Origin of the sequence: Desulfallas sp. Bu1-1 (genome assembly GCF_015594625.1) — a bacterium.
In the GTDB taxonomy this organism is placed as follows: domain Bacteria; phylum Bacillota; class Desulfotomaculia; order Desulfotomaculales; family Desulfallaceae; genus JADNRQ01.
On record NZ_JADNRQ010000011.1, the window covers coordinates 1 to 102,237 of the forward strand.

The 102,237-nt window shown below is 52.2% G+C and carries 115 protein-coding genes, 1 rRNA gene and 1 pseudogene; 107 read left to right on the forward strand and 10 right to left on the reverse strand.

The features are described from left to right. The first annotated feature begins 127 nt into the window (after window positions 1–127). The 76 genes from rrf (at window position 128) to IT084_RS11425 (ending at window position 69,927) form a co-directional block, all read left to right on the forward strand. Window positions 128–241, forward strand: a 5S ribosomal RNA gene (gene rrf, locus IT084_RS11050). 246 nt (window positions 242–487) lie between these two features. Beyond that, window positions 488–1,219 (forward strand): NAD(+) synthase, encoded by a 732-nt coding sequence (gene nadE, locus IT084_RS11055; protein ID WP_243276918.1) that lies wholly within the window; start codon window positions 488–490, stop codon window positions 1,217–1,219. 26 nt (window positions 1,220–1,245) lie between these two features. Continuing rightward, window positions 1,246–1,983 carry a YebC/PmpR family DNA-binding transcriptional regulator gene (locus IT084_RS11060; protein ID WP_195712933.1) on the forward strand — a complete coding sequence of 246 codons (738 nt, stop codon included), beginning with the start codon at window positions 1,246–1,248 and terminating at the stop codon, window positions 1,981–1,983. 86 nt (window positions 1,984–2,069) lie between these two features. After that, window positions 2,070–2,699 carry a hypothetical protein gene (locus tag IT084_RS11065; RefSeq protein WP_195712934.1) on the forward strand — a complete coding sequence of 210 codons (630 nt, stop codon included), beginning with the start codon at window positions 2,070–2,072 and terminating at the stop codon, window positions 2,697–2,699. Between the two features lie 65 nt (window positions 2,700–2,764). Beyond that, window positions 2,765–3,253 carry a crossover junction endodeoxyribonuclease RuvC gene (gene ruvC, locus IT084_RS11070; RefSeq protein ID WP_195712935.1) on the forward strand — a complete coding sequence of 163 codons (489 nt, stop codon included), beginning with the start codon at window positions 2,765–2,767 and terminating at the stop codon, window positions 3,251–3,253. Continuing rightward, window positions 3,250–3,861 (forward strand): Holliday junction branch migration protein RuvA, encoded by a 612-nt coding sequence (gene ruvA, locus IT084_RS11075; RefSeq protein WP_195712936.1) that lies wholly within the window; start codon window positions 3,250–3,252, stop codon window positions 3,859–3,861. The genes ruvC and ruvA overlap by 4 nt, the downstream gene beginning before the upstream one ends. 40 nt (window positions 3,862–3,901) lie before the next feature. Further along, window positions 3,902–4,933, forward strand: a complete 1,032-nt coding sequence (gene ruvB / locus IT084_RS11080; RefSeq protein ID WP_195712937.1) for a Holliday junction branch migration DNA helicase RuvB — start codon at window positions 3,902–3,904, stop codon at window positions 4,931–4,933. A gap of 12 nt (window positions 4,934–4,945) precedes the next feature. Continuing rightward, on the forward strand, window positions 4,946–5,488 hold the full coding sequence (locus IT084_RS11085) for an epoxyqueuosine reductase QueH (protein ID WP_195712938.1): 543 nt from the start codon (window positions 4,946–4,948) through the stop codon (window positions 5,486–5,488). A gap of 13 nt (window positions 5,489–5,501) precedes the next feature. After that, window positions 5,502–5,726, forward strand: coding sequence for a DUF2905 domain-containing protein (locus IT084_RS11090; protein WP_195712939.1), 225 nt, complete (start codon window positions 5,502–5,504; stop codon window positions 5,724–5,726). 81 nt (window positions 5,727–5,807) lie between these two features. Beyond that, a complete protein-coding gene (locus IT084_RS11095; protein WP_195712940.1) occupies window positions 5,808–7,265 on the forward strand; it encodes a SpoIID/LytB domain-containing protein in 1,458 nt (485 codons plus the stop codon). Then, entirely contained in the window at window positions 7,262–8,284 is a 1,023-nt protein-coding gene (queA, locus tag IT084_RS11100; protein WP_195712941.1) for a tRNA preQ1(34) S-adenosylmethionine ribosyltransferase-isomerase QueA, read from the forward strand. Before IT084_RS11095 ends, queA begins: the two co-directional genes overlap by 4 nt. Window positions 8,285–8,312: 28 nt before the next feature. Continuing rightward, window positions 8,313–9,425 (forward strand): tRNA guanosine(34) transglycosylase Tgt, encoded by a 1,113-nt coding sequence (tgt, locus tag IT084_RS11105; protein ID WP_195712942.1) that lies wholly within the window; start codon window positions 8,313–8,315, stop codon window positions 9,423–9,425. A gap of 103 nt (window positions 9,426–9,528) precedes the next feature. Further along, the gene (gene yajC, locus IT084_RS11110) at window positions 9,529–9,816 is read left to right on the forward strand and encodes a preprotein translocase subunit YajC (protein ID WP_195712943.1); all 288 of its coding nucleotides are present in this window, start codon (window positions 9,529–9,531) and stop codon (window positions 9,814–9,816) included. Between the two features lie 70 nt (window positions 9,817–9,886). Further along, entirely contained in the window at window positions 9,887–10,546 is a 660-nt protein-coding gene (locus tag IT084_RS11115) for an HD domain-containing protein (RefSeq protein WP_243276919.1), read from the forward strand. Window positions 10,547–10,567: 21 nt separating this feature from the next. Beyond that, window positions 10,568–11,809: a protein translocase subunit SecD gene (secD, locus tag IT084_RS11120; RefSeq protein WP_195712945.1), complete on the forward strand. Its 1,242-nt coding sequence runs from the start codon at window positions 10,568–10,570 to the stop codon at window positions 11,807–11,809. Window positions 11,810–11,823: 14 nt separating this feature from the next. Further along, window positions 11,824–12,687, forward strand: a complete 864-nt coding sequence (gene secF / locus IT084_RS11125; protein ID WP_195712946.1) for a protein translocase subunit SecF — start codon at window positions 11,824–11,826, stop codon at window positions 12,685–12,687. Window positions 12,688–12,810: 123 nt separating this feature from the next. Continuing rightward, window positions 12,811–13,110 (forward strand): DUF5665 domain-containing protein, encoded by a 300-nt coding sequence (locus tag IT084_RS11130; protein ID WP_195712947.1) that lies wholly within the window; start codon window positions 12,811–12,813, stop codon window positions 13,108–13,110. 14 nt (window positions 13,111–13,124) lie between these two features. After that, on the forward strand, window positions 13,125–13,832 hold the full coding sequence (locus IT084_RS11135) for a TraR/DksA C4-type zinc finger protein (protein WP_195712948.1): 708 nt from the start codon (window positions 13,125–13,127) through the stop codon (window positions 13,830–13,832). Window positions 13,833–14,038: 206 nt separating this feature from the next. Next, a complete protein-coding gene (locus tag IT084_RS11140) occupies window positions 14,039–15,022 on the forward strand; it encodes a cation diffusion facilitator family transporter (protein ID WP_195712949.1) in 984 nt (327 codons plus the stop codon). 108 nt (window positions 15,023–15,130) lie between these two features. Then, a complete protein-coding gene (gene sigI, locus IT084_RS11145) occupies window positions 15,131–15,859 on the forward strand; it encodes an RNA polymerase sigma-I factor (RefSeq protein WP_195712950.1) in 729 nt (242 codons plus the stop codon). Further along, entirely contained in the window at window positions 15,856–17,034 is a 1,179-nt protein-coding gene (locus IT084_RS11150; RefSeq protein ID WP_195712951.1) for an anti-sigma factor domain-containing protein, read from the forward strand. The genes sigI and IT084_RS11150 overlap by 4 nt, the downstream gene beginning before the upstream one ends. A gap of 69 nt (window positions 17,035–17,103) precedes the next feature. Further along, on the forward strand, window positions 17,104–17,808 hold the full coding sequence (locus tag IT084_RS11155) for a DUF4198 domain-containing protein (protein ID WP_195712952.1): 705 nt from the start codon (window positions 17,104–17,106) through the stop codon (window positions 17,806–17,808). Window positions 17,809–17,828: 20 nt separating this feature from the next. Further along, complete coding sequence (locus tag IT084_RS11160) at window positions 17,829–18,044, forward strand: glutaredoxin family protein (protein WP_195712953.1); 216 nt, start codon at window positions 17,829–17,831, stop codon at window positions 18,042–18,044. Window positions 18,045–18,164: 120 nt separating this feature from the next. After that, entirely contained in the window at window positions 18,165–19,106 is a 942-nt protein-coding gene (locus tag IT084_RS11165; protein WP_313885468.1) for an MBL fold metallo-hydrolase, read from the forward strand. 63 nt (window positions 19,107–19,169) lie between these two features. Beyond that, on the forward strand, window positions 19,170–20,579 hold the full coding sequence (locus tag IT084_RS11170) for a Mur ligase family protein (protein WP_195712955.1): 1,410 nt from the start codon (window positions 19,170–19,172) through the stop codon (window positions 20,577–20,579). Continuing rightward, window positions 20,554–21,273 (forward strand): type 1 glutamine amidotransferase, encoded by a 720-nt coding sequence (locus tag IT084_RS11175; RefSeq protein WP_195713036.1) that lies wholly within the window; start codon window positions 20,554–20,556, stop codon window positions 21,271–21,273. Before IT084_RS11170 ends, IT084_RS11175 begins: the two co-directional genes overlap by 26 nt. 442 nt (window positions 21,274–21,715) lie before the next feature. After that, on the forward strand, window positions 21,716–23,614 hold the full coding sequence (locus IT084_RS11180) for a PrkA family serine protein kinase (RefSeq protein ID WP_195712956.1): 1,899 nt from the start codon (window positions 21,716–21,718) through the stop codon (window positions 23,612–23,614). A gap of 13 nt (window positions 23,615–23,627) precedes the next feature. Continuing rightward, entirely contained in the window at window positions 23,628–24,779 is a 1,152-nt protein-coding gene (yhbH, locus tag IT084_RS11185) for a sporulation protein YhbH (RefSeq protein WP_195712957.1), read from the forward strand. Window positions 24,780–24,794: 15 nt separating this feature from the next. Next, a complete protein-coding gene (locus tag IT084_RS11190; protein WP_195712958.1) occupies window positions 24,795–26,306 on the forward strand; it encodes a SpoVR family protein in 1,512 nt (503 codons plus the stop codon). Beyond that, window positions 26,275–26,436 carry a zinc ribbon domain-containing protein gene (locus IT084_RS11195; RefSeq protein WP_395879748.1) on the forward strand — a complete coding sequence of 54 codons (162 nt, stop codon included), beginning with the start codon at window positions 26,275–26,277 and terminating at the stop codon, window positions 26,434–26,436. The genes IT084_RS11190 and IT084_RS11195 overlap by 32 nt, the downstream gene beginning before the upstream one ends. 172 nt (window positions 26,437–26,608) lie before the next feature. Further along, entirely contained in the window at window positions 26,609–27,808 is a 1,200-nt protein-coding gene (locus IT084_RS11200; RefSeq protein WP_195712959.1) for a lactate racemase domain-containing protein, read from the forward strand. A gap of 134 nt (window positions 27,809–27,942) precedes the next feature. After that, on the forward strand, window positions 27,943–28,803 hold the full coding sequence (locus IT084_RS11205) for a transporter substrate-binding domain-containing protein (RefSeq protein WP_195712960.1): 861 nt from the start codon (window positions 27,943–27,945) through the stop codon (window positions 28,801–28,803). A gap of 62 nt (window positions 28,804–28,865) precedes the next feature. Continuing rightward, on the forward strand, window positions 28,866–29,540 hold the full coding sequence (locus IT084_RS11210) for an amino acid ABC transporter permease (protein WP_195712961.1): 675 nt from the start codon (window positions 28,866–28,868) through the stop codon (window positions 29,538–29,540). Window positions 29,541–29,557: 17 nt separating this feature from the next. Further along, on the forward strand, window positions 29,558–30,313 hold the full coding sequence (locus tag IT084_RS11215; RefSeq protein ID WP_195712962.1) for an amino acid ABC transporter ATP-binding protein: 756 nt from the start codon (window positions 29,558–29,560) through the stop codon (window positions 30,311–30,313). 182 nt (window positions 30,314–30,495) lie between these two features. Continuing rightward, entirely contained in the window at window positions 30,496–30,945 is a 450-nt protein-coding gene (locus IT084_RS11220; protein WP_195712963.1) for a metal-dependent transcriptional regulator, read from the forward strand. A 123-nt stretch (window positions 30,946–31,068) separates the two neighbouring features. Then, window positions 31,069–31,911, forward strand: coding sequence for a Ku protein (locus tag IT084_RS11225; protein ID WP_195712964.1), 843 nt, complete (start codon window positions 31,069–31,071; stop codon window positions 31,909–31,911). A gap of 30 nt (window positions 31,912–31,941) precedes the next feature. Beyond that, window positions 31,942–32,910: a non-homologous end-joining DNA ligase gene (gene ligD / locus IT084_RS11230; RefSeq protein WP_313885465.1), complete on the forward strand. Its 969-nt coding sequence runs from the start codon at window positions 31,942–31,944 to the stop codon at window positions 32,908–32,910. 53 nt (window positions 32,911–32,963) lie between these two features. Beyond that, window positions 32,964–33,920, forward strand: a complete 957-nt coding sequence (ligD, locus tag IT084_RS11235) for a non-homologous end-joining DNA ligase (protein ID WP_243276921.1) — start codon at window positions 32,964–32,966, stop codon at window positions 33,918–33,920. Window positions 33,921–34,020: 100 nt separating this feature from the next. Then, window positions 34,021–35,133, forward strand: a complete 1,113-nt coding sequence (gene dprA / locus IT084_RS11240) for a DNA-processing protein DprA (protein WP_313885466.1) — start codon at window positions 34,021–34,023, stop codon at window positions 35,131–35,133. Between the two features lie 95 nt (window positions 35,134–35,228). Continuing rightward, entirely contained in the window at window positions 35,229–37,370 is a 2,142-nt protein-coding gene (gene topA, locus IT084_RS11245; protein WP_195712965.1) for a type I DNA topoisomerase, read from the forward strand. Window positions 37,371–37,388: 18 nt separating this feature from the next. Then, window positions 37,389–38,711, forward strand: a complete 1,323-nt coding sequence (gene trmFO, locus IT084_RS11250) for a methylenetetrahydrofolate--tRNA-(uracil(54)-C(5))-methyltransferase (FADH(2)-oxidizing) TrmFO (protein WP_195712966.1) — start codon at window positions 37,389–37,391, stop codon at window positions 38,709–38,711. A 13-nt stretch (window positions 38,712–38,724) separates the two neighbouring features. Then, window positions 38,725–39,633 (forward strand): tyrosine recombinase XerC, encoded by a 909-nt coding sequence (gene xerC / locus IT084_RS11255; protein ID WP_195712967.1) that lies wholly within the window; start codon window positions 38,725–38,727, stop codon window positions 39,631–39,633. Window positions 39,634–39,714: 81 nt separating this feature from the next. Continuing rightward, complete coding sequence (gene hslV / locus IT084_RS11260; protein ID WP_207744543.1) at window positions 39,715–40,245, forward strand: ATP-dependent protease subunit HslV; 531 nt, start codon at window positions 39,715–39,717, stop codon at window positions 40,243–40,245. A 22-nt stretch (window positions 40,246–40,267) separates the two neighbouring features. After that, entirely contained in the window at window positions 40,268–41,668 is a 1,401-nt protein-coding gene (gene hslU / locus IT084_RS11265) for an ATP-dependent protease ATPase subunit HslU (protein WP_195712968.1), read from the forward strand. A 221-nt stretch (window positions 41,669–41,889) separates the two neighbouring features. Further along, window positions 41,890–42,672, forward strand: a complete 783-nt coding sequence (gene codY, locus IT084_RS11270) for a GTP-sensing pleiotropic transcriptional regulator CodY (protein WP_195712969.1) — start codon at window positions 41,890–41,892, stop codon at window positions 42,670–42,672. A gap of 199 nt (window positions 42,673–42,871) precedes the next feature. Next, window positions 42,872–43,570: a 30S ribosomal protein S2 gene (gene rpsB, locus IT084_RS11275; protein WP_195712970.1), complete on the forward strand. Its 699-nt coding sequence runs from the start codon at window positions 42,872–42,874 to the stop codon at window positions 43,568–43,570. A gap of 123 nt (window positions 43,571–43,693) precedes the next feature. Then, window positions 43,694–44,347 (forward strand): translation elongation factor Ts, encoded by a 654-nt coding sequence (tsf, locus tag IT084_RS11280; protein ID WP_195712971.1) that lies wholly within the window; start codon window positions 43,694–43,696, stop codon window positions 44,345–44,347. 97 nt (window positions 44,348–44,444) lie between these two features. Further along, window positions 44,445–45,188, forward strand: coding sequence for a UMP kinase (gene pyrH, locus IT084_RS11285; RefSeq protein ID WP_195712972.1), 744 nt, complete (start codon window positions 44,445–44,447; stop codon window positions 45,186–45,188). Next, a complete protein-coding gene (gene frr, locus IT084_RS11290) occupies window positions 45,148–45,723 on the forward strand; it encodes a ribosome recycling factor (protein WP_395879756.1) in 576 nt (191 codons plus the stop codon). The genes pyrH and frr overlap by 41 nt, the downstream gene beginning before the upstream one ends. A 2-nt stretch (window positions 45,724–45,725) precedes the next feature. After that, window positions 45,726–45,929 carry a hypothetical protein gene (locus IT084_RS11295; protein WP_195712974.1) on the forward strand — a complete coding sequence of 68 codons (204 nt, stop codon included), beginning with the start codon at window positions 45,726–45,728 and terminating at the stop codon, window positions 45,927–45,929. Window positions 45,930–45,931: 2 nt separating this feature from the next. After that, entirely contained in the window at window positions 45,932–46,099 is a 168-nt protein-coding gene (locus IT084_RS11300) for a DUF362 domain-containing protein (RefSeq protein ID WP_195712975.1), read from the forward strand. Between the two features lie 55 nt (window positions 46,100–46,154). Then, on the forward strand, window positions 46,155–46,955 hold the full coding sequence (locus tag IT084_RS11305) for an isoprenyl transferase (RefSeq protein ID WP_313885467.1): 801 nt from the start codon (window positions 46,155–46,157) through the stop codon (window positions 46,953–46,955). Between the two features lie 20 nt (window positions 46,956–46,975). After that, on the forward strand, window positions 46,976–47,764 hold the full coding sequence (locus IT084_RS11310) for a phosphatidate cytidylyltransferase (RefSeq protein WP_195712977.1): 789 nt from the start codon (window positions 46,976–46,978) through the stop codon (window positions 47,762–47,764). A gap of 10 nt (window positions 47,765–47,774) precedes the next feature. Then, on the forward strand, window positions 47,775–48,857 hold the full coding sequence (ytvI, locus tag IT084_RS11315) for a sporulation integral membrane protein YtvI (RefSeq protein ID WP_195712978.1): 1,083 nt from the start codon (window positions 47,775–47,777) through the stop codon (window positions 48,855–48,857). Window positions 48,858–48,877: 20 nt separating this feature from the next. Continuing rightward, the gene (locus IT084_RS11320; RefSeq protein ID WP_195712979.1) at window positions 48,878–50,047 is read left to right on the forward strand and encodes a 1-deoxy-D-xylulose-5-phosphate reductoisomerase; all 1,170 of its coding nucleotides are present in this window, start codon (window positions 48,878–48,880) and stop codon (window positions 50,045–50,047) included. Between the two features lie 12 nt (window positions 50,048–50,059). Continuing rightward, a complete protein-coding gene (gene rseP / locus IT084_RS11325; RefSeq protein ID WP_195712980.1) occupies window positions 50,060–51,100 on the forward strand; it encodes an RIP metalloprotease RseP in 1,041 nt (346 codons plus the stop codon). A gap of 52 nt (window positions 51,101–51,152) precedes the next feature. Further along, the gene (gene ispG / locus IT084_RS11330; RefSeq protein ID WP_195712981.1) at window positions 51,153–52,229 is read left to right on the forward strand and encodes a flavodoxin-dependent (E)-4-hydroxy-3-methylbut-2-enyl-diphosphate synthase; all 1,077 of its coding nucleotides are present in this window, start codon (window positions 51,153–51,155) and stop codon (window positions 52,227–52,229) included. After that, on the forward strand, window positions 52,216–53,937 hold the full coding sequence (locus IT084_RS11335; RefSeq protein WP_195712982.1) for a proline--tRNA ligase: 1,722 nt from the start codon (window positions 52,216–52,218) through the stop codon (window positions 53,935–53,937). The genes ispG and IT084_RS11335 overlap by 14 nt, the downstream gene beginning before the upstream one ends. Before the next feature lie 200 nt (window positions 53,938–54,137). Then, entirely contained in the window at window positions 54,138–54,647 is a 510-nt protein-coding gene (locus IT084_RS11340) for a DUF177 domain-containing protein (RefSeq protein ID WP_195712983.1), read from the forward strand. Window positions 54,648–54,659: 12 nt separating this feature from the next. Beyond that, entirely contained in the window at window positions 54,660–54,836 is a 177-nt protein-coding gene (gene rpmF / locus IT084_RS11345; protein WP_195712984.1) for a 50S ribosomal protein L32, read from the forward strand. Between the two features lie 142 nt (window positions 54,837–54,978). Continuing rightward, on the forward strand, window positions 54,979–55,569 hold the full coding sequence (gene fapR, locus IT084_RS11350) for a transcription factor FapR (protein WP_195712985.1): 591 nt from the start codon (window positions 54,979–54,981) through the stop codon (window positions 55,567–55,569). Beyond that, the gene (plsX, locus tag IT084_RS11355) at window positions 55,553–56,569 is read left to right on the forward strand and encodes a phosphate acyltransferase PlsX (RefSeq protein ID WP_195712986.1); all 1,017 of its coding nucleotides are present in this window, start codon (window positions 55,553–55,555) and stop codon (window positions 56,567–56,569) included. Before fapR ends, plsX begins: the two co-directional genes overlap by 17 nt. After that, window positions 56,559–57,566 carry a beta-ketoacyl-ACP synthase III gene (locus tag IT084_RS11360; protein ID WP_195712987.1) on the forward strand — a complete coding sequence of 336 codons (1,008 nt, stop codon included), beginning with the start codon at window positions 56,559–56,561 and terminating at the stop codon, window positions 57,564–57,566. The genes plsX and IT084_RS11360 overlap by 11 nt, the downstream gene beginning before the upstream one ends. Beyond that, window positions 57,550–58,536 carry an enoyl-[acyl-carrier-protein] reductase FabK gene (fabK, locus tag IT084_RS11365; RefSeq protein ID WP_195712988.1) on the forward strand — a complete coding sequence of 329 codons (987 nt, stop codon included), beginning with the start codon at window positions 57,550–57,552 and terminating at the stop codon, window positions 58,534–58,536. Before IT084_RS11360 ends, fabK begins: the two co-directional genes overlap by 17 nt. Continuing rightward, window positions 58,537–59,472, forward strand: coding sequence for an ACP S-malonyltransferase (fabD, locus tag IT084_RS11370; RefSeq protein ID WP_195712989.1), 936 nt, complete (start codon window positions 58,537–58,539; stop codon window positions 59,470–59,472). It abuts the gene before it with no gap. A 1-nt stretch (window position 59,473) separates the two neighbouring features. Beyond that, complete coding sequence (gene fabG / locus IT084_RS11375) at window positions 59,474–60,220, forward strand: 3-oxoacyl-ACP reductase FabG (protein ID WP_195712990.1); 747 nt, start codon at window positions 59,474–59,476, stop codon at window positions 60,218–60,220. 243 nt (window positions 60,221–60,463) lie between these two features. Further along, entirely contained in the window at window positions 60,464–60,700 is a 237-nt protein-coding gene (locus IT084_RS11380) for an acyl carrier protein (RefSeq protein WP_195712991.1), read from the forward strand. 84 nt (window positions 60,701–60,784) lie between these two features. Further along, entirely contained in the window at window positions 60,785–62,038 is a 1,254-nt protein-coding gene (fabF, locus tag IT084_RS11385) for a beta-ketoacyl-ACP synthase II (protein ID WP_195712992.1), read from the forward strand. 1 nt (window position 62,039) lies between these two features. Further along, entirely contained in the window at window positions 62,040–62,747 is a 708-nt protein-coding gene (rnc, locus tag IT084_RS11390; protein ID WP_195712993.1) for a ribonuclease III, read from the forward strand. 14 nt (window positions 62,748–62,761) lie between these two features. Beyond that, window positions 62,762–63,703, forward strand: a complete 942-nt coding sequence (gene ftsY / locus IT084_RS11395) for a signal recognition particle-docking protein FtsY (protein WP_195712994.1) — start codon at window positions 62,762–62,764, stop codon at window positions 63,701–63,703. A 167-nt stretch (window positions 63,704–63,870) separates the two neighbouring features. Continuing rightward, window positions 63,871–64,629, forward strand: a complete 759-nt coding sequence (mtnP, locus tag IT084_RS11400; protein ID WP_195712995.1) for an S-methyl-5'-thioadenosine phosphorylase — start codon at window positions 63,871–63,873, stop codon at window positions 64,627–64,629. A gap of 44 nt (window positions 64,630–64,673) precedes the next feature. After that, a complete protein-coding gene (mtnA, locus tag IT084_RS11405) occupies window positions 64,674–65,705 on the forward strand; it encodes an S-methyl-5-thioribose-1-phosphate isomerase (RefSeq protein ID WP_195712996.1) in 1,032 nt (343 codons plus the stop codon). A 20-nt stretch (window positions 65,706–65,725) separates the two neighbouring features. Then, window positions 65,726–66,979 (forward strand): adenosylhomocysteinase, encoded by a 1,254-nt coding sequence (locus IT084_RS11410; RefSeq protein ID WP_195712997.1) that lies wholly within the window; start codon window positions 65,726–65,728, stop codon window positions 66,977–66,979. A 27-nt stretch (window positions 66,980–67,006) separates the two neighbouring features. After that, window positions 67,007–67,702 (forward strand): class II aldolase/adducin family protein, encoded by a 696-nt coding sequence (locus IT084_RS11415; protein WP_195712998.1) that lies wholly within the window; start codon window positions 67,007–67,009, stop codon window positions 67,700–67,702. 394 nt (window positions 67,703–68,096) lie between these two features. Next, window positions 68,097–69,419 carry an amidohydrolase gene (locus IT084_RS11420; protein ID WP_195712999.1) on the forward strand — a complete coding sequence of 441 codons (1,323 nt, stop codon included), beginning with the start codon at window positions 68,097–68,099 and terminating at the stop codon, window positions 69,417–69,419. Next, window positions 69,412–69,927 carry a type 1 glutamine amidotransferase domain-containing protein gene (locus tag IT084_RS11425; protein ID WP_195713000.1) on the forward strand — a complete coding sequence of 172 codons (516 nt, stop codon included), beginning with the start codon at window positions 69,412–69,414 and terminating at the stop codon, window positions 69,925–69,927. Before IT084_RS11420 ends, IT084_RS11425 begins: the two co-directional genes overlap by 8 nt. A gap of 58 nt (window positions 69,928–69,985) precedes the next feature. Here the strand turns inward: IT084_RS11425 and IT084_RS11430 are convergent, their stop codons facing one another. After that, window positions 69,986–70,804, reverse strand: coding sequence for a copper amine oxidase N-terminal domain-containing protein (locus IT084_RS11430; protein ID WP_195713001.1), 819 nt, complete (start codon window positions 70,802–70,804; stop codon window positions 69,986–69,988). A 130-nt stretch (window positions 70,805–70,934) separates the two neighbouring features. Between IT084_RS11430 and IT084_RS11435 the strand changes: the two genes are divergently transcribed. Together IT084_RS11435 and IT084_RS11440 are read left to right on the forward strand one after the other, a co-directional pair. Beyond that, complete coding sequence (locus IT084_RS11435) at window positions 70,935–71,312, forward strand: hypothetical protein (protein ID WP_195713002.1); 378 nt, start codon at window positions 70,935–70,937, stop codon at window positions 71,310–71,312. Window positions 71,313–71,384: 72 nt separating this feature from the next. Next, window positions 71,385–71,567: a DUF6364 family protein gene (locus IT084_RS11440; RefSeq protein WP_243276922.1), complete on the forward strand. Its 183-nt coding sequence runs from the start codon at window positions 71,385–71,387 to the stop codon at window positions 71,565–71,567. 63 nt (window positions 71,568–71,630) lie between these two features. Here IT084_RS11440 and IT084_RS11445 read toward each other — a convergent pair whose 3' ends face one another. Then, entirely contained in the window at window positions 71,631–71,855 is a 225-nt protein-coding gene (locus IT084_RS11445; RefSeq protein ID WP_195713003.1) for a hypothetical protein, read from the reverse strand. Window positions 71,856–72,032: 177 nt separating this feature from the next. On the opposite strand from IT084_RS11445, the gene IT084_RS11450 reads away from it, so the two are divergent. Then, entirely contained in the window at window positions 72,033–73,040 is a 1,008-nt protein-coding gene (locus tag IT084_RS11450) for an aldo/keto reductase (protein WP_195713004.1), read from the forward strand. A gap of 155 nt (window positions 73,041–73,195) precedes the next feature. On the opposite strand, the gene IT084_RS11455 is transcribed toward IT084_RS11450, so the two are convergent. Both IT084_RS11455 and IT084_RS11460 read right to left on the reverse strand, forming a co-directional pair. Further along, complete coding sequence (locus IT084_RS11455; RefSeq protein WP_195713005.1) at window positions 73,196–73,462, reverse strand: FmdB family zinc ribbon protein; 267 nt, start codon at window positions 73,460–73,462, stop codon at window positions 73,196–73,198. 83 nt (window positions 73,463–73,545) lie between these two features. Then, window positions 73,546–74,961, reverse strand: coding sequence for an aspartate aminotransferase family protein (locus IT084_RS11460; RefSeq protein WP_243276923.1), 1,416 nt, complete (start codon window positions 74,959–74,961; stop codon window positions 73,546–73,548). 175 nt (window positions 74,962–75,136) lie between these two features. On the opposite strand from IT084_RS11460, the gene ylxM reads away from it, so the two are divergent. The 22 genes from ylxM to IT084_RS11570 all read left to right on the forward strand — a co-directional run bounded on the left by ylxM (window position 75,137) and on the right by IT084_RS11570 (window position 92,504). Then, window positions 75,137–75,484 carry a YlxM family DNA-binding protein gene (gene ylxM, locus IT084_RS11465; RefSeq protein ID WP_195713007.1) on the forward strand — a complete coding sequence of 116 codons (348 nt, stop codon included), beginning with the start codon at window positions 75,137–75,139 and terminating at the stop codon, window positions 75,482–75,484. A gap of 4 nt (window positions 75,485–75,488) precedes the next feature. Further along, the gene (ffh, locus tag IT084_RS11470) at window positions 75,489–76,856 is read left to right on the forward strand and encodes a signal recognition particle protein (protein ID WP_195713008.1); all 1,368 of its coding nucleotides are present in this window, start codon (window positions 75,489–75,491) and stop codon (window positions 76,854–76,856) included. Between the two features lie 102 nt (window positions 76,857–76,958). Next, a complete protein-coding gene (rpsP, locus tag IT084_RS11475; RefSeq protein ID WP_195713009.1) occupies window positions 76,959–77,228 on the forward strand; it encodes a 30S ribosomal protein S16 in 270 nt (89 codons plus the stop codon). A gap of 17 nt (window positions 77,229–77,245) precedes the next feature. Further along, entirely contained in the window at window positions 77,246–77,473 is a 228-nt protein-coding gene (locus IT084_RS11480; RefSeq protein ID WP_195713010.1) for a KH domain-containing protein, read from the forward strand. A 103-nt stretch (window positions 77,474–77,576) separates the two neighbouring features. Beyond that, entirely contained in the window at window positions 77,577–78,098 is a 522-nt protein-coding gene (gene rimM / locus IT084_RS11485; protein ID WP_195713011.1) for a ribosome maturation factor RimM, read from the forward strand. A gap of 3 nt (window positions 78,099–78,101) precedes the next feature. Then, window positions 78,102–78,854: a tRNA (guanosine(37)-N1)-methyltransferase TrmD gene (gene trmD, locus IT084_RS11490; RefSeq protein ID WP_195713012.1), complete on the forward strand. Its 753-nt coding sequence runs from the start codon at window positions 78,102–78,104 to the stop codon at window positions 78,852–78,854. Between the two features lie 328 nt (window positions 78,855–79,182). Further along, window positions 79,183–79,524, forward strand: coding sequence for a 50S ribosomal protein L19 (rplS, locus tag IT084_RS11495; protein ID WP_195713013.1), 342 nt, complete (start codon window positions 79,183–79,185; stop codon window positions 79,522–79,524). Window positions 79,525–79,591: 67 nt separating this feature from the next. Then, window positions 79,592–80,140, forward strand: coding sequence for a signal peptidase I (gene lepB / locus IT084_RS11500; protein WP_195713014.1), 549 nt, complete (start codon window positions 79,592–79,594; stop codon window positions 80,138–80,140). 60 nt (window positions 80,141–80,200) lie between these two features. Next, window positions 80,201–81,049, forward strand: a complete 849-nt coding sequence (ylqF, locus tag IT084_RS11505) for a ribosome biogenesis GTPase YlqF (protein ID WP_195713015.1) — start codon at window positions 80,201–80,203, stop codon at window positions 81,047–81,049. Window positions 81,050–81,087: 38 nt separating this feature from the next. Beyond that, window positions 81,088–81,957 carry a ribonuclease HII gene (locus IT084_RS11510; protein WP_243276924.1) on the forward strand — a complete coding sequence of 290 codons (870 nt, stop codon included), beginning with the start codon at window positions 81,088–81,090 and terminating at the stop codon, window positions 81,955–81,957. Window positions 81,958–82,117: 160 nt separating this feature from the next. Beyond that, the gene (locus IT084_RS11515) at window positions 82,118–82,471 is read left to right on the forward strand and encodes an NADH-quinone oxidoreductase subunit A (RefSeq protein WP_195713016.1); all 354 of its coding nucleotides are present in this window, start codon (window positions 82,118–82,120) and stop codon (window positions 82,469–82,471) included. An 83-nt stretch (window positions 82,472–82,554) separates the two neighbouring features. Continuing rightward, window positions 82,555–83,052, forward strand: coding sequence for an NADH-quinone oxidoreductase subunit B (locus tag IT084_RS11520; protein ID WP_243276930.1), 498 nt, complete (start codon window positions 82,555–82,557; stop codon window positions 83,050–83,052). Window position 83,053: 1 nt separating this feature from the next. Next, window positions 83,054–83,497 (forward strand): NADH-quinone oxidoreductase subunit C, encoded by a 444-nt coding sequence (locus IT084_RS11525; RefSeq protein ID WP_195713018.1) that lies wholly within the window; start codon window positions 83,054–83,056, stop codon window positions 83,495–83,497. Window positions 83,498–83,528: 31 nt separating this feature from the next. After that, window positions 83,529–84,632, forward strand: coding sequence for an NADH-quinone oxidoreductase subunit D (locus IT084_RS11530; protein ID WP_195713019.1), 1,104 nt, complete (start codon window positions 83,529–83,531; stop codon window positions 84,630–84,632). A 29-nt stretch (window positions 84,633–84,661) separates the two neighbouring features. After that, on the forward strand, window positions 84,662–85,714 hold the full coding sequence (nuoH, locus tag IT084_RS11535; protein WP_195713020.1) for an NADH-quinone oxidoreductase subunit NuoH: 1,053 nt from the start codon (window positions 84,662–84,664) through the stop codon (window positions 85,712–85,714). Window positions 85,715–85,718: 4 nt separating this feature from the next. Beyond that, entirely contained in the window at window positions 85,719–86,246 is a 528-nt protein-coding gene (locus IT084_RS11540) for an NADH-quinone oxidoreductase subunit I (RefSeq protein ID WP_195713021.1), read from the forward strand. A gap of 3 nt (window positions 86,247–86,249) precedes the next feature. Continuing rightward, window positions 86,250–86,780 (forward strand): NADH-quinone oxidoreductase subunit J, encoded by a 531-nt coding sequence (locus tag IT084_RS11545; RefSeq protein ID WP_195713022.1) that lies wholly within the window; start codon window positions 86,250–86,252, stop codon window positions 86,778–86,780. After that, window positions 86,767–87,081: an NADH-quinone oxidoreductase subunit NuoK gene (gene nuoK / locus IT084_RS11550; RefSeq protein ID WP_207744544.1), complete on the forward strand. Its 315-nt coding sequence runs from the start codon at window positions 86,767–86,769 to the stop codon at window positions 87,079–87,081. Before IT084_RS11545 ends, nuoK begins: the two co-directional genes overlap by 14 nt. A 33-nt stretch (window positions 87,082–87,114) precedes the next feature. Beyond that, entirely contained in the window at window positions 87,115–89,049 is a 1,935-nt protein-coding gene (gene nuoL / locus IT084_RS11555; RefSeq protein ID WP_195713023.1) for an NADH-quinone oxidoreductase subunit L, read from the forward strand. After that, window positions 89,050–90,570: a NuoM family protein gene (locus IT084_RS11560; protein ID WP_195713024.1), complete on the forward strand. Its 1,521-nt coding sequence runs from the start codon at window positions 89,050–89,052 to the stop codon at window positions 90,568–90,570. A gap of 3 nt (window positions 90,571–90,573) precedes the next feature. Beyond that, window positions 90,574–92,001: an NADH-quinone oxidoreductase subunit N gene (locus tag IT084_RS11565; protein WP_195713043.1), complete on the forward strand. Its 1,428-nt coding sequence runs from the start codon at window positions 90,574–90,576 to the stop codon at window positions 91,999–92,001. Between the two features lie 305 nt (window positions 92,002–92,306). Then, the gene (locus tag IT084_RS11570; protein WP_195713025.1) at window positions 92,307–92,504 is read left to right on the forward strand and encodes a cold shock domain-containing protein; all 198 of its coding nucleotides are present in this window, start codon (window positions 92,307–92,309) and stop codon (window positions 92,502–92,504) included. Between the two features lie 105 nt (window positions 92,505–92,609). Here IT084_RS11570 and IT084_RS11575 read toward each other — a convergent pair whose 3' ends face one another. Next, window positions 92,610–93,398: an enoyl-CoA hydratase/isomerase family protein gene (locus IT084_RS11575; RefSeq protein ID WP_195713026.1), complete on the reverse strand. Its 789-nt coding sequence runs from the start codon at window positions 93,396–93,398 to the stop codon at window positions 92,610–92,612. A 261-nt stretch (window positions 93,399–93,659) separates the two neighbouring features. Here IT084_RS11575 and IT084_RS11580 point away from each other — a divergent pair, with 261 nt between their 5' ends. The 4 genes from IT084_RS11580 to IT084_RS11595 are packed head-to-tail and all read left to right on the forward strand — an operon-like array spanning window position 93,660 to window position 96,560. Beyond that, window positions 93,660–94,532 (forward strand): MoxR family ATPase, encoded by an 873-nt coding sequence (locus IT084_RS11580; protein ID WP_195713027.1) that lies wholly within the window; start codon window positions 93,660–93,662, stop codon window positions 94,530–94,532. A gap of 2 nt (window positions 94,533–94,534) precedes the next feature. Beyond that, entirely contained in the window at window positions 94,535–95,731 is a 1,197-nt protein-coding gene (locus tag IT084_RS11585; RefSeq protein ID WP_195713028.1) for a VWA domain-containing protein, read from the forward strand. 16 nt (window positions 95,732–95,747) lie between these two features. Then, window positions 95,748–96,197: a C-GCAxxG-C-C family protein gene (locus tag IT084_RS11590; protein ID WP_195713029.1), complete on the forward strand. Its 450-nt coding sequence runs from the start codon at window positions 95,748–95,750 to the stop codon at window positions 96,195–96,197. 9 nt (window positions 96,198–96,206) lie between these two features. Further along, window positions 96,207–96,560 carry a YraN family protein gene (locus IT084_RS11595; protein WP_243276925.1) on the forward strand — a complete coding sequence of 118 codons (354 nt, stop codon included), beginning with the start codon at window positions 96,207–96,209 and terminating at the stop codon, window positions 96,558–96,560. Window positions 96,561–96,574: 14 nt separating this feature from the next. Here the strand turns inward: IT084_RS11595 and IT084_RS11600 are convergent, their stop codons facing one another. Further along, window positions 96,575–96,889, reverse strand: coding sequence for a hypothetical protein (locus IT084_RS11600; RefSeq protein WP_195713030.1), 315 nt, complete (start codon window positions 96,887–96,889; stop codon window positions 96,575–96,577). 42 nt (window positions 96,890–96,931) lie between these two features. On the opposite strand from IT084_RS11600, the gene IT084_RS11605 reads away from it, so the two are divergent. Continuing rightward, window positions 96,932–97,690 (forward strand): sporulation protein, encoded by a 759-nt coding sequence (locus IT084_RS11605; RefSeq protein WP_195713031.1) that lies wholly within the window; start codon window positions 96,932–96,934, stop codon window positions 97,688–97,690. Window positions 97,691–97,774: 84 nt separating this feature from the next. On the opposite strand, the gene IT084_RS11610 is transcribed toward IT084_RS11605, so the two are convergent. The 4 genes from IT084_RS11610 to IT084_RS11625 all read right to left on the reverse strand — a co-directional run bounded on the left by IT084_RS11610 (window position 97,775) and on the right by IT084_RS11625 (window position 101,465). Beyond that, window positions 97,775–98,554, reverse strand: coding sequence for an acyl-CoA dehydratase activase (locus IT084_RS11610; RefSeq protein WP_195713032.1), 780 nt, complete (start codon window positions 98,552–98,554; stop codon window positions 97,775–97,777). Between the two features lie 21 nt (window positions 98,555–98,575). Then, window positions 98,576–99,796 carry a 2-hydroxyacyl-CoA dehydratase subunit D gene (locus tag IT084_RS11615; RefSeq protein WP_195713033.1) on the reverse strand — a complete coding sequence of 407 codons (1,221 nt, stop codon included), beginning with the start codon at window positions 99,794–99,796 and terminating at the stop codon, window positions 98,576–98,578. Between the two features lie 22 nt (window positions 99,797–99,818). Next, window positions 99,819–100,943, reverse strand: a complete 1,125-nt coding sequence (locus IT084_RS11620) for a 2-hydroxyacyl-CoA dehydratase family protein (protein ID WP_195713034.1) — start codon at window positions 100,941–100,943, stop codon at window positions 99,819–99,821. Between the two features lie 114 nt (window positions 100,944–101,057). Continuing rightward, window positions 101,058–101,465 carry a hypothetical protein gene (locus IT084_RS11625; RefSeq protein WP_195713035.1) on the reverse strand — a complete coding sequence of 136 codons (408 nt, stop codon included), beginning with the start codon at window positions 101,463–101,465 and terminating at the stop codon, window positions 101,058–101,060. 280 nt (window positions 101,466–101,745) lie between these two features. Between IT084_RS11625 and IT084_RS11630 the strand changes: the two are divergent. After that, window positions 101,746–102,237 (forward strand): annotated as a pseudogene (locus IT084_RS11630) (hypothetical protein); the annotation flags it as partial.

Below are 102,237 nucleotides of genomic sequence, written 5' to 3' on the forward strand. Positions count from 1 at the left end.
CGAGGGCTTGACCTGATTGGTGGTTAGTGGTGAGTGGTTGGTGGTTGGTAAAACAACCAAAACAAACTACCACTGATAAATAGATTTTACTTGTGCTAACTAAAAGCTGTGCAGTTTTGAGGGAATTTCCGGTGACCATAGCGGAGAGGATACACCCGTTCCCATCCCGAACACGGAAGTTAAGCTCTCCAGCGCCGATGGTACTGGGGTTTGTCCCCGGGAGAGTAGGTCGTTGCCGGAATAAATTTTGAAACCCTCCGGGTAAACCGGAGGGTTATTGTATTTAAAGAACAGCGTTGTATAAAAAATTCATTAGATACCAGGAAGGGATTAATGCCAAGAAAATATAAAATGCGACCTCGTCAACTGGATTTGATAAAATGCGATAATGTGATAAGATATAAACGTACGTGTATAGATAGCTTATTTATCACAAGTATCAATGCTTTATTATCCATACTTATCTTATGGATTGGAGGAGAGTAGGTTGGCTGACAACCTGGCAAAGAAAATTGAAGACTGGTTAAGGAAACAGGTACAGGATAGAGGTGCCAGGGGTCTTGTCGTGGGATTAAGCGGAGGTATTGACTCGGCTGTAACGGCGGCATTATGCAAAAACGTGTGCCCCGATACAACGCTGGGCGTTATTATGCCTTGCTATAGTGACCCACAAGATGCCGAACATGCCGAACTATTGGCAAAAACAATAGGCATAAAGTATAAAAAGGTGGTTTTGGACGAAGTATTTGCAAAAATGGTTATGCTGTTGACAGGTGAAGAGTACGATCCCGGTAAACAGGATATAACTATTGCAAACATAAAACCTAGATTGAGAATGACCACGCTATACTTTTATGCCGCCAGAATGCAGGGCCTTGTGGTGGGAACGGGTAATCGCAGCGAGTTAACTGTGGGTTATTTCACCAAGTACGGGGACGGCGGCGTGGATTTACTTCCTATAGCTAATTTGGTTAAAAAAGAGGTTAGGGAACTGGCCCGGTTGCTTGGTATTCCCGAAACGATAATAAATAAACCACCCTCCGCCGGTTTATGGAGGGGGCAAAACGATGAATCCGAGATGGGCATTACCTATGATGAACTTGATAACTACATTTTGACCGGTCAGGCCAGCGATCGAGTGCGAAAAATTGTGGATGAGATGGCAAGAAAAAGTTTGCATAAAAAACAACTGCCTGCTATACCACCAGTACAATTATAGTTTAAAAACGGAAAGGAGATGAGCTAATGTCCGGGCACTCTAAATGGTCAACTATAAAAAGAAAAAAGGCTAAGGTTGATGCTCAAAGGGGAAAAATATTCACCAAGCTGGCTAAAGAAATCATAGTGGCAGCAAGACAAGGCGGTGGAGATCCGGAAGCAAACATAAGGTTGAAAAATGCCATTGCCAGAGCTAAAGATGCCAATATCCCAAATGAAAACATCCAGCGCGCCATTCAAAGGGGCACTGGGGAACTAAGCGGGGTAAATTATGAAGAGTTGACTTATGAAGGTTACGGCCCGGGCGGAGTGGCTGTAATGATGGATATAATGACGGATAACCGCAATCGTACCGCGGGTGAAATAAGACATCTTTTTTCCAAGTACGGTGGCAACCTCGGGGAAACGGGTTGTGTTTCATGGATGTTTGATACCAAGGGATTGCTGGTTATCGAAAAAAACAATCTGAATATGGATGCTGATGAATTATTGCTTACCGCTCTTGATGCGGGGGCGATCGATGTTAAAGAAGAAGACGACAGTTTTGAAATCATTACGGAACCGGACGACATAAATAAAATAAGCGAAATACTTGAAATTGAGGGGATAAAAATAAGTCATTCCGAAGTTACCAAGATACCTCAAACAACGGTGAGGTTGGACGGCAAACAGGAAGAGCAAATGTTGAAGTTGCTGGATGCTCTAGATGATCATGATGACGTCCAAAATGTATATACGAACTTTGAAGAAGCCGAAGATAATTAACGGGTTGCTCAAGAGGGCAACCTATTGTTATTTTTTGTAAAAAGTTTGGCAATACTACTAGTTAAAAGATCAAAGAGGGTATTGTCATGATCAAAAAGATGTTGGGAGTATTTTCTGCTATTTTATTAGTAATCATTGTGGCGGCAGTTGTTTATGTATCTATGGTATCTTTAAGTGACCCCGCGCTTAAACCGGTTTCCACCGTCATCGAAAGTGTTACGGGCCGCCGGGTGACTTCGGTGGTAAAGCCGTATACCACGATAAAAAAGGCAAACGAGTATACATGCGGGGATGTCGAGGTTTACTACCGTGGCCCGGCTCCTTCTGAATTAATTGGCCTGGACCACAGCCGGTTGCTAATGAAGTTCCCCGAACAGGCCGGCTGGAAAATTGAGGATCAAGGTGATGAAATCGTAATTACCCGTAAAGTGGACGGGCTATGCGGGATGCATAAGGAATACAGGCACTTGGGCCTGTATAACGGGCGGCTGGCCGTATACCAGGGTCCGCTGGGCTATGACGGTATACTTTTGCGCGTGGAGGAAAGTATTAAAGTTGAAGCATTGCCGGAGCCGTTACTTGGTCAATTGAGAAAGGCAGCTGATTTTAATAGGCTTAATCAAAGTGAGCAGCTCGAATTAAAAAATGCCATCGAGTTTCCAGAAGAAACTACGATGAACAATGTACTGGAAAATTTGGATGAGTATAATGAATAATGACATCGAACAGATGTTGTTATGTATGTATAGTTGTGTTACCATTTAATAAGGAGTGACGGGGAATGCGTATTTTGGGGGTAGATCCGGGTATAGCCATAACGGGATACGGCATTGTAGAGTTCAACGGCAATAAGTTTTACCCTGTTACGTATGGCTGTTTCCGCAGCGCGGCGGATAAACCCCTTTACTTGAGGCTTTATCAACTGTTTAACGAATTAGACGGTTTAATTGTAAAATACCAGCCGCAATGTTTAGCCGTTGAGGAATTATTTTTCAACCGGAATGTCCGGACGGCCATGGTGGTTGGCCAGGCGCGGGGTATAGTTTTGCTGGCCGCGGCACGGGCTGGAATTGAAGTTTATGAATACACGCCATTGCAGGTTAAACAGGCTGTGGCAGGTCATGGAAGAGCGGAAAAGAAACAGATTCAATATATGGTGCGAGTCATTTTAAACCTTGCTGAAATTCCAAGGCCCGATGACGTGGCGGATGCGCTGGCGGTGGCGGTGTGCCATGGAAATAACTGCAGCGGTTTGGGGGCGCTGTTATGATAGCTTTTCTCAGGGGCAGGGTGGCTATGGTTGAACCGGATGCGGTAGTAATTGATGTAAACGGAGTAGGTTACAGGGTTAATGTTACTGCGGCCTTTAAAACCATGTTACCGAGCAACGAGCAAGAGATACAGGTATTTACGCACATGATCGTGCGTGAAGACGATATCCAACTGTACGGTTTTCTGTCCCCGGAGGAAATCAGTGTTTTTACATTACTGCTTGGAGTAAACGGTGTGGGGCCCAAGGCCGCCATGGCCGTGCTGTCATATTTGTCCCCGCAGGGACTGGGAAGGGCGCTGGCCCTGGAGGACACCTCGGCCCTGACCATGGTTCCGGGCGTGGGAAAAAAAACCGCTCAGCGAATACTGCTGGAATTAAAGGATAAATTTAAGAAGTTTAACTTAAACCTGACTGAACAGCCGCAACCGCAGGTGCGTAACGGCACATTCCCGGATGCGGACGACGCCGTGGCTGCGTTGTTGGCGCTGGGGTACAGCGCGAGCGAGGCCCGCGATGCGGTTAACAAGGCGGTAGAATCCGGTGCGGCGGGTATATCGGAATCTATTAAAACAGCGCTGCGATTTTTGGATAAAACGAAGAAGTAAGGGGGGCGGCTTCGGTTGCTTTTTGTAACCGGGGCGCAATATGGAGGATATAAAAAGAGAAAGGATAATATCCGCGGTTTTGTGTGAAGAGGATACGGATACCGAGGCCAACCTGCGGCCGCGCAAGTTATGTGATTACATTGGTCAAAATAAGGTAAAGGAAACCATTGAAATATTTATTCAGGCCGCCTTGCAGCGCGGCGAACCGCTGGATCACGTGCTGTTGTTCGGCCCCCCCGGCCTGGGTAAAACCACCCTGGCCAATATCATAGCCAATGAAATGGGTGTCAGTATCCGCACAACTTCCGGGCCGGCCATTGAGCGTCCCGGTGATCTTGCCGCTATCTTAACCAATCTCCAGCACGGGGACGTTCTTTTTATCGACGAGGTGCACAGGTTGAGCCGGGCAGTGGAAGAAATCCTATACCCGGCCATGGAAGATTTCGCCCTGGACATTATCATCGGAAAGGGGCCCGGAGCGCGTTCCATCAGGGTTGATTTACCGCGCTTTACCCTTATCGGCGCCACCACCCGGGCCGGTTTGATGACGTCACCCCTGCGCGACCGGTTTGGAGTAATCAGCAGGCTCGATTATTACCGGGTTGAGGATCTGGTAACCATTATTACCAGGGCCGCCCGGATTCTAGGGGTTGGTTTGACCGCCGGCGGGGCCGAGGAAATTGCCCGGCGGTCCCGCGGTACTCCGCGCATAGCCAACCGCCTGTTGAAGCGGGTGCGGGATTACGCTCAGGTGAAAGCGGGCGGAATAATCAATGAGGCAGTGGCTGTGGATGCTCTGGAATTTTTCGAGGTTGACCCGTTAGGTCTTGATCAGGCAGACCGCCGGGTGCTTTCCACAATCATCACCAAGTTCGGCGGCGGCCCGGTGGGGCTCGAGACCATTGCCGCCGCCACCGGTGAAGAAGCGGGTACTATTGAGGATGTTTACGAGCCCTACCTGCTGCAATTGGGCTTGTTGGCCCGAACCCAGCGCGGCCGCGTGGCAACGCCGGCGGCATACCGGCATTTGGGTGTGGAAATGCCCGGTGAAAAACAGTATACATTATGGTAAGGGGAGCTATTTGTGAAAATATTGTTGCACACTTGCTGCGGTCCCTGTACGATTTACCCGCTAAAAAAATTGAGGGAAAGCGGTCATTTAATTTACGGTTATTTTTACAACCCCAATATTCACCCTTTTACCGAGTGGCAAAAAAGAAAGGATACTTTGCTGGAATATGCCCGGGACAACGATTTTAAGGTCATTGTTGAGGATGATTATGACCTGGAAGGCTACTTGAGGGAATTGGTACATCGTGAAACCGTACGTTGCCGTTTTTGTTACGCGATGCGCCTGCGCCGGGCGGCTCAAGTGGCCCGGCGGGGCAAGTTTGATGCGTTCAGTACCACGTTGCTGGTGAGCCCCTATCAAAAACATGATTTAATCAAGGAGATCGGCTCGGCCATCGCAGAGGAAACGGGGGTATCCTTTTACTACGATGATTTCAGGCCTGGATACCGCGAAGCAACGGAAATATCCCGATCGCTTGGTATGTACAGGCAGCAATACTGCGGCTGTATTTACAGCGAAAAAGATAGATATTATAAAAAAAATAAAAAGCAATGAAAAGGGTGGCCATATGAATTCCGTTTATTATCTAGGCAAAATGATATTGATGTTCGGCGTTTTCATGGTGATTGTCGGCGGGTTGTTAATGGCGGCCGGGAAAATTCCGGGCCTTGGCCGGATGCCCGGTGACATTTTAATTCAAAAGGGCAACTTTACTTTTTATTTTCCGGTTGTCACCATGATTATTTTAAGCCTGCTTTTAACCGTAATCATAAATCTAATATTTAGAAGGTGAAACAGCTCGCTGCAGGCAGGAATAATAATTTTTTTGTCGAACCTTCCATGATATGGCATCTTAAAGGGAGGTTCTTTTTTTATGCCGGTGGGGAAAATCAAAAGAAATCCTGGCGCTATTGGCCTGCTGATCATATCGTTATTGATCACGCTGTTTACCTGGCCTGCCGACAGGGCCGGCGGTGAGGCCGGGGTAATTCCCGAAACCGTAAGGGTGGGATTGATGCAAAATGCCCCCCGGGTTTCGTTCAGTTTCGAAGGGGCATATAAATTGGTCGACATCGAAACGGGACGGGTAATTGCCGAGGATGGGGGTAAACACCGCTGGTTGATTGAAGATGCCGGAGGGTTACTGGCCGTGCTGCGTGACGGCAGCCAAATCGGGATTTTTAGCGGACCGGTCAGGGCTGAAGAAACCGGCAGTAATATTAACGTGCTGGCGGAAAAGGGAACATTATTGCATAACGGCGATATATCCGGAATGGCTGTTGCCTCCGGTTTAAATGGTGATGTTCAATATATCGATGCCGCCCGCCGGGATTATTACCTTATGGATGGCAACGGGCAGGTTCAACCTTTGCCCCGCGGGCAGTTAAATTTAATTTGCCTTGAAAAAAACGGGCAGGTTATGCGTTACCGGGGTAATTTGGAAGTCAGAGCAACGGGCGGCGGGTTGACGGTAATCAATGAATTACCGGTAGAACATTACCTGTATGGAGTGGTGCCGGCGGAGATGCCCGCGTCTTTTCCGCCGGAAGCGCTGAAAGCCCAGGCAGTGGCTGCACGCAGTTACCTGATCAGCCAGTTGGGCAGTTATGCCAGGTATGGTTTTGACGTGCTGGACACGCAAAGCAACCATGTTTACGGCGGTTTTAACAAGGAAAACCCTGTTACCACGCGGGTCGTCGATGAAACCAGAGGGTTGGTGCTGGCGTACCACCAGCAGCCTGTTGCGGCGTTCTACCATTCTTCCAGCGGGGGCTTCACCGAAAACAGCGAGGATATTTGGAACAGCTACCTGGCGTATATCCGGGCAAAGCCCGACCCCGCCGACGCCAATGATAAGCATTATAACTGGACGGTTCATTATTCCGTTGAACAATTGACCACGCTGGTCAACAACAAGTTGAAAAGCTATGCGCAACCGGGGGAATTAAAGGAATTTTCCGCCATCACCGATTTAATTGAAGTTGAGCGCACATCCACCGGCCAGAGAGTTAAGAAGTTATTGATCGAGGGGGTCGACGCAGACGGTAACCCGGCCCGGGTTTCCATCTCAAATGCCGACCGGGTTCGTAGCGTTTTGGGCTTGAAAAGCGCGCTGTTTATAATCAACAAGGAGATTGGTCCCGATGGTAAAATGACGGGCGTGGTTTTTACCGGCAGTGGCTGGGGGCACGGGCTGGGTCTCTCCCAGTGGGGCGCCCGGGGTCTGGCCGAGAAAGGTTATAGTTTCCAAGATATTTTGCAATACTATTATACAGACGTGGACCTGGTGGCAAATTACGGGATGATGATTTTCGCAGGGAAGGATCAATGAAATTATCCGATTTCGATTATTTTCTACCCGAGGAACTGATTGCTCAAGAACCAGCACCCAAACGAGACGAGTCCAGGCTTTTGGTATTGCATAAAAACGGGGGCGAACTTGAACACAGGCTGTTTAGGAACATTGTGGAATACATTGAACCGCGGGATGTACTGGTGATAAACAACTCCAGGGTTATCCCGGCCCGGCTTTGGGGTGAAAAGGAAGGGACGGGCACCAGAATTGAGGTGCTTTTGCTTACCCGCCGGGACGAGCATACCTGGGAGGCGCTGGTACGCCCCGGGCGCCGCATCCCTCCCGGAACCCGTATAAATTTTGGACGGGAACTGAGCGGAACGGTGGAAGCCATTCTGGATGACGGCCTGCGCCTAATTAAATTTCAGTACGAAGACGAGTTTGAACGGGTACTGGACAGGTTGGGATCAATGCCCCTGCCGCCGTATATAAAAAAACAACCACAAGATCCAGAGCGCTATCAAACTGTTTACGCGCGACATCCCGGTTCGGCTGCGGCGCCTACCGCGGGGCTTCATTTTACCCCGGAGCTGTTAAAAGAAATCAGGGATCAAGGAACTTCGATAGTGCCGGTGTTATTGCACGTTGGGCTGGGCACGTTCAGGCCTGTGAAAGTGGAGGACATTACCCGGCACCGGATGCACGCCGAGTATTATGAAATTCCCCCGGATACGGCCAGGGTAATCAATGAAACAAAGGCCAAAAGGGGGAGGGTAATTGCAGTCGGTACTACCACCACCAGGTGTTTGGAAACAGCGGGACGGCATGGCGGCGAATTGCGTCCTTGTTCGGGGTGGACCGATATTTTTATTTATCCGGGTTATACTTTCAGGGTTATTGACGGAATCGTGACCAACTTTCATTTGCCGCGCAGTACGCTGTTGATGATGATCAGTGCACTGGTAGGCCGGGAGCGGTTGCTCAAGGCATATGAGGAAGCTGTGCGCAGGCGCTACCGGTTTTTCAGTTTTGGAGATGCCATGTTAATTATTTAAATCAATTTCAGAACAAAAGAGGTAAAAAATGGCTATAAATTTTACGGTAACAGGGGAAGATAAGGGGAGCAGGGCCAGGCTGGGGTTACTGAAGACACCTCATGGAACGGTGCAAACGCCAATATTTATGCCGGTTGGGACACAGGCCGGCGTAAAAACCATGACGCCGGAAGAAGTGCGCCAGGCGGGGGGAAGGATGATTCTCAGCAATACATACCACCTTTACCTGCGACCGGGGCACGACATAGTGGCCGAGGCCGGCGGGTTGCATAACTTTATGCACTGGGACGGCCCGATACTGACGGATAGCGGGGGGTTTCAGGTATTCAGCCTGAGCCCCTTGCGGCGGATAACGGAACAGGGTGTTACGTTTCGTAGCCACATTGATGGTTCCGAGCATTTTTTCAGCCCGGAAAAGTCAATGGAAATCCAGATGGCGCTGGGTGCCGATGTGGCGATGGCCTTTGACGAGTGCGCGCCCTATCCCTGTAGCTACGAGGAAGCGCGTGCTGCCGTCGAACGTACCACCCGCTGGGCAGAGCAATGTCTGAAGCATCATCACCGGGAAGACCAGGCGTTGTTCGGCATTATTCAAGGTGGCGTGCACAGGGACCTGCGGCTTAAAAGCGCGGCGGAAATCACCGCACTGGGTTTTCCCGGCTTTGGAATCGGCGGACTGAGCGTCGGGGAACCAAAGCCGTTGATGTACGAGGTGCTGGATTATCTAGTTCCCGCCATGCCCGCGGACAAGCCCCGTTATTTAATGGGGGTGGGATCCCCGGATTGCTTGTTGGAAGGTGTGGCCCGGGGGGTGGATATGTTTGACTGCGTGCTCCCGACGCGTATTGCCCGCAATGGAACGGTATTTACCAGGGACGGTAAGCTGGTGGTGCGAAATGCCGAATACGCCCGGGACTTCAGGCCGATGGACCCCGAATGTGGTTGCTACGCCTGTAGAAATTATTCCCGGGCGTACATCAGGCACCTGATTAAAGCAAACGAGGTGCTTGGGATCAGGTTGACCACCTGGCATAATCTGCATTTTGTGCTGAGGTTGATGGAAGAAATTCGCGCAGCCATAGCAGGCGGGTATTTCGTTGAATACAAGAACAAATTTCTACAGCGTTTTAAACTGGAGTAATAGTCGTACAAAATTTTACATGAACAAAATAAAAAAAGGGAAATGCCTAACTGTACAGAATTAGTATTATGTTTTGAGATCACTGGGAAAGGGGGGGTAAAGTGTGAATGAATCTTTGCTGGGCATTTTATATATTGTCGGCTTGTTTGCCTTGCTTTGGTTTCTGATGATCAGACCCCAGCAACAACGCCAGAAAAAGCACGCCGAAATGGTTCGCGGTTTAAAAGTAAATGACAGGGTAATTACCATTGGCGGGATTTACGGCACCATTATCAAGGTTAAGGAAGATACTCTCATTTTAAAAGTGGCCGATAACGTAAGGATTGAAATATTAAAAAACGCGGTTTCCCAGGTTATACCCAATAAAAATGAGGAAAACGACAAAGAATAACACTTTGGAGTAGGCTCCGGGTCTACTCTTTTTAATGAGAGCATTTATTGCGGTACAAGGAGGGGGCTTTTTGGTTACCCTGGAGGATGTCAAGAAAAATCCGATTATTGATAGTTTTATCAGAAAAGGCAATGAATATCTTGGCGCGATGGGCTTTACCGAACATAGTTACCGGCACGTCAACCTGGTATCCAGTATTGCCAAAAATATCCTTCTTAAGCTGGACTACAAGCAGCGAGAGGCCGAACTGGCGGCAATAGCCGGTTACCTGCATGACATCGGCAACGTGGTGAGCCGTAATGACCATGGTATTTCCGGAGCAACCATCTGCTGTCCTATATTGTTGCAAATGAACATGCATCCCGATGAAGTAGCCACTGTTATCTCGGCCATAGCCAATCATGAAGAACAGTATGGACAACCCGTCAATACCGTGGCGGCGGCGCTGATTATGGCGGATAAGTCCGACGTGCACCGCTCCAGGGTACGCAACCAGGATTTTGCCACCTTCGATATTCATGACCGGGTTAATTATGCCGTGGAACATTCCTTTGTCTGGGTGGATGAAAAAAAGCGGACCATTACCATGGAATTGGAAATTAACACTGAGATAGTACCGGTTATGGAGTATTTTGAAATCTTTTTAACCAGAATGATGTTATGCAGAAGGGCGGCGGTATTTTTAAACTGCACTTTCGAACTGGTAATCAACGGGGCCAGATTATTGTGATTATGTTAAGGGGGAGAACGGATGAGATGGAGTAAAATTCTAACTCTGGTTATCATTGTGCTGGTAGTAATATCCGTGGGCTTAACTGCGGCGGCACCGCTTCCGATCTTCAAGAATATTAGCTGGCTGCCCTGGGGCAAGGAGATTATTCTTGGCCTGGACCTGCGCGGTGGTGTGCACGTGGTGCTTGAGGCGAAGGATACACCCACATCCAAGGTCACCGAGGACAGCATGAAAAAGGCGGTGGCTGTGCTGGAAAACAGGATCAACCAAACCGGCGTCACCGAACCCGTGATCCAACGCCAGGGCGAGCGGAGGATCATCGTTGAACTGGCCGGCATCAAAGATCCGGAAAAAGCAGTGCGGGAAATGATCAAGCCGGCTTACCTGGAGTTTAAAACCGAAGATGGTAAGACAATTGTTACAGGTGCAGATTTAAAGGATGCCCTTGAGGGCCGCGATCCGAATTCCGGGCAGGTGGAGGTGGATCTCACTTTTACCGCGGCCGGGACCCGTAAGTTCGCCCAGGCCACGGCCGCCAATGTCGGCAAACCGATCGGTATCTACCTGGACGGCCGGCTGCTCCAGAACCCTGTTGTGCAGGAGCCGATTACCAACGGTAAGGCCAGAATTACCGGTTATGAGAGCCTGGAAGAGGCGCACACAATCGCCATCCTTCTGCGTTCCGGTGCGCTTCCCGTGCAACTGGATGTAATGGAAAAAAGGACCGTGGGGCCGCAGCTTGGCCAGGATTCCCTTGACCGGTCCATCAACGCCGGCATTGTGGGTTTAATCGCCATTCTCGTTTTTATGATCGTGTATTACCGCGTTCCCGGGGCCATTGCAGACCTGGCCCTAATTATTTACGCGCTGATCGTGCTGGGCATCTTTATCGGCATTCATGCCACCATGACCTTGCCCGGTATAGCCGGTTTCCTGTTGTCATTGGGCATAGCGGTGGATGCCAACGTAATCATTTTCGAGCGCATTAAAGAAGAATTGCGGTCCGGTAAAAGCATACGATCCGCCATCGACGCCGGCTTCAAGCGGGGTTTTGTGGCGGTGTTCGACGCCAATGTAACCACTTTGATCGCTGCCGTAGTGCTGTATTATTTCGGCACCAGCATGATCCGCGGTTTTGCGGTTACACTGAGTATCGGTATCATGGCCAGTATGTTTACGGCCATCACTATGACCAGGTGGATGCTGCACTTGGCCGCCGGTACCAATCTGGTCAAAAATGTTAAATACTATGGTGCGTAAGGGAGGCGGGATAATTGTTCCACTTTATTAAACACAGAAAGATCTGGTACATCATTTCACTGCTTGTTATTGTCCCCGGCCTGGTCTCCCTTGTACTGCAGGGCTTGAATTTGGGCATTGACTTTACCGGCGGTAACCTGGTGGAAGTTAGGATGAGCCGGGATGTTGCGATTCAACAGGTGCGGGATGTTGTGGAAGATTTGGGCTATGGGGCTTCACGTAACGTGCAGAAGAGCGGTCAAGACATTTATTTGATCAGGACCAGGGAGTTGACCGAGGAGGAAAGCGCCAAATTAATTGCCGCATTGGAGGATAAACTGGGCCAGATGGTGTTGTTGCGCAACGAAAGGGTGGGCCCGGTGATCGGTAGGGAACTTACAACCAAGGCAATCCTGGCGCTGGTGATAGCTTCGGCGCTGATGCTGGTTTATATTACCTTCCGGTTTGAATTTAAGCAAGGTGTGGCGGCGGTTTTGGCTTTGTTGCACGATACCCTGGTTGTAATCGGTATCTTTTCCATATTCCAAATCGAGGTTGACAGCGCCTTTGTGGCTGCCATTTTAACCATCATCGGTTATTCCATTAACGATACCATTATCATTTTCGACCGCATCAGGGAAAACTTAAAGATGAGGAAAAAAGGGGAGACCCTGGAAGACCTGGTCAACATCAGTTTGTGGCAGACCCTGACCCGCTCCATCAATACCGTCCTTACAGTGGTATTTGTACTGGTAGCACTGTTTTTTCTAGGCGGCACCACAATCAAATCCTTTGTGCTGGCCATGCTGATAGGGGTTACCAGCGGGGCATACTCCTCTATCTTCAACGCAAGCCCTATTTGGGTTGACTTAAAACTGCTTGAGAATAAGGGCAAGTAATAACAATATGAGCGGCTTTTTAACCATTAATCGTTTGGCTAAAAAATACGGGGTATTATACCCCGTTTATTTTTTGGGTCCGGTCGGGGTAAATTAAAAACAGGTTTTGGAGGTAGCATTGCGATGGAGACTAAAGAAAAAGTGTTACAAGCCCTGGAAGAAAGAGTTAAAGAATTGGCTATGAACATGGAAAAAATGAAACTGGCTGAATATGTGGATTTACTGGAAAACCCTGTCAGGTTGCTGTACATAAATTTTATCAGCGGCATTGCCAGGGGGCTTGGAATTGCCGTCGGGTTTGCGATTTTGGGGGCAATTATCGTACTGATTCTACAAAAACTGGTGGCCCTCAACTTACCCGTGATCGGCAACTTTATCGCCGACCTGGTAAAGATCGTGCAATTGCAGTTAGGAGAACAATAAGCCGGAGGTAGAACATGAACAAAGATCAACTGGCCAAGATTAAACAACAGCTTCAGGATGAAAAAAGACATCTGCAGCGTGTAGTCGATGATATCGACGAAGGCGGGCTGGCCGTGCCGCTTTCCGATTCCATCGAGGAGCTTTCAACCTATGACCAGCACCCTGCGGACGTGGCAAGCGAAGTTTTTGAGCGGAGCAAGGATTTTGCCTTGCGGGAGGGCGCCATGATTAAACTGCGTGCCATTGATCACGCGCTGCAAAGAATCCGGGAAGGTACATACGGGGTTTGCGAAAATTGCGGCAGGGAGATACCGCCGGAGCGCCTGGAGGCCATACCGTATACCACGCAATGCGTGCATTGCCGCGCCGCCGCCGAAGAAGCTTCCAACAGGGTGAACGTGCGCCCGGTGGAGGAGGATCTCTTGGAACCACCCTTTGCAAAATCTTTTGATGATGCTACAGGTAAAAACATGTATGACGCCGAGGACTCGTGGCAAGATGTAGCCACCTGGCAGGAACACGCCCCCCATTCCGGCGCCGGTTCCTATTATGGCGGCGGCGAGGCTGATGAAGAACCAATAGGTTATACTGAGCTGGTGGATCATATCCCTTACGAGGTGGGAGACGATGGTATTATTTACGAAAGTACCCGGGGGATGGACGACGAAAAGGCTCCCGATGAGCGAATCGATGTGGGCCTGGAGCACGAGGCTGGTCGTTAATCTATAGTAATTCAATAATTAACACCTCTTTTTAGTTGAACCTTGTTTATTATCCGGGCATATGCTATATTAAAGATAACTTAATAACTATTAGTCAGGCTGGGCCGGAAAACCAGCCGGGCCGTATGGCAGCGGTTATGCCCGCGGGACTTCATCTTGACCTTGGTGGATGAGGTCCTTCGGGCATTGATTTTGAGGAGGATTTTATGGATTCGCAAAAGAAAATTAAAGTTGCGCGCCTTTCCATCATTTCCAACTCAGTGCTAACCATAGGCAAGCTGGTGGTTGGCATTAGTATGAACTCGATCAGCGTCATATCGGAGGCTATTCATTCCGGGCTTGACCTTATGGCCGCGCTGATAGCCTACGCTTCCGTGCACGAGTCCAATAAACCCGCCGATGACAGGCACAGGTACGGCCATGGTAAATTTGAAAACCTGGCTGCTATCATTGAGGCGGTGTTGATTCTGGTCGCGGCGGGGTTGATCGTTAAGGAAGCCGTTCCCAAGTTATATGGAGCAACGGAGGTAAAGTCCCTGGGTTTGGGCGCAATAATTATGGGCATTTCAGCCCTTGCCAATATTTATGTTTCATCCCGGTTGATGCAGGTAGCCCGTGAAACCGATTCACCCGCGCTTGCCGCCGATGCCTGGCACTTGAGAACCGATGTTTTAACCTCGCTGGGTGTGCTGGCCGGGATTACCGCTATCAAGTTGACCGGCTTATACATCATCGACCCGGTCATTGCCATAGGGGTTTCATTATTGATTTTAAAGGCGGCATTTGATTTGTTGCGGGAATCCATGGGCAGTATTCTCGACGCGCGACTGCCTGACCACGAAGAAAAAGTGATCAGGGAGGTATTGCAATCTTATGAGGATCAATATGTAGAGTATCGAAAATTGCGCACCCGCAAGGCGGGTCCCCAGCGGCACATAGATTTTAGCCTGGTTGTGCCGCGGGGTAAACAAATAGTATCGACCCATTCTTTATGTGATAGTATCGAACATGATCTAAGCCGGCGCATACCCGGTGCTGAAGTGGTTATTCACCCTGAGCCGTGTGTTCCCGGGGAAGGGGACTGCGAGATATGCCGGGTTAAGCTCATTTATTGCCAAACGGATGAACAAACCGGCCGGTGCGATGCGTGCAACGGAAATTGCCACAGAGGGCCAGAAGCCAAAAAATAAAGGGGTGGCCACCCTATAAATCTGGCGCGATTCCCGTATTACATTATATTAATAAAAGGATTGGCTACTGAAGGAGAGGTGGAGTGGCGTCAGGGGGAGTGTGACGGTGTGTTTTTCGGGGATGAACTGGAATCCCGCATCCAAAGGATCAAACAAGGGGATAATACGTCCAGGGAACAATTGATCAACGAAGCCAAACCTTTTGTGGCCAGGGTGGTCGGTCGCCTTTGCGGCAGGTGTCTAAACTGGGATTATGATGATGAACTCAGCATCGGGCTGATTGCTTTTAACGAGGCCATTGACCGGTTCAATAGCGGGCAGGGTGTTCCGTTCACCGCTTTTGCCAGGTTGGTGATTCGGAGCCGGGTTACCGATTATTTACGCAGAGAATCAAAATGGAACCAGGTTGATTTTAACCACGGGGAGCAGGTGGAAGGTTCCGGCAACCAGGCGGAAAATGCTGTTTCCTGGGAACAATATATAACGGAAACCATCAACAGGGAAAGAAAAGAGGAAATCATAGCTTTCAGTCAAAAAATCGGCGGCCTTGGCATCACCTTTGGGGATCTGGTCGACTCTTCGCCCAAGCACCGGGACACCAGGGAAACTTTGCTCAGGGCCGCAACCTACCTGGCCGGGCATGATAACCTGTACCAGGAACTGCTGGCCAGCAAGAGATTGCCCATACGCGAAATTGCCCGCGGCACGGGTATTAGCCGCAAAGTGCTGGAAAGAGGCCGGAAATATATCATTGCCGTGGCTACTTTGCTCTATTACCGGGATGATTTTGTATATTTAAGCTCGTATATCAGGTTACCGCGGGGGGATAAGCGATGAAACCGGACCGGGGACTTGTAATGGAACTACAAAAGAGAACCTGCATAGTTTTAACCACCAACGGGCGTTTCTTGAAAATGCCCGTGCCCCGCGGCGGGGCGGAGGTCGGACAGGAAGTCGTTTTAAGCGGGCCGTTACTACATAGCCTTAAACCCCTTCTGGCGGTAGCATCATTGCTTGTTGCCGTGTTGGCCTGGCTTGCCTTTGACATGATGATCCCCCGGGCCGCGGCTTATATAGCACTTGACATCAATCCCAGTATCGAACTGGGCGTTGACGGGCAAAAAGAAATTATCAGCGCCAGGGGAATCAATCGTGAAGGCGGGGAACTGTTGCAAAAAGTATCAGTACTACATGAGCCGTTGAAAGAAGGACTGGAAAAAATAATCGCCGGGGCTGTTGAATATAACTATCTGAGTCCGGGGGAAAACAACATTGTACTAGCCACGGTTACGGAAATAAATGATGAGAAAGTAAATATTCCTGGCGCGGAAATATATGAAATAATATATAAACCAATTAGTAATTCCAAAATCAGTACTCAACTAATTGTAGCCGAAGCGGACAGGGAAACATTGAAAAAGGCCCGGCAAAATGGTGTTACTCCGGGGCGTTACCTGCTACGGGAAGAAGCGCGGAAAAAAGGGATAACCATAACTCGTGAGGAAATAAGGAATATAAATATCCGTGAACTGGAAAAAATCAAGCACTTTCAAACCGCAGAGCTAATAAAAACAAATATCATTCAAAATAACGGAAAACCTGGCAACACTATAAAGTTTGAGCCGGGTGATCGCTCCGATATATCAGCCCAAAAATACCAGCAGAAAGAACAGATCGGGGGCGGGGAAAAGAAAGAAAAGCGGGATGAAAGAAATCAAGAAACTAAACGCTTCTATCCCGGGGGACGGGTTGATGATAAAATAAATCAACCGGAAGAAACGCCGGAAAACAACGAAAAACAAGAGCAGGAGCCGGATGCAGCCAGCTTCCCGTTGGATCAACGCCTGCAGGGGGAACAAAAGTTTTCCCCTGCCGTACCGGACACGGGAAAAGAAAATAAATTCACCGGTGACCACATGAAGGATAATGAAGCTTCCGGGGGCGAAATGAAAATGCAGGGCGGACGGAATAGAGACGGCCGGAATAGATATGATGGCTCGGACAAGGTATAACTTGGTACATCTTGTGGAAAAGCTAGGAAATAACGGTTGTAATCAGGAAACTCGAGAGAAGGTGAAAGATTGAAGGCGGAGCAATTATCAGGCGGTTATGCCATTTGGCTTGAACCCGTCCAACTTCATTTTCATCACGGGGACCAGGTCAAGGTCAAAGTATTGTGGGGCTTGGGTATGAAAAGCGATGATTTGAGCGATTGCGGGCAGTGGAAAGGCACTGTGGTCGATCCGGCGGGTGCGCAGGTACCGGCACAGATAGTCCGCAATGAAAACGGCCCGGGGAATCTCCTTGTTTTTAACTCCGGACCGGAAGGCATCTATACAGTTCAGGTTGAAAACGATGCCGGGTTGTTTTACCGGGCTGGAGACGGGTCTTGGAGTAAGGCTGAAAACAACAGGAGCAACGAACGGGATGGCTTGCGTTTTAAACAGTGGGCGCGGCTTTTGGTTCCCGTGGGTCATCACGTGCATGGAAAAGGATTGCCCCTGAACAGGGGGTTGGAAATTATTCCAGAAGAATTCGGCGATTTTCATCCCGGTGATTTTATCGGCCTGTCCGTGCTTTACGAAGGCCAACCCCTTACAGGAGCACGCGTGCGCGCGACGTACCATCTTTATGAGGGGAGCGGCTTTCCCCATACTTTTACCACCAACGAGTATGGTCAATTTGAATTTAAGTTTGACGCCCGGGGCCACTGGATGTTTCAGGCGGATTCCCGTGCGGGGGATATGGAACATATTGCCACACTGGTGATTCCGGGGGTAAGGTAATTATATAAGGGGGATGTCAGATGGATGAAGTGATAATTTATACCAAGACGGGCTGCCCTTACTGTCGCAAGGCAATGGAAGATTACAGGGCTAAGAATATACAATTCAAGGAAGTTAATACCAGTGAAGATGCCGACGCCAGGCGGCTGGTCAAGGAAAAGTACGGCGCCGGTAAAGTTCCAGTAATTGTGGAAAAGGGCAAAGTGGTTTCCATCGGCTACCAGGGCGGCGGGTGAGGGATTTAATGTTGACGGCAGTATGCCGGTCAAAACAGCCACGCTGTAAAGCGTGGTTTATTGTTGCTCGAGCCGGAGCGGCTAACTACTAATACTGGGAGGTCAATACCATTGCTGGCGGTGTATCAACTGCCCGTCCCCACGCCATATGCCGTGGGGCCGGTAAATGTGTACTTGATTAAAAACGATCCCGTTACGCTGATTGATGTCGGGCCTGGCACTGCCAAAGCCGGCGAGGTCTTGAAGGACATGTTGTCGTCGCTGGGTGTCGGCATCAAGGAGGTCAAACGAATAATCATCACGCACGCTCACCCGGATCACTGCGGGTTGGCGGCGGATATTGCAGGTGATTCCAACGCCACTGTTTTTATTCACAGGCTGGAGGAAAAAAAACTACGGGGAAGCCATGACTATTTCAAAGAACGGCTGCCCTTTGTGTTGGAAGCCGGCATTCCCGCGGAAGTGTTAACTGAAATGGCCGGGGAAAGGGCCAAATTGCCGCCTCCGGGCCTGCGTGGTGCCGTCAACGTGGAAATTTTGGCAGACGAAACACTTGTTTTTGATGGCGGTGAATTAATGGTAATGCATCTGCCCGGCCACAGCCCCGGGCACGTTTGCCTTTATGATCCCGAACGAAAATATTTTTTCTCCGGGGATTTTTTATTGCCGCACATCACCCCCAACCCGGTGCTGGAGCCTGATCCTGAAAAACCGGGAAAACGCTTGCCGACACTAAAGCAATACTTAGGCGGCCTGGATCGGGTGGAAGCGCTGGACATCACCATGGTTTGCCCGGGGCATGGAGGAGTTTTCAGTGACTATAAGGGCGTAATTGAAGCGGGGCGCCGCCACCACCGGTTTCAGTTTGACCGGATTATGGAAAAATTGAGGGGAAGGGAATTGAGCACCTTTCAATTAAGCCGGGAAATATACCCCAACCTGAAAGGATGGGAAGTTTTCCTGGGCCTTTCGGAGGTCCAGGCGCACCTGGATTTATTGACCGAGTGGGGAAAAACATATTGTTTTAAAAAGCAGGGGGTTGTTTATTACACAAACCCGTAAACGTGGAACGAGTGTAAAAACCAATGGCATAGTTGTCTAGAAGGAGTATTTGTGAGGTAAATTATGAGTTTACGGTTGATACTGGCTGTACTGGCAGCCAAACTGGTTATGCACATAAGCAGGTTATTGGGCAAAGGGCGGGGTTCATCACTTCCGGGCATGCTGGCGCTGCGGATTTGCCCGGATTTATTGGGCCATTTTGAAAATCAGCCCCGGACCGCTACAATCATGGTCACGGGAACCAACGGAAAAACCACCACCAATAATATGTTGGCCGGGATACTTGAGCGCGAGGGCTATCAAGTGGTTGCCAACCGGGAGGGCGCCAACCTGATCACCGGGGTTGCTACCGCATTCATTAGGTCAAGCTCCATTTTAGGCCGGGTTCGTTGCGATTATGCCGTTCTGGAAGTTGACGAGGCGGCTTTTACCGGGGTCACGAAGTGGATCAAACCCCGCTTGGTTGTTATAATCAATTTTTTTCGAGACCAGTTGGACAGGTATGGTGAACTGGATACCACCATTAAAAATGTGCTGGCGGCAGTAAAACAATTACCGGACTCCACGGTTTTGATTTTAAACGCCGATGACCCCCTGGTGGCCCGCCTGGCCAGGGAATCGGGGTATCATAGCAAATTTTACGGTGTGCGACCTGTTCAAGAACTTTCCGGCAATGTTGCATACAGCCGGGAGGCCAAGTTTTGCCCGTTTTGCGGGCATGCACTGGAATACAACATCTACCTGTATAGCCAGCTCGGCGATTACAAATGCACGCAATGCGATTTTGCACGCCCGCAACCCGATATTGAAGCCGAATCGGTGACAACCGGGGTGGGCGGCACGACGGCGTTTTTAAACGACGACAAAAACAAGTGGCAGTTGAATCTTCCGGTGCGGGGAATGCACAATCTTTACAATGCCCTCGCGGCTTTCACCGCGGCTTATTTGTTGGGGGTAAAACCCGAAACCGCGGTGGCCGGTCTTGAAACTTATACTCCGGCCACGGGGCGAATGGAGTCCTTCAGGTATGGCTCCAAGCAAGTGGTGCTTGTCCTGGTTAAAAACCCAACCGGATTCAACCAGGCCCTCTCCGGTTTATTGACCGGGGAGGTTGAACAGGATGTAATGATCGCGATAAATGATAATGCCGCCGACGGAAGGGATATATCCTGGTTATGGGACGTAGATTTCGAAATATTGACGCGCACCCCGGAAAAGTTCAAAAGATTTATCTGTAGCGGGCAGCGGGCCGAGGATATGGCTCTACGTTTAAAGTATGCCGGGGTTTCGCCAACGATCATCGAAATAGAGAACGATTTCAGCCGGGCCGTCGATTCGGCTTTGAACGGGGAAAGCGGGGCGGTCAGCGTGCTGGTCACTTATACCGCTTTATGGCCGGTGGAAAAAATTTTGAGCCGGCGGGCTGAAAGGATGAAACAGAGTGTCGATTACAGTGTGCCATCTGTATCCTGATTTGTTAAATCTATATGGGGACCGCGGGAACGTAATATCTTTTGTGCAGCGTTGCCGCTGGCGGGGCCTGGATGTTCAGGTGCGGGAAATCAACCTTGACAATCCGGTAAAATTTGAGGAATACGATTTCCTGTTTATAGGCGGGGGCTCGGACAGGGAGCAGTCGCTTATCGCAGCTGACCTGGGCGCGCGCGTTGACAGTCTCCGGGCGGCGGTGGAGGATGGGCTGGTTGTTCTGGCCATCTGCGGAGGTTACCAGTTATTGGGCCGGTTTTACCGTACTCCCGAGGGCAAGGAAATTGCCGGCCTGGGGTTACTGGACTTTTACACCGAAGCCGGGAACAGGCGGCTGATCGGTAATGTGGCCGTGGAAGCGGAAATAGGCGGCAGGAAAACAATCCTGGTGGGATTTGAAAATCACGGAGGTAAAACCTTTTTAAACGGGCTCAAACCTTTGGGCCGGGTGCTGTTCGGCAACGGCAACAACGGTATGGACGGGCTGGAGGGAGCAAGGTACAAGAATGTTTTTTGTTCATACCTGCATGGCCCGTTGTTGCCCAAAAACCCAGTGCTTACGGATTATTTGATTGCGCTGGCCCTGCAAAGGAAAGGGATTGGTACGGAACTATCCCCTCTTGACGACAGTATTGAGGAGCGGGCCAACAAGGCTATGGTTAAAAGACTATTGGGCTAATTTTAACGGTTGCGGGTACGGGAAATTTTTGTTAAGATAATGTTAAAAATATTGTATACAGTGTACCTCCCTGGGAGGTGATACCATTGACCTACCTGGCAACCTGGATTGAAGGGGAAGAAGTATTTTACCGGATTGTTGACGAAAAGACATTACAAGAAATGTGGGAACCGGAGAAACATATTATGGTCATTCAATTATCCTAAACGAGCAAGCTATTTTACGTTTTCCAACGCCGTGCGAGTCACGGCGTTTTTTATTTTCTTCCAGATATTTTCCTAAGTTGTCGATTTCAGGCGGAAACAGTTTTCTATAACAACCCAAAGGGATACTTATTTTTACAGTCTCGCATATAAATATATTACCGTACACAAGCAGGCCGCTTTTTTGCCTTGTGGTTTAGAAGTTTAATGTCATAAAGTGCCAAGGGGAGTGTGAAAAAATGGATTTCTTTAAACGTTTGGAAGAATTCCGCTCTCTTGAAAAACAATATATGTGGGAAGGTACATTTACAGATTATATACAAATCGTCAAAGAAAGGCCGTGGGTAACCCAATTGGCTCATGCCAGGATTTACAACATGATCAAGGATGCGGGAGTGGTAGAACTGGAAGGTGGGGGAAAGCGGTATAAATTTTTTAGCCAGGAGCTTTTCGGCCTGGATAAGACGCTGGAAAAGCTGGTGGAGGAATATTTTCACCCTGCAGCCCGCCGTCTGGACGTGCGTAAACGCATTTTGCTATTAATGGGCCCGGTCAGCGGTGGAAAATCAACCTTGGTGGCCATGTTGAAAAAGGGCTTGGAGAATTACAGCAAGACAGAGCGGGGAGCTTTGTACGGTATTAAAGGTTGCCCAATGCACGAGGAACCTTTACACCTGATTCCCAGAGAACTTAGAAAGGAATTCGAACAGGAATACTGCGTCTATATTGAAGGGGAGTTGTGCCCGTCCTGTCGGGTGATGGTGGAGCAGGAGTACGGAGGAAATATTGAAAACGTTATCGTGGAAAGGGTAATTCTTTCAGAGGATAACCGGGTCGGCATTGGCACATTTACCCCATCCGATCCCAAATCCCAGGACATCGCCGATCTTACGGGCAGTATCGATTTCAGTACGATCGCCGAGTACGGGTCGGAGTCGGACCCCCGGGCGTACCGGTTCGACGGCGAACTGAATATAGCTAACAGAGGAATGATGGAGTTCCAGGAGATGCTCAAGTGCGACGAAAAATTTCTCTGGAACCTGCTCAGCCTATCGCAGGAAGGAAATTTCAAAGCTGGCCGCTTCGCTTTGATATATGCCGATGAGATGATCGTCGCCCACACGAACGAAAATGAATACAAAGCGTTTATCAGCAACAAGAAAAACGAGGCGCTTCAATCACGGATTATCGTGATGAAGATTCCTTATAACCTCAAAGTCAGCGAGGAAATAAAAATCTATGATAAGTTGATTAAACAAAGCGATCTTAAAGATGTGCATATTGCGCCTCACTCGTTAAGAGTGGCCAGCATTTTCTCCGTACTCAGCCGCCTGAAGGAAAGCAAGAAACAGGGTATGGACCTGGTCAAGAAAATGAAACTTTACGATGGTGAGGATGTGGAAGGCTTTAAGCAAAAGGATGTGGCGGAGTTGCAGGCGGAGCATCCCGATGAGGGGATGAGCGGGGTGGACCCGCGGTACGTGATCAACCGGTTGAGTTCATCACTTATCCGTACTTCCACCCGTTGCATCAACCCGCTGGATGTGTTACGCGGGTTAAAGGATGGTCTGGACCAGCATCCCTCCATTACCAAGGAGGAGCGCGACCGGCTGCTTAACTTTATTTCGGTGGCCAGAAAAGAATATGATGAGCTGGCCAAAAAGGAAGTTCAGAAGGCGTTCGTATACTCTTATGAAGAGTCCGCTCGCATATTGTTCGATAATTATCTGGATAATGTTGAAGCTTATTGCAACGGTGTTAAGTTGAAAGACCCCATTACGGACGAAGAAATCGACCCTGATGAAAAGTTGATGCGATCCATCGAAGAACAGATCGGGGTTTCGGAAAGCGCCAAGAAGAGTTTCCGTGAGGAAATTTTGATCAGGTTGTCAACCTACGCCAGGAAAGGCAAACGGTTTGATTACCGGTCGCATGAGAGATTGCGCGAGGCTGTGGAAAAGAAGCTGTTTGCCGACTTAAAAGATGTGGTTAAGATTACCACTTCCACCAAGACTCCCGACGCCGAACAGCTCAAACGGATTAACGAAGTAAGCGCCAAGTTGATTGACGAGTACGGTTATTGCAGCATTTGCGCCAATGAACTGTTAAAATACGTGGGCAGCCTGTTAAACAGGTAGGGGGTAATCCAAAATGTCCGGCAGATACACGGTCTCCCGGGAGGACTGGTCATTACACCGCAAAGGTGAAATTGACCGGGATCGCCACCGGGAAAAGGTGAGGGAGGCAATTAAGAAAAACCTGGCAGACGTTGTCAGCGAGGAAAGCATAATTTTGTCCGACGGCCGCAAAGTTGTCAAGGTGCCCATACGTTCCCTGGAAGAGTACCATTTCCGCTTTGATACGGGTAAACGTAAACATGCCGGCCAGGGCGAGGGAGGCACCAAGGAAGGGGACTTACTGGGCAGCGAGCAAAAAAAGGCGGGACCGGGCAAAGGTCCGGGCGCCGGCGACGAACCCGGCGTGGACTATTACGAAGCTGAAATTACCATTGAAGAACTGGCGCAGTTGATCTTTGAGGATTTGGGGTTGCCAAACTTGCAGCAAAAGAAAAAACCCGAACTGGCATCCGAATCCTTTGAATTTAAGGAAGTCAGGAAACAGGGTATTTCCAGCAACATCGACCGCAAGCGAACGATTTTGGAAGCGATAAAGCGCAACGCCATGAAAGGACGGAAGGGTTTCAATGAGATAAGCAAGGACGACCTGCGTTTCAAAACCTGGGATGTTACTTACAAGTATGAAAGCAACGCGGTCGTGCTGGCCATGATGGACACATCGGGGTCGATGGGTCCGTACGAGAAATATATCGCCAGAAGTTTCTTTTTCTGGATGGTGCGCTTTTTACGTACCAAGTATCAAAACGTACAGATTGTTTTTCTGGCGCACCATGTTGAAGCCAAAGAAACCACCGAGGAGGAATTCTTTACCAAGGGGGCCAGCGGGGGAACCCGCTGCTCTTCGGTCTATAAACTGGCCCTGGAAATCATTGAAAAGCGGTTCAGCCCGCAAGATTACAATATATATGCTTTCCACTTCAGCGACGGTGACAACCTTACTTCGGACAACGAAAAATGCGTCAAATACGTTAATGAATTACTCAAAGTCTGTAATCTCGTGGGCTACGGGGAAATTGAAGGGCCTTATTACCACACCAGCACATTACGTGCCGCTTTTAAGAAAATAAACGATCCCAAGTTTACCTGTATTGGTATAAAGGATAAATCCGACGTATATCCGGCCTTGAAAACTTTCTTTAACCCGAACCCGGCAACTACTGCGTAACGAGGGGGTGTTCCTTTGCATCCGCAGGAGGAAAAAAAATTACTGGAAGAGTCCATTGAAAAAATAACCGCCATAGCCAAAGGGTTCAACCTTGATTTTTACGACATGTATTTTGAAATCTGCCCCGCCGATATTATTTATTCCTTCGGCGCCTACGGCATGCCCACCAGGTTCTCCCACTGGTCCTTTGGCAAGGCGTATCATAAAATGAAGACCCAGTACGATTATAATTTAAGCCGGATTTATGAAATGGTGATTAATTCCGATCCCTGTTACGCGTTTCTCCTCGAGGGTAACTCACTGGTGCAGAATAAGATGGTAATCGCCCATGTTTTGGGCCATTGCGATTTTTTTAAAAACAATTATTATTTCAGTAGAACGTCCAGAAAAATGGTTGAAAGCATGGCGGTGGCGGCGGACCGGATCAGGGGTTATGAATTCAAATATGGCCGGGATAAAGTGGAGACCTTTTTGGATTCTGTAATTTCGTTGCAGGAAAACGTGGACCCGCAACGGCACATCGCTGCAGGTGAAAGCATCAACCCGCAAACCCTTGATAAAAACCACGGCGGCCGGCAGCACACCTGTTCCGGCGGCCAATACTGCAAGGGGGGTGGGTGTAGTAACCAGGGTGGGTATCATGATCATGAAAAAACACAAGCCCGGCCGACCCCCTATGACGACCTTTGGGACCTTGACAAACATGAATGTGAACATAAATGCGACAAGGAAGACCAGCCTAAAAAATTCCCGGAACAACCGGAAAAGGATATGTTGTTGTTTATGATGGAGCATGCCCGGGATCTGAAAGACTGGCAACGGGATATTATCTCCATTATCAGGGAAGAAATGTTGTATTTTTGGCCGCAAATGCAGACCAAAATCATGAATGAAGGTTGGGCCACATACTGGCATATCAGGATTATGCGGGAATTGGATTTAACTGAAGATGAAGCGCTGGAGTTTGCGAAAACGCACGCCGGGGTAATCCAAACTTCCAAGTTTAGGATTAATCCTTATTACCTGGGTTTAAAAATATTCGAGGACATCGAAAAAAGATGGGATAACCCTACGGAGGAAGAAAAGCGGAAGTACGGGCGTAAAGGCGGCGAAGGTAAACACAAAATTTTTGAAGTCAGGGCAACCGAAAACGACATTTCGTTTATTCGAAACTATTTAACCGAGGAACTTGTTGAAGAACTGGATTTGTACTTATACAAGAAAGTTGGCTATGACTGGAAAGTAGTCGATAAAGACTGGGAAAAGGTACGGGACGGTCTGGTAAAAAACCTGTATAACTGCGGCTTGCCCTATATTGTGGTTGAAGACGGGGATTTCGGCAGGCGCGGGGAATTATACCTTAAGCATGTGTACGAGGGGACGGACCTGGACGTTTACTACCTGGAAAGAACCCTACCTCACGTTTATAAAGTCTGGGGCAGGGGGGTGCACTTGGAAACGGTAGTTGACGGCAAAAGAGTTGTATTTTCATATAATGGTGAAAAACCCGGTAAAAAATTTATTTAACAAATATTTATTTTCATTAGATTTGTCCGTCCGGGTGCATGAGTGCCCTCATTGCGGCTTGGTGCTTGACCGGGACGTAAATGCGGCCCGGAACATCCTCAAGAAAGCTTTGGCTTCGGAAGCGGCCTGAAAAGCTTCCCTACCGTGGGAACCACGGGACGTTACGCCTGTGGAGCTAACCCGCTAGGGTTACGATGAAGCAGGAAACCCACGAATTCGCCCCGCTCAGGAAGCCCCTTCCTGAGCGGGGCAAAGGGAGGGGTGGTTCACTAAAGTAATATAGTTGATAGGGGTTTTATAACATGTTATCCATGTATCTGGTCAAACAAAACTTTAATTGCGAGTCAATTGCCAGTATCGAACAACATGTCCGGGCCGAGTTGGCCCGTATGGGTGTGCGGGAACGGGTATTCCCGGGCATGAAGCTGTGCCTGGCCTGTGGGTCGCGCGGTTTTCCCTATGGACTACAAGTCATTCAAACTCTGGTTAAAACGTTCAAAGAGTGGGGTGCCGACCCTTTTATCATCCCGGCAATGGGCAGTCATGGCGGCGGCACCGATGAGGGACAGGCCCAAGTATTGCAAAAAATGGGCATTACCGGGGAAGCTTTAGGGGTGCCGGTAAAGTCATGTGTGGATGCGGTGTTCATTGGCGAAACGCCCGGGGGAGTACCCGTGTATTGCGATAAATACGCCCTGGAAGCCGACGGGGTGTTTTTATTCAACAGGGTCAAACCACACACAGCGTTTCGCGCGCCCGTTGAAAGCGGGTTAACCAAAATGATGGCCGTGGGCATGGGAAAAGTTAAGGGAGCTGAAGCGGCGCACCGGGCCGGGCTGGGACACCACCTGGTGGAAATGGCAAAGGTGATTGAAAAAAGGATCAATTTATTGGGTGGCATAGCTACGGTCGATAATTACCGGGGGGAAGCGATGGTATTAAAGGGGGTCTTGCCCCGCGAGCGCGAGGTTATGGACGGGAAGCTGCTCAAGTTGGCCTGGGAACAGTTGCCCCGGATTCCCTTCAATCATCTTCATGTGTTAATCGTGGATCAAATGGGCAAAAACATCAGCGGTACGGGGATGGACATCAATGTCATCGGGATGCACCGCCGGTTCGGAGGAAACCCTGTGCAATGCTATGAAACAATTGTAGTGTTGGACCTAACCCGGGAATCGAATGGAAATGCATTGGGCATCGGTTATGCCGACTTGACTACAAATAAGCTGGTTTCAAAAATTGATGTGCAAAAGATGTATAAAAACGCGCTTACTACCGGCTTTTTATGTTCGGTGAAAATACCTTGCGCACTTCCAACGGACCGGGAGGCAATAGAAACGGCCTGTAAATTGTACGGATTAAATAAATGCAGGGTGGCGCGGATAAAGGACACCAAACACCTTGAGTACTTGTGGATATCGGAACCCCTGGTTAAAGAAGCCAATAATCTTGAATTAATCAGGAAAGTAGACAGCATTTTTGAGACTACGGAATACCGTTAACCTTTTCTGTTCCTGTTTTACCGTAGCGTTTAATCCACTTTTACTTTCCCAATTTAAAGCTTGGCTTGACTTCATTTCTTTAATTGGTTAAACTGTTAGAGAAATTAAATGTTTTGTCGGAGGAGATGAAGCGCTTGCGAAAAATCAAGTTTTTATGGATGGTGTTGCTGGTAGTCGGCCTGACCTTGCTGGCCGCGGGCTGCGGCGGAGACAAGCCGGCGGACAAGCCCGGTGAACAGGCGGCGAGCGGCGATGCTGAAAAAACTACCTGGCAGCTGATTCAGGAAAAAGGCGTTATGACGGTCGGCTTGGATGACACTTTCAGGCCAATGGGTTTCCGTGATGAAAAAGGTGAACTGGTGGGTTTCGACATTGATATGGGTAAAGAATTGGAAAAGCGCCTGGGAATTAAACTGGAATGGATTCCCACGGACTGGAGTGGTGTGACCGGCGCTTTAAATTCCAAGAAGTTCGACGTGGTAATTAACGGCATGAGTATTACGGAAGAACGTAAAAAAGTTATTGATTTCTCCATACCTTATGTTAATGCCAGTATCGGCATGGCTGTCAAAATAGATAACAATGACATTAAAACCAAAGAGGATTTGAAAGGTAAAACGGTAGCCACCCAGGCGGGAAGTTCCGGTTATGAAGCATGTAAAGAACTGGTAAAAGAGGGCATCATCGACGAGTCGAAAATCAAACAGTACAACCAGTATCCCGAAGCATTCCAGGACCTGGCCCTGGGCCGTGTTGACGCAGTGGTGGTAGACGTAACCACTGCCGGGGACTTCGTAAGCAAAAAGCCCGACACTTACAAAATTGTTGAAGAGCCGCTGGTGGAAGATTTTTACGCCATCGGTCTGCGTAAAGAAGATAAAGATTTAAAAGAAGTCCTGGATAAAACTTTAAGGGAAATGATGGAAGACGGTACACTTTCCGCAATCTCCCAAAAATGGTTCGACGGCAAGGATATGATAGCCAAGCCGGAATAAAAGTGAACGGGCGCGATTTTCGCGCCCTAAAATACTTAATGCTTTTGACGGGGTGTAAAACATTGCGCATTGGTCCAATCGACATAGAATTCCTTCTAGTCATTTTGCCTGTTCTCTTAAAAGGTGCCTTAATAACAATTGAACTGACGGTACTGGCTATATTTTTCGGGACAATTATCGGGTTGTTTGTCGCCCTGATGAAAATTTCCCGGTTTAAAATACTGGCGGCCATTGGAAGTTTTTACACCTGGGTGATCCGGGGTATTCCTCTCCTGGTGCAGCTTTTTATTCTTTATTACGGTTTGGCGCAGTACCTTGACATCCAATTGAGTCCCAAGGCCGCGGCTATACTTGGATTAAGTATTTGCGGCGGCGCTTATATCGCCGAAATTATCAGGGCTGGTATTCAATCTATTGATAAAGGACAGATGGAAGCTGCGCTTTCACTGGGCATGTCTTATGCGCAGGCCATGCGGCGGGTCATCCTGCCCCAGGCGTACCGGCGCTTGCTGCCGCCCATGGGTAATGAGTTTATTGCCTTGATGAAGGACACCTCACTGGTTTCGGTGATTACGATGGTGGAACTGATGCGCAGCGGGATACTGCTGAACACGACATATTTCCGTTCCATGGAAATATATTTGACTGTGGGCGTTATTTATTTAATTATGACTACATTTTTTATTTGCATCATTAATCGCCTCGAAAAACGCTTGGCTATATCCGACGGTGAATAACGGAAGGTGAATTGATTATGATTGTGGCAGAACATGTTCATAAGAGTTTCGGCAAACTGCATGTATTAAAAGACGTAAGCCTTACCGTTGAACAGGGTGAAGTTGTGGTCATTATCGGCCCCAGCGGGTCTGGAAAGAGTACATTCTTGCGCTGCCTGAATTACCTGGAAACAATTGATAAAGGGTATATAACCGTGGGCGGCCAGCCGGTGGGAAAAAGGAAACTGCCGGATGGTCGCATTGTGGATGACAATAGAAAAAACATTTACCGCCTCAGAAGTCAAATAGGCATGGTGTTCCAAAGGTTTAACCTGTTTCCCCACCAGACCGCGCTGCAAAATGTCATGGAGGGCCCCGTTACCGTGTCCAAAATTCCGGTAGCGGAAGCCAGGGCCAGAGCCGAAGCCCTTCTTGCCAAAGTGGGACTGGCCGATAAATCCCATGCTTACCCCATCCAACTTTCCGGCGGCCAGCAACAGCGTGTGGCCATTGCCCGGGCACTGGCGATGCAGCCCAAGGTCATGCTATTTGATGAACCTACCAGCGCCCTGGACCCGGAACTGGTAGGGGAGGTTTTGGCGGTAATCAAGGATCTGGCCAGGGACGGTATGACCATGGTTGTAGTTACCCACGAAATGGGTTTCGCCCGTGAGGTGGCCGATAAAGTGGTGTTTATGGATAATGGTCAAATCCTTGAAGAATCCCCGCCGCATGTGATTTTTAATCGCCCCGCTCATCCCCGCACCAGAGAATTTTTAAGCAAGATATTATAATCGTTTAAAAGCAAGCCGGGCTCTAAAAGGACGACCCCAACAACGGGTCTTTTTTGTTTCAGGCCGCCGTAACCAACTATTTACCGGGCTACATATATATATTTTAAATATTGATTTATTGTAAATTCCATATATGCAATATATTGTACAGACACTATTTTCCGGGGAAGGAGGGATAAAGTTTGCTTTCACCGAGTCTGGAGGATTACCTGGAGGAAATCTACCGGTTTTCGCTAAATCACAACGTGGTGCGGGTCAGCGATATAGCCACCTGCCTTGATGTCACCATGCCCTCTGTGAATAATGCCATCCGAAAGTTAAGCAGCGAAAATTACCTGATTTATAAAAAATACAAAGAATTGGTTTTAACAGAAAAAGGGCGCAGGCTGGGCAAGTTTCTGGTGGAAAGAAACAGGATCTTGCAAAACTTTTTAAGAGTCATAGATTCCAAATGTGATATCAAAGCGGAAGTTGAGGCTATGGAACATTATTTATCACTGCCTACCATAAGGGCTATAGAAAACCTGCTTGATTTTATAGAAGACAACAAGGAATGCCACGAAAAGTTTATCCGGCATTGTAGGTACCGGGAAAAAAAAGGTCTTGGACTGGTGGACGGTTACCAGGAATGAACAGGCATTTCGCACGACGCATGGTTGCAGGAAAAACTTTCCCCGGCTAACAGGGGTTTATTTTTTTTTGTCCTAAACATAATAAAACGAGATTGGAAAAAACGTGGATGAAACGGTGATTTTATGCGTTCACTTTGGAAAGGTGCCATAACATTCGGGTTAATCTATGTACCCGTCAAGATTTATGCCGCTACTGAAAAAAAGGATATCAAGTTTAATTACCTGCATAAAAAATGCCATACGGCAATACAATATAGACGTTTTTGTCCCTACTGTGACACCGAGGTTGAGCTGGATGAAATAGTGCGGGGCTATGAATATGAAAAGGGCAGGTATATCACCATGATGGAGGATGAACTCGACCTGTTGCCCGGGGAGAAGAACCGAAGCGTGGATATTCTTGATTTTGTAGACATGCATCAAATTGATCCGGTATATTTTGACCGGTCGTATTATTTTGCCCCGGGTGAAGGCGGCAAGAAGGTTTACGAATTGCTAAGGCGGGCCATGGAGGAAACCAAACGGGCCGCTATTGCCCGGGTAACTTTAAGGAACAGGGAATCCATGGCTATAATAAGGCCCGGTCCCGGGGTTCTGATCATGGAAACAATGTTTTACGCCGACGAGGTGCGGTCCGTGGATAAAATTGAGGAAATCGGCGGGGATGTTGCACTTCATGAAAATGAAGTTAAAATGGCCGTGAGTTTGATTGAAAACCTTTCCACTGACTTTAACCCGGCCAAATACACCAATGCCTATCGCGAGAAATTGCATGAGGTGATCCAGGCCAAGATCAGCGGCCGGGAAGTGGTGGAAAAACCAGTTGCCGCGCAGGCTGAAAATGTCGTGGACCTGATGACGGCATTAAAGGCAAGCATTGAGCTGGCCAAAGAACAGCGGGGAAAAAAGCGGAAACCGGGCCGGGCTGGGGCGGGCAAACAAAAAACAGCAGGAGAGAATTCATAATTAATAGTTGTTTTGTAAGGAAAGGTGTAAGTGTTGAGCGACCGCACATTATTGCCGCTGCTGAAACCCATGCTGGCCGTGCCGTCCGAACCATTTGACCACCCGGATTATCTGTTTGAAGTTAAGTGGGATGGGTACAGGTGCTTGGCCTATTTGGACCAGCGGGAAACCAAGCTCATTTCCAGAAATCAAAAAAATATTACTGGTGCCTTCCCCGATCTGGGCGACCTGTGCCTGCATGTAAAAGATATCCCCCTGGTGCTGGACGGCGAAATTATTGTGCTGCGCAATGGCAGACCTTCTTTTGACGACCTGCAGGCCCGGGCCAAACTTGTGGCCGAAGACCGGGTTGCCCGGGCGGCCCAAAAATCGCCGGCCATTTACATGGCTTTTGATATTTTGTACCGGCGGGGGGCCCCCCTGGTGGACAGACCGCTGCATGTCCGGCGGGAGTACTTGCAAGCGGTGCTGAAACCGGGCCAAAACATTTTTATTTCGGAACAGGTAGCCCGGGAGGGGGTTGCTTTTTACCGGGCCTGTGTTGAAAAAGGCCTGGAAGGGGTAGTGGGTAAACGGTTTGACGGCAGGTATCTACCGGGCACTCGTTCACCGCTATGGAAAAAGGTGCGCCATATCAGGGAGGCCGATCTTGTGATCTGCGGATACCGCAGGGGCAAAGGAAGCAGGGTGCTGGGCGCTCTAGTGCTTGGCGCCTGGGATGGCCGGAAATTTATTTACCAGGGCATGGTCGGTACCGGTTTAAACCGGGAAGAACAACGGGATTTACTGGATAGGTTGGAATCGCTTAAAATAAACGAATCATTATTAACCGGCGCCGATCATGCTGGCCGCGCGATTAACTGGGTGCGGCCCGAACTGGTCTGCCGGGTGGAATACCTGTCCCTCACGCGGGAGGGCCTGTTGCGCCATCCCGTATATAAAGGGTTGCGTGCGGACAAGCCCCCCGGGGAATGTTCGCCCGCCGGCAATGGGCCTTAACTGGATTTAAGTCTTTAGGAAGGTTGTGTTCAGGCAAAGCGAGGTGGGAGCATTTGGGCGCAAAAACTGTGGAAATGGTTGAAATTGAGGGGCACGCTTTGCATCTTACCAATTTGGAAAAAGTTTTTTGGCCGGATCAGAACCTGACCAAAGCGCACATGATTAAGTATTACATGGAAATTGCGCCGTTGTTGTTGTCTTATATCTACAACAGGCCGCTGGTGATGAAAAGGTATCCGGACGGCATCCATGGGGATTTTTTTTATCAAAAAGAATGTCCTTTCTATGCTCCGGAATGGATTGAAACATACCCGGTGAAGCATACCCATAAGGTGATCAACTATATTGTTTGTAATAACGTCGCTACCCTGGTGTGGATGGCGAACCAGGGCTGCCTGGAAATTCACGGCTGGCTGAGCAGGTCGGATAATATAGACTACCCCGATCTTGCTGTCATCGACCTGGATCCTGCGGAAGGGGTACCGTTCAGGGAAGTGATGCGGGTGGCGCTGATTGTTCGGGAGGCCCTGAACATGCTTGGCATCAGCGGGTATCCCAAAACATCGGGTTCCAGCGGGATGCATATTTTTATCCCTTTGAGCGGGGAATACACATTTTCTGAAGTTGCGGCGGCAATGAAACACCTGGCCGAGATCATAGTAGGGGCCTACCCGGACGGAGTTACCGTGGAAAGGAATGTAATCAGGCGAAGTGGTAAAGTTTACATGGATTATTTGCAAAACGGCCGGGGTAAAACCATGGCTTTTCCTTACAGCCTGAGACCGGAGCCGGGCGCCCCCGTGTCTACGCCGCTGACCTGGGACGAGGTTGAGGAAATGAATATCGACCCCGGTGGATTTAACATTTTGACTATTTTTGATCGGGTTAAAAAAACAGGGGACATTTTTTCCGGTATGTTCGCCAATAAGCAGAGTTTAAAACCGTTATTGAAAATCGCGCCTGATACCGCCAACTCATTAGCCCATGATCTTCAACCCCCTAACATTTAAAATTTTTAGCAATCAATAAACAGATATTTTGGAACAAGCAGGAAAAAGCTATTTTATCTTGAACATCAGCATAATATAACGAAAAAGTTGAGGCGGGCTGGTGAAGTTGTTGAAGTTGTCAACGGAAGACAAGGTGTACTGGCTTGCCTGGCACATGATTCTGGCCGGGCAGGCCAATAAGTTTTGGAGAATTATGGATCACTTCGGCAATCCCCGGGAGGCGTGGTATGCGCCGGATCGGGAATTCGGCTGTTTGGCCAAAGCGCACAGGAATAACCTTGGAGAACTATTAAGCCGGCGTAAAGATCTAAATTTACATGAATTGGCTAATTACTTAAACCATAAGGATATAAAAATCATATTTTTTAGTGACGAAGGTTACCCGGAGCAGCTCAAAACAATATTCGATCCCCCGCCGGTTTTATTCGTCCGGGGGCAGAGTCGCTGTTTACATGAAACCGGGGTAGCCATGGTCGGGTCAAGGAGGGCCTCTCATTATGGTTTGAGCGTAGCTGAAAGCCTATCCCGTCAATTGGCCGAAGCCGGGGTGAACATAATCAGCGGCATGGCCAGGGGCATTGATGCCGCCGCGCATCGCGGGGCGCTGCAGGCCGGCGGGAAAACCATTGCCGTGCTGGGGTGCGGCGTTGATGTAATATACCCACGGGAAAATGGCAAGATAATGGTTGAAATAATCCGTACGGGAGCGGTGGTTAGTGAATTTCCCCCGGGAGCGCCGCCGGAAGCCTGGCATTTTCCGGTGCGTAACCGGGTTATCAGCGGTCTTAGCAAGGTAGTGGTAGTCGTTGAGGCCGCGGAAAAGAGCGGCGCCCTGATTACCGCCCACGCAGCCCTGGAGCAGGGCCGGGACGTAATGGCGGTGCCGGGAAATATTACCAGTAAACTCAGCCGGGGGGCAAACGGGCTCATTAAACAAGGGGCTGCTCCCGTGCTGGGCGCTGAGGACATCCTGGAGGAACTGGGCGTGGGGGTTATTTTTCCGCCGCGGGCCAGTGACCCTTCCGAGGGTGTAAAATTAACTGAAATTGAGCAAAAACTAAACAAGATCATCAACTTTGAACCTGTTCCCCTGGAGGTTATCGTGCAACAATCCGGGGTGCCCGCGGGAGAAGTAATGTCTGCCTTGATGTTCCTGGAAATGAAGGGGCTGGTCAGGCAGCTGCCAGGTAAGCTTTTTGCCAGGATCAAATAAATTTTGTTTAAAGATTTTTTGGGGGATAGATTTTTCTTAATGTATCGTTTGATTCTTTTGTACGGTAACCGTTATCATAATTTGAGGTGAGCAGTGTGGCTAAAACTTTGGTAATTGTGGAATCACCGGCTAAAGCCAAAAGCTTGGGAAAGTTTCTCGGCAAGAAATATGATGTAAAAGCCTCCATGGGACATATCAGGGATCTGCCCAAAAGCCAGTTCGGCGTTGACGTAAAGAACGGATTTAAGCCCAAATATATAACCATCAGAGGCAAAGGGGACATCATTAAAGAGTTGAAAGCGGCCACTAAAAAGGCCGACCATGTGTTACTGGCCTCGGACCCCGACCGGGAAGGTGAGGCTATTGCCTGGCACCTGGCCAATGTACTTGATCTTGATGAAAAATCGCCATGCCGGATTGAATTTAATGAAATTACCAAGCAGGCGGTGCAAAATGCCGTTAAACACCCGCGGCCCATTGACCTGAAAAAAGTTGACGCCCAGCAGGCCAGGCGGATTCTGGACAGGTTGGTGGGCTATAACTTAAGCCCGCTTTTGTGGCGGAAAATCAAAAAGGGCCTGAGCGCCGGCCGGGTGCAATCCGTTGCTATAAGGTTGATATGCGACCGGGAAGAGGAGATCCAATCCTTTGTTCCCGAGGAATACTGGACGCTGACGGCCAAGCTGCTTAAAGGTAATGCCGTCGCTTTTGATGCCAAGCTGCACAAGATCAACGGGGGCAAGGCCGATATTGCCGATGAGAACCAGGTGCGGCGGATTCTTGATGATTTGCAGGGAGCCACGTACCAGGTTACCGGTGTGGCCCGTAAAGAAAAAAGAAGACAACCGGCACCTCCCTTTACCACTAGCAGCTTGCAACAGGAAGCGTACCGCAAATTAAATTTTACTGCACGAAAAACCATGATGGTGGCCCAACAGCTGTATGAAGGGCTGGATCTGGGTAAAGAAGGCCCGGTGGGCCTGGTAACGTATATTCGTACGGATTCAACGCGGATTTCGGAAACCGCCGAGAAAGAGGCCCGGGAGTTTATCGCCGGGCGGTACGGGGCTGAATATGTTCCCGCCCAAGCACGCCGAACTGCGCCCAAGGGCCGAGCGCAGGACGCCCACGAGGCGATCCGGCCCACATCGGTATTCCGGGAGCCGGACAGCATAAAAAATTTTTTAACCCGGGACCAATACAAGTTATACAAGTTGATCTGGCTAAGGTTTGTAGCCAGCCAGATGAGCCACGCCGTAATCGATACCACCAGCGTGGATATCAAGGCCGGTAAATACACCTTCCGCGCCACGGGTTCCATGATCAAATTTGCGGGTTTCATGCAGGTTTATATCGAAGGGCGGGACGACGAAGAAGAAGGCGGCCAGGAAAACAGGTTGCCTCAGCTTCAAGAGGGGGAGATACTAAAAATTCTTTCCCTGGTGCCCAGGCAACATTTTACGCAACCGCCCCCACGTTATACTGATGCCACTTTAATTAAAACATTGGAGGAAAAGGGCATCGGCCGGCCGAGCACCTACGCGCCGACCGTGGACACCATCCTCAAGCGCGGGTACGTGATCAGGGAAAACAAAAATTTTTACCCCACGGAACTGGGCCAGGTGGTGGTGGACCTCTTAAAACAGTATTTCCCGGAAATTATCGATGTGGAGTTTACCGCCGATCTGGAGAAAAAGCTGGACGATATAGAAGAGGGTGACGTTGAATGGGTTAAAATTTTGGAAAATTTTTATGCTCCCTTTAAGGAGACGCTCAATGTGGCCGAGAAAGAAATTGAACATATCCAGGTTGAGGATGAGGTTACCGAAGAAATATGTGAACAGTGCGGCCGGAACATGGTGGTTAAAATGGGCAGGTACGGCAAGTTCCTGGCCTGCCCCGGTTTTCCAGAGTGCAGAAACACCAAACCGCTTTTAGAGCCTACGGGCGTTACCTGTCCCAGCTGCACCGGGGAACTTGTTTTAAGGCGCAGTAAAAAGGGCAGGAAATTTTATGGATGCAGCAATTACCCGGAATGTGAGTTTGTAGTATGGGATCAACCCACTAATCGTAAGTGTCCGAATTGCGGCAGCATGATGGTGCTGAAAGAGAGCAAAGGTGAAAAAATATACAGGTGCAGCAACAAAGAATGTGAGGAAAAAATTACGGCATCCGCGGAGGATGTCCAGGAACGGATTGATAATATTACGGAAGACAGCAGACTGAACGCCTATTGATAAAAGGGAGTTGAAAAATTGGCGGAACAGCTGACGATAATAGGTGCGGGGCTGGCCGGGTCCGAGGCGGCCTGGCAGGCGGCGTGCAGGGGGATCCCGGTAAGGTTGTACGAAATGAGGCCGGAGCAAAGCACGCCCGCTCACCAGACCGGTTTATTTGCCGAGCTGGTCTGCAGTAATTCCCTGCGGGCCCGGGCGCTGGAAAATGCTGTTGGTTTATTGAAGGAGGAAATGCGAAGGCTTGACTCCATCATCATGCGCTGCGCCGATGAACATAGCGTACCGGCGGGAGGGGCGCTGGCCGTGGACAGGGAGGGCTTCGCCCGGGCAGTGACCAGGGCCCTGGAAGAGCACGAATTGATTTCAGTACACCGGCGGGAATGTACCGAAATAGGTAACGGCGTGGTCGTGGTGGCGTCGGGACCCCTTACTTCCGGGCGACTGGCGGAAAAAATCAGGGAGTTTTTGGGCCGGGATTACCTGTATTTTTATGATGCCGTCGCGCCCATCGTAACCCTGGAGTCAATTGATATGGATAAAGTATTCTGGTCTTCCCGTTACGGCAAGGGTGACGGCGATTACCTTAATTGTCCCATGAACGAAGAAGAATACGACGCGTTTTGGCGGGAGTTGTCCACCGCCGAGAGGGCACCGCGGAAAGATTTTGAGCGGGAAATCAATTTTGAAGGCTGCATGCCCATTGAAGTGCTGGCCCGGCGTGGGCGGGACACCATGCGTTTCGGGCCGTTGAAGCCTGTAGGCCTGGTTGATCCCCGCACCGGGCGCAGGCCGTATGCCGTGGTTCAATTGCGCCGGGATAACGCCGCCGGCACGCTGTTAAATATTGTCGGGTTCCAGACGCACCTCAAATGGAGCGAGCAAAAGCGCGTTTTCAGCATGATCCCGGGCCTGGAACGGGCTGAGTTTGTTCGCTTCGGGGTGATGCACAGAAATACATATATCAATTCTCCCGCTCTGCTATGGCCCACATACCAGTGCCGGAAAAGGGAAAACATTTTTTTTGCCGGGCAAATTACCGGCGTGGAAGGGTACGTGGAATCGGCCGCTTCCGGTTTGGTGGCGGGAATCAACGCTTCCCTGTTGATACGGGGGCGCACTACCGTGGCCCTGCCGGTGGAAACCGCCCATGGCGCGCTGGCCCATTATATTACTTCCGCCGATTCAGAAAATTTTCAACCGATGAACATCACCTTCGGACTTTTTCCACCACTGGAGACCAGGGTAAAGGATAAGAAAAAGCGTAATCTATTGTATGCGGAGCGGGCTTTAAGGAAGCTGGAACAATGGAAGGCTTTAGTGGGAGATTTGTTTACTAAATGAGCGGAGTGATAACATGTATGGTTATGTAGATGGTTTTTTGGCCTACCTGCATACTGAAAAAAACGCATCGCCAAAAACAATACAAAGCTATCAAAAGGACCTGTTTGACGGGATTAGTTATTTCGCCGGGGAACTGGAAAAGCCGGATTACGCCATTCACCCCGCGGACATTACCGCCGCGCTGTTTAGAAGTTACCTGGCCGAAATGAGGGAACGAAAAAACTCCATTGCCACCATCGCCAGGAGGGTATCCGCGTGGCGTTCATTTTACCGGTACCTGTGCCGGGAAGATGTACTGGAGGATAACCCGCTCGGGAGGGTAAGCATCCCCAAGCGGGATAAAAAATTACCCCACTTTCTGCGTGAAGGGGAAATGAAGTTGTTGGTTGAGTTTCCACAGCCGGAAAAAATGCTGGGCTGCCGGGACCGGGCCTTATTGGAAGTCATGTATGGTACGGGAATCAGGGTGAGCGAACTGGTGGGGATTGATTTGGGAGATCTGGATTTGAAGCGTGCTACCGTCAAGGTTACCGGAAAGGGAGACCGGGAAAGGATTGTTCCACTGGGGGATTACGCGGTTGAAGCGTTACGCCTGTACATTGAAAAAGGGCGCCCCGCACTGGCGATAAATCAAAATGAGTACACCAGCGCCCTTTTTTTAAATCACCGGGGCGGCCGGCTCACGGACCGTGGAGTGCGCTGGCTGCTTAAACGGTACGTGGGGCGGCTCGGCTTGAACCAACAAACCAGCCCGCATACATTCCGGCATTCCTTCGCCACCCATATGCTGGACAACGGGGCGGACTTGCGGGCGGTGCAGGAATTGCTGGGACATGCGCGGCTTTCGACAACTCAAATTTACACCCATCTTAGCACAGACCGCCTCAAGCGTGTTTATGACCGGAGCCATCCCAGGGCATAGCCCGAGGGGACCCCTTTACAATGGATTAAAAAGGTATTATGTTATTGGTGGTTGGAATACTTCAGGGAAAGGGTTATTCGGATGTTTCACGCGACAACGATAGTAGCGGTAAAGAGGGAAAAAGAGGTGGCCATGGCTGGCGACGGCCAGGTTACGTTTGGACAGAATATCGTGTTAAAACATAACGCGCGAAAGTTGCGGCGCTTGCACGGCGGTAAAGTGCTGGCCGGTTTTGCGGGATCCGTGGCCGATGCTATCACCCTGTTTGAAAAATTTGAGGGTAAGATCGAGTCGTACCAGGGGAACATAAAAAGGGCGGCGGTGGAACTGGCCAAGGAATGGCGTACGGATAAATTGTTACGGCGCCTGGAGGCACTGCTGGTGGTTGCGGACAGGGAATGCCTGCTGGTGATCAGCGGCAGCGGCGAGGTGATTGAGCCGGACGATGGAGTCGTGTCAATAGGTTCCGGAGGGCCTTACGCTCTGGCTGCGGCTAGAGCCCTGGTTAAACACACCGGTATGAGCGCCGGTGAAATTGCCCGGGAGGCGCTGGCCATAGCGGCCGGGATATGCGTTTATACCAATGACCGGATTATTGTTGAAATACTGTAGATTTACCACGGGAGGGTGCGGAATGGTTTCGCTTACGCCTAGAGAAATTGTTATGGAACTGGATAAATATGTTGTGGGCCAGCACCAGGCTAAAAAAGCGGTGGCTATTGCGTTGCGCAACAGGTATCGCCGGAGCAAGCTGCCCGAAGATTTACGGGATGAGGTTATGCCCAAAAATATTTTGATGATTGGCCCCACCGGTGTGGGAAAAACCGAAATCGCCCGCCGCTTGGCCAGATTGGTTAACGCACCCTTTATCAAGATAGAAGCCACCAAGTTTACCGAGGTGGGTTACGTCGGGCGGGATGTCGAGTCGATGGTTCGCGACCTGGTGGAAACCTCCATCCGGATGGTCCGCCAGGAAAGAATGGCCATGGTTGAGGAAAAGGCCAGGCGAATAGCTGAAGATCGGATTATTGAACTACTTGCCCCCATGCCCAGGCAAGAAAAAGCTGTACGTAACCCTCTGGAAATGTTTTTCGGCACCGCCAGGCAGGCGGATCAAACGGAAGACAGGCAGTATGAGCAACTGGCCAGCAGGGTTAAGTTTGAGCGGGAAACCTTGCGGGAAAAGCTGGCAAGGGGCGAACTGGAACAGGAATATGTCGAAGTTGAGGTGGAAGACAACAAGCCTCCCATGATGGAGGTATTTACAGGGTCCGGCGTGGAGGAAATGGGGATCAACATAAGCGATATGCTGGGCAATATTTTTCCCAAGCGAAAACGCCGGCGCAGAATGACCGTTGCCGAAGCGCGCAAGGTGTTGACCCAGCAAGAGGCCCAAAATTTGATTGATATGGATGAAGTAACCACTACGGCTATATCGCAGGCGGAAAATCACGGCATTATTTTTCTCGATGAAATAGACAAGATTGCCTTTAAGGACGGCGGAGCCGGGCCCGACGTTTCACGCGGCGGGGTACAGCGGGATATTTTACCCATCGTTGAGGGTTCCACGGTAATGACCAAGTACGGGCCGGTTAAAACAGATCACATCTTGTTTATTGCCGCGGGAGCCTTCCATATGTCCAAACCCTCTGACTTGATCCCGGAATTACAGGGACGTTTTCCCATCAGGGTGGAATTGTCCAGCCTGACCAGGGAAGATTTTTTGCAAATACTGACCGAGCCGAAAAATTCCTTGATCAGGCAATATATCGAATTATTACGAACGGAGGGCCTTGAGGTCAAATTTTCGCAAAACTCTCTTGAGAAAATTGCTGAAATAGCTTATACTGTTAATGAGCAAACAGAAAATATCGGCGCGCGAAGGCTGCACACCATAATGGAAAAGCTGCTTGAGGATATCTCGTTTAACGCTAGTGAAATGGCGGGCAGTACATTTACAATTGATGAACAATATGTTACAAATAAGCTCGGTGAAGTGGTGATGAACCAGGACTTAAGCAGGTATATCCTATAAAGTTAAAAAAGAATTTTTTATTTTAGGGGATTATGTGTTATAATTTAATGATAAATTAGGTGTGTGGATGTTGTTATTTTCAAGGTAAAACCGGCTCTTGATTCACCTAAAACATTTATTACTTAAAACCCGTATTCTGGGGATAATAAGCTCTTAATAAAAAACGTTTAAGATTTACACTAAATATTTTATGTACTAGAACAAGAAAGAGGCGATGCAGTTTGCGTGATTTACTTGAGAAAGTCCGATCCATTAATAAAGTGTTACAGAAGTCCGCTGGCTACCCGGTTGATTTTAAGGAAATTGCCGCTATTTTGAGCGAAAACATTGAGTGCAGTATTTATATTCTCGATCGCCGGGGGAAAATACTCGGGTATTCTTATTTAAAAGGGTTTGTTTGTGAAGTTATGGAAGACATAGTTGAGTCACCAGCCGGATTCCCCGAGGAATATAACCGGAATTTATTGACTATAAATGAAACCCATGCCAATATATGTCAAACCGTAAATGTTTGCGCCTTTAATCACGAAAAAAGTTGCGAGTATAGCAAGGTAACCACTGTGGTACCAATAGTGGGTGCCGGCAGCAGGCTGGGTACACTGGTTCTAGCCAAGTATAACAAACACTTTACCGATGAAGATTTAATTCTTGCCGAACTGGGCGCCACCGTGGTTGGGATGGAAATACTGCGCGCCCGGCAGGACCGGATGGAAGAAGAAGCTAGGAAGCGCGCTGCGGTACAGATTGCGTTGGGCACATTGTCTTATTCGGAATTGGATGCTGTGCGGCATATTTTCAAACAGCTTGAGGGAGATGAGGGCCTGCTTGTTGCCAGTAAAATAGCCGACCGGGTTGGCATTACCAGATCCGTCATAGTAAACGCGCTTCGCAAATTTGAAAGCGCGGGGGTAATCGAATCCAAATCACTGGGTATGAAAGGCACCTATATTAAAGTCCTCAACGACCGGCTGCTGGAGGAATTGGAACGACTGCAACAACACTAAAACAGCCATGTTCAACTGGCTGTTTTTTTGCTTATGCGATTTATGCGATTTGCTGCCTTGCCAGTGGTTAAACTTTATGTTAGAATACATGCTGGTGTTAAATACACACGTCGTTGGATTTCAGCAGACGGTCCCTGCTTTTGGGCCTGCTGAAAAATGAAAGTGACGGAGGAAAAACCAGTGGGAGGAGGTGGTACTATTGGCCGTTATATCTATGAAGCAATTGCTTGAGGCCGGCGTTCATTTCGGGCACCAGACCCGGAGATGGAACCCCAAGATGGCTCCTTACATTTTTACAGATCGTAATGGTATTTACATCATTGATTTACAAAAAACCGTTAAAAAAGTTGAGGAAGCCTATAATTTTGTCAAACAGGTAGTCCAGGAAGGCGGCAACATATTATTTGTTGGCACCAAAAAACAGGCCCAGGAATCGGTCCGTGAAGAGGCCGAGCGTTGCGGCATGTTTTATGTGAATCAGCGCTGGCTTGGTGGTATGCTGACTAACTTCCAGACCATTCGCAAGCGTATCGAGAGACTGCATGAGCTGGAAGGAATGGAAGAAAATGGGGTGCTAGAAAAGCTTCCCAAGAAAGAAGTCGCCGAGCTTTTGCATGAAAAAGAAAGGTTGAGCAAGTTCCTGGGCGGTATTAAGGATATGCGCAAGCTGCCTCAGGCTTTGTTTATTATTGACCCGCGCAAAGAAAGAATCGCGGTGGCTGAAGGACGTAAGCTGGGCATCCCCATAATTGCAATTGTTGACACCAACTGCGATCCCGATGAAGTAGACTACATCATCCCGGGTAATGATGACGCTATCAGGGCGGTCAGGCTTTTGACCAGCAAGATAGCCGACGCGGTATTGGAAGGTAAGCAGGGCGAACAAGTCGCAGAATAAAATGCTGGTGGGGGATTAACCTGTATGGATAACCCCTGCCTTTTTTCTGTCTGTTATTATTTTATTAAAAAAGGTTATAATAATTAATTACAAGGAAAAAGATGGCAAAGGGGGATTTTTTCCATGGCTGAAATAACTGCAGCAATGGTAAAAGAATTAAGAGAAAGAACCGGTGCGGGAATGATGGATTGCAAAAAAGCGCTGGCGGCTACCGATGGGAACATGGAAAAGGCTGTTGATTTTCTGCGGGAAAAAGGACTGGCTGCCGCGGCTAAAAAAGCGGGCAGGATTACCGCAGAGGGATTAGTTGACTCTTACATTCACGCCGGGGGCAAAATCGGCGTGTTGGTTGAGGTAAACTGCGAGACCGATTTTGTAGCCAAAACCGATGAGTTTAAATCGCTAGTCAGGGATATCGCCATGCAAATTGCTGCTGCCCGCCCCGAGTATATCAGCAGGGAGGAAGTGCCGGAGGAGGTCGTTGCCAGGGAAAAGGAAATTTTAGCAGCTCAGGCTGCCAACGAAGGCAAGCCGGAAAAGATAATCCAAAAGATGGTTGAAGGACGTCTTGAAAAGTTTTACAAGGAAGTTTGCCTGCTGGAACAGCCCTTTATCAAGGATAATGAGAAAACTATCAAACAACTTATTACGGAAAAAATAGCCACCATCGGTGAGAACATTTCCGTTCGCAGGTTTGCGCGCTACGAGCTGGGCGAGGGCCTGGAAAAGAGAAAGAATGACTTTGCTGCGGAAGTGGCGGCCCAGGCTGGAAAATAATTTTAAATTATCATTCATTGGGGGTTTTAATTCAAAAGGAAAAAAATATTTCTTGTAGAAATACTAAAAATGGTATGACGGAGGTTAAATATCCCAAATGGATGTACCCAGGCACAAAAGGGTCATTTTAAAACTGAGCGGCGAGGCTTTGGCGGGTTCCAAGGGCTACGGCATTGATCCCGAAGTGGTTTATTCTATAGCCGTGCAAATTAAGGAAGTCGTACAATTGGGAGTGGAAGTGGCCATTGTTGTCGGCGGGGGTAATATCTGGAGGGGTGTGGCGGGCAGCGCCAAGGGCATGGACCGGGCAACCGCAGATTATATGGGTATGCTGGCCACGGTGATCAATTCACTGGCATTGCAAGATGCACTGACCAAGCAAAATGTCGATACCAGGGTTCAGACGGCCATTGAAATGAGGGAAGTTGCCGAACCCTATATTCGCAGGCGAGCCATCAGGCACCTGGAAAAGGGACGCGTAGTGATTTTTGCCGCTGGTACCGGCAACCCCTATTTTTCCACCGATACTACCGCGGCACTGCGCGCGGCAGAAATAGAGGCCGACGTGATTTTAATGGCCAAGCGGGTTGACGGCGTTTACGATTCCGACCCCTTGAAAAACGCTGATGCCAAGAAGTTTCACAAACTTAGTTACATTGACCTTTTAAACAGAGGGCTTGGCGTGATGGATTCCACCGCTACTTCTCTTTGTATGGATAATCGTATTCCACTGGTGGTTTTTAACCTGAATGAAAGCGGTAATATTAAAAAAGCTGTTATGGGAGAAGAAGTAGGAACATATGTTGGGGGTGACATCATTGGCGCATCCACTACTGGCTGAAACTGAAAAGAACATGAAAAAAACGGTGGAAGTGGTCAACAAGGAATTGGCTTCGTTGCGGGCGGGCCGGGCTACTCCGTCATTATTGGAAAAGATAATGGTGCAGTATTATGGCACGCCGACGCCGATAAACCAGCTGGCCAATGTTACCGCGCCGGAAGCACGGCTGCTGGTAATTCAGCCTTGGGATAAGACGGTGTTGCCGGAAATTGAGAAGGCGATTTTGAAATCGGATTTAGGCATTACACCTGCCAGCGACGGCAACGTCATCAGGTTGACTATACCGCAATTAACCCAGGAAAGAAGAACCGAACTGGTCAAGGTTGTGAAAAAGAAGGCGGAAGAGGGCCGTGTTGCCGTGCGCAATTTGAGACGGGACGCAAATGACAACTTGAAAAACCGGCAAAAGAACGGCGAAATATCGGAGGATGAGCTGCGGCGCCTGCAGGATGAAGTGCAAAAGCTCACCGATAAATACATAAAGGAAATTGACAACTTGGCCGCCGCAAAAGAAAAAGAAATCATGACGGTTTAAAAATGAAATGTTCGGACCTTTTGGCCATGGAACTTGAACGGGCGCTTGCCATGTGCCGTGCGTCCGGATGGACGGTAAAAGTGGAATATGTTGCGCCGCCCCGGGGCGAACCCGGGGGGCCATACCGGGTGATACGTTGCCTGGAACTTCCTGACAACAGGTTTTTATTAACGGCTGCTCGAGAAGCTACAGGGAAGGGGGTGTAGAAATGGCCTATAGAATTACCGATGAATGCCTGGCATGCGGAACTTGCCTGGAGTCCTGTCCAAACGAGGCGATTATGGAGGGGGATATTTACAAGATTGACCCCGATAAGTGTGAAAATTGCGGAACATGTATAGATGAATGCCCCACCGGAGCCATTATTGAAGAATAGTGGATACCCCCCTCGTTTCCGGAGGGGGTTGTTTTATAGTAAAGGGGGCGGTAATGTGTTTAAACGTTTGCGGGGCATTCGCTGCAAAAATTCCATTCAACAAGATGACAACAACTTGGAAAAGGAATTAATGAGGCAACTGGATTTATCCAGGCTACCGGCCCATGTAGCCATAATTATGGATGGCAACGGCAGGTGGGCCACAAAAAAAGGAATGCCCCGTTCGTTTGGACATAGAGCGGGCGTAAAATCGTTGCGGGAAGTGGTCAAGCTCTGTGTGGAACTAAAATTGAAACACCTTACCGTCTACGCTTTCTCTACGGAAAACTGGAAAAGGCCCCGCGAGGAAATCAATATATTAATGAATTTGTTGGTGGAATATCTATACAAGGAAATCGACGAGTTGTGCGCCAACAATGTGAGGATCAACCCGATGGGGATTATATCGGAACTTCCGGAGCATGCCCGGGAAGCGGTAACAATGGCGGTTCGAAAAAGCGAAAACAATACCGGGCTGGTTTTTAACGTTGCGCTTAATTACGGCGGTAGGGCGGAGTTGATCAAAGCCGCCAAGGAAATTGGGCAAAAACTGGTCGACGGTGAGTTGACCATTGATGAAATAAATGAACAGGAGATCGCCCGGCACTTGTATACTGCCGGTCAACCCGATCCGGACTTGTTGATCAGGCCGTCGGGCGATTACCGGGTCAGTAATTTTTTGCTCTGGCAACTGGCGTACACCGAATTTTGGCTAACGGACACCATGTGGCCGGATTTCGGTAGGAAGGAATTATTACAAGCGTTGCTGGATTACCAGCGCCGGGAAAGGCGTTTCGGCGGGCTGTTGCATAATTAGTTACCGTGGTTGGTGATTGAGTGTTTTGGCAGAGGTTGCTTAGCGCGTTAATCGGGATTCCCCTGCTGATTGCTGCGGTGTGGTACGGCGGCGTTCCGTTAATCGCCGTAACCGCAGCATTAATGTTGCTGGGTATCAGGGAAATTAACCGTATTTTTTCGCAAATCCAACTGCAAGTGCCAATAGCCCTGGCTTTGGCCGGTTGTCTTATTTTACTGGTTGCGGCATATCAATATAAACAGGGGTATCCAGGCGCCGGCGTGGTTGCCATTTTAGTTTTAAATCTTTTAACAATGGTTTTATTTTATCCCCGTTTTTCGCCACAGGATATCGCAGTGACTTTTTTAAGTACATTGTATGTGGGACTAATAAGCTATCTTTTTTTGCTTAGTACCCTGGACAATGGCAGGGTATGGTTGATTTTATTGCTGGTTTGTACCTGGGCCAACGACACTGTGGCTTACCTGGTCGGGTGCAAATGGGGGCGGCATCGCATGGCACCCACTCTAAGTCCCGGAAAAACCGTGGAAGGGGCTGTGTGCGGTGTGCTGGGCAGCATTTTAGCCGCTTTGCTGGTGATCTTTTTTTCCTCTCATCTCCCATTATTGCCGGTATTGCTGCTGGGCGCCCTGGTGGGAATAGCAGGCCAAGTGGGCGATCTTGTGGAGTCGGCATTAAAGCGTCAGGCCGGTATCAAGGATGCGGGCAGGTTGATCCCCGGACACGGGGGAATTTTGGACCGTTTTGACAGCATGCTCTTTACTGCTCCCCTGGTATACCACTTTGTGGGGTTGATTATAATAAGCTGAGGTGAATTTAGTGCCGCGAGCGGTACAAAATATACTATACGTGCTGGCGGGGACGGTTACACTGCTGGCAATCTATCTCGCTTTAAGATACGTGGTGCCCGAAATATTTTCCTGGCTGAAATATTTCCTCGTGGTGTTGTTTCCTTTTTTACTGGCTGCCATATTCAGCGTGTTTATGGAACCGCTGGTTGTGTATTTCAGCCGGGGAAACAGGGTTTCCAGGTTAATTGCTGTTCCACTGGCCATGCTGGTGTTTTTTGGTGGTATAGGCACTGTTTTAACATTACTGATCTTAAGATTGGTCAAAGAGTTGAACGATCTGTACCTGGTGCTTCCGGAAAAAATCACAACGATAGAAAACCTTTTTAACACCTGGGTGGAAAAGGGCGTATTGTTTTACGGAACCCTGCCCAAAGGCATCACCAGCAATCTACAGGACACGATCAATGGCTTGACCATAACGGCGCAGCACCTGGTGCGGGACTTGTTGTCTGTTTTGGTTCATTTCGTCAGTATGGTGCCCGGTGCCATTATGGTGATTATCATCAGCTTGGTTACAACATACTTTTTCAGCAAGGACAGGAACAAGATTGCGAACATGTGGCTAAGACTGGTTCCCCCGCCGTGGGGGAAACGTACGATGGAAATCAGCAAGCAGGTTGCCGTCGCGTTTCAATCCTACGTGCGCGCGCAATTTATTCTAATTTCCATTACCACCCTGATCAGTATTGTGGGTTTACATATTATTGGTACTGATTACGCCTTGACCCTGGGTTTGCTTGTGGGTATTTTTGACATGATTCCGGTGTTGGGTCCGGGTACCATATACATCCCCTGGGCCGCTTGGGCTTTTATCACGACGGATATTGTGCTGGGACTGAAATTGACGGTATTATATTTATTGGTAATGGTTGTAAGAGCGGTAATGGAGGCCAAGGTGGTTGCAGTCAATCTTGGATTGCACCCCCTGGCGGTATTAATGGCCATGTATATCGGGTTGAAAACAATCGGTGTGCTGGGGCTTGTGTTGGGACCGATTATGGTTGTTGCAGTACAAGCCACCGTTAAAGCGGTACAGTCCGTTCATAAATAAAAGATGGAATGGAGCCGGTTATGAAAAGAATTGCTATTTTGGGCAGTACGGGGTCGATTGGACAGCAGGCTCTGCAGGTTGTGGATCAATTTGCGGGCGAAATCAGGCCGGTGGCCTTGGCGGCGGGGCGGAACAGGGAACTGCTGCTGCGGCAGGTAAAAAAGTACAAACCACAGCTGGTGTCCGTGTCCAAAGAAGAGGATGCCGTCTGGCTGCGGGAAGTGCTAGGTAGAGAATCCGGCACCGAAGTATATTGTGGAAATGAAGGTTTGCTGGCCACGGCCACGTTTCCGGAAGCGGATACCGTTTTAACCGCCGTTTCGGGCGCGATAGGCCTGAAGCCCACCATGGCGGCCATCCGGTGCGGGAAAAATATTGCCCTGGCCAATAAGGAAACCCTGGTTGCCGCCGGTGAGCTGGTGGTGAGCCTGGCACAGCGACACAAAGCGGCGATCATGCCGGTGGACAGCGAACATTCGGCCGTCTGGCAGTGCCTGAACGGTGAAAATTGCGAAGACGTCTCCCAGATCATCCTTACGGCTTCCGGCGGGCCGTTTCGCCTGTTTAAGCGCGAAAAGATGGCGGGTATCACACCGGCCATGGCGCTGGAACACCCCAACTGGAAGATGGGGCCCAAGATCACGGTGGACTCGGCCACTTTAATGAACAAGGGCCTTGAAGTTATCGAAGCCAGGTGGCTGTTCAACATTGACTATAATCGAATCAAAGTGGTGATTCACCCGGAAAGTATCATCCATTCCATGGTGGAGTTCAACGACGGGTCCGTGATGGCGCAATTGGCCGTTCCCGACATGCGGTTGCCCATTCAGTATGCGTTGACCTATCCCGGGCGCCCCGCATCGAATGTACCCAAGTTACAATGGCCGATTCGCAGCCTGACCTTTGAAACGCCCGACCTTGAACGCTTTCCCGCCCTATCCCTGGCCTACGAGGCTGGAAGGGCCGGGGGTACCATGCCCGCCGTGATGAACGCCGCCAACGAGGTGGCGGTGGCGGCCTTTCTGGCCGGAAAAATCGGGTTTATGGCCATCCCCAAAGTGGTGGAAGAAGTAATGCACGGGCATAATGCAACTAAGTACGGCACTCTGGAAGAAATCCTGGAAGCGGACGGCTGGGCCCGCCGGAAAGCGGATGAGCTATGCGCCGGTACCGCATCATTTACTTTGTAAAGGATGACGTTTATGACAACTTTTTGGGCAGCTGTTTTTGTATTTGGGATATTAATATTTTTCCATGAACTGGGTCATTTTGCCGTGGCCAAAGCAGTGGGCATAAAAGTATATGAGTTTAGCCTGGGTTTTGGGCCGAAGTTATTCGGGGTTTCGCGGAGTGGAACAATATACAACCTGCGCTTGCTGCCGCTGGGCGGCTTTGTGCGTATGGCCGGTATGGATCCCGAGGAAAAGGACATCGAGCCCGGCAAGGGATTTGGTGATAAAACTGTTGCCCAGCGGATGGCCGTAATCGCGGCCGGCCCTTTAATGAATTTTCTTCTGGCGGTATTATTGCTGGCATTGATCTTCATGTTTCTGGGCTACCCGGTGCCCAACACAACAATAGCGGAGATAATTCCCGGGGACCCGGCCGACAAGGCGGGCCTGAAGCCCGGTGACGTAATTTACTCCATAGAAGGGGAAAAAATTGATTCCTGGAACGATATCACCTCGGCAATAAACAACCGGCCCGGTGAACGGATAACCATGGTGGTGATGAGGGATGGAAACAAATTAACGGTAGACGTGGTGCCCAAGGTTGGAGAAGGCGGCCGGGGGATGATTGGTTTTTACCCGGGCAGGGATTTAAAACAATTGAACCCCGTTGCCGCGCTGGCAGGTGGTGCGGAGTCGACGTTCAGGGTAACGGTATTAATCCTGGATTTCATCGGCAGAATGATCGAGGGCCAGGCCCCAGCCGATCTTGGCGGGCCGGTCAGGGTAATTTGGGAAATCGACCAGGCGGCCCAAAAAGGGATTTTTTACCTGCTGCAACTGGCGGCCTTTTTGAGTATCAACCTTGGGTTGTTTAACTTGCTCCCCATTCCCGCTTTGGACGGTAGCAGGATTATGTTTCTCGGCTTTGAAGGTTTGCGCGGGCGTCCCGTAGATCCGGCCAAGGAAAATTTCATTCACCTGGTTGGTTTTGGATTTCTTTTGCTGATGATAGTAGTAATAACGTATAATGACATTATTCAACTCTTTATTCAAAATCCCGGGGGGCCTTGACGGTGGGGACAACCAGGCTCAACGACATCATCAACCCGGAGGTTTAATCCAAATGAAGCGCAGAAAAAGCAGGCCGGTGCAACTGGGCGGGGTAACAGTGGGTGGGGACGCCCCCGTTTCCGTGCAGTCCATGACCAATACCGACACTCGCGACGCCGCCGCGACCATAGCGCAAATCCGTCGGCTTGTTCAGGCCGGTTGCGAAATTGTCAGGGTTGCCGTACCCGACCGGGAAGCCGCCCGGGCGCTGTCTGAAATCAAGAAAAACATAACCATTCCGCTTGTGGCCGATATCCACTTCGATTATCGGCTGGCCCTTGCGGCCATCGAAGCGGGGGTGGACGGGCTGCGCATCAACCCGGGCAACATTGGCGGCAGGGATAAGGTGGCGGAGGTTGTCAAGGCGGCCGGGCGAAAAAAGATTCCGATTCGTATCGGCGTCAATGCCGGATCGTTGGAAAAGGACCTGGCGGGAGACGGGGAAATAACCCCGGAAGCCATGGTGGAGAGTGCGCTGAGACACATAGCTATTCTGGAGGACCTGAATTTTTTCGACATTAAAATATCGCTTAAAGCTTCGGACGTGCCGTTAATGATCAACGCCTACCGCTTGCTTGCCGGTAAAGTGGACTACCCCCTGCATGTCGGCGTGACAGAGGCGGGAACGGTGCTCCGGGGCAGCATTAAATCGGCCGTGGGGATCGGAATCCTGTTATGGGAAGGCATCGGGGACACCATCCGGGTTTCCCTTACGGGCGACCCCATTCAGGAAGTGCGGGCGGCTTATGAAATATTAAGGGCTTTGGGGTTAAGACGTCGCGGGGTGGAAATAATCTCCTGCCCTACTTGCGGCAGGACGCAAATTGATTTGATTAACATCGCATGCGCGGTGGAAGACCGGCTGGCCGGGCTGGATATGCCGCTCCGGGTTGCGGTGATGGGTTGCGTCGTAAATGGCCCGGGTGAGGCCAGGCATGCCGATGTCGGTATCGCCGGCGGCAAGGGAGAGGGCCTGATTTTCCGAAAGGGCCGGGTGATCAGGAAAGTTCCTGAAGCATTGCTGGTGGAAGAGCTGGTCAAGGAAATAGACGATCTTGTTAATGGGAGGAATCGGGATGAGGGTTTCTAATCTGTTAATGCCGACCCTGCGGGAGTTGCCCGCGGAAGCGGAGGTGGTGAGCCACCAATTGCTACTGCGCGCGGGTTTTATTCGCAAAGCGGCGGCCGGCGTCTACACACTGCTGCCCCTGGCCTGGCGAGTGATTCGTAAAATCGAGCAAATTATCAGGGAAGAGATGGACAGGCAGGGCGGGCAGGAACTGATGATGCCCATTATCCAACCCGCGGAACTTTGGCATGAATCGGGACGCTGGGACGTGTACGGCCCTGAATTATTCAGACTCAAGGACAGGCACGGCAGGGACTTTTGCCTGGGCCCCACCCACGAGGAAATTATTACGGCCTTAATCCGGGGTGAGATTAATTCCTATAAGCAACTGCCCCTGCTGTTGTACCAAATTCAAAACAAGTACCGCGATGAGCGCCGGCCTCGTTTCGGCCTGCTGCGCGGCAGGGAGTTTATTATGAAGGATTTGTATTCCTTCGACCGGGACGAGGCGGGTTTGGACATCAGCTATAATAAGATGTTTGAAGCGTATACCAATGTTTTTCGTCGGTGCGGGTTGCGCTTCAGGCCCGTGGTGGCGGATTCCGGGGCCATCGGAGGAAGCGATACTCATGAGTTTGCGGTACTGGCTGAATCGGGCGAGGCCACGATTTTATATTGCGAAAACGATGAGTGCGGTTACGCTGCCAACGAGGAGCGGGCCGAGGCGGTTGCTTCCACTTCAACCGGCAATATGGCACCCCTGGAAATGAAAAAAATAAGCACGCCGGACTGTCGCACCATTGAGGAAGTTGCATTGTTTTTAAAGCTTCCGCCCGAGAAAATGATTAAAACCATGATTTACTCCACCGAAAAGGAAACTGTGGCTGCAATGGTAAGGGGCGACCGGGAAATTAACGAAGTCAAGCTTTATAACGCCCTGGGTTGTATCAGGTTGGACCTGGCGGATGAAGAGACGGTTTTAAGGGTAACCGGTGCCCCGGCTGGATTTGCCGGTCCGGTCAATTTGAAGGGTGTCAAACTGGTAGCGGACCGCGAGGTTATGACGCTGGCAAATGCTGTATGCGGTGCCAACGAAAACGATTACCACCTGGTCAACGTTAATCCCGGCAGGGACTTTAAACCGGACATAATTGCAGATATCCGCCTGGTCAAGGCCGGCGAACCATGCCCTGTGTGTGGCGCAGGCCTGCACGAGGCCAAAGGGATCGAAGTGGGTCAAATCTTTAAACTGGGCGACAAGTACAGCAAGGCCCTGGGGGCCACTTTTTTAGATGAAAATGGTAAAGCCAGGCCGTTTATCATGGGTTGTTACGGTATCGGTGTGACCAGAACCATGGCCGCCGCCGTTGAACAAAATCACGACGAGCGGGGCATTAAGTGGCCCGTACAAATCGCGCCTTACCACGTTATCGTGGTTCCGGTGAGCACCAAGGATAAAGACCAGGTTAACGCCGCCGAGGAAATTTACCAAAATCTCGTCACCGGCGGGGTGGAAACGGTAATTGACGACAGGCCGGAACGGGCCGGGGTCAAATTCAAGGATGCGGACCTGGTAGGTTACCCCATCCGCATCACCGTTGGAGCAAAAGGTTTGGCGGAGGGTAAAGTGGAATTATATTCGCGGCTTGAGGAACAAACAATGATGGTGCCGCTGGGTGATGTGGTTAATGCCGTTAAATCTAAATTGCGGGAACTGGCCGCTGGTTAAATTGACCCGTAACTTCCGGTTTCGTAATGCGGTATATGAAATACTCCCAAAACCACCGGGGTAAAACCGGCCGGTGGACAACCGGCATATGTTCGGCGAAAGACGGGTGAGTCTAGCGGTTCTAGCGGTTCTTTGTTGTCTTGACAAAGATCATTCATGTTTATATAATTTTACCTGTTGAATAGCAGGAGGGGTAATTCATGCCCTTTTTGGATGTTGAACGTTTAAAGAAGGTCAAAGGGGAGCGGAAACGGGTTTCCTTTGACAGCGATCTGTCCCCGATACCCGTGGACGGCAATGAAATAAATTTACTTAAACCGGCGCATTTTGACCTGACGCTAACCAACGTGGGCAACGCCATCACGGTGGAAGGCAGTTTTACGGTCGACCTGGAAGTGCAGTGCGGCCGGTGCCTGGGGAACTTTGTCCTATCTCTGAGTCCGGATTTTTCGGAAACCTATTACGACCGGTCTCAGCCGGTGCCCGGTCCCTTAAGGGAGGACTGGATTTCCTTTTCCGGCGATACAATAGATATTACGCCGGAGGTGGAAAACGCCATTATACTCAATTTACCCATGCGCTTTGTTTGTTCGGAACAATGCCGTGGTTTATGTCCCGTATGCGGAACCGACCTGAACAAGAAACAATGCGACTGCGTTCAGGAGAATATTGATCTACGCATGGCCAAACTCAAGGAACTACTGAAATAAGGGGGTGGAGACATGGGAGTACCCAAGAGGAAAAGATCCAAACAACGTAACCGGCAGCGCAGGGCGCAACAAAAAATTGAAGCCCCCAAGCTGGTGGAATGCCCGCAATGTCATGAGCTGATAGTGCCGCACCGGGCTTGCGCGGAGTGCGGGTACTATAAGGGAAGGAAAGCAGTTGCAGTTAAATAAAGGAAGGATTGTTAAAAATAAGCTCGAAAAAGAGCTTATTTTTTTATGTCACGGGCAGTTGCTTTTTGCTCCCAGCTGAGGTATACTCTGCATTAGTACCTGGTACTAATAATAATCAGGTATGCTCAAACAGGTGTTTAACATGAGTAAGAACGGTCAGGCAAAACTGGAAAGACACAGGCTTTTAAGCAGGTACCTGCAGGGTAATCCTTTTTTAACCGACGAGGACCTGGCCCATATACTGGGGGTGAGTATTCAGACCATCAGGCTGGACAGGGCGGATTTAAACATCCCCGAGATGCGGGAGCGGGTGAAAAAAATGGCCCGGGGGGTTTACCGCCATTTGCGGGCCATAACGGGCAAGGAAATCGTGGGTGAGCTGGTGGAACTCGAGGTGGGCCGGGAAGGGTTGTCCATACTCAACGTCACTGAAGAGATGACTCTCCAGAAGACGCGGGTGCTGGACGGGCGGTACCTGTTCGCTCAGGCCAACTCGCTGGCCCTGGCTCTCATCGACACCGATGTGGCCCTTACCGGTACCGCCAAGGTAAGCTTTAAAAGGCCGGTGTTCAAAGGGGAAAAAGTACTGGCCAGGGCGATTATCACCAGGAAAAAAGGTAATAAATATATGGTAAGGATTTCATCTTATGTTAAGGACGAACTGGTTTTCCAGGGAAAATTCCTGGTTTTTGACCTGTCCGAGGAGGTACGACGACTTGAAAATAGCCCTTGATGCCATGGGTGGCGATTACGCGCCCCGGGAAATCGTAAGGGGCGCCTGGGAAGCATGCCGGGAAACCGGCCAGAAAGTAATCCTGGTGGGCAACCAGGATATCTTGCGGCAGGAACTTGAGCTGTTGGAACCGTGCGCCGGACTGGAAATCGTCCACGCTCCCGAATTTATCGCCATGGAGGAAGCCCCGGCAACGGCGGTGCGCCGCAAAAGAAACGCGTCGGTGGTGATCGCCGCGGAACTGGTGCGCAGCGGCGATGCTGCCGCCATGGTTTCCGCCGGGAGCACCGGCGCCACCATGGCGGCGGCGCTTTTGCGTTGGGGACGCATCCCCGGCATCGATCGCCCGGCCATTGCGGGGGTACTGCCCACCGAACGGGGTGTAACCATATTGCTTGACGTGGGAGCCAATGTTGATTGCAAGCCCAAGCATCTCCTGCAGTTTGCAGTCATGGGTTCCCTTTACGCGCGGAATGTTTTGGGAGTGGAAAATCCCCGGGTGGGCCTGGTCAACGTGGGGGAGGAAAGCACCAAGGGCAACGAACTGACCCAGGAAACATACCCGCTGTTGCGCGAATCCGGTTTGAACTTCTACGGCAACATCGAGGGCAGGGATGTTTTTCAAGGCACCGTTGATGTGGCGGTTTGCGACGGGTTTGTGGGCAACGTGGTGCTGAAAACCGGCGAAGGCCTGGCGACGGTATTAATGAAAATGATTAAAAACGAACTGCAACAGAGCGGGCTGTCTAAAATCGGGGCCGTGCTGGCCCTGCCCGCGTTGAAGAATCTCAAAAAAAGGCTGGATTATTCCGAGTACGGCGGTGCGCCGCTCCTGGGGGTCAACGGGGTGGCCATAGTGTGCCACGGCAGTTCCCGGGCCCTGGCCATTAAAAACGCCATTAACCGGGCCAGGGAGTCGGTTGAAACCGGACTTGTCGGTTCCATTGGCGCCAGCCTGAACAATCCAGTTGGAGAGGTCGAGTTTGTCAATGAAATGTGATCAACCCCGAGCGGGTATTGTGGGGCTGGGGACTTACGTGCCCGAGCGAGTGCTTACCAATGAAGAACTGCAACAAATGGTGGATACCAGCGATGAGTGGATTCGTGCCCGCACGGGGATCCGTGAGAGGCGGGTGGCCTCTCCGGATGAGGCCGCTTCCGACCTGGCGCTGGTTGCGTGTCAAAGGGCGCTGGAAGATGCCGGTATCGGGCCGGATGAGATCGATCTGATCATTGCGGCCACCAACACACCCGATATGCTTTTCCCGGCCACCGCGTGCCTGTTGCAGGACAGGATCGGGGCTGCCGGCGCCGGAGCTTTTGACCTGCTGGCGGGTTGTACCGGCTTTATCTACGGGGTCGCCGTGGGAGCACAGTTTATCACCGCCGGTGCGGCGCGGACGGTGCTGGTGGTCGGGGCGGAGGCGCTGACAAGGATCATCAACTGGCAGGACCGTAACACCTGCGTACTTTTCGGCGACGGTGCGGGAGCGGTTGTGCTGCGCGAGGTGCCAGGCGACCGGGGTATTCTTTCCACCGTGCTGGGTGCGGATGGCAGCGGTGCCCGCCACCTGTATATGCCGGCCGGTGGTTCCAGGCTGCCGGCTTCCGCTGAAACAGTGGCTAAAGGTTTGCATTATGTGCATATGAACGGCCGGGAAGTATTTAAATTTGCTGTGCGGGCCATGGAGGACGGCGCCCGGGAAGTGCTGCGCCGGGCCGGGCTGACCGGGGCGGACGTGGATTTTCTGATCCCGCACCAGGCCAACATCCGCATCATTGAACACGCCGCGAAGAAGATGAATTTACCCATGGACCGGGTGGCCGTCAATGTCGACCGGTACGGCAACACTTCCACGGCATCGATTCCGCTGGCACTGGAGGAATCTGTAAAGAAAGGCAAGATCAAAGACGGGGACAACGTCGTGATGGTTGGTTTCGGCGCCGGCCTCACCTGGGCTGGCTTGTTAATCAGATGGTATGATTACAAAAAATAATCGACTCAAGGAGGGTAAGGCCATTAAAACTCGTATTTGCGACTTGCTGGGCATAAAATACCCCGTGCTTCAGGGCGGCATGGCCTGGGTCTCCACCGCTGAACTGGCGGCCGCTGTGAGCGAGGGGGGTGGGCTGGGCATTATCGGATCGGGCCAGGCCCCGCCCCAGTGGTTGCGGGAACAGGTAAAAAAGGCCAAGGAACTGACAGATAAACCTTTCGGGGTTAACGTGATGCTGCTTTCCCCCCACGTTGAAGAGATCGTGCAACTGCTGGCTGAGGAAAAGGTTTCCGTGGTCACCACCGGGGCGGGCAACCCGGGCAAGTATCTCGGGCTCTTGCACGGAGCCGGGATCAAGGTTATCCCCGTGGTTTCCTCGGTGGCGCTGGCCAAACGACTGGCCCGCTCGGGGGTTGACGCCATTATCGCCGAGGGTATGGAATCGGGGGGGCATATCGGGGAGTTGACCACCATGGCCCTGGTTCCCCAGATAGTTGACGCCGTGGATATACCGGTCATCGCCGCCGGGGGCATTTTCGACGGGCGGGGAATGGCCGCGGCGCTGATGCTGGGGGCCGAGGGTGTGCAAATGGGCACCCGGTTCATGTGTGCCAAGGAATGCACCATCCATGAACGGGTCAAGGAAATGGTGATCAGGGCCAAAGACCGGGACACGGTAGTTACCGGGCGGCCCACCGGTCATCCCGTCAGGGTGCTCAAGAATAAACTGGCCAGGCAGTTCCTGGAGTTGGAAGAACGCTGCGCCGGGAGCGAGGAATTTGAGAAGCTGGGCGTGGGGCGGCTGAGGCTGGCCATGCAGGAAGGGGACGTGGAAATGGGCTCGGTCATGGCCGGGCAAGTGTCATCCATGGTGAGCCGGGTCCAGCCCGCCCGGGAAATCATCCTGGAAGTGGTAACCGGGGCGGAACAAATCATCAAGGGTTTTTGCGACAGGGTGGTGAATGGTTAAATGCCGGTATTTATGTTTCCCGGGCAGGGGTCGCAGTTTGTGGGGATGGGTAAACCTTTATACGAAAAATACGACTTTATCCGGGAAATATTTGAAATTGCCGACCGGGAGCTGGATTTGCCGCTAACGGAATTAATTTTTAACGGCCCCGCGGAAGAGCTGCAGAAAACCGCCAACGCCCAGCCGGCCATATTGACCGTCAGCGTGGCCATGTACGAACTGCTCAAGCGGCGGGGGTTCCGGCCCGCGGCCGTGGCCGGGCACAGCCTGGGGGAATACTCCGCGCTGGTGGCCGCGGGCGCTCTCGAGTTTGGCGATGCGGTGCGACTGGTGCGCCTGCGCGGGCAGTACATGCAGGAGGCCGTGCCCCTGGGGCGGGGCGGGATGATGGCCGTGCTGGGACTGGCCGCGGATCAGGTGATGGAGGGCTGCCGCCGGGCGGCGGGGGCCGGGATTGTGGAGGCCGCCAATTTCAACTGTCCCGGGCAGGTGGTGGTGGCCGGCGAAAACCGGGCGTTGGAACGGGCGCAGGTCATTTTCAAGGAAATGGGGGCGAAGCGCTGCATACCATTGCAGGTCAGCGCGCCGTTCCATTGCAGCATGATGGAGCCCGCCGGCGCAAAGCTGGCCCGGGAACTGGCCGGGGTGGAGATCAGGGACCCGCGGGTTCCCGTGGTGGCCAACGTCAACGCGGAATACGCGAGCACCGCCGGTGAAGTCCGGGAAGCCCTGGTGCGCCAGGTTTCCAGCCCCGTGCTGTGGGAGCAGAGCGTGCGCCGGCTCCTGGCCGGTGGCCACGATGTGTTTGTGGAAGTGGGCCCGGGGCAGGTGCTGACCGGTTTGGTTAAAAAAATTAGCAGGGACGCGCGCACCGCCGCCTTTGGCGACGCGGTGGAGCCGGAAAAAATAATTGCCCTGCTGAAGGAGGTCGTGTAAAATGGACCTTGGTGGTAGAGTGGCCGTGGTCACGGGGGCTTCCCGGGGCATTGGCCGGGCCATCGCCCTGGAACTGGCACGGCGCGGCGCTGTGGTAGTGGTAAACTATGCCGGCAACGCGGCCGCGGCCGAAAAAACGGCTTCCGCCATCCGCGAGGCCGGCGGCGGGGCGCTGGTGATTAAAGCGGACGTTGCCGACCAGGAGCAGGTAAATCAAATGATGAAACAGGTTCTGGACGAGTACGGGCGGGTGGACATCCTGGTCAACAACGCCGGTATTACCAGGGACAACCTGCTGCCGCGCCTGCGCGAGGAGGATTGGGACGCGGTAATTAACGTCAACCTCAAAGGGGCCTACAACTGCGCCCGGGCGGTGATGCGACCCATGCTCAAGGCCAGGTGGGGCAGAATCATCAACATCAGCTCGGTGGTTGGTTTAACCGGTAATGCGGGCCAGGCCAACTACGCCGCGGCCAAGGCGGGCCTGCTGGGTTTCACCAGGTCTCTGGCCCGGGAGCTGGGCTCCCGTAATATCACGGTTAATGCCGTGGCGCCGGGTTATATCACCACCGACATGACCGCAGGACTTTCGGAAGAAAACAAGGCCCGGATGCTGCAAAACGTGCCCCTGGGCAGGTTCGGCGCTCCGGAAGAAGTGGCCGCCGCCGTGGCTTTCCTGGCCGGTGAGACGGCCGGGTATATCACCGGCCAGCTCATCGTGGTGGACGGCGGCATGACCATGCAGTAATGGTCGCCGGTGACCGGGCGTCAAGCGGCAACGAACCCGTCATAGCCCCAAAGCCATGACCTCTTGGGGCGTGAAGAAGTAGTTGGGCAGTAAGTTGTAAGCGTTAACTACAAGTATCACCAGCCTCAAGAGTAAAATTGCGAAACGAACGATTGATGCCGCCGGAACGCCAGATACAAGTACCGGTTTTTGCAGCGAAATTAATATTGTTATTGTATAAATTTACGGAAGGGGGGTGAAATAGTGGCGTCGGTTTTTGAGCGGGTCAAGCAAATCATTGTGGAGCAGCTGGGTGTGGAAGAGGAAGAAGTTACTATGGAGGCCTCTTTTGTCGACGACCTGGGCGCTGATTCCCTGGACATCGTGGAACTGGTGATGGCGCTGGAGGAAGAGTTTGAGATCCAGATTCCCGATGAGGATGCGGAGAAAATCCGCAAGGTGGGAGAGGCAGTTAAATATATCGAGGAGCATAAAGCTTAATTTGAAAATAATTAAAAAGCCCCGCCGGATCATGACCGGTGGGCTTTTTTGAAATAATATTATTTGCACCTGGGAGGTGCGGTTTTGACCAAAAGAGCAGTTGTAACCGGTATCGGCGTCGTCACCCCGGTGGGGAACAGCCTGGAGGAATTCTGGAACAACCTTGCGGGCGGCGTCAGCGGGGTGGGGCCGATCACCCGTTTTGATACGGAAGGATATGACAGTAAAATAGCGGCGGAAGTTAAAAATTTCAACCCCACGGATTTTATCGACCGCAAAGAAGCCCGGCGCATGGACCGCTTTACCCATTACGCGCTGGCGGCCACCGCCATGGCGGTGGAACATGCCGGGCTGAACATGGATAAAATCAACCGCGACCGGGCGGCAGTGATTCTGGGTTCCGGCGTGGGCGGGCTGGAAACACTGGAAGACCAGCACCGGGTGTTGATGCAGCGCGGGCCGGGCCGGATCAGCCCGTTTTTCATCCCCATGATGATCTCCAACATGGGCGCGGGCCAGGTGGCCATCAGGTACGGGCTGCGCGGGTGCAATGTTACGACCACCAGCGCCTGTGCTTCCAGCAATAACGCCATCGGCGACGCGTTCAAGCTGATTCAGTACGGGCAGGCGGATATAGTGATCAGCGGTGGGTCCGAGGCGCCAATTACGCCGCTGGCGGTGGCCGGTTTTTGTTCCATGAAGGCCCTTTCCACCCGTAACCACGAACCCTCGCTGGCCAGCCGGCCTTTTGATTCCGGGCGGGACGGCTTTGTCATTGGTGAGGGCGCGGTGATTCTGGTGCTGGAGGAGATGGAACACGCCCTGGCCCGGGGGGCGGAAATACTGGCCGAAATTACGGGATACGGGGCTTCCTGCGACGCCTACCACATCACGGCACCTGACCCGGAGGGCGCCGGGGCGGCTCTGGCCATGCGGATGGCCCTGGCGGACAGCGGCATCGCTCCTGAAGCCGTGGATTATATCAACGCCCACGGCACGTCCACGCCCCTGGGCGACAAGCTGGAAACCCTGGCCATCAAGGAAGTATTCGGGGATCATGCCCACCGGCTGGCGGTCAGTTCCACCAAGTCCATGACCGGGCATTTGCTGGGGGCGGCCGGCGGCCTCGAAGCGGCGGTTTGTGTGCTGGTTATCAGCAGAGGGTTTATCCCGCCGACGATCAACCTCACCGCGCCCGACCCGGAATGCGACCTGGATTACGTGCCCAACACCGGGCGCAAGGCTGATGTAAAGGTGGCCTTATCCAATTCATTCGGTTTCGGTGGGCATAACGCCACACTGGTGTTTGAGAGATTCACTCCCGAAAGGAAAGGCTGATATGGACCGGAACGATACGGAATTGCAGGAATTACAGAAACGCTTGAATTATGCCTGGCGTGACCCCGGGTTGTTGCGCCGGGCTCTTATCCACAGTTCCTACACGTACGAAAACAGGGAACAGGGTGAACACAACAACGAGCGTCTTGAATATCTCGGCGACGCCGTGTTGGAATTGATCGTCAGCGACTACTTTTACCGCGCTTTTCCCGATAAATCGGAAGGGGAACTGACCAAAATGCGGGCCCTGACGGTTTGTGAGCCCTCCCTGGCCGCGGTGGCGCGGCGCCTGGAACTGGGGCGGTACATGCTGATGGGCCGCGGGGAAGAGCGTTCCGGCGGCAGGGACAGGCCCTCCATCCTGGCGGACGCCTTTGAGGCCCTGCTGGGCGCTGTCTACCTGGACGCCGGGCTGGAGGAGGCCCGCAGGGTGGCGCTGCGGGAGCTGGCGGATATTATCGAAGAGGTTAGAACCGGCCACGCGATGCGCGATTACAAGACCGAGTTGCAGGAGTTGCTGCAGCGCAAAGCCGCTGATCCCATCCGCTACTCCATTATCGACGAACAGGGGCCCGACCATGATAAAACATTCACCGCCGTGGTGGAATACCGGGGTAAAAGAATGGGGTCGGGCCGCGGTAAATCCAAAAAGGAAGCCGAGCAGCAGGCGGCTAAAATGGCTCTGGAAAATTATCCGGACCGCCACTGAACTGGAGGTAAACTATGGGTTTTTTCAGCAAGTTAAAGGAAAGCCTCAATAAAACCAGGAAGAATTTTGTGGAGAAAATTGAAACGATCGTCACCGGCCGTAAAGCCATTGACGAGAGCCTGTATGAGGAACTGGAAGAAACGCTTATTCAGGCCGACGTGGGCATTGATACCGCGGTTGAGTTGATTGAACACCTCCGGGACGAGGTGAAAAAGCGCCGGGTCAGCGACCCGGGCGAACTGGTGCCGCTGCTGAAGGAACAAATGCAGTCGATTCTGGGAGAAGAAGAAACTTCCCTGAACGTCAATGGCGATAGACCGGCTGTGGTGATGGTGGTTGGTGTCAACGGGGTGGGTAAAACCACGACCATCGGCAAGCTGGCCCATTTCTTCAAGGAAGATGGAAGAAGCGTGCTGCTGGGCGCGGCTGATACGTTCCGGGCGGCCGCCATCGACCAGCTGGAAATCTGGGGCAACCGGGTGGGCGTGCCCGTGATCAGGCATTCCGAGGGTTCCGATCCCGCCGCCGTTGCCTACGACTCGCTTCAGGCCGCCCGGGCCAGGAAAATTGACGTGGTGATCATCGACACTGCGGGCAGGCTGCATACCAAGAGCAACTTGATGGATGAACTGAAAAAGGTTCGCCGGGTACTGGACAGGGAAATGCCGGGAGCCCCGCACGAGGTGTTGCTGGTGGTGGACGCCACCACCGGGCAGAACGCCATCAGCCAGGCCCGGTTGTTCAAGGAAGCGGTGGGGGTTACCGGGGTTGCCCTGACCAAGCTGGACGGCACAGCCAAAGGAGGCGTTGTGCTGGCCGTCAAAAAGAGCCTCGACATCCCCATCAAACTGATCGGAATTGGAGAGGGAATTGACGACCTGCGCCCCTTTAACGCAAGGGAATTCGTGGACGCGCTGTTTGAGAGGGACACCAAATCCACGGAACAGGCAAGCTGATCACCCTCAATACACAATACCAACCACCAACGACCAACCACCAACGACCAAACTGGCGGGCTTAAATTGCCCGCTTTTGGCATTTCTGAAAGGAATAATTGGAAACGGGGCGAATAGTAGGTTAAGTTGAACGTTATGCTAATAACAAAAGAGGATGGAGGTAAGCGATGAGCGTAAAAATTGCCATCATTGGGGGCACCGGTGTATACGACCCCAATATTCTTACGGAAATTACGGAAGAGAAACTTGAAACGCCCTTTGGCCGGGCCAGGGTAAAAATCGGCAGCTACCACGGGAAACGGGTGGCTTTCATGGCCAGGCACGGTGAAGACCATTCCGTGCCGCCGCACCTGGTCAATTACCGGGCCAATATTTACGCCCTGGGGATGCTGGGAGTGAAAAATATTTTCGCCACCGCTGCGGTGGGTTCCCTGAACCAGGATATGAAACCCAAGGATTTTGTTTTTGTGGACCAGTTTTTGGACTTTACCAAGTCCAGGCCGCAAACATTCGTTGAACAGGGGGTTGTGCACCTGGACATGACCGATCCCTACTGTCCCCGGCTGCGGCAGGTGCTGCGGGAGGCCGCTGAAAAGCATGGCCTGCCCCACCATATCGCCGGCACCTACGTCTGCACCGAGGGGCCGCGGTTCGAAACGCCGGCGGAAATTCGCATGTTTCGCCAGCTGGGTGGGGACCTGGTGGGCATGACCAGCGTGCCCGAGGTGGTGCTGGCCAGGGAAGCCAAAATTTGTTACGCCACCATTGCCATGGTGACCAATTTTGCTGCGGGAATTTCCGCCACCAGGCTGTCCCACCAAGAGGTCGTCGATATTATGGATGAAAACGTGCATAATTTAAGGAAACTGGTGATGGCGGCCATTGAAAGCGTCGACGAGGACGCGGTTTGTGGTGCCGGGTGTTGAAAGGTTGAAAGTTGATATAACACTCCCGAAAGGAATGTTTCTTTATGGATACAATGCGCTGGGTTGACGGGCGCCTGGAGATCCTGGACCAGACGCTGCTGCCCGAAAAAACGGAATATATCAGGTGCGACCGCTATGAAACCGTTTGTGAGGCGATACGCCGGTTGAGCGTGCGGGGGGCGCCGGCCATCGGTGCCGCGGCGGCTTACGGCCTGGCTCTCGGCGCCTCGGCAATCGATGTTGCCGGCAGGGAACAATTTATTCGGGCCGTGGAGAAAATTGCGCGCGATCTCGCGGCCACCAGGCCGACGGCTGTTAATTTGCAGTGGGCCGTGGACAGGCTGCTCGGGGTGATGAAGAACACCGCCGGGGGGGTCGATGTGCTCAAGGAGGTGCTGCTTGAAGAGGCCCATGCCATTTACCGGGAGGACCTGGAAAGCAACAGGAGGATGGGCGAATTCGGCCAGGTGCTGGTGCCGCAAAAGGCCTCCGTTTTGACCCACTGCAACGCCGGCGCGCTGGCCACGGCGGGCCTGGGCACCGCCCTGGGGGTGATCCGGGCGGCCCACAGGGCAGGCAAACAGGTGGAGGTTTACGCCGGCGAGACCAGGCCGCTGCTGCAGGGCGCGCGCCTGACAACCTGGGAGATGCTGCAGGAAAACATTCCGGTCACCCTGATTACGGACAACATGGCCGGTTACCTGATGGCCCGGGGTAAGGTGGACCTGGTTATTGTGGGCGCGGACCGCATCGCCGCCAACGGCGATACGGCCAACAAGATCGGTACTTACGGTGTGGCGGTGCTGGCCGGGGAGCACGGGATACCGTTTTACGTGGCCGCCCCCATGTCCACCGTCGATTTTAACGTGGCTTCCGGAGAGGATATACCAATTGAGAACCGGGATGAACGGGAAATTACCCATTTCGCCGGCGTCAGGGTGGCCCCGCCGGGGGTCAAGATCTGGAACCCGGCTTTCGATGTTACCCCGGCCAGGTTGATCACGGCCATTATCACCGACCGGGGGGTGGCCTACCCGCCGTATACGGAGTCGCTGGCGGGCCTGGCCGCAAAATAGTGCTGGTGAGGTGATTATTCTTGTCCGAATACATAGTACGCGATATCGACCTGCACCCGGAGGGAAGGCTGAAGATTGACTGGGTGCGTGCCCACATGCCCGTGCTTAACGTGCTGCGGGAGGAATTTGAAAGGGAACAGCCCTTCCGGGGTATTCGGGTGGCCATGAGCATTCACCTGGAGGCCAAAACGGCTTACCTGGCCGAGGTGCTCAAGTCCGGCGGGGCCGACGTGGCCATCACCGGGTCCAACCCCCTGTCCACCCAGGACGATGTCGCCGCGGCCCTGGCCCGGGAGGGGATAAAGGTTTACGCCTGGTACGACGCCACCAGCGAAGAGTACTTCGAGCACCTGCACCGGGTGCTCCAAAACCGTCCCCATGTGGTCATCGACGACGGCGGGGACCTGGTGCACCTGTTGCACACCGAACTGCATGATTTAGCCGGGGATGTGCTGGGCGGCGCCGAAGAAACCACCACCGGGGTGTTGAGGTTGAGGGCCCTGGAACGGGCGGGCAAATTACTTTTCCCCATGATAGCGGTCAACGATGCCCGCTGCAAGCATTTGTTCGACAACCGTTACGGCACGGGGGAATCCACCTGGTCGGGGATTATGCGCACCACCAACCTCGTGGTGGCCGGCAAAAACGTGGTGGTGATGGGGTACGGCTGGTGCGGCAAGGGCGTGGCCATGCGCGCCAGGGGGCTGGGCGCCAGTGTAATTGTTTGTGAAGTCGACCCGGTTAAAGCTATCGAGGCCCACATGGATGGATTCCGGGTCATGCACAGTGAGGACGCGGCTGCGGTGGGCGATATTTTCGTTACCGTAACCGGCTGCCGGGACTTGTTGCACGCGCGGCACTTCAGGCGGATGAAGGACGGCGCCATTATGGCCAACGCCGGTCATTTCGACGTGGAAATCAATATTCCGGAACTGGAGCAGGTCTCGGTATCCCGCCGGGTGGTGCGCAGGAACATCGAGGAGTTTTTACTCCCCGACGGGCGGCGGCTGTACCTCCTGGCCGAGGGCAGGCTGGTGAACCTGGCGGCGGGAGACGGTCACCCGGCGGAAATCATGGATATGTCTTTTGCCCTGCAGGCCTTGTCGGCTTTGTACATTGCCAGGCACGGCAAGGAACTGGAGAAGAAGGTCTATAACGTGTCGCCGGAAATCGACAGCCGCGTGGCGGAGCTCAAGCTGAAGTCCCTGGGCATCAACATCGATGTGCTGTCGGAGGAACAATTCAGATACATCAATGAATGGCGGCACGATTAAAATATTAAACGGGGGATCGGGAACAACATGTCGGTGGCAGTGGAAAAAACCAAGGAACAGGTGCTGAAAATGGGTTCGAAAATGGCCTGCGCCGGGCTGGTTACGGGCACCTGGGGCAATATTTCCGCGCGGGTGCCCGGCGAAAACCTGTATGTGATCACCCCCAGCGGTATTCCTTACGATGTGTGCAGGATAATGGATTTGGTGGTGGTGGACGGCGGGGGGCGGGTGATTGACGGGGAACGAAGGCCATCCACGGAATTAAAGATGCACCTGGCCATATATAACGCCCGGGCGGATGTGGGGGCGATTATGCACACCCATAGCGATTATGCAGGCGCCCTGGCGGTGGCTGGAAAACCGCTGCCGCCCATCCTGGAGGACATGGTACAGCTTGTGGGCGGCGAGGTTCCCGTGGCCCGGTACGCCCGGGCCGGCACAGCCAACCTGGCCGTCGCGGTGGTGGAGGCGCTGGGCGACAGCAACGCGGTGCTGCTGGCCAACCACGGGCTGGTCGGCCTGGGGCGCACGGTGGAAGAGGCGTTTCAGGTATGCATGGTGGTGGAAAAATCCGCCCGGGTTTATACGTGGGCGTCATTGCTGGGGCGGGTCAATATCATCCCACCGGATGAGGTTGCGGCGCTCAGGGATGCGTTTCTGACTTCATACGGTCAGCCCAAAAAAGACGCTGAACACCGGGCGCCGGGCATCGGAAAAATATAAAGGTGATTTAACTGCAAAAACACCACAGCGGCAGGCGATCCGGCGGATTTCTGGAGTGAGTGGAGCACTGGATGCGGTCCCTAGCCCGTCATATCCCAAGAGTCATGACCCCTTAGGGCGTGAAGAAGTAGTTAGGCAGTGAGTTACAAGCGTTAACTACAAGCTTTACTGTCCTCAAGAGTAAAATTGTGAAACGAGCGAAAGAAACCGCCGGAGCGCCAGATACAAGTACCGGTTTTTGCAGCGAAATCAAAGGTAATAAGGGAAAATGCCAGCCTTAATCAAGCTTGACCGGCGAGATTAGGGTGGGTTTTTTTGAAAGGGTTTATTTAAAAATTTGAATAATACAGTTATTACAGTTAGGAAAGGCCTGACCCCTAGAGGAGGTTTGGAGATGGCGAATTTATTGATTAAATGTATGGCCGTGCTCACCATGGACGGCAAGGGGGATATCATCCGCAATGGAGAAATAGCGGTTGAGGGGAGCCGGATTTTTCACGTGGGGCCGGCAGGCTCGACGCCGGAAGGTTTTTCTCCAGACCGGGTGCTGGATTATCCCCGGATGGTTGCCATGCCCGGGCTGGTTAACTGCCACACTCACGCTGCTATGACTTTACTCAGGGGGTATGCCGACGACATGCCCCTGATGCAGTGGTTGAAGGAAAAAATCTGGCCTCTGGAAGAACACCTGACACCCGGTGATATCTACCGGGGCACGCTGCTGTCCTGCGCCGAGATGATCCGCGGCGGCACCACCACCTTTGCCGACATGTATTTTGAAATGGACCAGGTGGCCCGGGCGGTGGATGAATCCGGCATGCGGGCGGTGCTGAGCCGGGGGATGATCGGCTTTGGACCCAACGCCGAATCGGCCATGCGGGAAAGCCGGGAATTTGTGCGGCGCTGGCACGGCGGCGCCGGCGGCAGGATTACGGCGCAGTTTGGCCCGCATGCTCCCTACACCTGCCCGCCGGAATATTTGAAACGCGTGATGGCGGCGGCGGAAGAGCTGGGTGTGGGCATCCACATTCACCTGGCCGAAACTGCCGACGAAATCAAGCAAATCAAAGAACAGTATGGGAAATCCCCCGTTGTCCTGATGGAGGAAACCGGGTTATTTGAATTGCCCGTGCTGGCGGCCCACTGTGTGCACCTGGACGACCGGGACATTGAAATTCTCGCGCGGCGCCGTGTAGGCATCGCTCACAATCCCCAGAGCAACATGAAACTGGCCAGCGGGGTGGCGCCGGTGACCCGGCTGCTGGAAGCGGGGGCGATCGTGGGCCTGGGCACCGACGGCGCGGCCAGCAACAACAACCTGGACCTGCTGGAGGAAATGCGGGCCGCGGCGCTGCTGCAAAAGGTATCCATCGGCGACGCCGCCGCCCTGCCCGCCTACGAGGCCCTGCGTATGGCCACCGTCGAAGGGGCGCGGGTCTTGGGGCTCGGGGACAAGGTGGGGCGCATCAAGCCGGGTATGCAGGCCGATATCATCCTGCTGGACACGCGCAGGCCGCACCTGTACCCGGTGTTTGATCTTTACGCCCACGTGGCGTACGCCGCGTCGTCGGCGGACGTGCACACGGTAATCATCGACGGCAGGGTGGTCATGGAAGACCGCCGCATCCTGACGCTGGATGAAGACGCCGTGCTGGAGGAAGCCCAGAGTGCTGCGGAAGGTCTGGTAAGTAGAAGGGAGGCTGTGAAAAATGGCTAAACAGGTGGCTATTTTGATCGAGGAGATGTATAACGAGTACGAATTTATTTATCCTTATTACCGCATGATCGAGGCGGGCTGCGAGGTGACGGTGGTTGGCACCGGCAGGAAGAAAAGCTATCCCAGCAAGGTGGGGCTGCCCGCGGAAGAAACGATATCCGCGGTTAACGCGGACCCGGCCCGGTTCGACGCGGTGATCATCCCCGGCGGGTTCGCGCCGGATTTCATGCGCCGCGACCCGGCCATGGTCAACCTGGTGCGTGAAGTTTACAACCGGGGCGGGGTGGTGGCGGCCATCTGTCACGGCGGCTGGATGCTGGCCTCGGCGGGGATCGTTAAAGGCAAGCAGGTAACCTCGTTTTTTGCCATCAAGGACGATTTAATCAACGCCGGCGCCGAATACCTCGACCGGGAAGTGGTTGTGGACGGAAACCTTGTCACCTCCCGCATGCCCGGCGATTTGCCGGCCTTCTGCAAGGCCGTCCTGGAAAAAATGGGGCTAGTTTAACCAGTAAATTAAAGCCCCCGGCATGGCGGGTATGGCCAACGGGGGCTTTTCCGGCCTCCTACCATATCATCATCCATTTTCCATGATACTTTTTGAAACCCCATAACCCGTGCAGGTAACCTTCATTTTCGCAATCGGTAATCTTAACTTTGCAATAGACCACTGCAGAATCAGGGGTTTGGGCGATCAGCCTGCTTTCAACGTATTCCGTGGCGCCCCAACTGGTAGGTGTGGTAACGGCTTGAAACAGGTTTTCGGCGAAAGAGTCCAAACCTACGGGGTGGATGTATCCCGCATAAATGGCGCGTATTTGATCCAAATTCTTTGGTAATTGATGAATATCCGTATTAAAATATCCCTTAAGTATTTCTGCCATTTCATTTTCAGCGGCGGCTGACGTTTGAACCGGGGGCGTGGAAAAGACAGCCATTGCGTTGGCCTTTTCTACCCAGATCGCCCGGCAGCCAGGGATTTCCGGGATTAACTGGACGGGAATATAAGTAATACCGTCCCGGACAAACGGGGCGGCGTCCAGTTTTCGCTTAACCCCGTCGACACTTGCCCGGGGTGAAGCCACGCTTAAATGGATGATTACGCCGTCTTTGCTGAGAATAATTGCCCGGCTGTTCGGGTCCCAATCCACGTGAATGCCCAGCTTTTCCGCCACTGCCCGGAGGGGGACAAAACCGTGACCGTTTTTCAAGATCATTTTTACCTGCCCGGTAACGTTTTCACCGTCGATGAATAGTTCCGGTGTCTCCAGGCAGCTATCCGGGTTGCCCGTACTTGCTTCGTACCTGGATGCCGGGGCCGTCCCGGGAGAAACCATGGCTAGACAGGTAATGCAAAGTATAATAACGATTAATGCATTTTTCATATAAATTAGACACCTCTTGAAATCACAATACGTTAGGGCTTACTAATTACATGGGAATATTTTACAACATTTACAATAAATAATCAATTACCCGTAAGAAATAAGGACCCTGCGCGAGCGGGAGGAAGATGTGACCATGCGGTTGAACGCCCGCGAGCGGGACCGGTACAATAAGGCGGTGTACATGCGCTGGCGCCGGGCCAACGAGCGTTTCGGCCGGTTCATGGAACGGCTGGGCATGGTGGGCAGGATAGAGTCGGTTCCACCCGGGGAGGATGACCGCAATCCCTCGTACCGCTGGGAACTGCACGTGTCCACCCGGATCGGGCACCGTCCCGAGCGTATCAGCCCGGAAACGGGCAGGATGGTGGGCGAGGGTATTTCCGGCGGCGAGCGGGCCGCCACATCCCTGCTTTTCGCCCTGGCCCTGCTGGGCGATATTGAACAAAAGCCGCCTTTTTACGTGCTGGATGAGTTCGACAGCGCCCTGGACGAGGGTGTCACCTGAATAATAAGAGAATATTAATTATTGAATTGCACGCATTTTCGTTTTACACTTAATTAAGTGGAGGTGTAAAAGTTGGATTACCAAAATATAACACTTTCCATTACCAAGGAAATATTAAAAAAAATAAAGCATATTGCAATTGAAAGAAATACTTCTGTATCCGGCTTATTGGCCAGCCACTTGGAACAAATTGTCGCCAGGGAAGACAAGTATAAAACAGCACGGTCTCGTCAAGATAACCTTTGCATAAAGTAACAATTCTTTGTATCGCACGCTTTTGCGTTCCCGCAGGTGTTTTACTTTTAGCCAGGCGTTAATTCAGGACTCCTTTAAAAAATCCGTACTCTTCAACAATTGGCCGTTTTGGACCGCTGACCTCAACTGGTCCGCACATCCCTTGTCTCCCGGTGCTTCACACAACTCTTCCAGCTCTTCCGCCGTTACGTCCCGCATGTCTCCGGCATCAAAAGTCCTTAATTTTTCAGCGGCTGTTCTTCTCAGATCTTCCGCTCCGGCGGAGCGCAATTCTTCAGCCCTGGGCATAAACTACACCTCCTTGCAGGCAATTTACTTTTAGTTTTTCTCCGGGGCATGGTTTAATAACATTAAAAATCTACCTGCAGGGTGTAGGTTTGTTGAGTATAACGTTGACGGCACGCTTGCTGATTATGATATTATTATATATAAGTATTCACACACAATTTTTCAGGAGGCGCAGTAATGAAATATAGAATACTTGGCAGAACAGGTTTAAAAGTTTCAGTTATCGGATTCGGCGGTATTCCCATCCAGCGTATTTCCGAGGAGATGGCCGGTTCTATCATCAACACGGCTCTGGACCTGGGAATAAATTTTTTTGACACGGCAAGGGGTTACACCGACAGCGAAGCCAAAATCGGAGCAGCCCTGAAAAAAAGGAGAAAAGAAGCGATTATTGCCACAAAATCCATGGCCAGGACCAGGGAGAGCATGGCCGCTGATATTCAAACCAGCCTGGAAACGCTCGGGGTTGATTATATCGATCTTTACCAGCTGCATAACGTCAAGGACGAAGCGGCACTGGAGCAGGTATTGAGCCCCAACGGAGCCCTTGCCGCCCTGGTGGAGGCAAAAAAGGACGGGGTGGTCAAGCATATTGGGATAACCGGACACATAAAAGGCGTTTTGATCGAGGCGCTAAAAACGGGACAGATGGAAACCGTACAATTTCCTTTCAACGCGGTGGAGACAAGCGGCGCCGGGGAGTTATTCGAACTGGCCAACAATCTTGAAGCCGGGATCATCATTATGAAGCCGCTTGCCGGGGGGGCCTTGAAAAACGCCGGCGCGGCACTCCGCTTTATCCTGGAATACCCGGTAACAACAGTAATTCCCGGTATGGATTCACTGCAACAGATAAAACAGAATGCCCTCGTGGGAGAAGACCAGCATCCCCTGTCGGGCGATGAAAGGAAGGAACTGGAGGAGGAAGCCGGCAGCCTGGGCAATGCGTTTTGCAGGAGGTGCGAGTACTGCTTGCCCTGTCCACAGGGGATAGATATTCCGACGGTATTTTTGCTTGACGGGTATTATACGAGATATGGTCTCCAGGACTGGGCCAGGGAACGCTACCGGGGTTTGCCGGTCAAGGCCGGCTCGTGCCTGGAATGCGGCCAGTGCGAGGAAAAATGCCCGTATGGCCTGTCCATACGCCGGATGCTGGCCGACGCCGCCGCAAGGTTGGATTAAATACAGGGAGCGGGAATTAATGCAGAGCAATTTGTAACGCGGTAAAACAACAGGCCCATACCCGTGTGAGGGTACGGGCCATAAATATTTGCAGGTCGAACTCAACCGGGCGTCCAACAGGATAAGAATAAATCAGACAAGCCTGGTCGCCCGGCTTAATTTGGGAGAGAAGATTCCCCGGTTTCCCCGCAACATGAACCCGGGGTGCATCCTTCGCTTTCGGGCTTGCCGCAGCAGCAGGAGGCGTTGCCGCTTAAATCCGCAGGTGCTCCCACCGAGCTTGGCAGAAAAGGCTTGGAAATCATTTTGGATACTTCCGTCCCACCGCACTCCGGGCAATTAACCCGGCCAATTTCTTTGCCCGGTAGGTGCAGCATTTCGAAAATTTTGCCGCATTTGCACTTGTACTCGAAAATTGGCATGATTAAGTCCCTCCTATTTATGATGATGGTTGCTCAATTTCCGGGTTATATTTATTCGCTTTCCGGGGTAAAAATCCTGCCGCTTACTTACCCCGGATGCTTTTTAAAACAGTCTTGGCGCTGGTGGCGGCGAAACTGAAAAATCCCTTGTTGCGTTTAAGCACATCTTCCAGGGCGTTCAGCACGTAATCCAGTTCCTCCTTGCCGACGGTCAGGGGCGGCTCCAGCCTGATCACATTGGGGTTGTTCAGGGTGTAGGCCGTGATAATACGGTGGCGATTGAGCAATTCCCCGGCCACCATGCTGCCCAGGTATTCGGTGGAAAGCTTCGAGGCCAGCCCCATGGTGGCCATGTTGGCCAGGCCGCCCGGCTGGGCGAACTCGATGCCGGTGAGCAGGCCGCGTCCCCGCACGTCCTGGATCAGGGGGTATTTCCGCTTCAGTTCCTTAAGCTGCGCCATGAAATAAGCGCCCTTTTCCGCTGCAGCGGCGGGAAGGTTTTCTTTAAGCAATACTTCCAGCGCTGCAATGCCCGCAGCTGCGGCCCAGGTGTTGCCGCCGAACGTCGAGGTGTGCAGGGTGGCCTTCTCCACGCTGCCGTAGGCCTTGTGCCAGATGTCATCGGTGGTGATGAACGCGCCGATGGGCATGATTCCTCCACCGAGAGACTTCGCCAGACACATGATGTCCGGCTCCACGTTTTCGTGCTGGCAGGCGAACATGGCCCCGGTGCGTCCCAGGCCGGTTTGGATTTCATCCGCGATAAACAGTGTTTTGGCTTCCCGGCACGCCCGGGCGGCTTCGACCAGGTAACCGGCGGGCGGCACGTTGATGCCGCCCTCGCCCTGGATGGGTTCCACAATGAAGGCCGCGGCTTCGTGCTCCCGCAGGGCGCGTTTCAGCGCACCCGCATCGCCGAACGGGACTTCGACACATTCGGGTAGCAGCGGTTCAAAAGAATTCCGGTACTTTTCCCGGCCGGTCACGGACAGGGCGCCGAAAGACTTCCCGTGGAACGAGTTCCGGCAATAGATGAACGTTTTCCTTCCCGTGGCGGCCCGGGCCAGCTTCAGAGCTCCTTCCACGGCTTCGGCGCCGCTGTTGCACAAAAACGACCTTTTCAGCTTGCCCGGGGTAATTTGGGCCAGGTTGTGCAGCAGGGCCGCCGCAATGGTCGGGATGTTGGCCTGGATAATGTTGGGCAAATTTTTTACACGTTCCAGGGCTCTGATCACATGCGGGTTGTTATGCCCGACGTTCAACGAACCGTAGCCGCCCAGAAAATCAAGGTATTCATTCCCTTCGCTGTCCCACACCCTGGTTCCTTCCGCCCGCACGAATTGCCGGTCGAAATTCAGCATGCTCATCAGGGTTACCAGGCTGGCGTTGCCGTAATTTTTATGCAGAGTCCTTACTTCATCCCTGGTCAGGGCCAGGGCGTTGTCCAGAGTTACAAGCAATTCCGTTGACAACACGGATACTTCGCTGTTTTTGCTCAAAATATTATCCCCCCATGACTGTGCAAATTTTTGTGCACAAATTAAATGTATCATTATCCGTGTTACTTGTCAATTTTTAGAAGTCAACAGGCGGGATTACTTGACAGGAAAGGGGCCATTAAGTAAAATCTATCTGTAAAGTAATTTTGCTTTATACGCAAGCGAGGTTTACTTTATGGATAAAGTAACCATGATCACGCTGATGTACGATTTTTACGGCCAACTGCTGACGGAACGACAACAAAAATTCATTGAGTTATATTATGGAAACGATTACTCTCTCGGTGAAATTGCCGAGAATTTCGGCGTCAGCCGCCAGGCGGTGCACGATACCCTGAAGCGCACCGAAAATATGCTCAAAAATTACGAGGATAAACTGCGCCTGGTTGATAAATTTTTGACCCAGCGCAACAAGCTGGCCGAGGCGGCCAGGCTGCTGGACGAGTGTACCGATTCCCCGCCCCGGCAGGTGGTACGGGCCAGGGAAATATTGCAGGAAGTGCTGGAAATGGACAGGGGGTAAAAATATGATTTTTTCCGGTCTCACCGAACGGCTCCAGGAAACATTTAAAAAATTGCGGGGGAAGGGGCGGCTGACCGAGGAGGATGTTGACCAGGCGCTGAAAGAGGTGCGCCGGGCCCTTATCGCCGCGGACGTCAATTTCATGGTGGTCAAGGACTTCATAGCCCGGATCAGGGACCGGGCCGTGGGTTCCGATGTACTGCAGAGCCTGACCCCGGCCCAGCAGGTGATCAAGATCGTCCACGACGAATTGACGGCCCTGATGGGCGGGACCCAGAGTAAAATCGAACTGGCCCCGTCGCCGCCGACGGTGATTATGATGGTGGGGCTGCACGGTGCGGGCAAGACGACCACCACGGCCAAGCTGGCCAACCTGCTGCGCAAGCAGGGCCGGCGCCCCATACTGGTGGCCGCCGACATCTACCGGCCCGCCGCCATCAAGCAATTGCAGGTGCTGGGCGGTCAGCTGAACATCCCCGTGTTCAGCATGGGGGACAGCGTGGCGCCGCCCGACATCGCCCGGGCCGCGGTGGATAAGGCCCGGCGCGAAGGTAATGACCTGGTCATCATCGATACCGCCGGCCGGTTGCACATTGACGAAGAATTAATGGGCGAGTTGCAAAAAATCGCCGCCGCCGTCAAGCCCAACGAAATCCTGCTGGTGGTTGACGCCATGACCGGCCAGGACGCCGTTAACGTCGCCAAAACCTTCAACGAAATGCTGTCGCTGACCGGGGTTGTCCTGACCAAGCTGGACGGGGATACCCGCGGCGGGGCGGCGCTGTCGGTGAAGGCGGTTACCGGCTGCCCGGTTAAATTCGTGGGCATGGGCGAAAAGCTGGACGCCCTGGAAGCGTTTCACCCGGAGCGGATGGCCAGCCGCATCCTGGGGATGGGTGATATGCTCACCCTGATCGAAAAGGCCCAGGCCAGTTTTGACGCCGAACAGGTGGAAAAATTAAGCAAACGGATCAGGAGCGCGGAGTTTACCCTGAACGATTTTGTGCAGCAGATCAACCAAGTCAAAAAAATCGGCCCGCTGGACCAAATCCTGAGCATGATTCCAGGCCTGGGCAACCTGAAGAAATTAAAAGACCTGGAGATCGATGAAAAGGAACTGGTCTACGTGGAAGCCATCATTAATTCGATGACCCCCTGGGAAAGGGAAAACCCACACGAAATTAAAGGCAACAGGCGCAAGCGCATCGCCCGGGGCAGCGGAACCACGGTGCAGGATGTCAACCGCCTGCTGAAACAGTTCGAGCAAACCAAAAAGATGATGCGCCAGCTCATGGACATGGAAAAGAACATTAAAAAGGGCAAGATGGGCAAAAACCTGTTTGGCTTGGGCAAGAAAGGTTCGCCTTTTTAACATCGCACCACAAAGCTTGTGGCAGGGCGCTCCGGTGGTTTTCCGGTGCGAGTGAATCGCTGGATGCGGTCCCTACTACAGCCCGCAAAGGAGGTGAACAACATGGCAGTAAAAATCAGGCTGAAGCGAATGGGGGCCAAGAAAAATCCCTTTTACCGGATCGTGGTTGCCGACTCCCGTTCCCCCAGGGATGGCCGGTTCATTGAAGAAATCGGCTATTATGACCCGCTGAAGGACCCCGCAGTGATCAAGATTGACGAGGCTAAGGCCGCGGAATGGTTGCGCAGGGGTGCGCAATTGACCGATACGGCGAAAGCTCTCTTTAGCAAGGCCGGTATCACACCCAAGAAAATTGCCAGCGAGGGCCAGTAAATTGAGGAGGTTAACCCATGAAGGAACTGGTGGAAGTATTGGCCAAAGCCCTCGTCGACCATCCTGAAATGGTCACCGTGGATATGATTGAAAAGGAAAAGTCCTGTGTAATCGAGTTGCGAGTCGCCCCGGATGATATGGGCAAAGTAATCGGCAAGCAGGGCCGGATTGCCAGGGCCATTCGCACCGTGGTAAAAGCGGCGGCCACCAAAGAGCGTAAAAAGGTTACAGTGGAAATTATTTAGCCGGCCGCCCGTGAATTCATAGGTATAATCTCTAAAGGGGGCGTATAGCCCTCTTTTAAACTTATAGAATATATTTATATCCTTCTCTCCGGGAGGTGGGGGGATGGCGGGTGACGCCGGGCAATTGATTGCCGTTGGTAAAGTTGTTAATACCCATGGTCACAGGGGCGAGGTGCGGGTTTTGCCGCTGACCGACTATCCCGAGCGTTTCACGCGGATGGAAAGGGTTTACCTTGAAAAAAGATGCCGGCTGGAACAGCATGCCATTGAAAAGGTTTATTTCCACAAAAAGTTTGTGATTGTTAAATTTACGGGCGTAGATGACATGAACGCCGCGGAAGCATTAAAAGACGCGCTGCTCATGGTGACAAGGGAAGAATTGGTGCCGCTGCCGGAGGACACTTATTATATTTTCGACATTATCGGCCTGGAAGTGTTTACCGTGGAGGGCCGGTTTTTAGGCCGTGTTCAGGACGTGCTGCAGACCGGCGCCAACGACGTTTATGTCGTGGAAGGAGCGTCCCCGCGCCCGCTGCTGGTGCCCGCCCTGAAAAAGGTGGTGCGCGGTGTGGATATGGAGCACGGGAAAATGATTGTGGAATTGCCGGAGGGTCTGGAGGAATAAACTATGATTATCGATATTCTTACATTATTCCCCGAAATGTTTGCCGGGCCGTTTGACAGCAGTATTATCAAGCGGGCCCGGAACAAGGGGCTGTTGGAAATAAACCTGACCGACATTCGAGCTTTTTCCGGCAACAAGCACAATACCGTGGACGATACACCTTACGGCGGCGGGGCGGGGATGGTGATGCAGGCGCCGCCCATCCTGCGGGCGCTGGAGCACGTGCGCCGGGCAAGGGGCGGCGCGCTGTCCCGGGTGGTGCTGATGTGTCCCACCGGGCTTACTTTTGACCAGAACTGGGCCCGGGACCTAGCCGGGGAGGAACACCTGGTGATCATCTGCGGCCATTACGAAGGGATCGACGAGCGGGTGCGGGAACTGGCGGTGACGGATGAACTGTCCATCGGCGATTACGTGCTCACCGGCGGCGAACTGCCGGCCATGGTGGTGGTGGACGCGGTGGCCAGGATGATCCCCGGGGTGCTGGGCGAAAGCGCGTCGGCCGAGGATGACTCCTTTTACCACGGCCTGCTGGAATACCCGCAGTTCACCAGGCCGTACGAATTCGAAGGCCTGTCCGTGCCCGAAATCCTCCTCAGCGGGCACCACGAAAAAATCAGGCGCTGGCGCCGCCGCCAGTCGTTGCTCAAAACGCTGGAACGGCGACCCGACTTGCTGCGTCCGGAAGTCCTCACCGGTGAAGACCGGGAGATACTAAAGGAAATTGCGGAATTGATCCGGGGGGCACTGGTTTAGCCATGGGAATTGCATAAACAACTTAGCTTTTATTGACAACGGGGTTGCTATAAAGATAAGATTGTTGTAAGCATGATAGCATGTTGAACGGGGCGTGGGTTATGATAAGAACCCAAAATTCTGGTCCGGGATTGGCGACCTTGCGGAGCGGCACGATGAATATTTGGCAAACGCGGCCGGCGATAAGCCTGGCACTGATCATAGAGGATGTTGAGGTATAAGTTGCGCCGCAACTGTGAATATGGTATAATTTTTCTTGTTGATTACGGGCGGTCCGCTGTCCCGCACGGGTGGGGCATGAACGCCCCGGGGGAAGGAGGGTACATAAGTGGATTTGATTCGAGCCGTTGAACAGGGGCAATACAAGGAAAATATTCCTGATTTTCGCCCCGGCGATACAGTGAGGGTACACGTCAAGGTCGTTGAAGGTAACCGGGAGCGGATTCAGGTTTTCGAGGGTGTAGTGATCAGGCGCCGTGGCGGCGGGCTGGGTGAAACATTCACCGTGCGCAGGGTATCCTACGGAGTGGGAGTGGAAAGAACTTTCCCCCTGCACTCGCCGCGTATTGATAAAATTGAGCTTGTTAGACGCGGTCGCGTACGCAGGGCCAGGCTTTATTACCTGCGCAACCTGCGCGGCAAAGCCGCTCGCATTAAAGACATTCATTAAAATTAGGGACTGCGCAGACAGTCCCTTTTAATTATCATGTTGGATTTATAATCTTGAGGGGATGTAAATGGATCAACTGGATCAAAAACTTGAACAAGGTAAAAGAAAGAACAAGCCGGCGGTGGTGGAAATTTTGGAATCGGTCGCCATAGCCGTGCTGCTGGCGGTGTTGATCAGGATGTTTGTGTTCCAGCCCTTTGTTATTCCTTCCGGGTCAATGGAACCCACCCTGCAGGTTGGAGACCGCATTATGGTCAGCAAATTTACATATCATTTCACGGAGCCGAAGCGGGGCGACATTATTGTCTTCAAGTTTCCCCTGGACCCCAGCCGGAACTTCGTGAAACGGGCCATCGGTACCGGCGGTGAGACCGTGTCCATCCGCAACAGCCGCCTGTACATCAACGGCCGGCAGGTACCGGAGGATTATTTGCCCGCCGGCCTGCGGTTTGCCGATTACGGGCCGGTGGAAGTGCCGCCCGGCAGCTATTTCATGATGGGCGACAACCGCAACAACAGCGACGACAGCCGGGTCTGGGGGATGCTGCCCGGGGAGAACATCGTCGGCAAGGCGGTGTTGATCTACTGGCCTTTGAACCGGATCAGGTTATTATGAATTTAACTCATAAGTACGGGCGGATTGAATAGTCTATTTAATATACGGGCCGGTGAGAATATGGACATCCAGTGGTACCCTGGTCACATGACCAGGGCCCGCAGGCAAATTGAAAAAAACCTCAAGCTCGTTGATGTCGCCATTGAATTGCTGGACGCCAGGATTCCCGCCAGCAGCCGCAACCCCGACATCGACCGGATTTTGCGGGACAAACCCAGGGTTGTGGTATTAAATAAGGCCGACCTGGCGGACCCCGAAAAAACCGCCACCTGGTTGGATTTTTTTGCACGCGGCGGTTTTCCGGCGGTGGCTGTGGACGCCCAGCGCGGCACGGGGGTTAAACAGATGGTAAAGCTGGCCGGCGAACAGGCCCGCCCGGCGATAAGAAAATACATGGACAGGGGCAGGCGCGCGCGCCCCGCCCGCTGTATGGTGGTGGGGATCCCCAACGTGGGCAAATCCATGTTGATCAACCGCCTGGCGGGAAAAAAATCAGCCCGCACGGGCAACCAGCCGGGGGTTACCAGGGGAGAGCAGTGGATCAAGCTGGGCGGCGGGCTGGAGCTGCTGGACACGCCGGGTATTCTCTGGCCGAAGTTCGATGATCCGCAAGTGGGCTTCAAGCTTGCGGTGACGGGGGCTATCAAGGAACAAATTTATGACCCCGAGGAAGTATGCTTGAAACTGGTGCGCTGGTTGCTGGCAGAAGCGCCCGGCGCCCTGACCGAACGTTACAAGCTGGACGGCCCGGTGGGAAGCGAGCTTGATATAATCGATGCCATCGGGGCCGGAAGGGGTTTTTATGTATCCGGGGGCAAAGTTGATCACTACAAGACGTCCGTTTTTGTGATTAAGGAATTCAGAGAGGGTAGATTGGGGCATTTCACCCTCGATTTACCTTATCAGTAAGTAAAAAACCCTAAAAATATTTTACGGCGGGCAGGGATTTGATTGTCAATCTCGAAAAAAAATATAAGTTTAGCTTTTGTGTCGGAGTTGTCGCCGTGGATATAAGTTCCCTGACCGTGTCCGGAATAAGAGAACTGTTGGATCAAGAAGGCGGGCCCAAGCAGGAATTGCTGGCGGCTATGGCCAAAGACCCGAGGTCTGCGGTAAGGGCGATGTGTCGTCGTTACATGGCGGCGCGACAAAAACTGGACGATCTCCGGCGGCGCCGGGAAGAAATGCGGGAATACGAGTCCGGCCTCAAAGAACCCGGGCACCGTTTGGTTGCCGGTGTGGATGAGGCGGGGCGGGGGCCGCTGGCTGGTCCGGTGGTGGCGGCGACAGTGATTCTGCCTGCGGAATTTTCGCTGGAGGGGCTCGACGACTCCAAAAAATTAACACCGGCCACGCGTGTAACACTGGCTGCCGGGATTAAAAAAACAGCCCTGGACTGGGCCGTGGGCATGGCCACGGTGGATGAGATAGAAAAATACAATATCCACCACGCCTCCATGCTGGCCATGCTGCGTGCGGTTGGAAATTTAACGTTGAAGCCCGACCTTTTATTGGTAGACGGCAGGTTTACCCTGCCCGAACTGGATGTTGACCAGAAGGCCGTGGTGGGGGGAGACGGGTTATGCCCCTCAATTGCGGCGGCTTCGGTGGTGGCCAAGGTGACCAGGGACTGCTTGATGGATATTTTACACATCCTGTATCCAGAATACGGTTTTGATCGCCATAAAGGTTATGGAACCGCCTCTCACCTGGCGGCACTTTCGGTGTTCGGGCCGTGTCCCGTTCACCGGCGCGGATTTACGCCCGTCAGACAGTTGATCGACGGGCGTTACAGTAGTACGGAGAATCAAGGCTGAAAAACTGCGGTTAAACCGTTTATGCGCCAGTAAAATAAATGCTCGTGTGCCAGGGAGTTACGAAATTCACAATATGTGTTCGTTACTCCCCGGTTGATTATATAGAAAGAATTTGTTTAAATGTTTGTTGTGAATTTCAACGGGAAAGGGGGGAGGAAAAGTGTCGGACTGGGCGGGTGTATTTATATTCCTTGTGGTAGCAATTATCTTCGGGGCGGGTGGTATTGTAACCGCATTTATTATTCAACCCAGGCGGAACAACCCGGTCAAGCTGGAGGAGTACGAGTGCGGGTTGCCGACTGTAGGCCCCACATGGGTACAGTTCAGGACCAGTTATTTTCTTTACGCATTATTATTTGTAATATTCGACGTGGAAACCATCTATCTCTATCCCTGGGCGGTGAAATTCCAGAGCCTGGGATTATTTGCGTTTATTGAGATGATCATATTTATCTTTATTTTGGTTGTTGGCTTGTGGTACGCCTGGAAGGAAGGTGCGTTGGAATGGAAGTAAGCAAGGGGAAAACACAAATTGAAGCAGTGAAAAAGGATATCTGGGCCCCCGAGTATTTCGGGGATAATCCCGATTACCACACAATGTACGAGCTAAAAAGGCTGGTTTACCTGGCGCCGGTGGAAAAAATACTGAATCTTGCCAGGGCGCATTCCATCTGGCCGCTGGGTTTCGGGCTGGCGTGCTGCGCCATTGAGGCCCTGATGGGGGCCAACGGACCGCGTTATGACCTTTCTCGTTTCGGTTACGAGGTTATGCGCGGGACTCCCCGCCAGGCCGATGTGATGGTGGTGGCCGGTACGATAACCAAAAAGGCGGCCCCCTTCGTGGTCCGTTTGTGGGAACAAATGTCGGAACCAAAATGGTGTATAGCCGTGGGCAGCTGCGCCATTTCCGGCGGGCCGTTTGTTGATTCCTACCACGTGGTGCCCGGCGCCAACAAGCTGGTGCCCGTAGATGTTTACGTGCCCGGTTGTCCCCCCAGGCCCGACGCGGTGCTGGAAGCATTTCTCATGTTGAAGGATAAGATCCTGGATAAACGGGAGCGGATCCTTGACAAACGCAAGGTGGTGACGGGCTAAGATGAAAGAAAAAATCGCACCGGTGGAGGAGATTAAGCAAAAATTCGGTTACATTGAAGTTGACGAACAAAAAGCCGTTAACGTCCCCGCCGGTAAACTGCTGGAATTCATGCAGGCGTTGAAAGACGAATACGAGCTGGATTTCCTGACCAACCTGACGGCGGTAGACTACCCGGAAGAGAACAAGTTTGAGGTGGTATATAACCTTACCTCCACGACTAAAGCCTACGGGTTGATGGTCAGGACCGGTGTGGACAGGGAAAACCCCGTGCTGCCGTCGGTGTTTCCCATCTGGGGCGGCGCCAACTGGCAGGAGCGGGAAGTTTATGACCTGATGGGAATTGTATTTACCGGCCATCCCAACCTGAAGCGCATTTTGCTCGACGATAAGTTTGAAGGACACCCGCTGCGCAAGGACTTCCAGTGGGAAGGCGGCAGGGAGTAACCCACTTAAGGGATTATAAGAGGTGTAGCAAATGTTAAGGACGCAAGAATATTTTCTAAACTTCGGTCCACAACACCCCAGTACCCACGGTGTCTTTCAGATCATTCTCACTCTGGATGGTGAAAGAATCGTCAAGGCCGAACCGGTTTGCGGTTACCTGCACCGGGGTATTGAAAAACTGGCCGAGTCCCGCACCTATACCCAGGTGATTCCTTATACCGACAGGATGGACTACCTGGCGGCTATGCTGCAGAACCTGGGATATGTCCAGGCCGTGGAAAAGCTGATGGGTATAGAAGTGCCGGAACGGGCCGAGTATCTCAGGATAATCTCCGGCGAGCTTTCCCGTCTGGCCAGCCACTTGCTGGCTACCGGCGTATACGCGCTGGATATCGGCGGTTTTACCGGTTTCCTCCTTTGCTTCCGCGAACGGGAGAGAGTGATGGACCTGCTGGAAGAGCTGACCGGTTCAAGGATGACCCTGAGCTATGCCCGGATCGGCGGCGTGGCGGACGATGCGCCGGAAGGGTGGCTGGACAAGGTCAAGAAACTGATGGACGACATGCCGGGTTATATTGACGAGTACAACGGGTTGATTACCGGCAACGAGATATTTCAAGCCCGGACCAAGTTTGTAGGCCAGCTCACTCCCGAGACGGCCATTAATTACAGCCTGAGCGGTCCCGTGCTGCGGGCCAGCGGGGTGAACTACGACCTGCGCAAGGTCAGACCCTACGGCATTTACGACCGTTTTGACTTCGAGGTGCCCCTGGGCGAAAACGGCGATTGTTTTGACCGTTTTTACTGCCGGGTGCGGGAAATGCAGCAGTCGGTAAGGATCATCCAGCAGGCCATCGAGCAGATTAAAGAAGTTGATGGCCCGGTTATCGCCAAGGTGCCCAAGGTGCTCAAGCCCCCCAAAAGCGACGTTTACCATGAAATTGAAAGCGCCAAGGGGATTATCGGGTACTACGTCGTCAGCGACGGCAGCAATAAACCTTACCGCGTGCATGTGCGGAGGCCGTCGTTCATTAACCTGGGTTACCTGGACGAAATGCTTCGCGGTTATCTTATCGCAGACGTTGTTGCTATTCTGGGCAGCATCGATATTGTGCTTGGTGAAGTGGATTGTTAGCAAATACGGGATCATAGGGGAGAAGAGGCATGTTGGAAAATTTATTTGTAGGTATAGCCGATTGGCTTAGATCCCTTCTCGGTGGCCTGGGTACACCCGTGGAAATAAACGAAGCCATCGTGATGCTGGTCAAGCTTGTGGCTATCCTCGTATTTATTTTAATCAACGCTCTGTGGCTGGTATACATGGAGCGCAAGGTTGCCGCCTACATGCAGGCCCGTATTGGCCCCAACAGGGTCGGTCCCAAGGGGCTGTTGCAAACCACGGCGGATATCGGAAAATTAATCAGCAAGGAGATCGTCATCCCGGGGAAAGCCGATAAAGTTGTGTTTTTACTTGCTCCCGTGCTGATTTTCGTGCCGACGTTAATGGTCTTCGCCGTGATTCCCTTTGGTAAAAATATGGCGGCCATCGATATGAATATCGGAGTATTCTACCTGCTGGCCATTGCCTCGCTGTCCACGCTGTTTTTCTGGATGGGCGGCTGGGCCTCCAACAGTAAGTATTCCCTGATCGGCAGCATGCGCGTGGTGGCCCAGATGGTGAGTTACGAGTTGCCGCTGGTGTTGGGCCTCCTTGGCGTGATTATGATCGCGGGCAGCCTGAAAATGTCCGACATCATTGCCGCGCAGGAACACACCTGGTTTATCTTTACCCAACCCATTGCTTTCCTGATTTACTTTACCGCCGCTGTGGCGGAAACCAACCGTTGTCCCTTTGACCTGGTGGAAGGGGAATCCGAAATTATTGCCGGACCATACACCGAATACGGTGGGATGGCATTTGCCATGTTCTTCCTGGCCGAGTACGCGAACATCATGGTCATTTGCGCCATGGCCACCATCATGTTCCTCGGCGGCTGGCATGCGCCCTTCGGTCTGGATTTCATCCCGTCCTGGGTGTGGTTCTTCCTCAAGATGTATGCCCTGATCTTCGTGGTCATGCAGTTGCGCTGGACCTATCCCCGGATCAGGGTGGACCAGCTCATGGGATTTAGCTGGAAGGTACTGGTACCCCTTGCCCTGGCCAACATCTTTATAACCGGTATAGGGATGAAAATTTACCAGGCGATAGGGTGGTGATTGCATGTTTGGACAAGGTTTGATCAAAGGGCTGCAAATTACCTGGAAGGAATTTTGGGCCAAGAAGTTCACCGTACAATACCCGGAGGAACAACACCCTGTGCCCGAGCGGTTTCACGGGAAGTTTGTCCTTGATGTGGACAAATGCATCGCCTGCGGGTTGTGTGCCAATGCTTGCCCCAACAAGGTTATTACAATAGAAAAACAAAAAGTCGGCAAAAAACAATATATGACCGGTTATATAATGAATATCCAATACTGCCTGTTTTGCGGTCTTTGTGTGGAATCCTGCAACAAAGACGCTTTGCACTACAGCAAGGATTTCAATATGAATCAATATTTTTACAGGGACATCCCTCTAGTGCTGGTTAAACGGGAGGCGCCTGCGGAGCCGGAGGAAGAGGAACAACCGGCGGCGAAAGCTGAAGCCAGGCCAAAGGCCAAGCCGCAAGCCAAGGCTGAAAAGCCTGCTGAGCCCGCCGCGAATTCCGAGGTTGCCGCCGGCAAGGTTCCCGGTAAGGAGGGTGAGTAGCAAATGGAGACCAGTATTTACAGTGTAATCGCTTTTTACGGTTTGGCGATAACCATCCTGGGCAATGCCACCCTGGTGGTTTTTGCGCGTAACATAGTGCACTCGGTTTTATTCCTGGCGGTTACCTTTATCGCCATGGGCGGCCTGTTCCTGCTGCTGGATGCCGATTTCCTCGCCGCCGTGCAGGTGCTGGTATACGCCGGCGCGGTTTGTATCATGGTGGTATTCGGTATCATGCTGATTCAACGGGCGGATATGAAGGCAACCAACCAGTTCAACAGGCAGATTTTTGCCGGGGGCGGCCTGGTGGCCCTGGTAGTGGCCATGTGCGCCGTGTTTGCCGGGCGCACCGCCTGGACCGAGCTGGTGGCGGCGCAAGAAGTGCCCGCGGGCACAGTGCAGTTTATCGGGGAGCTTCTACTCAGCAAGTACGTGATCCCCTTTGAAGTGGCCGCGTTGCTTTTGCTGGTGGCGCTCATCGGAGCCATTGTCATAGCCAGGGACGAGGAGGTGAAGGCCAATGCCGGCGATTAGTCTGACCCACTACGTGGTGCTTTCTGCCCTCCTCTTCAGTATCGGCCTGTTCGGGGTGCTTACCAAGCGTAATGCCGTGGCGGTTTTGATCTGTATCGAACTGATGCTCAACGCGGTAAACATCAACCTGGTGGCCTTCAGTAAGTATGTAACCCCGACCGACTTCATCGGACAAATTTTCTCCATTTTTGTGATTACTGTGGCTGCCGCCGAAGTGGGGGTAGGATTGGCCATCATCATAGCCATCTACCGCAACAGGCTGTCTGTAAATCTTGATGATTTCGACTGGCTGAAATGGTAGGATTTCAAAAGTGAAGGTAGGTGCTTTTAGATAATGCTTGTTGAATTTGCAATGCAGCATGCATGGTTGGTGCCGCTCCTTCCCGCCCTTGCCTTTGTGATCATAGTGTTCCTGACCCGCCCGTTTCGGAAGTTGAGTGCCATCGTGGCGGTAGGGTCCATGGCGGTGGCGTGTTTCTTCGCCACCCTGGCGGCGTACGGGATTTTCACCAATCATGAATATATCGAAAAACCACTGGTTTATGCAACACGCTGGTTCTCCCTGGGTCTGCCGGGGATGCCGGATTTGCGGGTTGACGTAGGAGTGCAGCTTGACCCCGTCTCGGCCATGATGCTGTTCATGGTTTCGTTTATCGCGACGTTTATTTTCCTGTACTCGATCGGTTACATGGAAGGGGACCCGGGTTATTCGGTTTTCTTCTCTTACCTGTCCCTGTTCGGCGCTTCCATGCTCCTGCTGGTCATCTCCAGCAACCTGCTGCAGATGTTCGTGGCCTGGGAACTGGTGGGGCTTTGCTCATACCTGCTGATCGGGTTCTTTACGCATAAGATATCGGCCCGGGAGGCGGCCAAAAAGGCCTTCGTCACCTGCCGGATCGCCGACTTCGGCCTGTTGCTGGGCCTGTTGGCCCTGCAGATCGTTTTTGGCACGCTGAATTTGACCGAGCTTGCCGAAAAGATAGAGCACTTTGAAGAATATACAACTTTCGGCATGCTGACGTTGATTGCCGTGCTGGTGTTTATCGGACCGATCGGTAAATCCGGTCAGTTTCCGCTGCACGTGTGGTTGCCCGACGCCATGGAAGGCCCCACTCCGGTCAGCGCGCTGATTCACGCCGCTACCATGGTTGTCGCGGGCGTTTACCTGGTGGGCCGTACCATGTTCCTGTTCCACGAGGTGCCGTCGGCCATGCAGCTGGTGGCTGTCACCGGCGGGTTCACCGCGCTGTTTGCCGCGACCATTGCCATTACCCAGCGGGAAATCAAGCGGATTCTGGCTTATTCCACCGTAAGCCAGCTGGGCTACATGATGCTTGCCCTGGGCGTGGGAAGTTTGACCGCCAGTATGTTCCACCTGTGGACGCACGCCTTCTTCAAGGCCCTGATGTTTCTTGGCGCCGGTAGCGTGCTGCATGCCCTGCACCACAAGGCCGACGTTTGGGAAATGGGTGGATTATACAAGAAAATGCCCATCACCACCTGGACATTCGTCATCGGTGGGCTGGCCATCGCCGGTATTCCGCCTTTTGCGGGCTTTTGGAGCAAGGACGAAATTCTGGTGGCCGCGCTTAACGGCGGGCACTATGTGCTCTTTGCCATGGCCGCGTTTACCGCGTTTCTTACCGCCTTTTACATGTGGCGGATGATTTTCCTGGCTTTCTTCGGCGAGGAAAACCCCGCCAACCACCCGCATGAATCGCCCTGGACCATGACCCTGCCGCTCGTGGTTTTGTCGGTGGGCGCCATCGGTGCGGGCTGGCTGGGTACTCCCTGGTACAATATCTGGGGCGAATGGATTAAGTTCGGACATCCCCACCACGGTCCGGTCAACTACGGCGCCATGCTGCTTTCCATCGTGCTGGCCGCCGCCGGTATCTACCTGGCCTACATGCTGTACTTGAAAGACGCCAAGAAGAAGCGGGCCCGGAAAATGGCCGAGTGGTTCGGCCCGGTTTACCGGATGCTTTACAACAAGTACTATATTGACGAGCTGTACCTGTGGTTCAACCACGCGCTTGTGGACGGCACAGCCAGGTTGTTCTACCTGTTCGACATTTACGTGGTGGACGGTATCGTCAACGGCATTGGAGCGTTTGCCAGGCTATCCGGCGACGGGTTGCGGGTATTCCAATCCGGCCGGATCCAAAACTATGTGTTGATTTTCTTCCTGGGCGTGCTGGCCGTGGCCGTATTGATGGCATTCACCGGCCCGTCCGCAGCCAGCCTGGTTCTGGGAGGTGTTAAATAAATGGAATTTCCAATCCTGTTAACCATTTTGCTGGCTCCGGTATTTGCGGCCTTGATCCTGGTATTCGTGCCCAAGGAAGAGCACATGCTCATCAAGAGCATCGCCGCCGCCGGCACTTTCGTTTCCATGGCCCTGAGCCTGGTTGCCTATTTCACCTATAACCAGGAAATCGGCGGGCTCCAGTTCGTATTCGGACATGATATTCCCTGGATCAAGGACCTGGGCGTCACCTTTTTCCTGGCGGCGGACGGCATCAGCCTGCCCATGCTGCTGTTGACCAATCTGATCGGTTTTTCGGCGGTATTCGCCTCCTGGAATATCACCAACCGGCCCAGGGAATTCTTCATCCTGCTGATGTTGCTGATCGCCGGGGTTATGGGCACGTTTATCGCCCACGACTTGTTTATCTTCCTGCTGTTCTATGAAGTGGTGGTTATCCCCATTTACATTCTGGTGATCATCTGGGGCAGTTCCAAGCGGGTGACCAAGGAGTACGCCGGTATGAAGCTGACGATCTACCTGCTGATCGGAAGCGCCTTCCTGCTGGTGGGCGTCATCGCGCTGTTCGTCAAGACCACCGCCCTGGCCGGGGCGCCGGACATGAGCTTTACCGGCCTCGCGCAAGTTGCGCAGCAGTTGTCCCGGTTTGATCAAATCTGGCTGTTTGCCTTGATGCTATTGGGTTTTGGTTCACTGATTTCCATGTGGCCGTTCCACTCCTGGTCGCCCGACGGTTACGCCGGCGCTCCCACCGCCGTCAGTATGATTCACGCCGGCGTGTTGAAAAAAATCGGCGGCTATGGTCTGGTGAAGATAGCGGTTTACATGCTGCCCGTGGGCGCCGCTTTTTGGGCTCCGTATATGGCCGTGCTGGGTGTTATCGGCGTGGCTTATGCCGCCATGGGCGCACTGGCTCAGAAGGACCTGAAATACGTTGTCGGGTACTCCAGTGTGAGCCACATGGGTTACGTCATCCTGGCCGTGGCCTGCCTTAACGTCATCGGCCTCAACGGCGCGGTGGCCAACATGTTTGCCCACGGCGTGATGGCGGCTCTGTTCTTCTCCATGATCGGGTTTATTTATGAAAAGACCCATACACGCTGGATCCCGGATATGGGTGGTTTGGCCCGGCAAACGCCGCGGCTGGCCGTGGGATTCATGCTGGCGGCCATGGCCTCACTGGGCCTGCCCGGTCTGGTGAGTTTTATTCCGGAGTTCACGATTTTTGTCGGTTCCTTCCAGGTGTACGGTGGCCTGGCCGTCATCGGTATCGCGGGTATCATCATCACGGCCCTGTACGTGCTGCGTGCCGGCGCCAATACCCTGTTCGGGCCGCCGCGTCCGGAATACGTCCACCTGGAGGATATCAAGGGACCGGAACTGGTGCCCCTGGTGGTGCTTGGCACCGTGCTGGTGGTCGGGGGATTCCTCCCCTCCCTGTTGTTCGATATGATTAACAGCGGCGTCGTGCCCCTCCATGCGGCGATTAGCGACGTGCTTCAGATAGGGGGGAAGTTTTAAATGATGCCATTTGACCCATCTGCTTTAACGCTGGAAATGTTGACCGCGGTCCTGGGGCTTGGCGTGCTCATCCTGGGACTGATCGTGCCCAAGGGCTCCCGGCACGGGTTGGGCTGGCTGAGCTTGTTGGGATTGCTGGGCATCACCGGCGTGGCCGTATCCATGTGGGGCGACAGCCGGGAACTGCTCAACGGCATGTACCTGGTGGACAATTATGCCCTGTTCTGGAAGATCACATTCCTGCTATCAGCCATGCTGGTGATCCTGGGCTGCATGCGCTACGTTGATGAAATGGGCGGCCAGGCCGAGTATTACAGCACGGTCATTTTCGCCACCCTGGGCATGATGATTATGGCCTCGGCCGGAGATTTCATCACCCTGTACCTTGGTTTGGAATTGATGACCATCGCCTTTATCATCCTGGTCTGCTTCCGTAAAACGGACGTCAAATCGGTTGAGGCGGGCATCAAGTACATTCTTTTGGCCGGCATGAGCTCGGCGGTGCTGCTGTATGGCTTGAGCCTGTTATACGGGCTGACCGGCAGTGTAATCATGCTTGAGGTAAGCCGGGTTATCGCCATGCAGCCCGTCACGCCGGCACTGATCCTGGCGGTGGTAATGCTGGTGGCCGGCCTGGGGTTCAAGATTTCCGCCGTGCCGTTCCACATGTGGTCGCCCGACGTGTACGAAGGAGCTCCAACGCCGGTAACATCGTTCCTGGCCATGGGTTCCAAGGCGGCTTCATTTGCCATCCTGTTGCGCCTGTTCGTCGCCGCGCTGCCGGGCGTATGGGAAAACTGGACCATGGTTGTGGCCATCCTGGCTGCGATCACCATGATTGTCGGCAACCTGGTGGCTATTCCGCAAACAAACGTCAAGAGACTCCTGGCCTACTCCAGTATCGCCCAGGCGGGATATATCATGGTCGGTTTGGTGACCGCCAGCGAGGCGGGCATCAAGGGCGTCATGTTTTACGCTTTCCTGTATGTCTTTGCCACGGTGGGCGCTTTTACGGTGGCGGCTTACTTCTACAATGTCACCGGCAGCGATGAATTGAAGGATTACGCCGGCCTCAGCCAGCGCAGCCCGCTGATGGCGGCGGTGATGCTGGTGGCCATGCTCAGCATGGCGGGCATTCCTCCGCTGGCCGGCTTCGTAGGCAAGTTCTACTTGTTCAAGACCATCATCGACGGGTATCTTTGGCTGGCCTTCATCGGCCTGATCATGAGTATGGTGTCGGTGTACTATTACCTGCGCGTCGCTCTGGTGATGTACCGGGACGAACCGGTTGATCCCACACCCATCAAACTGCCCAGCCCGGTGGCCGTGACGCTGATTGTGGCCATGGTGGTTACGCTGGTTGTAGGGGTTTACCCCGGGCCGCTCTCCGAAGTGGTCAACAACGCGGCCCACTCGTTCTTCTTGCATTAATCATGCCCTAAATAAGATAGCCTCTCACTGCCGGTGGGAGGCTATCTTTATTTTCTACGTGCAACGTTAAAATATTTATTACATGTTATCACTAAAATATAGACCATTACAGCATTTTAATTTAAACTACGGGAAAACATTAGCGTGAAAAAAATTTGCTTTTTTTACAGCTATGTGATATGATAGCAAAGTTAAAAAGTTTGAAACCTGAAAATGATCTTGGGCCTCTTGCTTAAAGCAATATGAGGAAAAGAAATTTTATGGTAATCGGCTTTTTACGAATTTTATTAGAGGAGGCCTAGTTAATGACAGGCAAAGTAAAATGGTTCAACAATGAAAAGGGATTCGGTTTTATCGAGCGTGAAAACGGGGATGACGTGTTCGTTCATTTCTCCGCCATTCAAGGTTCCGGATTTAAAAGTCTGGAAGAAGGACAACGGGTTGAATTTGAAGTCGTGCAAGGTAACAGGGGGCCGCAGGCTGCGAACGTAATTCGGCTGTAATGCGTGCCGGAAAGTAAATATTAATATAGAAAGGGCATATTCCAGAGCATATGGAGTTATGCCCTTTTTTGTGCGCTAAGTTATTGCTTTGGTACTGCGGGCCGCTCATTTGCCCTGAAAGTTTGGCCTGCGTTTTTCCAGGAATGCGTGCAAGCCTTCTCTATAGTCATTTGTCTGTGCCGTGTTGACTATTTCCCTGCGCTCACGACTCAGCTGGGCTTCCAGAAGCGGCAGCATGGCGTCGTTCAGCAGCTCCTTGGCCCGGGCGAAAGCTTCGGCGGCGCCGGTTTTCAGCTGATCCGCCCAGCGCTCGACCTCTCCGGTAAATTTATCGTCATCGGCAACGGCGTTTACCAGGCCCATTTGCAGTGCCTGATCCGCCGTCAACAGGGGATCCATGAAGACAAGCTCGCTGGTGCGGCCAAAACCGATCAAGAGGGGTACGAACAATGTCCAGGCGCCGTCGGGCACCAGGCCGATGCTGGTCCAGGCCTGCTTGAACACGGCGCTGCGGGTGGCGATGCGCAGGTCGCAGGCGGCCATGATGCTCATGCCCGCTCCCGCTACCGGCCCGTTAATAGCGGCAATAATTGGTTTGCGCATGTACCGGATGTCCACGATTATCCTGTTCAACCTGCGAGTTAAGTGCTTCCAGTAGTCCGAGGGGTCGGAATCCTCCGATTCCCGTGCGGCCACCAGGTCGCCCCCGGAACAGAATCCTTGGTTAAACCCTGTTAGGATCACTACTTTGACGTTTTCATCTTCGCAACAATTTTCCAGCGCTTTAATCATCTCGTTGGCCAGTTTAAGATTCAGGGCATTGTAATGGGGCCGGTTCATTTTAATATATCCCTTATTATTTTTCTTTTCCAACACCAGCGTTTGCCAGTCCAAAGTAAGCTACCTCCTTGCCAGTTTTTATTACCAATATTCTTAATAATAATTTAGATTCCTTCTTATTGTATACAATAAACAAAAGAAAAACTTGGCACTCACCTGTAAATAGCAGCCCTCTGGATTATTTAAGCAAATATTTACGGGACCGCATTCAAGGTGAACGGAACATCTTTGGTAAAACATATGCAGATCTTGAAATCCGTGCTATAATTGCACTATAAGAATAATTAAATATATCTGTCAATTTAGGGAGGAATTATGGAACACACAATCCATTACCGGGGTTCGGCCAAATATATCGCTTCGCAGGAGCTTATCAGCGCCGTCAACGTTGCCGCGGCCCTCAACCGGCCGCTTCTCATCAAAGGCGAGCCCGGTACGGGCAAAACCATGCTGGCCCAAAGCATTTCGGAAAACCTGCAAATGAAGCTGATCATTTGGAATATTAAATCCACCACCAAGGCCCAGGACGGGCTTTATGTATACGATACGGTGCAGCGGCTGTATGACAGCCAGTTCGGTGAAGGAGACGTGCGGGACATCAAACAGTACATTAAACTGGGCAAGCTGGGGGAAGCGTTTGTTGCTGAAGAACGGGTTGTTTTATTAATCGATGAAATTGACAAGGCGGATATTGAGTTTCCCAATGACTTGCTTTGGGAACTGGACCAGATGAGCTTTTACATCCCCGAAACGGGAGAAACCATTACGGCCAGGCACAGGCCCATCGTGGTGATCACAAGCAACGCCGAAAAGGAATTGCCGGACGCGTTTTTGCGCCGGTGCATTTTTCACTATATCGCGTTTCCTGATGAGGATATGATGAAGGAAATAGTGAAGGTACATTATCCTGACCTGGATAAAGAGCTGGTGAACAGCGCCGTTAAGGCATTTTATAACATCAGGAGCCTGCCCGGGCTGCAGAAAAAGCCCAGCACCAGCGAACTGCTGGACTGGGTGCAGGCGCTGGCTATCGGCGGTGTTGATCCGGAATTAATTGAAAATGAATTGCCACTGCCCGGCGTTTTGTTGAAAAAGGACAATGACATGGCCATGCTGCAGCGGAGGTACGGCGGCGAGGCGACGGCCCGGGCGGGCGGAAGAAACTTAACCCGGTACTGGCGGGGTTAGCAATGTTTACCGGTTTGTTTTACGCCCTGCGCCGGGAGGGAGTAAATGTTACCATCACCGAGTGGCTGGCCTTGATGGAGGCGCTCAGGCTGGGGCTTGCGGAAAACAGCCTGACCGGGTTTTATTACCTGGCCCGCTCGGTGCTGGTTAAAAGCGAAACCCGGTATGACGCCTTTGACCGGGCTTTTTTGCGGTGTTTCGAGGGGATAGAAACCCCGCCGGAAATTACCGAACAGGTGCTCGAGTGGCTGGAACACGCGCTGCCGCCCCTGAAAATGGATCCCGGCGCAAAATCACCGGATTTGAATTGGAGCCTGGAAGAATTGAAAAAGAAGCTGGCCGAGCGGCTGGCGAAGCAAACGGGGGAGCACCACGGCGGTTCCCAGTGGATCGGCACCGGGGGCACCTCGCCGTTCGGACATTCCGGGTATCATCCCGCCGGCGTGCGCATCGGCGGGGAGCCGGTGAACCGGTCGGCGGTGAAAGTGGCCGCCCAAAGGGCTTACCGGGATTTTCGCACGGATGAAACGCTGCATACGCGGCAGTTTGAGCTGGCGTTGCGCAAATTGCGGCTATTGAGCACCGCCGTTGAAGGGGAGCGGGATGTGCTGGACCTGGAAGCCACCGTCGAGGCTACCGGGCGCAATGCCGGCAGGCTGGAGCTGGTGTGGACCAGGGGGCGCAAAAACAACATCAAGCTGATTATCCTGATGGACTCGGGCGGTTCCATGAACCCCTATCAAAGGTTGTGCAGCAGGCTGTTCAACGCGGCCAACAAGTCCACCCACTTTCGCGACCTGCAGTTCTTTTATTTTCACAACTGCGTTTACGAAGTGATCTTTAACGACCCGTTTTGTCTCAGAAGGAATTCCACCGGTACCTATGACTTCCTGCGCCGGTTCGGTCCCGACTACCGGTTGATTATCGTAGGTGACGCCAGCATGGGTGCGGGAGAATTGTTGATGCCGTACGGCGCCCTGGACTGGGGTGCGGAAAATGAGGAACCGGGACTGGTCTGGCTAAAGCGTTTGGCCGGGCATTTTGAACACAGCGTGTGGCTCAATCCAATTCCCAAAGCGCACTGGGGAGTGGTGGAGGGGGCACGAACCATCGGGCTGATCGGAGAAATCTTTCCCATGTTTGAATTAACCCTGGACGGGTTGAATGAGGCGATAAAAAAATTGATGGTGAAAAAATGAAAAGGAGTGTTGTTCAATGGAAAACGATCTGGCCACCACGATGCGCAACAAAGCGGGGGAAAACTTTCGCAACGGGTACAATTGCGCGGAATCGATTTTTCTGGCGTTCCGGGAACTGGTAGCCCCCGAACTGGACCCCAACCTGGGCAGGATGTTTACCGGGTATGGCGGCGGCTTGGGCCATGCCGGCTGCATGTGCGGCGCGCTTACCGCGTCGGTGGCCGTTCTGGGTTTGCTTAAAGGGCGCGTTTCCGCGGATGAGGACAGGGAGAATTGTTACACGCTGGCGCGGAATTTTCACGACCGGTTTGAACAGAAATTTGAAGCCACCTGCTGCCGGGTCCTGAACCCCCACCCGTTTGACACCAGGGAACACCTCAGGCATTGTCTGAAAATAACCGGCAATACGGCTAAGCTGTTGACCGAATATTTAATGGAAAAAGACTTATTACCACGGGGAAAGTAGGGGACGTTATTGACTTTGCAGAGGCGCCGGCTGGGCATTAAAGGAGAAAATATCGCCGCGGATTACTTGCAAGGCAAGGGCTATCGCATTCTGGAACGCAATTTCAGGTGCCGCCTGGGCGAAATAGACATTATCGCCCGGCACAAAAACTGTCTGGTATTTGTCGAGGTGCGGACAAAAAGCAGCCTGAGGTACGGGTTGCCGCAGGAGAGCATTACGCCTGGGAAGGTGGATAAATTGCGGCGCCTGGCCTTATTTTACCTGGCCCGGAGGCCGCATGGAGAGTTAAATGTACGATTTGACGTGGTAGCGGTCGATTTTGCCGGTGAGACGAAAATAATGCATATTGAAAATGCTTTTTGACAATTTAAACAGGGTTACGCCCCGTCAAGTAATATTTTTGCCTGTTCAAGGATAAAACATTGAGCGGCGCTGGAATAAAATAATAAAATGCGGTTAAGAAAGTTAAGGGGGGTTGCAATATGGCGCCGCAGGCCAAAGGCAACGAAAAAATCTGCCTCGAGTGCACGCTTTGCAGTTTTTACTGGGGGGAAAGCTGTCCCGGCTTGAGCAGTTACTCCAAAGAAGATTGCGCCGAGGTAATCCTTTAAAATTCCCCCCATGTGTGAATTTTTACCTTCGCCAACGCCCCCGGGGTTACGAACGGGGGCGTTTAATGTTATCATTAACATGTGATTATTCCATTATATTAGATATTGTAAGGGAGTGGGCGGATGTTAAAAAAAATTCTATCCAGTATTGGTATCGGTTCGGCGACGGTGGACCTGGTTTTACCCGGCGCGAGGTTCAGGGCAGGGCAGACCATCAATGGGGTCTTAATAGTAAACGGTGGTACCGTGGAACAAGCAATAAATAAAGTGATATTGCAACTGGTTGTGCAATCAACTTATGGTGATGGTGATGATAAAAAGCATGTCACCGGCGTGGTAGACAGTGCCGTAATCGCCGGGGATTTTATCGTCCGCCCGGGGGATAAAGACCTGGAAATACCGGTTAAATACACCTTGCCGGAAAATATTCCCGTCACTACCGGCCCGACCAAACTCTATTTTATCACCACCATGGATATCAGCGCAGCGGTTGATCCTAAGGACAGGGATCCGGTGGAAATACTGCCCTGCCCGCGCCTGGAAACAGTGATGCGGGCGCTGGAAAAGGAACTCGGGTTTCACCGCCAGCGGGGGACGGGCGGCTTCAACGGGCGGTGGCAAAAATTTGAGTACCGCCCCTCAAACTTTATGCGCGGCCGCCTGGATGAACTGGAAGTGATCTATCTTTTGGAACAAAACGGTATCAGGTTAATCATGGAAATAGACAAGAAGGCCCGTGGACTGGGCGGTCTGTTTATGGAATCGCTGGACATGGATGAAAGGCACGTTTCGGTGACCATACCCAATGGATCTATCACCGATCCCGCAAGTGTGTCGCGGTTGCTGGCCGGTTTTATCCAAAGGGAATATGAAAAGATATAAAATAATAGTAAACAGCCCTCTTGTTGGAAGCAGGGCTGTTTTAATGCTTGAGAGTATAGCTTTTTTGTAAACGCTTTCTTACAACTATTGGTTTATCTCCCTGGCAAATAAAGCGGCGCCCAGAGCGGCGGTAATCTCCGGTTCCGGTGGGAGTAGCAGCCGGCAGCCCAGGTGTTTCTCCAGTGCGCTTGCCACGCCGCTGTTCCTGGCCACCCCGCCGGTGAACACAACCTCGGGTTCCAGCCCCGTGCGGGAAGTCATGGAGGCTACCCTTGAGGCAACTGAATCGCACACCCCGGCCACAATATCAGGCTTGGGTTTCCCCGCGGATATGTGTGAAATAATTTCCGACTCGGCAAATACCGTGCAAATGGAGGAAATGGCACAGCATTCTTTGGAATCGGCGGCCAGGTCTCCCAGGTCATTAACCCGGACTTCAAGTGCTCCGGCCATCACTTCCAGAAAACGGCCCGTTCCAGCCGCGCATTTGTCATTCATGGCGAAATCCGCAACTTTTCCGCCGGGCAACAATTTGATCACTTTGCTGTCCTGGCCGCCAATGTCTATGACGGTCCTGGCGGCGCTGAAAAGATGGGCGATGCCCTTTGCCTGGCAGGTAATCTCGGATATTTCCCGTTCCGCCGGAAAGGTCACTCGCCCGTACCCGGTAGCCACTGTGGCTGCCAGGTCTTTTTCATCCAGTCCGTTTTGGCTCAGTATTTCCGCGATCAGGCGTTTTGCCACTTCACGCCCGCTGTAACCTGAACGGCCAGTTGCCCGTCCCACCAGCTTACAGTTTCCGTCAACCAGCACCACCTTGGTGGTAAGGGAGCCAATGTCCACGCCTAAAAAGTATTGTCCCATAATTATCTCACTCCAGCGTAATCAGCTTAATGTTTCAAGAAATGCCTGTACACGGTTTCTAACCGGTTCCTCGGCGTAGGAGCGCGGGTCGGCCATGTCCGCTTCCACCACCAGGCCGGGCACGCCTGTTTCCTGCATTACCCGCTTTCTGATTACCTCCTGCACCAGTGAATAGGGTTTGCAGGATCTGTTTGAGTGCATTACAAACCCGTCGGCGTTATATTCCTTGACCAGGTCAATGATTTGCCTGGCGCGAAACTCGGGCGAGCGGTTCAAAAAAATGCTGGTATAAGTTGTCGCCAGGCTTTCCATGGGATCTCCCGGCGCGAGTTCCATTACCCAACCTCCGGTATATGTATCGGTTACAAAGCATGCGCCCCGTTCCGAGAACATTTTAAAAAACTTGAACAGGTTGCTCCAGATTGCTATATTGTCCCAGACCAGGCGTATTTTCTCCCCTTCTATGGCGCTGACACCCTGCTCAACCCGTTTTTGAACTTCGTCCCTGAGGATGCGGTAATAATTAACCGCCTGCCTGGTGCCACGTAAAACCACGATGGGCGCCATGTGGATGAACAAGTCCGGGCCGTTCAGGGGGGAGGGCCTGGCCCGGCAAAACTCCCGGATTTCCTTCCACAGCGTTACCACCTCGTTGCTCAGGGCGACGCATTCAGCCAGTTTTTCCCTGTCAAGGCGCCTGCCGGTCAATCGCTCCAGAGATGCGGTGATGTCCTTTAACTGCTCAAGCACGTAAGCGCGGGCGTGATCTGTCAATTGGTCCGGCAGGAACGGTGTATCCACTACAAACAGGGGGATGTTGAAATGCCGGGCCAGGGCCTCATACCATTTGAGTACCGTGCCGCAAATGTTGTTGCAGGCCAGCAAAAGGTCGGGCTTGGGCAACCCATTCATGGGAGCAAGAGCGGGCTGCATTACCGATCCGATATGGGAAGTCGCGTAAGAGCACAAGTCCTGGGAATAACCCGCGGCTTCCGCCACCTGGCACAGGCCGGCGGTGGCCTTGTTGGTGCTGCAGATGGCTCCGTATTGTTCAGGGTACACCGGGTGGATGTTGAAGGACCGAAGCAGTTCCACGGGGGCGCCGCTGGTAACCCACGCCAGGGGCCGTCTGAGCGGTTTGCCCCAGAACCGGTGATAGCTGGAAAGGGCGTAGTAGCGGGTCATGGTTTTTTTCAGGGCGCGTGTGCTTGCAAGCTGTTTGTAGCGGCGTTGTTCCGACATGCGTTATCCCCCTCCGGTTTTGTTATAGACTTTCCAGGAAGGCTTGGAGCCTTGTACGTTCCTGCCCGCCTGCCTCCGCCCCCTCCAGTTCCAACACCAGCACCTGAAGACCGGCGGCGCGCAGGCGTTTGGCTACCGGTACGCTGTCCCAGGCATGGGGGTCGCAATATTTTCTGACGATGATGATGGCGGCCCTGGCCCGGCGTTCCTTGGCCAGCCTTTCCAGGTAGTCCATTCGGGTTTCCAACCCCCTGTTGCGGCTCGGGCAGATGGGCATTTCAATATACCGGCTGATGATGGCCTTCAGCGGGTCATTACCAGTACCGGGTATTTGCGGTTCCACATAATGCCGGTAGCCGGTGCATGTATCATCCGCAACGACGCGCCCGCCCAGTTCCTCCACCATTCCGAAGAGGCTGTCATTCTCCAAAACGGGGCCGCTGACCAGTACAGGGTGCCGGTTCCCCGGGCCGGCGGCTTTTTGTTTTAAAAAGGGCAAAACCCGTTCCAGCGTCGCGGCGTATTCCCGCCGGGGCATCACCTGGCCGGCCCGCAGCAGTGCCGAGACGAGATGGGAGGGAAGCTGTGGTCTCAGTTCATCCAGCTCTTTGGCCAGCCCGCGGATTTTTCTGTTCAATTCCAGCGCGTTTTGCAAATCTTCGTCGCCGGGTTCGCGGCCCGCCAGTTCACCAAGCCGTGCCAAAAGGTTTTTGGCTTCGACGTAATAATACCTGGCGGCGCCCGGCGCGTTCAGGATTACCGGCGGAACAATAAACAGGGTGTTGTTCCTGTCTATAGCCTCTTTCCAAATCCCGCCCAGGCATTGCATTGTATCGCAGGTATGGGCGAAACCCACCCCGGCCAGGTTCTTGAAACTGCCGGACTTCGCCAGGCTTAAATTGCCTTTGGCCAGTGAACAGCAGTAAGCGGGCAGTTCGGCGGGCGCGCCCTGAATGGAAGTGGGCAGCAGGCGCAGCGGTTCCATGCCTGCCGCGAGAACCAGCTCTTCCGGCATGTAACTGCACATGAAGCCGAAAAAAGTTTTTTCCGGGTAACGCTCCTCTCGCCGGGCGCCGTTTAACGCGGCTTCTTCCAATAATAAATTCAGCGGTTCGCAACCCGTAAATGATTTATCCAGGCTTGACATTGAACAAACCTCCATTTGCTGTCACCAGCACATTATATGCCCATTGAAGTGGCGCTCCATTTTGCAAAATCATCACACAAGTTAGTCAATTGTCAACAGAACAACACAATGTAATCATTCCATGGTGATTATTTCCGCGTACTGCTCCGGGTCGAAATTTCTGTCATAATTAATTGCCCCGAAAGCTTCGGGAAAAGATTTCTTCAAATGCAAAAGCATGGGTATCATTAGTTGTTTCAAACCGGCGGGGGCTGATGGCCGGGTCACTGATTCCAGCAGCTCTTTCCACTGCGGGATGGTATAACGGTACACGATCCTGGTTTTGGTTGCCCCTGAAGTGATTTCGGTAGGAAATTTGAACCTGCTTTCTCCTTCAAAAACGCGTTGTGTTGACACGGGCATGGGTACACCGGCACCTTTACCGTAAACCGCGATGGCGATAATTTCCGTTTTACCCGCGTTTTCATGCAGTTTATCCGGCTGAATCTCCTGGACCAGCAACATGGGCAGGTTATTATTCAAATAAAACACCTCACTGACATGGTTTAGTACATTCGAAAAATCTTAAAGCCTTGTAAATACAGGCTTTATTTTTTTGCATTTTTTTAGCTTCACCTCAAAAACCCCCCTTGATTTTATATCATGGCCAAAATACTTGATTTAGATATTATTAAGGAGATATTTGAGTTTAAATTATTTGAATAGTATCTAGCAAACGTTTTTGGAACTTGACAATTTCAGAACCGCCCCAAAATTGACTTGGAAGCTATTTCCAAATTTCAATTTGTAAGGAGCGGATTTTATGTTAGTTGTCAAGTATTCTCACGAGCAGTACCAATTTTTCGTTAATGATTTTTTAACTCGTTATTTTATTTCGACCGGCCAGCAGATTACTCTCGTAATCAGATCTTCTTTAATTGTTAAACTTTGGGGTGCTGACCTTACTGGCATTGTTCAGCTTATCAAGAACCAGTATTCATGCACTAACCGGGGTGCTCCACCCAAAGATGCAGTTGCCATGTTTCGCTCTCTTATCCTTATGACCCTTAAAGGTGAAACCAGCATCTCTAAGTGGGTTGATACTTTAAAGTCTGAACCATTTTATGCTATTTTGTCCGGTTTTTTGCCTGCCTGCTTTTCTTCTGTCAAGGTGGATAATATTCCGGCAGATCCTATCCCCGGTGTTGGTACTTTTTATGATTTTATGGATAGGCTGATTCGTAAGGATCGGATCCTTTATAAATCCAAACTGCGTAAGTTCAAGCGTAAGCCTAAAAAGAAGCAAAAGAAAAAT

Coding starts and splice junctions, on each gene's coding strand:
- IT084_RS11060 (WP_195712933.1), top strand. CDS start 1,246: ATGTCCGGGCACTCTAAATGGTCAACTATAAAAAGAAAAAAGGCTAAG.
- IT084_RS11065 (WP_195712934.1), top strand. CDS start 2,070: ATGATCAAAAAGATGTTGGGAGTATTTTCTGCTATTTTATTAGTAATC.
- ruvC (WP_195712935.1), top strand. CDS start 2,765: ATGCGTATTTTGGGGGTAGATCCGGGTATAGCCATAACGGGATACGGC.
- ruvA (WP_195712936.1), top strand. CDS start 3,250: ATGATAGCTTTTCTCAGGGGCAGGGTGGCTATGGTTGAACCGGATGCG.
- ruvB (WP_195712937.1), top strand. CDS start 3,902: ATGGAGGATATAAAAAGAGAAAGGATAATATCCGCGGTTTTGTGTGAA.
- IT084_RS11090 (WP_195712939.1), top strand. CDS start 5,502: ATGAATTCCGTTTATTATCTAGGCAAAATGATATTGATGTTCGGCGTT.
- IT084_RS11095 (WP_195712940.1), top strand. CDS start 5,808: ATGCCGGTGGGGAAAATCAAAAGAAATCCTGGCGCTATTGGCCTGCTG.
- queA (WP_195712941.1), top strand. CDS start 7,262: ATGAAATTATCCGATTTCGATTATTTTCTACCCGAGGAACTGATTGCT.
- tgt (WP_195712942.1), top strand. CDS start 8,313: ATGGCTATAAATTTTACGGTAACAGGGGAAGATAAGGGGAGCAGGGCC.
- secD (WP_195712945.1), top strand. CDS start 10,568: ATGAGATGGAGTAAAATTCTAACTCTGGTTATCATTGTGCTGGTAGTA.
- IT084_RS11130 (WP_195712947.1), top strand. CDS start 12,811: ATGGAGACTAAAGAAAAAGTGTTACAAGCCCTGGAAGAAAGAGTTAAA.
- IT084_RS11135 (WP_195712948.1), top strand. CDS start 13,125: ATGAACAAAGATCAACTGGCCAAGATTAAACAACAGCTTCAGGATGAA.
- IT084_RS11140 (WP_195712949.1), top strand. CDS start 14,039: ATGGATTCGCAAAAGAAAATTAAAGTTGCGCGCCTTTCCATCATTTCC.
- IT084_RS11150 (WP_195712951.1), top strand. CDS start 15,856: ATGAAACCGGACCGGGGACTTGTAATGGAACTACAAAAGAGAACCTGC.
- IT084_RS11160 (WP_195712953.1), top strand. CDS start 17,829: ATGGATGAAGTGATAATTTATACCAAGACGGGCTGCCCTTACTGTCGC.
- IT084_RS11170 (WP_195712955.1), top strand. CDS start 19,170: ATGAGTTTACGGTTGATACTGGCTGTACTGGCAGCCAAACTGGTTATG.
- IT084_RS11180 (WP_195712956.1), top strand. CDS start 21,716: ATGGATTTCTTTAAACGTTTGGAAGAATTCCGCTCTCTTGAAAAACAA.
- yhbH (WP_195712957.1), top strand. CDS start 23,628: ATGTCCGGCAGATACACGGTCTCCCGGGAGGACTGGTCATTACACCGC.
- IT084_RS11195 (WP_395879748.1), top strand. CDS start 26,275: ATGGTGAAAAACCCGGTAAAAAATTTATTTAACAAATATTTATTTTCA.
- IT084_RS11200 (WP_195712959.1), top strand. CDS start 26,609: ATGTTATCCATGTATCTGGTCAAACAAAACTTTAATTGCGAGTCAATT.
- IT084_RS11215 (WP_195712962.1), top strand. CDS start 29,558: ATGATTGTGGCAGAACATGTTCATAAGAGTTTCGGCAAACTGCATGTA.
- IT084_RS11225 (WP_195712964.1), top strand. CDS start 31,069: ATGCGTTCACTTTGGAAAGGTGCCATAACATTCGGGTTAATCTATGTA.
- xerC (WP_195712967.1), top strand. CDS start 38,725: ATGTATGGTTATGTAGATGGTTTTTTGGCCTACCTGCATACTGAAAAA.
- hslV (WP_207744543.1), top strand. CDS start 39,715: ATGTTTCACGCGACAACGATAGTAGCGGTAAAGAGGGAAAAAGAGGTG.
- hslU (WP_195712968.1), top strand. CDS start 40,268: ATGGTTTCGCTTACGCCTAGAGAAATTGTTATGGAACTGGATAAATAT.
- tsf (WP_195712971.1), top strand. CDS start 43,694: ATGGCTGAAATAACTGCAGCAATGGTAAAAGAATTAAGAGAAAGAACC.
- pyrH (WP_195712972.1), top strand. CDS start 44,445: ATGGATGTACCCAGGCACAAAAGGGTCATTTTAAAACTGAGCGGCGAG.
- frr (WP_395879756.1), top strand. CDS start 45,148: ATGTTGGGGGTGACATCATTGGCGCATCCACTACTGGCTGAAACTGAA.
- IT084_RS11295 (WP_195712974.1), top strand. CDS start 45,726: ATGAAATGTTCGGACCTTTTGGCCATGGAACTTGAACGGGCGCTTGCC.
- IT084_RS11300 (WP_195712975.1), top strand. CDS start 45,932: ATGGCCTATAGAATTACCGATGAATGCCTGGCATGCGGAACTTGCCTG.
- IT084_RS11320 (WP_195712979.1), top strand. CDS start 48,878: ATGAAAAGAATTGCTATTTTGGGCAGTACGGGGTCGATTGGACAGCAG.
- rseP (WP_195712980.1), top strand. CDS start 50,060: ATGACAACTTTTTGGGCAGCTGTTTTTGTATTTGGGATATTAATATTT.
- ispG (WP_195712981.1), top strand. CDS start 51,153: ATGAAGCGCAGAAAAAGCAGGCCGGTGCAACTGGGCGGGGTAACAGTG.
- IT084_RS11335 (WP_195712982.1), top strand. CDS start 52,216: ATGAGGGTTTCTAATCTGTTAATGCCGACCCTGCGGGAGTTGCCCGCG.
- IT084_RS11340 (WP_195712983.1), top strand. CDS start 54,138: ATGCCCTTTTTGGATGTTGAACGTTTAAAGAAGGTCAAAGGGGAGCGG.
- rpmF (WP_195712984.1), top strand. CDS start 54,660: ATGGGAGTACCCAAGAGGAAAAGATCCAAACAACGTAACCGGCAGCGC.
- fapR (WP_195712985.1), top strand. CDS start 54,979: ATGAGTAAGAACGGTCAGGCAAAACTGGAAAGACACAGGCTTTTAAGC.
- IT084_RS11360 (WP_195712987.1), top strand. CDS start 56,559: ATGAAATGTGATCAACCCCGAGCGGGTATTGTGGGGCTGGGGACTTAC.
- fabK (WP_195712988.1), top strand. CDS start 57,550: ATGATTACAAAAAATAATCGACTCAAGGAGGGTAAGGCCATTAAAACT.
- fabD (WP_195712989.1), top strand. CDS start 58,537: ATGCCGGTATTTATGTTTCCCGGGCAGGGGTCGCAGTTTGTGGGGATG.
- fabG (WP_195712990.1), top strand. CDS start 59,474: ATGGACCTTGGTGGTAGAGTGGCCGTGGTCACGGGGGCTTCCCGGGGC.
- rnc (WP_195712993.1), top strand. CDS start 62,040: ATGGACCGGAACGATACGGAATTGCAGGAATTACAGAAACGCTTGAAT.
- ftsY (WP_195712994.1), top strand. CDS start 62,762: ATGGGTTTTTTCAGCAAGTTAAAGGAAAGCCTCAATAAAACCAGGAAG.
- mtnP (WP_195712995.1), top strand. CDS start 63,871: ATGAGCGTAAAAATTGCCATCATTGGGGGCACCGGTGTATACGACCCC.
- mtnA (WP_195712996.1), top strand. CDS start 64,674: ATGGATACAATGCGCTGGGTTGACGGGCGCCTGGAGATCCTGGACCAG.
- IT084_RS11415 (WP_195712998.1), top strand. CDS start 67,007: ATGTCGGTGGCAGTGGAAAAAACCAAGGAACAGGTGCTGAAAATGGGT.
- IT084_RS11420 (WP_195712999.1), top strand. CDS start 68,097: ATGGCGAATTTATTGATTAAATGTATGGCCGTGCTCACCATGGACGGC.
- IT084_RS11425 (WP_195713000.1), top strand. CDS start 69,412: ATGGCTAAACAGGTGGCTATTTTGATCGAGGAGATGTATAACGAGTAC.
- IT084_RS11430 (WP_195713001.1), bottom strand. CDS start 70,804: ATGAAAAATGCATTAATCGTTATTATACTTTGCATTACCTGTCTAGCC.
- IT084_RS11445 (WP_195713003.1), bottom strand. CDS start 71,855: ATGCCCAGGGCTGAAGAATTGCGCTCCGCCGGAGCGGAAGATCTGAGA.
- IT084_RS11450 (WP_195713004.1), top strand. CDS start 72,033: ATGAAATATAGAATACTTGGCAGAACAGGTTTAAAAGTTTCAGTTATC.
- IT084_RS11455 (WP_195713005.1), bottom strand. CDS start 73,462: ATGCCAATTTTCGAGTACAAGTGCAAATGCGGCAAAATTTTCGAAATG.
- ylxM (WP_195713007.1), top strand. CDS start 75,137: ATGGATAAAGTAACCATGATCACGCTGATGTACGATTTTTACGGCCAA.
- ffh (WP_195713008.1), top strand. CDS start 75,489: ATGATTTTTTCCGGTCTCACCGAACGGCTCCAGGAAACATTTAAAAAA.
- rpsP (WP_195713009.1), top strand. CDS start 76,959: ATGGCAGTAAAAATCAGGCTGAAGCGAATGGGGGCCAAGAAAAATCCC.
- IT084_RS11480 (WP_195713010.1), top strand. CDS start 77,246: ATGAAGGAACTGGTGGAAGTATTGGCCAAAGCCCTCGTCGACCATCCT.
- rimM (WP_195713011.1), top strand. CDS start 77,577: ATGGCGGGTGACGCCGGGCAATTGATTGCCGTTGGTAAAGTTGTTAAT.
- trmD (WP_195713012.1), top strand. CDS start 78,102: ATGATTATCGATATTCTTACATTATTCCCCGAAATGTTTGCCGGGCCG.
- lepB (WP_195713014.1), top strand. CDS start 79,592: ATGGATCAACTGGATCAAAAACTTGAACAAGGTAAAAGAAAGAACAAG.
- ylqF (WP_195713015.1), top strand. CDS start 80,201: ATGGACATCCAGTGGTACCCTGGTCACATGACCAGGGCCCGCAGGCAA.
- IT084_RS11520 (WP_243276930.1), top strand. CDS start 82,555: ATGTACGAGCTAAAAAGGCTGGTTTACCTGGCGCCGGTGGAAAAAATA.
- IT084_RS11525 (WP_195713018.1), top strand. CDS start 83,054: ATGAAAGAAAAAATCGCACCGGTGGAGGAGATTAAGCAAAAATTCGGT.
- IT084_RS11530 (WP_195713019.1), top strand. CDS start 83,529: ATGTTAAGGACGCAAGAATATTTTCTAAACTTCGGTCCACAACACCCC.
- nuoH (WP_195713020.1), top strand. CDS start 84,662: ATGTTGGAAAATTTATTTGTAGGTATAGCCGATTGGCTTAGATCCCTT.
- IT084_RS11540 (WP_195713021.1), top strand. CDS start 85,719: ATGTTTGGACAAGGTTTGATCAAAGGGCTGCAAATTACCTGGAAGGAA.
- IT084_RS11545 (WP_195713022.1), top strand. CDS start 86,250: ATGGAGACCAGTATTTACAGTGTAATCGCTTTTTACGGTTTGGCGATA.
- nuoK (WP_207744544.1), top strand. CDS start 86,767: ATGCCGGCGATTAGTCTGACCCACTACGTGGTGCTTTCTGCCCTCCTC.
- nuoL (WP_195713023.1), top strand. CDS start 87,115: ATGCTTGTTGAATTTGCAATGCAGCATGCATGGTTGGTGCCGCTCCTT.
- IT084_RS11560 (WP_195713024.1), top strand. CDS start 89,050: ATGGAATTTCCAATCCTGTTAACCATTTTGCTGGCTCCGGTATTTGCG.
- IT084_RS11565 (WP_195713043.1), top strand. CDS start 90,574: ATGCCATTTGACCCATCTGCTTTAACGCTGGAAATGTTGACCGCGGTC.
- IT084_RS11570 (WP_195713025.1), top strand. CDS start 92,307: ATGACAGGCAAAGTAAAATGGTTCAACAATGAAAAGGGATTCGGTTTT.
- IT084_RS11580 (WP_195713027.1), top strand. CDS start 93,660: ATGGAACACACAATCCATTACCGGGGTTCGGCCAAATATATCGCTTCG.
- IT084_RS11585 (WP_195713028.1), top strand. CDS start 94,535: ATGTTTACCGGTTTGTTTTACGCCCTGCGCCGGGAGGGAGTAAATGTT.
- IT084_RS11590 (WP_195713029.1), top strand. CDS start 95,748: ATGGAAAACGATCTGGCCACCACGATGCGCAACAAAGCGGGGGAAAAC.
- IT084_RS11600 (WP_195713030.1), bottom strand. CDS start 96,889: ATGTTAATGATAACATTAAACGCCCCCGTTCGTAACCCCGGGGGCGTT.
- IT084_RS11605 (WP_195713031.1), top strand. CDS start 96,932: ATGTTAAAAAAAATTCTATCCAGTATTGGTATCGGTTCGGCGACGGTG.
- IT084_RS11610 (WP_195713032.1), bottom strand. CDS start 98,554: ATGGGACAATACTTTTTAGGCGTGGACATTGGCTCCCTTACCACCAAG.
- IT084_RS11615 (WP_195713033.1), bottom strand. CDS start 99,796: ATGTCGGAACAACGCCGCTACAAACAGCTTGCAAGCACACGCGCCCTG.
- IT084_RS11620 (WP_195713034.1), bottom strand. CDS start 100,943: ATGTCAAGCCTGGATAAATCATTTACGGGTTGCGAACCGCTGAATTTA.